Origin of the sequence: Chitinophaga sp. CF118 (genome assembly GCF_900112615.1) — a bacterium.
Lineage (GTDB): Bacteria > Bacteroidota > Bacteroidia > Chitinophagales > Chitinophagaceae > Chitinophaga.
The window spans coordinates 115,343-205,107 of the sequence record NZ_FOMK01000012.1 but is presented as its reverse complement, the minus strand read 5'-3'; the positions used below and the strand labels follow the sequence as shown (position 1 = coordinate 205,107).

63 protein-coding genes (1 of these 63 cut by a window edge) are annotated in these 89,765 nt (G+C 41.5%); 32 read left to right on the top strand and 31 right to left on the bottom strand.

What is annotated here, in order from left to right:
• Positions 1-215 (top strand): T9SS type B sorting domain-containing protein (locus BM176_RS29115; RefSeq protein WP_143097950.1); only part of this gene is annotated, 215 nt, incomplete at its 5' end.
• Between the two features lie 135 nt (positions 216-350).
• On the opposite strand, the gene serA is transcribed toward BM176_RS29115, so the two are convergent.
• On the bottom strand, positions 351-1,589 hold the full coding sequence (serA, locus tag BM176_RS29110) for a phosphoglycerate dehydrogenase (RefSeq protein WP_090107924.1): 1,239 nt from the start codon (positions 1,587-1,589) through the stop codon (positions 351-353).
• Positions 1,590-1,880: 291 nt separating this feature from the next.
• Between serA and BM176_RS29105 the strand changes: the two genes are divergently transcribed.
• Positions 1,881-3,074, top strand: a complete 1,194-nt coding sequence (locus tag BM176_RS29105; RefSeq protein WP_090107923.1) for a serine hydrolase domain-containing protein — start codon at positions 1,881-1,883, stop codon at positions 3,072-3,074.
• Positions 3,075-3,081: 7 nt separating this feature from the next.
• On the opposite strand, the gene BM176_RS29100 is transcribed toward BM176_RS29105, so the two are convergent.
• The 4 genes from BM176_RS29100 to BM176_RS29085 form a co-directional block, all read right to left on the bottom strand.
• Positions 3,082-4,062, bottom strand: coding sequence for a cation diffusion facilitator family transporter (locus BM176_RS29100; protein ID WP_090107922.1), 981 nt, complete (start codon positions 4,060-4,062; stop codon positions 3,082-3,084).
• Between the two features lie 289 nt (positions 4,063-4,351).
• Complete coding sequence (gene infC / locus BM176_RS29095; protein ID WP_090107921.1) at positions 4,352-5,101, bottom strand: translation initiation factor IF-3; 750 nt, start codon at positions 5,099-5,101, stop codon at positions 4,352-4,354.
• A 197-nt stretch (positions 5,102-5,298) separates the two neighbouring features.
• On the bottom strand, positions 5,299-7,239 hold the full coding sequence (gene thrS, locus BM176_RS29090) for a threonine--tRNA ligase (protein ID WP_090107920.1): 1,941 nt from the start codon (positions 7,237-7,239) through the stop codon (positions 5,299-5,301).
• Between the two features lie 367 nt (positions 7,240-7,606).
• Positions 7,607-8,185: a DUF3347 domain-containing protein gene (locus tag BM176_RS29085; protein WP_090107919.1), complete on the bottom strand. Its 579-nt coding sequence runs from the start codon at positions 8,183-8,185 to the stop codon at positions 7,607-7,609.
• Positions 8,186-8,251: 66 nt separating this feature from the next.
• Here BM176_RS29085 and BM176_RS29080 point away from each other — a divergent pair, with 66 nt between their 5' ends.
• The 4 genes from BM176_RS29080 (at position 8,252) to BM176_RS29065 (ending at position 13,347) form a co-directional block, all read left to right on the top strand.
• Positions 8,252-10,219: an ABC-F family ATP-binding cassette domain-containing protein gene (locus BM176_RS29080; RefSeq protein WP_090107918.1), complete on the top strand. Its 1,968-nt coding sequence runs from the start codon at positions 8,252-8,254 to the stop codon at positions 10,217-10,219.
• A 78-nt stretch (positions 10,220-10,297) separates the two neighbouring features.
• Complete coding sequence (locus BM176_RS29075; protein WP_090107917.1) at positions 10,298-10,987, top strand: response regulator transcription factor; 690 nt, start codon at positions 10,298-10,300, stop codon at positions 10,985-10,987.
• A complete protein-coding gene (locus BM176_RS29070) occupies positions 10,984-12,375 on the top strand; it encodes a HAMP domain-containing sensor histidine kinase (protein WP_090107916.1) in 1,392 nt (463 codons plus the stop codon). Before BM176_RS29075 ends, BM176_RS29070 begins: the two co-directional genes overlap by 4 nt.
• A 300-nt stretch (positions 12,376-12,675) precedes the next feature.
• Positions 12,676-13,347, top strand: a complete 672-nt coding sequence (locus tag BM176_RS29065) for an efflux RND transporter periplasmic adaptor subunit (RefSeq protein ID WP_090107915.1) — start codon at positions 12,676-12,678, stop codon at positions 13,345-13,347.
• 140 nt (positions 13,348-13,487) lie between these two features.
• Here the strand turns inward: BM176_RS29065 and BM176_RS29060 are convergent, their stop codons facing one another.
• The 6 genes from BM176_RS29060 to BM176_RS29035 all read right to left on the bottom strand — a co-directional run bounded on the left by BM176_RS29060 (position 13,488) and on the right by BM176_RS29035 (position 20,605).
• A complete protein-coding gene (locus BM176_RS29060; RefSeq protein WP_090107914.1) occupies positions 13,488-14,522 on the bottom strand; it encodes an oxygen-dependent tRNA uridine(34) hydroxylase TrhO in 1,035 nt (344 codons plus the stop codon).
• 106 nt (positions 14,523-14,628) lie between these two features.
• Positions 14,629-14,835 (bottom strand): hypothetical protein, encoded by a 207-nt coding sequence (locus tag BM176_RS29055; protein WP_090107913.1) that lies wholly within the window; start codon positions 14,833-14,835, stop codon positions 14,629-14,631.
• Positions 14,836-15,690: 855 nt separating this feature from the next.
• Positions 15,691-18,216, bottom strand: a complete 2,526-nt coding sequence (locus tag BM176_RS29050) for a DUF5686 and carboxypeptidase regulatory-like domain-containing protein (protein ID WP_090107912.1) — start codon at positions 18,214-18,216, stop codon at positions 15,691-15,693.
• A 3-nt stretch (positions 18,217-18,219) separates the two neighbouring features.
• Positions 18,220-18,579: a hypothetical protein gene (locus BM176_RS29045; protein ID WP_090107911.1), complete on the bottom strand. Its 360-nt coding sequence runs from the start codon at positions 18,577-18,579 to the stop codon at positions 18,220-18,222.
• A 332-nt stretch (positions 18,580-18,911) separates the two neighbouring features.
• Positions 18,912-20,093 carry a trans-sulfuration enzyme family protein gene (locus tag BM176_RS29040; protein WP_090107910.1) on the bottom strand — a complete coding sequence of 394 codons (1,182 nt, stop codon included), beginning with the start codon at positions 20,091-20,093 and terminating at the stop codon, positions 18,912-18,914.
• 92 nt (positions 20,094-20,185) lie between these two features.
• Positions 20,186-20,605, bottom strand: coding sequence for an OsmC family protein (locus BM176_RS29035; protein WP_090107909.1), 420 nt, complete (start codon positions 20,603-20,605; stop codon positions 20,186-20,188).
• Positions 20,606-20,699: 94 nt separating this feature from the next.
• Here BM176_RS29035 and metX point away from each other — a divergent pair, with 94 nt between their 5' ends.
• From metX to BM176_RS29005, 6 genes are all read left to right on the top strand, one after another.
• Positions 20,700-21,716, top strand: coding sequence for a homoserine O-acetyltransferase MetX (gene metX, locus BM176_RS29030; RefSeq protein ID WP_255373606.1), 1,017 nt, complete (start codon positions 20,700-20,702; stop codon positions 21,714-21,716).
• Between the two features lie 113 nt (positions 21,717-21,829).
• Complete coding sequence (locus BM176_RS29025) at positions 21,830-22,201, top strand: hypothetical protein (RefSeq protein ID WP_090107908.1); 372 nt, start codon at positions 21,830-21,832, stop codon at positions 22,199-22,201.
• Between the two features lie 114 nt (positions 22,202-22,315).
• Positions 22,316-23,632, top strand: coding sequence for a TolC family protein (locus tag BM176_RS29020; protein ID WP_090107907.1), 1,317 nt, complete (start codon positions 22,316-22,318; stop codon positions 23,630-23,632).
• Positions 23,633-23,651: 19 nt separating this feature from the next.
• On the top strand, positions 23,652-24,731 hold the full coding sequence (locus tag BM176_RS29015) for an efflux RND transporter periplasmic adaptor subunit (protein WP_090107930.1): 1,080 nt from the start codon (positions 23,652-23,654) through the stop codon (positions 24,729-24,731).
• A gap of 17 nt (positions 24,732-24,748) precedes the next feature.
• Positions 24,749-27,871, top strand: a complete 3,123-nt coding sequence (locus tag BM176_RS29010) for an efflux RND transporter permease subunit (RefSeq protein WP_090107906.1) — start codon at positions 24,749-24,751, stop codon at positions 27,869-27,871.
• A 111-nt stretch (positions 27,872-27,982) separates the two neighbouring features.
• Positions 27,983-30,742, top strand: a complete 2,760-nt coding sequence (locus BM176_RS29005) for a TonB-dependent receptor (protein ID WP_090107905.1) — start codon at positions 27,983-27,985, stop codon at positions 30,740-30,742.
• Between the two features lie 94 nt (positions 30,743-30,836).
• On the opposite strand, the gene ychF is transcribed toward BM176_RS29005, so the two are convergent.
• Positions 30,837-31,940 (bottom strand): redox-regulated ATPase YchF, encoded by a 1,104-nt coding sequence (gene ychF, locus BM176_RS29000; protein ID WP_090107904.1) that lies wholly within the window; start codon positions 31,938-31,940, stop codon positions 30,837-30,839.
• Positions 31,941-32,614: 674 nt separating this feature from the next.
• On the opposite strand from ychF, the gene BM176_RS28995 reads away from it, so the two are divergent.
• Together BM176_RS28995 and BM176_RS28990 are read left to right on the top strand one after the other, a co-directional pair.
• Positions 32,615-33,847, top strand: a complete 1,233-nt coding sequence (locus tag BM176_RS28995; RefSeq protein WP_090107903.1) for a nucleoside recognition domain-containing protein — start codon at positions 32,615-32,617, stop codon at positions 33,845-33,847.
• Between the two features lie 55 nt (positions 33,848-33,902).
• A complete protein-coding gene (locus BM176_RS28990; protein ID WP_090107902.1) occupies positions 33,903-35,147 on the top strand; it encodes a YeiH family protein in 1,245 nt (414 codons plus the stop codon).
• Here BM176_RS28990 and BM176_RS28985 read toward each other — a convergent pair whose 3' ends face one another.
• The 8 genes from BM176_RS28985 to BM176_RS28950 all read right to left on the bottom strand — a co-directional run bounded on the left by BM176_RS28985 (position 35,148) and on the right by BM176_RS28950 (position 42,199).
• On the bottom strand, positions 35,148-35,441 hold the full coding sequence (locus BM176_RS28985; protein ID WP_090107901.1) for a thiamine-binding protein: 294 nt from the start codon (positions 35,439-35,441) through the stop codon (positions 35,148-35,150).
• Between the two features lie 90 nt (positions 35,442-35,531).
• A complete protein-coding gene (locus BM176_RS28980) occupies positions 35,532-36,731 on the bottom strand; it encodes a glycosyltransferase (protein WP_177230579.1) in 1,200 nt (399 codons plus the stop codon).
• A gap of 2 nt (positions 36,732-36,733) precedes the next feature.
• Positions 36,734-37,507 (bottom strand): class I SAM-dependent methyltransferase, encoded by a 774-nt coding sequence (locus BM176_RS28975; protein WP_090107899.1) that lies wholly within the window; start codon positions 37,505-37,507, stop codon positions 36,734-36,736.
• A 2-nt stretch (positions 37,508-37,509) separates the two neighbouring features.
• Positions 37,510-38,643, bottom strand: a complete 1,134-nt coding sequence (locus BM176_RS28970) for a glycosyltransferase family 4 protein (protein WP_090107898.1) — start codon at positions 38,641-38,643, stop codon at positions 37,510-37,512.
• Positions 38,643-39,668, bottom strand: coding sequence for an NAD-dependent epimerase/dehydratase family protein (locus BM176_RS28965; protein ID WP_090107897.1), 1,026 nt, complete (start codon positions 39,666-39,668; stop codon positions 38,643-38,645). Before BM176_RS28965 ends, BM176_RS28970 begins: the two co-directional genes overlap by 1 nt.
• Positions 39,669-39,679: 11 nt before the next feature.
• Positions 39,680-40,591 carry a glycosyltransferase family 2 protein gene (locus BM176_RS28960; RefSeq protein WP_090107896.1) on the bottom strand — a complete coding sequence of 304 codons (912 nt, stop codon included), beginning with the start codon at positions 40,589-40,591 and terminating at the stop codon, positions 39,680-39,682.
• A gap of 23 nt (positions 40,592-40,614) precedes the next feature.
• The gene (locus BM176_RS28955) at positions 40,615-41,748 is read right to left on the bottom strand and encodes a sugar transferase (RefSeq protein WP_255373605.1); all 1,134 of its coding nucleotides are present in this window, start codon (positions 41,746-41,748) and stop codon (positions 40,615-40,617) included.
• Between the two features lie 61 nt (positions 41,749-41,809).
• Entirely contained in the window at positions 41,810-42,199 is a 390-nt protein-coding gene (locus BM176_RS28950) for a response regulator (protein WP_090107895.1), read from the bottom strand.
• Positions 42,200-42,742: 543 nt separating this feature from the next.
• On the opposite strand from BM176_RS28950, the gene BM176_RS28945 reads away from it, so the two are divergent.
• From BM176_RS28945 to BM176_RS28895, 11 genes are all read left to right on the top strand, one after another.
• A complete protein-coding gene (locus BM176_RS28945) occupies positions 42,743-43,921 on the top strand; it encodes a glycosyltransferase family 2 protein (protein WP_090107928.1) in 1,179 nt (392 codons plus the stop codon).
• Positions 43,922-43,935: 14 nt separating this feature from the next.
• Positions 43,936-45,135 carry an acyltransferase family protein gene (locus BM176_RS28940; protein WP_090107894.1) on the top strand — a complete coding sequence of 400 codons (1,200 nt, stop codon included), beginning with the start codon at positions 43,936-43,938 and terminating at the stop codon, positions 45,133-45,135.
• Positions 45,136-45,389: 254 nt separating this feature from the next.
• Positions 45,390-52,133, top strand: a complete 6,744-nt coding sequence (locus BM176_RS28935) for a fibronectin type III domain-containing protein (RefSeq protein ID WP_090107893.1) — start codon at positions 45,390-45,392, stop codon at positions 52,131-52,133.
• 111 nt (positions 52,134-52,244) lie between these two features.
• Positions 52,245-54,434 carry a GumC family protein gene (locus BM176_RS28930; RefSeq protein ID WP_090107892.1) on the top strand — a complete coding sequence of 730 codons (2,190 nt, stop codon included), beginning with the start codon at positions 52,245-52,247 and terminating at the stop codon, positions 54,432-54,434.
• On the top strand, positions 54,434-55,528 hold the full coding sequence (locus BM176_RS28925; protein ID WP_090107891.1) for an acyltransferase family protein: 1,095 nt from the start codon (positions 54,434-54,436) through the stop codon (positions 55,526-55,528). Before BM176_RS28930 ends, BM176_RS28925 begins: the two co-directional genes overlap by 1 nt.
• A 2-nt stretch (positions 55,529-55,530) precedes the next feature.
• Positions 55,531-56,880: a lipopolysaccharide biosynthesis protein gene (locus BM176_RS28920; protein WP_090107890.1), complete on the top strand. Its 1,350-nt coding sequence runs from the start codon at positions 55,531-55,533 to the stop codon at positions 56,878-56,880.
• Positions 56,877-58,097 carry a glycosyltransferase gene (locus BM176_RS28915; RefSeq protein WP_218162302.1) on the top strand — a complete coding sequence of 407 codons (1,221 nt, stop codon included), beginning with the start codon at positions 56,877-56,879 and terminating at the stop codon, positions 58,095-58,097. The genes BM176_RS28920 and BM176_RS28915 overlap by 4 nt, the downstream gene beginning before the upstream one ends.
• 112 nt (positions 58,098-58,209) lie before the next feature.
• Positions 58,210-59,703, top strand: coding sequence for an O-antigen ligase family protein (locus BM176_RS28910; protein WP_090107888.1), 1,494 nt, complete (start codon positions 58,210-58,212; stop codon positions 59,701-59,703).
• A complete protein-coding gene (locus BM176_RS28905) occupies positions 59,700-60,413 on the top strand; it encodes a TolC family protein (RefSeq protein ID WP_090107887.1) in 714 nt (237 codons plus the stop codon). Before BM176_RS28910 ends, BM176_RS28905 begins: the two co-directional genes overlap by 4 nt.
• A 64-nt stretch (positions 60,414-60,477) precedes the next feature.
• Positions 60,478-61,227, top strand: a complete 750-nt coding sequence (locus BM176_RS28900) for a carboxylesterase family protein (RefSeq protein ID WP_090107886.1) — start codon at positions 60,478-60,480, stop codon at positions 61,225-61,227.
• Between the two features lie 32 nt (positions 61,228-61,259).
• Positions 61,260-62,453, top strand: coding sequence for an acyltransferase family protein (locus BM176_RS28895; protein ID WP_090107885.1), 1,194 nt, complete (start codon positions 61,260-61,262; stop codon positions 62,451-62,453).
• 60 nt (positions 62,454-62,513) lie between these two features.
• Here the strand turns inward: BM176_RS28895 and BM176_RS28890 are convergent, their stop codons facing one another.
• The 4 genes from BM176_RS28890 to BM176_RS28880 form a co-directional block, all read right to left on the bottom strand.
• The gene (locus BM176_RS28890; RefSeq protein WP_090107884.1) at positions 62,514-67,193 is read right to left on the bottom strand and encodes a PKD domain-containing protein; all 4,680 of its coding nucleotides are present in this window, start codon (positions 67,191-67,193) and stop codon (positions 62,514-62,516) included.
• A gap of 541 nt (positions 67,194-67,734) precedes the next feature.
• Positions 67,735-67,944 carry a hypothetical protein gene (locus BM176_RS32290; RefSeq protein ID WP_143097949.1) on the bottom strand — a complete coding sequence of 70 codons (210 nt, stop codon included), beginning with the start codon at positions 67,942-67,944 and terminating at the stop codon, positions 67,735-67,737.
• 89 nt (positions 67,945-68,033) lie between these two features.
• Positions 68,034-69,044, bottom strand: a complete 1,011-nt coding sequence (locus BM176_RS28885; protein WP_090107883.1) for a polysaccharide deacetylase family protein — start codon at positions 69,042-69,044, stop codon at positions 68,034-68,036.
• An 81-nt stretch (positions 69,045-69,125) separates the two neighbouring features.
• Positions 69,126-70,676: a glycoside hydrolase family 28 protein gene (locus BM176_RS28880; RefSeq protein ID WP_090107882.1), complete on the bottom strand. Its 1,551-nt coding sequence runs from the start codon at positions 70,674-70,676 to the stop codon at positions 69,126-69,128.
• Between the two features lie 249 nt (positions 70,677-70,925).
• On the opposite strand from BM176_RS28880, the gene BM176_RS28875 reads away from it, so the two are divergent.
• Together BM176_RS28875 and BM176_RS28870 are read left to right on the top strand one after the other, a co-directional pair.
• Positions 70,926-72,140, top strand: a complete 1,215-nt coding sequence (locus BM176_RS28875) for an exonuclease SbcCD subunit D C-terminal domain-containing protein (RefSeq protein WP_090107881.1) — start codon at positions 70,926-70,928, stop codon at positions 72,138-72,140.
• Positions 72,140-75,811 (top strand): SbcC/MukB-like Walker B domain-containing protein, encoded by a 3,672-nt coding sequence (locus BM176_RS28870; protein WP_090107880.1) that lies wholly within the window; start codon positions 72,140-72,142, stop codon positions 75,809-75,811. The genes BM176_RS28875 and BM176_RS28870 overlap by 1 nt, the downstream gene beginning before the upstream one ends.
• An 85-nt stretch (positions 75,812-75,896) precedes the next feature.
• Here the strand turns inward: BM176_RS28870 and BM176_RS28865 are convergent, their stop codons facing one another.
• Both BM176_RS28865 and BM176_RS28860 read right to left on the bottom strand, forming a co-directional pair.
• Positions 75,897-76,292 (bottom strand): hypothetical protein, encoded by a 396-nt coding sequence (locus BM176_RS28865; RefSeq protein ID WP_090107879.1) that lies wholly within the window; start codon positions 76,290-76,292, stop codon positions 75,897-75,899.
• 28 nt (positions 76,293-76,320) lie between these two features.
• The gene (locus BM176_RS28860; protein ID WP_090107878.1) at positions 76,321-76,554 is read right to left on the bottom strand and encodes a hypothetical protein; all 234 of its coding nucleotides are present in this window, start codon (positions 76,552-76,554) and stop codon (positions 76,321-76,323) included.
• Between the two features lie 228 nt (positions 76,555-76,782).
• On the opposite strand from BM176_RS28860, the gene BM176_RS28855 reads away from it, so the two are divergent.
• On the top strand, positions 76,783-78,204 hold the full coding sequence (locus tag BM176_RS28855; protein ID WP_090107877.1) for an alpha-L-fucosidase: 1,422 nt from the start codon (positions 76,783-76,785) through the stop codon (positions 78,202-78,204).
• A gap of 4 nt (positions 78,205-78,208) precedes the next feature.
• Positions 78,209-80,428 carry an alpha-N-acetylglucosaminidase gene (locus BM176_RS28850; RefSeq protein ID WP_090107876.1) on the top strand — a complete coding sequence of 740 codons (2,220 nt, stop codon included), beginning with the start codon at positions 78,209-78,211 and terminating at the stop codon, positions 80,426-80,428.
• Between the two features lie 75 nt (positions 80,429-80,503).
• Here BM176_RS28850 and BM176_RS28845 read toward each other — a convergent pair whose 3' ends face one another.
• The 5 genes from BM176_RS28845 to panC all read right to left on the bottom strand — a co-directional run bounded on the left by BM176_RS28845 (position 80,504) and on the right by panC (position 86,666).
• Positions 80,504-83,704, bottom strand: coding sequence for a GH92 family glycosyl hydrolase (locus tag BM176_RS28845; protein ID WP_090107875.1), 3,201 nt, complete (start codon positions 83,702-83,704; stop codon positions 80,504-80,506).
• 71 nt (positions 83,705-83,775) lie between these two features.
• Positions 83,776-84,291 carry a GNAT family N-acetyltransferase gene (locus tag BM176_RS28840; protein WP_177230576.1) on the bottom strand — a complete coding sequence of 172 codons (516 nt, stop codon included), beginning with the start codon at positions 84,289-84,291 and terminating at the stop codon, positions 83,776-83,778.
• 10 nt (positions 84,292-84,301) lie between these two features.
• Positions 84,302-85,324: a lysylphosphatidylglycerol synthase transmembrane domain-containing protein gene (locus BM176_RS28835; protein ID WP_090107873.1), complete on the bottom strand. Its 1,023-nt coding sequence runs from the start codon at positions 85,322-85,324 to the stop codon at positions 84,302-84,304.
• Between the two features lie 30 nt (positions 85,325-85,354).
• Positions 85,355-85,699 carry an aspartate 1-decarboxylase gene (gene panD, locus BM176_RS28830; protein ID WP_090107872.1) on the bottom strand — a complete coding sequence of 115 codons (345 nt, stop codon included), beginning with the start codon at positions 85,697-85,699 and terminating at the stop codon, positions 85,355-85,357.
• A 112-nt stretch (positions 85,700-85,811) separates the two neighbouring features.
• A complete protein-coding gene (panC, locus tag BM176_RS28825; protein ID WP_090107871.1) occupies positions 85,812-86,666 on the bottom strand; it encodes a pantoate--beta-alanine ligase in 855 nt (284 codons plus the stop codon).
• Positions 86,667-86,775: 109 nt separating this feature from the next.
• Here panC and BM176_RS28820 point away from each other — a divergent pair, with 109 nt between their 5' ends.
• From BM176_RS28820 to ppk1, 3 genes are all read left to right on the top strand, one after another.
• Entirely contained in the window at positions 86,776-87,594 is an 819-nt protein-coding gene (locus tag BM176_RS28820; protein ID WP_090107870.1) for a glycogen/starch synthase, read from the top strand.
• 260 nt (positions 87,595-87,854) lie between these two features.
• The gene (gene metK / locus BM176_RS28815) at positions 87,855-89,108 is read left to right on the top strand and encodes a methionine adenosyltransferase (protein ID WP_090107869.1); all 1,254 of its coding nucleotides are present in this window, start codon (positions 87,855-87,857) and stop codon (positions 89,106-89,108) included.
• Positions 89,109-89,331: 223 nt separating this feature from the next.
• On the top strand, positions 89,332-89,765 hold the 5' portion of the coding sequence (gene ppk1 / locus BM176_RS28810) for a polyphosphate kinase 1 (RefSeq protein WP_090107868.1). It continues 1,720 nt past the right edge of the window; the window shows 434 of its 2,154 coding nt (coding positions 1-434); it begins with the start codon at positions 89,332-89,334; the stop codon falls past the right edge of the window.

Here is an 89,765-nt window from a genome sequence, read left to right as displayed (position 1 = left end):
CTATAGTACAAGGTCCGATGTACGATTATGACTTACGTATCTACAACCGTTGGGGTGAAATGATCTTTATCAGTAAAGATTCCAAGACCGGATGGAATGGTAAATATCAGGGCAGACTCGTGGAGAACGGTACTTATGTATGGATGCTGAGCTACAAGAAACTAATGGGTGGAATTGTGAATGTAGTGAAAGGAGAAATTACAGTTATAAGATAAGAAGTGTAAAGTACAAATAGGAACAAGGCGTCCCGGGGTAATCCCGGGGCGCCTTTCTCGTTATGGAGAATGACAGGCATAAAAAAAGTCTGGAAAATCCGCAGATCTTCCAGACTTTAAATCAGACGTCAGCTACTAATAAAGTAACCGCGCTTTGATAGTATGTTTTACTTCTCTCAGTAATGAAAATGCTTCCTTCGATAATTTGGTATCCACATCCAGCACAACATAACCAATTGTGTCATTTGTTTTCAGATATTGTCCCAGTATATTGATCTTGTTCTGAGATAAAACTGTATTTATTTCAGATAATACACCTGGTACATTTTCATGGATATGCAGGATTCTGTGAGTATGATCTATCGCTGGTACATTGATTGCCGGAATAGTATGAGAACCGAAACTCGCACCTTTTTCCAGGTAATTCAGCATTTTACTGCTCACATCAAGTCCAATATTATGCTGAGCTTCTTCCGTGCTTCCTCCAATATGGGGAGTCAGGATTACATTTGGCAGTTTTTGCAGCGGTGATGAAAAGGCAGCCCCGTTCTTTTCCGGTTCTACAGGAAATACATCTATAGCTGCTCCTGATAGCTGTCCGCTTACCAGAGCATCTTTCAGTGCATCCAGATCAACTACCTCACCGCGGGCATAATTAATGAAAATAGCGCCTTGTTTTGCGTGTGAAAGGATCTCTTTCGTGATCATGTTATTAGTACCCTCTGTAGACGGTACGTGCAGGGAAATAATATCTGAATGCTCAAACAGTGCTTCCAGCGTTCTCAACTGCACCGCATTACCTAGTGGCAACTTTGTTTCCACATCATAATACAGCACATTCATTCCCATCCCTTCTGCCAGTACACTTACCTGACTGCCTATATTACCATAACCCACAATACCAAGAGATTTACCACGGAGTTCATAACTGCCTTTTGCTTCCTTCATCCATTTCCCTTCATGAGCAGCTATGTTCTTATCAGGAATCCGGCGTATCAGCATAATCGATAAACCTATTACAAGCTCTGCTACAGAGCGCGTATTGGAATAAGGCGCATTGAATACAGTTACACCAGATTTCTGGGCATTTTTGAGATCTACCTGATTGGTACCTATACAAAAGCACCCTATAGCCTGCAGCTTTTGTGCCGCTTCCAGCACTTTCCGGGTTACATGTGTTTTAGAACGGATACCCAGTAAGTGTACATCCTTTATTTCACGGATCAGATCTTCTTCATTCAGTGCGCCCGACAACCTTTTTACATTGGCATATCCGGCCGATGTAAATTCTGCTGCCGCAGCATCGCTGATATTCTCCAACAATAAAATATTAATCTTTTCCTTCGGATAACTTGTCAACTTTTGCTGATCCATAGCTTATAATTTATATGTTTCCTCTTGACTTTGCAATTGGCTTAATAATTGATATACGGGGCAAACAGGTCACAAACCTAAAAGATGTTACGCAATATTCAAACAGTAAGGCTGTCAAATTTAATTTCATCAAAAAAATACCCTGTTTAGTGGTGTTTTTGAAATTTAAAGGTATTAAAACTTAAAATCCCTTTAAAATTGAAGTCAGACTATTGTTTTTTTTGTGTAACAAATCATTAGGTCCTAAATTTAGCGCTTTACGCTTAATACGAATCGTTTCTAACTTGCAGAATGAAAGCAGCACTTATTGTACTAACTATATCCGGGATCGCTTTATCCTCCATGTCAGCATGCCAAAGCAATGCGGCGAATAATGAGAAGAAGAGAAGACAGAAAGATACTATTAATAAATCGGTTCCTGATGAAGTAGCCGCCGCTATATTGAATGCTCCTCACACTAAAGCACAGCAGCAGGAATTGTCTGTTCTCTATCAGGATCAACTGCTGAGGGCCGGGTTTAACGGCGCTATAGTAGTGGCTAAAAAGGGTGTCATTATCTTTGAGCAATATCACGGACTGGAGAATTATCGTACTAAATCTCCCATTACAGATAGCTCATCATTTCAGATGGCCTCCGTTTCCAAAACATTCACAGGCATGGGAATTCTCTGGCTTGCGGAACGACAGAAACTAAGCCTGGATGATACTATTCAACAATACTTCCCTGAATTTCCATATATGGGCATTACCCTGCGGATGCTCCTTTCTCACCGTAGCGGATTGCCTAATTACCTTTATTTCTGTGATAGCATCTGGCCGAATAAGGATAAATTCCTGACAAATGAAGACGTAATCAAACTGATGGTACAACATAAGCCGCCTGTACAGCATCAGCCCAACACACATTTCCAGTATTGTAATACCAACTTCATGCTGCTGGGGGCTATTATTGAAAAAGTAAGCAAACAAAAATATGGCACATTCATGCAACAAACGTTCTTCGAACCGCTGGGTATGAATAATACTTTCGTATATGATCCATCTACAGCCACTCGTCCGCATCAGACTGTCAGCCACAGATATAATGGGCAGGCTGAACCTGATACCTACTTTGATGGCGTAATTGGAGACAAGGGCATTTATAGTACAGCTAAGGATATGCTGAAATGGGACCAGGCTCTGTATGGGAATAAACTGTTTAAGCCTGAAACATTGAAAGAAGCATATACTCCCTACAGTAATGAAAAAGCAGGTGTCCGTAATTACGGATTAGGCTGGAGACTGCTGGTATATCCGGACAGCAGCGAAATCGTTTATCACAATGGCTGGTGGCATGGCAATAACACCGTATTCTACCGTATTGTAAAAGATACTTCCACCATTATTATTCTTGGTAACAAATACAATCGCAACATTTATCACGCCGTGAAGCCGATCAGTGCTATCCTCGGGCATGGAAACGGCGAAGAAGAAGGTGAAGAATAAATAAAACTTATTCCCCGTGTTTTCTATTCGGTAATACATTTTCCCTCGTCCAGGGAATGATACCTGTGAATGCGTGCTTTCTTACAGGACATTCCATGAGCTGGCAATAATGACAACAAACCGGTACACAAGGGTCTATATGAATAAAGAATTCAGTTTCTCCGGAAGTAAATTCAGTGTTCACCAGTTGCTCTATCGCTTTGAGGTCTTCATGGGCTTCGCTTAATTCCAGGTAATAAGGTAGTGTAAGATGGCAATCAATGTGATAGTTATTCCCGTATTGCTGTACACGCATGTTGTGAACATCAATCCATTCCGGACTGCGATGGGTAGAGAGAATGGAAATTACCCTGTCCACTACCTGCATATCGGTTTCGTCCATCAATCCTGAAATAGAACGACGCAATAACTGGTACCCTTTCCGCAGAATTAGTGTACCCATGATGGCAGAGGTGAGCGGATCAATCCAGGTAAGGCGGGTAAAATGGATCAGTAACAGAGCGGCTACAAGCCCACCACTGCTGTATACATCCGTCATGATGTGCTGGCTATTCCCTGAAATGGTAACAGATGACAGTTGCCGTCCGGCACGTAACAAGTATAACCCCAGCGCAAGGTTACCGATAGTTGTGACTGCTATTATCCATGTTCCCTTACCCACATGTTCCAGTGAAGAAGGAATAAAGAAGTATTGTGAGGCTTTAAAGAGAATAAGACATCCGGCAATAAAGATCATTGCTCCTTCAAAACCAATAGAGAAAAACTCAACTTTTCCATGTCCATAAGGATGATTCTCATCTTTGGGCTTACCGGTAAGGTAAATACTGTAACAGGCAAATGCTCCTGCTACCACGTTAATTATAGACTCCAGAGCGTCAGACAGAATAGCGACCGAATGTGTAAGGAACCAGGCTGTAAACTTGGTGCCTGTAAATATAAAACTCACAATCAGCGATACCAGTATCACGCGTAATTCTCGTCTCTTCAAAACAAAATAGATTGATGCACAAAGAAAAGGAAAATAATGCGGAACCAATTATAGGTTTCCCGGGAATAAAATTGTAAATATCCTGTTCCTTTCACATTGATTAATCCATGAGGCTGGCCAGGTATATACGGAGATCTTATGTAGGTTGTAGATAAAAAACGCTTCAGGATGCAAGGAAATACCGGAGATATTGCAATGGTAAATGAAAAAACCCGGAACGAATGTTCCGGGTTATAATTTGATATAATTGCACCAAGTAATTAAAATTAAGTAAGATTTGCCTGCGCTCTTATTCAGGTTTGTTCTCCGGTGGTGCGGCAGGTGTTGCCGGTACCACTGGTCTTGTTTCTGAAGCAGCTGGTGCAGGGCGGGGTTCTCTTGCTGCCTCACGTTCCTGACGTGCTGCTGCGCGATGTTCCTGACGTTCCTGACGCTCTTCTTTCGCTTCTTTGGTATCCATCTTTTTCTTCGCTGTTTTAGGAGCGAAAATGGCAATCATACGTTTACCTTCCATGGTCGGCATACCTTCCAGTACACCTACTTCTGCCAGCCTTTCAGCAAACTTCAGCAGGATCAGCTCTCCACGTTCCTTGAACATGATAGCACGACCTTTAAACTGTACATATGTTTTTACTTTATTACCATCCTTCAGGAACTTCTCAGCATGTTTTGCCTTAAAGTCAAAGTCATGGTCGTCGGTATTTGGCGTAAAGCGAATTTCTTTCACCTCGCTTTTGTGCGCCTTTGCCTTCATATCCTTTTCCTTCTTCTTCTTCTCGTAAAGGAATTTATTATAGTCTATGATACGGCATACGGGAGGTACGGCATTTGGGGAAATTTCTACTAAGTCTAGCCCTTGCTGCTCAGCCATATGCAGGGCTTCCTCTGTACGGTATACACCAACCTCAATGTTCTCTCCCACTAATCGCACTTCAGGTACACGGATCATCCTGTTAGTACGATGTTCTTGTTGCTGTTCTCTGCGAAAATTGGGGTTTCTTCCTCCCCTGTTAAAACTTGGTCTGGGTCCTTGTGGCATTAAAAAGAATAAAATTACTAAATTAAATAATTGTCCATAATCTTAACAATAGTTCATAAATGTCTGACACTTAATAAGGTTGATATTGTACGAACTATTTTAACTTTAATATGGACTTCAAGCAATTAACGTACCCGAAAATACAAAAGTTCAATTAGTTAAAAATATATTTTATTGTCTTTTGTATGATCGCCCGTTTATTCAAAAGGTCTTTTACTCACTACTTCCTCTTTTACAAGTTCAATGAACTGTTCCAGGTCCATAGTGCCAATGTCTCCTTTTGCCTGGCGGCGAACAGCAACCTTACTATCAGCAGCTTCCTTTTCACCTAACACCAGCATATAAGGTACTTTGGCCAGTTCTGTCTCTCTGATCTTTTTCCCTATTTTCTCATTGCGATCGTCAATCTCAGCGCGAATTTCTGCATTTTTTAACAAAAGTGCTATTTTTTCTGCGTATTCCTGGTTCTTTTCACTGATTGGCAATATTTTAACCTGTGTAGGTGTGAGCCAAAGTGGAAATTTACCACCACAATGTTCTATCAATACTGCGATGAACCGCTCCAGTGAACCGAATGGTGCACGGTGAATCATTACAGGACGATGTTTCTGGTTATCCGCACCAATGTACTCCAGTTCGAAACGTTCAGGAAGGTTATAATCCACCTGAATAGTACCCAGCTGCCATTTACGGCCCAGGGCGTCTTTCACCATAAAGTCCAGTTTGGGACCGTAAAATGCGGCTTCACCGTATTCAGTTATTGTACGGAGTCCTTTTTCAGCGGCAGATTCAATGATGGCCTGTTCTGCCAGGTTCCAGTTCTCATCTGTACCAATATATTTAGACCTGTCTTCTTTATCACGTAAAGAGATCTGTGCAGTAAAATCAGTAAAACTGAGACTGTTAAATACATACAACACCAGATCTATCACTTTCAGGAATTCTTCTTTTACCTGATCCGGACGACAAAATAGATGCGCATCATCCTGAGTAAAACCTCTTACACGGGTCAATCCATGTAATTCTCCATGCTGCTCGTAGCGATATACTGTACCGAATTCAGCAAAGCGTACCGGTAAATCTTTATAACTTTTGGGACTGGTCTTATAAATTTCGCAATGATGCGGACAGTTCATCGGTTTCAGCATGAACTCCTCACCTTCTTCAGGGGTATGGATCGGCTGGAAACTGTCTTTCCCGTACTTTTCGTAGTGCCCTGAAGTAATATAGAGGTTCTTGTTACCTATGTGTGGAGTAACAACCGGCAGATAACCAGTGTCAATCTGTGCTTTCTGCAGGAAACTCTGGAGGCGTTCACGAAGCATCGCTCCTTTGGGCAGCCATAAAGGCAAACCTAATCCCACTTTTTCAGAAAAAGCAAAGAGTTCCAGCTCTTTACCCAGTTTACGGTGATCACGTTTCTTAGCTTCTTCCAGCAAGTGCAGGTACTCGTCCAGCTCTTTCTGGTTAGGATAAGTGATACCGTAAATGCGGGTTAGCATTTTGTTCTTCTCATTTCCACGCCAGTATGCACCGGCTATATTGGTCAGTTTTATTGCTTTTATAAAACCAGTATTGGGAATATGAGGTCCCCGGCACAGATCGGTAAAGTTACCCTGAGTATAAAAGGAAATAGAACCGTCCTGTAATTCGTTGATTGTTTCGATCTTGTACTGATCCCCTTTTTCGGTAAAGTATTTCAGTGCATCTTCCTTACTCACTTCCTTACGCTCGTACACACTGTTCTCCTTAGCCAGGGATACCATTTTAGCTTCGATCTTCCGGAGATCTTCGTCAGAAATAGAGCGGTCTCCCAGGTCAATATCATAATAGAAGCCGTTCTCAATAGCCGGACCATAACCGAATTTCACACCCGGATAAAGAGATTCCAGTGCCTCCGCCATCAGGTGGGCAGAAGAGTGCCACATGGTAGATTTCCCTTCAGTATCCGTCCATGTAAGCAGTTGCAACGTACTATCTGTTGTTATCGGCCGGGCCATGTCCGTGACCTGCCCGTTTACTTTTGCGGCCAATACTTTTCGTGCCAATCCTTCGCTGATGGATTTGGCAATGTCCATTGCAGTTACTCCTGCTTCATACTGACGAACTGCGCCATCCGGAAATGTAATGTTAATCATACTGTTGAGCTGTTATTCTTCAGCTATTGTTGTTTGCTTTTATGTTGCTTATAAAATTGGCTTGCGAAGTTAAGTAAATTTTACATCTGTTTCTATAATAAGGGTTAACCGTTTATAGAAGGAGGCCCAGCGCTATTCTGACTCAGAAATTAAGCTATCCTGGGCTTATTCCGGGTTAAAGTAATAATGGCCGAATCTCATTCATTATTGGTAATACATCCTGCATAATGACTAAATCTCCACCAAAATGCATCTGCAGTATGTGTATGCTGTCAAACTATGGGTTCCTGAATAAAATGTTAAAGACTAAATGGGAACACAGGGCGAAGTTAACCGGCAGCACTGCATCAACACTACAGCAGTTATTTTAATACTTCAGACTATCAGTTACCTCTACACAGCCCAGCATACCATTCCCGAAATAAGGATTTTGCAGTTGTGTGCTTTTACTAAGCCAGTAGGCTCCCCGGTCATTAAAGGCCATCGGACAGTACTGCCGATACACTGTTTTCCCGCGTAACCCGGTGGTTTTCACCAGTTCATACAGCATATCTGATATCATTTCGAAGGCAGCTCTCTTGGCATCAATTGTCTTCTCTCCCTGCAATCCTGCCAGTTCAGAGCTGATGCTGCCGGTATGCTGCTTTACCTGATCCAGCCTGCTGGAATCCATTTGCAGGAGTTGCAACGGTAAACTGTCTATATGCTGCTTCAATATCCCCGACCACTTGTCTGCGTCAGTAGTATTTCCGCTTGTTAACCCTTCTGTCAGAGCATAATATGTGTCCATGGTTACCTGTAAGGAATCGTAAAACTGAACGGCATAGGGTGCCTGTAATACTCCCTGAGCTGACTGTGAAACACTTTTTTCCTGGTTCTGTGACTGGTTACACGCTGACAAAATCAGCACATAAATGAGTAAGGATGTGGTAATAATGCCCTTCATATTATATATTCACTTTTTGTGGCAAAGATAAAGCACTACCTTTGCACCTTTCAATTAATTTAGCCAATGCTGATTGCACTTCAGGATATTACTTTTGAGTTCGGCGCCAGAGCCATTGTAGAGGATGCTTCCTGGCATATTGTACCAGGTGACCGTGTGGGACTGATCGGAATGAATGGAACCGGAAAATCTACTCTTTTACGCGTTATCAATGGTGAATACTCCGTTTCCAAAGGTAGCGTGAATAAGATCAAGAACCTTTCCCTGGGATTCTTCAACCAGGATCTGCTCAGTTTTGAATCTGATGATTCCATTCTGGAAGTGGGTATGACAGCCTTCGAGGAAGCTCAAAAGCTGGAAAAAGATATAGAACGTATTACCAAAGAGCTGGAACATGACCAGAGTGAAGCCCTCCTGATTGAATTCAGCGATAAACTGCATGAATTTGAGGCGATGGATGGTTATAACATGCGTCACCGCTCTGCACAGGTGCTTGAAGGTCTTGGTTTTAGTACCGCCGACCTGGAACGCCCCTATAACCAGTTTTCCGGTGGATGGCGTATGCGCGTACTACTTGCCAAACTGATCCTGCAACAGCCGGATGTACTCATGCTCGATGAACCTACCAACCACCTTGACCTCCCTTCTATCGAATGGCTGGAAAAATACCTCCAGAGTTACAACGGTGCGGTAATCATTGTATCGCACGACCGCTACTTCCTGGATAGAATGGTGAATAAGATTGTTGAACTTTATCAGCAGCAGCTTCACCACTATGCTGGTAATTATGAGGATTATGAGGTAGAAAAGGAATTACGACGTGAAATGCAACTGCGTTCCTATGAGAACCAGCAGGAATATATCCGCCAGCAGGAAAGATTTATAGAACGCTTTAAAGCCAAAGCTTCGAAAGCTGCTCAGGCTCAGAGTGCTATGAAGAGACTGGATAAGATAGACAGAATTGAACAGGTAGATGGCGGTCCGTCCAAGATCAGAATCAGCTTTAATGCAGATAAAACACCTGGAAAGATTATCGCTACCCTGACCGAGGTATCCAAGAAATTTGGCTCCTTAACCATTTTAAATAAAGCCAGTGCTGAAATAAGCCGTGGTGATAAAATAGCCCTGATAGGTGCCAACGGTAAGGGTAAGTCTACCCTGCTCCGCCTCATTGCCGGTACCGATGAAATGGAAGGTGAACGTACACCTGGTCATAATGTTGTAACCAGCTTTTATGCACAGCACCAGCTGGAAAGTCTGGATTTGAACAGTGAAATTCTGGACGAACTGAAAAACTGTGGTAGCGGACGTTCAGAAGTAGAACTCCGTAACCTGCTCGGTTGCTTCCTCTTTACCGGAGATGATGTTTATAAAAAGATAAGAATCCTTTCAGGAGGTGAAAAAGCACGTGTGGCACTGGCTAAAACAATCATCAGCCAGGCAAACTTCCTGCTGCTCGATGAGCCTACCAACCACCTGGATATGAACTCTGTACAGATGCTGATTGATGCACTGTCCAAGTTCGATGGTACCTATGTACTCGTATCCCACGACCGTTATTTCGTTAGCCAGACGGCTAATAAAATATGGGAAATCGTTGATGGCGAAATCAAGGAATTTAAAGGTACCTACACAGAATGGGAAGACTTTAAAAAGCGCCAGCAGGAAACGTTGAAACAACAGGCAGCTGCTAATAAGCAGGCGGCAAATGGAGAAAACAACGAATCAAAAAAAAAAGAAGTAAAAGCAGCGCCAGTAACTAATACTCCGGCAAAAGGAGTTCCTATCGATAAAGATAAAAAGAAAGAGTTACAGAAACAGCAACGACAGTTCCAACTGCTGGAAGAACAACTTGCCGGGTTAAATGAAAAGAAGGCTTCCCTGGAAACCGCTCTCAACAACCCGGAAATATATGCAGATAAAAAACGCTTTCAGCAGGTTGAATCAGAATACGCACAGGTAGGCAGGGATCTTAAAAAGACCAATGAGGAATATGAGAAGGCCTTCGAGAAGCTGATGGAACTGGAAGGATAAACGTTGATATAACGGACGATAAGAAAGCGCAAATGTTGTAGAAGGGACTGGATTACAAGGAATAAATGCTAATGTTGAATGATGCAAAAGATTCTGGTAGTAGAAGATGAAGTGAAGGTAGCCAATGCCGTTAAAAAGGGATTGGAAGAGAATGGCTTTGAAGTAGATGTTGCATACGATGGTCGCATGGGTAAAAGCCTGGGCGCCAGCAATAATTATGATCTTGTAATCCTTGATCTGAACCTGCCCCATAGCAACGGATACGAAGTATGTGAAGTGATCCGGCGGCGGAACAACCGCATCCCCATTATCATGCTTACCGCTTTGGGAGGAATGGACGACAAGATGCAGGCATTCGAAATCGGGGCCGATGACTACCTGGTGAAACCTTTCGATTTTCGTGAACTGCTGGCCCGGATCCGCGTATTCCTGAAAAGAGCCGGCTCTGAAGTACAGCAGAACTCCCAGTATAAAATAGTAATCGCCGACCTGGAAATAGATCGTGAAAAGAAAGAAGTGATTAGAGGCGGTAAAAAAATTCCGTTGACAGCCAAAGAATACCAATTGTTGGAATTCCTGGCACTCCACAAAGGAAAGGTGATCTCCAAACTTGTGATTGCTGAAAAAGTATGGGATATCGACTTTGATACCGGTACCAATGTAATCGAAGTATACATGAACTTTCTTCGTAAAAAAATAGATAAAGACTTCCCCAATAAACTCCTGCATACTAAAACAGGTATGGGATATTATCTTGCTGAAGAGTGAAGATTAAATATAAAATAGCACTTTCCTACGCCATTTCAGCATTTGTACTGCTGAACACCTTCGCTATTATCACTTATTATTTCTCTGCTCAGTCAAGAAAGGCTGAATACCTGGAACGTCTGGAATACCGTGCCCGTTCTATCGCCAACGTGATTATTGAAGAGGATACCGTGAAAATTGACCTCCTGCGAAAGCTGGATAAAACCACATTCCAGGATCTGTATAAAGAAACCATTCTCGTATATAACCCAGCCTACGATCTGCTTTATTCCAATTTAAAGGATACTGCTATCAAAACTTCAAAGTATTTACTGGACTATATTAAGAAGAATGGGGAGTTCAGCCACGAAAAGTCTAAGGGAGAGCAGGTGGGCGTGTACTACACTGAAGGAAGTGTGTCCGTGATAGTGATAGTTTCCTCTTTTGATAAATATGGGTTCCAGAACCTGCAGAACCTGAAACGCATTCTGATTATAGAAATCATTGTGGCCGTGATCCTGCTGGTGATCGTCGGCTATTTCTTTGCGCGTAATATGGTACAGCCCATCGATAAGCTGGTAAGGCAGGTGAAAACCATTAACGCTAACAACTTACAGGGGAACAGTGTGGACGCCAAAGGGAAAGATGAAATAGCTCAGTTGGGGGCCAACTTCAATACCATGCTGCAACGCCTTAGCGATGCATTTGACCTCCAGAAGAGTTTTGTAAGCAATGCTTCACATGAATTACGTACACCACTGGCAGCTATTATCAGCCAGTTGCAGGTAACCCTTTCGAAGGAACGAACCAAAGAAGTATATCAGGATATCCTGGCATCCGTACTTGAGGATGCAGAAAATCTGTCAGATCTTAGTAATGGATTATTGCAACTGGCTCAGTCAGAGCTTAACCAGCAGAAGTTCATTTTCAATGAAATCCGGATGGATGAACTCATGCTGGAAATGGGAAATCTCATTAAGTTAAAACATCCTCCTGTTGTAAATGGAAGAGCCCCCAGGGTAGATATCCGCTTCCTTAAAGTCCCTGAACAGGATACAGAACTGATCTGTGAAGGAAATGAAAGCCTGCTGAAAGTATTGTTCTTCAATCTGTTGGATAATGCCTTTAAATTTTCTTCTGATAATACAGCGTTTGTAACCATTGACTTCTTCACTCATGATATCCAGATCCAGGTAAGAGACAATGGTGTCGGTATCCAGCCGGAAGAGTTGAATAAAATTTTTGAACCATTTTACCGGGGTACCAATGTCCAGAAAATCCGTGGACATGGATTGGGACTTTCAATTTGCAAAAAAATCGTCCTGCTGCATAAAGGGCATATCTCCGTTTCTTCCATTACTGGTAAAGGCACCACTTTTACAGTTATACTCCCACACAACTATCGCTAATCACTTCCCTTCACTGCTCTCTTCAGTAAAGACACCATATTTATGTTCATTAGTCCGCAAAACTATCGCAGAAACCAGTAACAATTCCTTTAAGAATAACAACATCATCTCGTTCCTGGTCATTTAAAGGAAAGTTTCTCCGGATCATTTGCAGATATACCCGTATCAGCAGCAATCACCCAATTTTCTAAAGCATCCCACAGATCCAATATTTTTAACATTTTAATCACTTTTTAATAGTGTTTAAAGCCTCCTTTAAGTAGTAATACGGAGCTTTGCAGAATATTCTACTATGATATCATGAAATGCAATTTTCTCCTCTACGTGTTAATCATTACCGGGTTCAGTCTGGATGGATGTAAACATCCACAGGTTGATGGAGGAGTAACAAAGAAGACTTTTGTATTGAGTGATACCATGATGAAAACCATCAGGATAGACACCGCTAATTTGAAACCTGTATTAATGGAACTTCATTTATCCGGTAAGGTAGCAGAGAACGATGTTAATATAAAGAATACCGGTATCCTGGTGAATGTTGCAACAGCAAACCTGGCTACTGTTACAAAAGGTTATGAAGCAGATGTTGTAACAGCTTCACTGCCTCATATGATCTTTCATGGTATTGTAGATGGGATCCATACTATAACCGATACCCTGGCGCATACAGGACAGCTTAGTATAAAAATGGATATTTCGGGCAAAGCCCTGAAACCAGAGATGTTTACAAAAGTGGTATTACACTGTGAAGAAGGAGATAATATGGTAGCTGTACCGGAAACAGCCATCATTGAAGATCATAGCAAGAACTTTGTACTGGTATTTAAAGACAAATATAATATCCAGGTAAGAGAAGTAGAAACATACACCACATCAGGTGATGTAACCTACATCAGCAAAGGGCTCAGCGTAGGGGAAAGTGTGATATCTGCACATCAGCAGCAGATCTATAATGCGCTGAGTGAGAATTAAGTTTAGTTCGCATATAGGTTGATAGAATGGACATGCAAACACAGCACATTCAGATTTTATTATTTGTTTGAACTGTTTTCATGCTCAATTACTCCGCCCCGCCGCAGAAGAAACAACGCGGGGCGGTTTTTCTTTTTTAATTATTCTTCGTTTAGCCGGGGTCTTATCCGCTGCTTTGATTTATTAAAGATCATCTGTCCCTTATCAATCCCCTTTCTCAGTTCAACTCTTTCTTCTTCCGGTAAGTGTAATACCGACTGACAGGAACTGCTGCAGCAACCTTCGTATTTTGCAGCACATTCGTCACACTGGATAAACAACAGGTGACAACCATCATTTTTACAATTGGTATGTGCATCGCAGGGTTTTCCGCACTGATGACACTGACTGATCACATCCTCTGTGATCCGCTCTCCCAGCCTGTCGTCAAATACAAAATTCTTCCCTTTGAATTTAATAGGTAATCCCTGCTCCTTTGCTTTATTCGTATATTCAATAATTCCCCCTTCCAGGTGAAATACGTTCTGGAACCCGTTATGCAACATGTAAGCAGAGGCTTTTTCACAACGAATTCCCCCAGTGCAATACATTACAATATTTTTATCTTTCTTGTCCTGCAGCATTTCCACTGCCATAGGCAATTGCTCTCTGAAGGTATCGGAAGGTACTTCGATGGCCTGTTCAAAATGCCCCACTTCATACTCATAGTGATTCCTCATGTCCACAACAATAGTATCCGGATCTTCCGTTAGCTCATTAAAAGACTGAGCATCAAGGTATTTTCCCTTGTTGGCCATGTCAAATGACGGATCTTCAATCCCATCTGCCACTATCTTTTCTCGCACTTTGATTTTCAAAACCCAGAAAGATTTGCCGTCATCATCTACTGCAATGTTCAGGCGGATACCATTCAGGAAAGATATAGTATAAAGGCAGGTTCTGAAGGCTTCAAAGTTATGCTCAGGAATACTTACCTGGGCGTTGATCCCTTCATGGGCCACATAGATGCGGCCAAATACACCCAAAGAATGCAGCTGCTCATACAACTGATTTCGGAATGCATTGGGATCCTCTATTTTTGCGTATTGATAAAAAGATGTGGTAACGCGCCGGAAAGTTTCGGCTGTCAGCCGCTCTTTGAGCACAGCTGCGGAGATTCTGTTATGTAATACCATTGGCTATAGAAATTTTAAGAACACGTGCCTTGTGAGCAAAATTTCAGTTTACCGGGCCATAAAACCCGATTTGAAGCCGCAAAGTTAACAAAATCTCTTTAAAATTTTAGCCCTGCCAGGTTTCTGTTTCCCTGGACCATTCATACAGAACTGAAGTAAGGTAATAGGCGGTAGAGCTGATAATCAGTATATAACCCACAAATCCGAGAGTCATATACTCAGCCAGTTCACTCCAATCACTTAATTGTGCTACATAAGCAAGTGTAGCCATGAGCACTCCCAGGATAAATGCGATCAATGCAATTTTTTTCATAAGGAGCCGGTTTACGATAATACAAGGGTGATCAAAATTGCCACTAATCTGGCCTGAAATATGATTATATCATGTATAACACTCTACAGTTATAAAATGTTCACCAGATAAAATCCGTAACCCGATCTTTATAACTATTTGATTATTATCGTATATAAAATATTTTTAAGTTGGCATTCTTTTTGAATTAATGAAATCGGACAGGTAAAATATTGTTTAAACCCAAAAATGTTAATTTATGAGTACAGTTTTTCTTTACCTTTTATACCTCATTGTAGGTTTATGGATATATCGCCTGCTGGCTTACTTTTACGATCGTGATCCTAAAGCAAGCTACAAAGCAAAGAAGGCTAAATAAGAAAAAACTTAGGGAAGGTCCGGAATATAAGACCTTCCCTTTTTTTCTGGAAGTATATCTCCAATAATAGTAAATCAGTTGATTTGAATATAGTTTAGCCCAATGATATCTTCTCTGGATTTAGAGACTTTCATACTCATTTGTGAACCCAGTTCCTGTTGTTTTTTCTTGAAGTCTATTCCAATTAGTTATAAATCAGCTTATTTGTGAAATAAACTACATAATAGTTTTCTGCCTGGATGTATGGCTTTCCTCTTCTTTCCCACCCGTCCATAAAGTGTATGGATATTCTGTACAAATTAAAAGTGTCTTCTGGGAGAGTTCGGAGTGAGTTCGGAGAGAGTTGATATTTGCTTCATAGGTTGAACACAGGTTGAACAGGGTTAGAACGCTTATATACGATCTAACCCTGTTCAACCTATGTTCAATGTGTGCTCAATTTGTGTTTAACCAATAGACTCACTATAATGTCTCCCCGAACTCTCCTAAATATCTTCCTATTTGTTGGGACTGGTGTTTACCATACCACCTAATAATCCGCCAAATCCTACCCGGACACCAATCTTCGTTTTATCCTGGCTCTGATATCCTGCTATTACATCTATCCTTATCAGCTTGAAAATGTTTTCAAGACCGGCAAATACCTCCACATAATTATTATTACTATTTACATAGAAGGCATTCGATCCTGCCACAAGGTTCCATTTTAACTTATTGAGTAGTGGAACTTTATTGGTAAGCAAACCATTAAAATGATGTTCTACATTGGCCGTAGCATAAAAGGGGGCAATAGTGCTGTATTTATAATAAGGAGCTAACTGGAAACTATTCAGATACTTTGTATTATAGAAGGTTTGATTACCATTGAAGTGCTGATAATCAGGCAGATCTACATGTTTGCTGTTCAGGAATCCTCCCACACCCAGCCGGTAAAAAAATTCTCCGAACAATTTCAGATTAATCTGGTCATTTACATGGAATTTCCATTTATCAAAGTCTGCATCACTGCCGGCAATGTCGTGAATCCCTTTGCTGTAACCTACACTGAATGTGGGGTATTTAGAACCAATGGGAATTTTTCTATCAGGTAATGCGATATAACGTTGCCCTGGCTGGAAAGAAAAACCCAGGTCCAGTACCAGTGCCTGGTTCCTGTTAAAAGGAATGGCCTCCAGTTCGTATGGATGATTGGGGGTGAACTGTTTATGCTCATTTTTGAAAATAACAAAGTCTGTCGTATTCTCTACCGGCAGGCGGTCTTCGTACGTTAACCCTGCCGAAATAACTGCATTGCTTTCGAACCTGCGCTTAAAGGAGATAGCCCCGAACTTGCTTTCATACAGTTTCATGAAGTTTTCCTTAAGGAACAAAGTATAGAACTCATTAGCAATCGGACTTATCGGTTCTTCATGATTGAACTGGGAAACACGCTTCCCTCCGGATAAAGTCCAGGTATTCAGGCCGTAATGACCTCCCAGCTTCCTGTCTTTAATCCAATTAATATCAGCATAAGCATTCACATGAGTATTACTGAATCCATACCGGAAGAACGGGGAAATCTTTAAGGTTTGCTCATGGGGAAGACTAAAACTGATGCTGGGTTCCACACTTAGTACCAACCCTTCTACAGTATTATACTCAAGTTGCTTAATCAATCCTTTAATATTCAGCTGATGCGAATAAATTCCGGTGTCCCTGCGAAAATAATAATGATGGTTAACTCCACTCCACAACACATTCATTGGTTTTACCGGCTTCTGTTTTTTCCGGAGAGTATCGAGTTGCCGGGAAGACTTCAAACTATCCCTGTTAGCCAGGGCAATACTATCCTTTTCATGAAAATCCTTCAGTTCTTCCTTTTCCAGTGGAACAGGCCGGATACTATCCCAGTAATTCAGCAGCTTTTTATCAAAAGCAGTATCGTACCGTAGAATTATATTGTCAAAATATTTTTTCGGGAATTCCGGATGCAGGTTGTAATTGGAATATATATTTACAAAGCTGCCAACAACATCAAAACCTAATTGTTTGATACTTATAGAGATTACCTGATCCTTTGTACGCCATACTTCATTATTCACCGGTACATGAATCTGCCGGATATGCAGAGTGTCCATCAGTTCTAACTGATAATCCTGCGTAAGCAGTAAGTCCGCACTATGAATCCGCCAGTCATCATCCGTAATAAAAATATACCCGGAAAACAGAGGCTCAAATTTTCTTCTGGGTATCACGGCTATCTTATTAACCGTTTTACCATCCTCCTGGAATACACCCTCCAGCCGGTATTTATAATAAAACAATGCATTTTCAGCTATGGGAGAGATAAATCCCCGTTTGCTGAACTGGGTAACTACAGCAGTTACATTATTATCATACAATTCTATAAATGCCGGAAAGCCAAAACCGAATCCTCCTCCACTTTGCCGGGCAGACAGCACCTCTACTTTCAGCTGATCCGGCTCCCGGAAACCAATCTTTGTCATAGACTCAGATAAGAACACCACTCCTTTCCCTGATGAATCCAACCCCATATCGGCCTTATCTACTTTTTGTCCTAATACCTGATTAGGTACATTCCGGACTTTAAACATCCCTTTAATATAGTCATTACAGGTATACTCCTTTACCTGATGTCTATAGTAATCCCTCTTTTTAATGGCCTGCCGGATAATAGCATAAGCAGGATCTTCCCCATCAGACTTTACCACTACCTCTTTGATCTGCAGACTTTGTGGCGACAAGCTAATATCAATCACCTGGTCATTTCCCGCAATAGTCACCTGCTTCTCTGCCTTAATGTATCCCATATACTGGCATACAATGGTATAGTTCCCATCAGGTAATTCCAGATGGTATTGTCCATCGGCATTTGTAGTGGTACCAGCAGTAGTTCCTTTGATAAAAAGTGTAGCAAATGGTAAAGGCTCATGCCGCTCATTCGTGACCTTACCACGGATAACACCAGCCTGACAATAATAGCAACTGAAGAAAAAAATGAGAGCTAGTACATTTCTAAGCATATCCTATTGGGCCGTTTTATCTTTTCTGTAGCGGAGAAAACTGCCAGACAGGCCGCCCAGGCCGGCAGTAATACCACCAATCAAGGCGCTCACCATGCATATCAGCATTGGATTTCTTACTTTCAGGATCATTTCACTCATACGGTTGCCCAGGATATGGTCATTACGTACATCCATGAAAAAGGCCAATGCCAGCCAGAGTAGAAATACAGCAATAAATCCGTTTAAGAAAGAACGCAATGGAGGAAGAGGAATGAGTACTGCTACTAAGAATGCAGCAACTGCTACTGTCCACCAGGTTAAAAAAAGGCCACCTAAGTAGCTGAGTATAACAATAAGTATAAAACGGGGAAAGGATTTCATGATAGAAAGATAAGAAAAAATATAGATTGGTTATGCAGTGTACAAGGTCATGATTTCTTTTTCAACCATAACATCTAAAAGAAACGTGATTGCTGATGATCATCTGCCATGAGACCCTGATAAAAATCTTCCTCAAGCTAAATTAAGAGGCAAAACAAAGCTAAAAGATGTGCAGATAGCGTGTGATTGGTAATGATCAATAAATACACCTCATCTGCCGTGATGACCAGGTAAAGTTCAATAAAGTTTTAATCTAAAACCTTATCCCAACGCCAAATTAAGAAACAAAACAGGCAGATGCAGTGAATTTATTGATCATTACCAATCTATAGCTATTTACTTTTTTCCAGCGCCTGTTGGATGTCCTCTATGATATCCAACACATTCTCAAGCCCTACGGAAATACGTATCAATCCTGGAGTTATTCCCACCTTCAGGCGTTCTTCATCTGTCAGTTTGGCATGGGTTGTACTGGAAGGATGTGAGGCTATACTGCGACTGTCGCCGAGATTAGCTGTAAGACTCAGCATTTTCAGGGCGTCAAGGAAACGTACCCCGCTTTGTAATCCGCCTTTCAGTTCAAAGCATACAATACCGCCACCACCACTCATTTGTTTCTTAGCAATGTGGTGCTGTGGATGACTTTCCAGCATTGGGTATTTTACCCATTGCAGCAAAGGATGACCTTCCAGTGCCTTAGCTAATGTTAGTGCACTCTGTGAATGGCGTTCCATCCGGATATGCAGGGTTTCCAGGCTTTTACTTAGTACCCACGCATTAAATGGAGACATCGCAGGACCTGTACTACGGCAGAAAGTATGCACTTCTTTAATAAGGTCTTTCCTGCCTACCACTACTCCACCCAATACACGCCCCTGGCCGTCCATCCATTTGGTGGCAGAGTGCGTAACAATATGGGCTCCATCTTCAATAGGCCGTTGTAATACCGGTGTAGCAAAACAGTTGTCTACGTTCAGAATAATATTATGCTTGTTGGCAATGGCAGCCAGCAGGCTGATATCGATGATTTCCAGTCCCGGGTTAGAAGGACTTTCCACAAAGATCATTTTTGTATTAGGCTTGATGAGAGCCTCAATGCTTTCTGGCTTATTGATGTCAAAATAGCTGTATTCAATGCCCCATTTAGGCAGGAATTTAGTGATTACGGTATGGGTAGAGCCAAATATTGAACTGGCAGAGAGCAGATGATCACCTGCTTTCAGCAAAGCCATAAAACTGGCAAATACGGCACTCATTCCTGAAGCTGTAGCATATCCGGCCTCCGCTTTTTCCAGTGAACATACCTTCTCTACGAACTCGTCCACATTTGGATTACTGAAACGGGTGTAGATATTATTATCTGTTTCATCGGCAAATGTTGCCCGCATTTCTTCCGCACTATCATAAGTAAAACTGGAGGTCAGGAACAAGGGGGTGGAATGTTCCATTTGCCAGGTTCTCTCTGTCTGTATCCTTACTGCATTTGTTTCCGGGCGATACTGATCTTTCTCCATTTGTGGTTTATTTATGTATAATTGACTAAGTCAATAAAATAACATTTACTATTTGCGCCATTTAATTGACTTAGTCAATATGATTAGCGTAATTAAGCGTTCAGCCTGGTTTCCCAGGTTAGATTGCCTCCTGCCTGACGCAGGGTTTCAGCTACAGAGCAATATTTGTTCATTGAAAGTTCCACGGCACGGGCTGCTTTATCCGGATCGATATCTCCTGTAAGATGGAAGATCAGGTGTATGGTTTCCCAAAGAGATGGTTCCTTTCCTTTTTCTCTTTCTCCTTCAATTTCGATGCGGAAATCTTTGACTTCCTGCCGTTGCTTTTTCAGGATCATGGCAACGTCTATTGCAGAGCAGCCACCTAATCCCATCAGTAACATCTGCATGGGTCTTACTCCATTGTTTTTACCGCCATTTTCAACGGAAGAATCCATCAGCACCTTATGCCCACCTTCGTCTACAGCTTCCATATTGAACGCATCATCTAATCTCTGTAGTGATATCTTCATATTTCACATTGTTTATCATACAAATATAACACAAGAAGAGAAAACATCCTTTTCTCCTTTCTTGTGTTATATTTGCGCAAATTTTTCCGGGGTTTTGGCGGCACAGATCTATCATAACAATCAGGCATTTACCTTAGAATCCGGCGTTATATTGCCGGAATTAAATATAGCTTACCATACTTATGGCCACCTTAACAGTACTGGCAGTAATGTAGTATGGATCTGTCATGCTCTGACAGCAAACGCGGATGTGACCGATTGGTGGCAAGGGCTTGTAGGCCCGGACAAACCAATTGATCCGGCTCAGCATTTTATTATATGCGCAAACATTCTGGGCTCCTGTTACGGTTCCTCCGGACCACTTTCCATTAACCCGGCAACGAATGAACCTTATTATCACTCCTTTCCGCAGGTAACTGTAAGGGATATGGTAAAAGCACATGTATTATTACGTAAACATCTGGGTATAGAACAGATCCACATTCTTGTAGGCGGTTCTATGGGTGGATATCAGGCACTTGAATGGGGGCTACTGGAACCTGAAAGAATTCAGCGGTTATGCCTTTTAAGTACCGGTGCGGCAGAAAGTGCCTGGGGAATCGGGATCCATACCGCCCAGCGACTGGCTATCCAGGCAGATAGTACCTGGCAGGATAACTTCCCCGAAGCTGGTGCCAACGGACTGAAGGCTGCAAGAGCCATCGGCATGATCACCTATCGTAATTACCAGACCTTTGTACGCACACAGTCCGACCCCGATAAAGAAAAGACAGACAATTTTCTTGCAACTTCATATATCAATTACCAGGGCAATAAACTGGTGAAACGTTTCAATGCACAATGTTACTGGCTGCTCACCAAAGCGATGGATAGCCATAATATTTCACGTGGCCGTACCACAGATCTGGCAGGTACTCTGGCACTGCTCAAACAGCCGGCTCTCATCATTGGTATTACCAGCGATATTCTTTGTCCGCCGGAAGAACAACTCTTTCTCTCTCAGCATTTACCGCATGCTACCTATCACGAAATAGACTCTTCGTATGGGCATGACGGGTTCCTTATTGAATTTGAAAAAATAGGCAAAATCCTATGTGATTGGCTGAAATAATGGTGTTATTACAATCCTGTCAATGCGTTAAAATCTGATTAAAACGGTCTTAAAATTCATTAAGCCATACTGATATCTAATGTGACCAATCTATATTTGTGTTGTATTAGAGTATGGTAAAGACTATCGCCTACATATTGCTTTTTGTTCATATCAATACAACCCTGTTTATTCCTGTGGTTGATGAAAAAGATATGTATGATGTCTGTGGCAGGCAGATAGATGATGTTAACACCATCTTTGAATATATAGACCAGGTGATATTAGGACATACGGATTACACACCAGAGGATGAGGATGATGATCAGCCTCATTACTTCACCGGCAGTTCCGGGATCTCTTATTATATCTCCTGTCAGGAACAAACTGTATGTTGTATAAATGAACCAACAACAAAGGAACTGGCAGTGGCCTATCCCCTGTCTCCCGTACAGAAAACGAGTTCTATAGCATACGATATTCTTACACCACCACCGGAAGTATAACTTCCGCTTCTGTCAACTTAATTTCTTATGACTGACCAGTGATGGCTGCTCCTTTGGGGTGGCCAACTGGCCAATCTATGCGAAGATTTAAAATTGTATTAAAATTAAATATAGATGTATAGTCGGGATTCTCAACCTTTACACCGCCCCTGGAATGTAGCAAGTAATAAGATTCTTGCCTGCTGCCTGTTCATTCTGCTGGCCCATACGTCAGTACGTGCACAGGATACATTGCATATTACCCTGCAGGCAGCTGAAAAACAGTTCCTTGATAAAAACCTTCAGTTGCTGGCAGAAAAGTACAATGTATCTATTGCCCGCGCACAAATCATTCAGGCCAGGTTGTACAACAACCCTAACCTGCAACTGAGTGGTAATCTTTACAACCCGGACCGCAAAAAGTACTTTGATATTAGTAATCAAACCGGGCAGTATGATGTAAGTATCCAGCAAATGATTTCCCTGGCGGGCAAAAGGAACAAACAGGTTAAAATAGCGCAAACCAATGCTGCTATGGCTGAAAACTCCTTTTTCGACCTGCTGCGAACTTTGCGTTTCACACTCCGCAGCAATTTTTACCAGGCTTACTTTCTGCAAAACTCTATGAATGCCTATGCAGAACAGATCGCTTCCCTTGAAAAGATGGATGCTACCTATAAGGATCTGCAAACTAAAGGGCTAGTAACATTGAAAGATGCTGTACGCCTGCGTTCATTATTATATAGCCTGAAAGCAGAAAGGACTTCCCTGCAAAACCAGGTGAATGATCTGGAATCAGAAATCCAACTGTTATTACAGAATAACAAAACCTGGTATGCCCTGGATGTGCCGGCAGATGTAATGGCCAACATTCCTGCTATAAGACAAACACCCTTGCAAAGCCTGGTAGACAGCGCTTACCTGAACAGACAGGATCTTGCACTCGCAAAGAACAGTCAGCTGTACAATGAACAGAATTACAAACTACAAAAAGCAATAGCAGTTCCAGACCTTACTCTGGGTGCTGAATTTGATAAAAGAGGCAGTTTCGTTAATAATGCCAGCTTCCTGACTGTAGGCATGGACCTTCCCTTCTTTAACAGAAATCAGGGGAATATTAAGGCTGCTAAATACAGCATTGATCAGACTAAGCTGCAGGTACAACAACAGATGATGACTGTAGAGAATGAAGTACAGACAGCCTATTCCAAAGCATTAAATACCGATAAGATGCTGGAATCTATTGATCCGGGTTTCCGCGGTGACTTTGAACAGCTGTTACATAATATCAATGATAATTTCCTTAAAAAGAATATCAGCCTGCTGGAACTCACAGATTTCTATGATTCTTATAAAGAAAACCTGCTGCAAATAAATCAACTGCAAAACGACCGTATGCAGGCAATAGAAACGCTGAATTTTGCTGTTGGTAAAACCTTGTTCAATAATTAATTACAACTGAAAAATGATCATGAAACCTTTTACTATATATATCGCTCCTTTTGCTTTTGTATGTATGCTTACAGCTTGTGGTGCTCATCCGGAGGAACTTCCTAAAAACGATGCGCTCATTTCTGATAGCCTGTTTAAGAATGTACCAACATCCCCCGCTACTTTTGAACAACCTTCAGAATCTATTAAACTAAATGGTAAGATAGAACCGAATGAAAGCAAAGAAGCAAAAGTATATGCCCTGGTAAGCGGTAAAATCAAAACCGTACACGTTGAAATGGGCGATTACGTAAAACAGGGCCAGGTATTGGCTGTTTTACAGAGTACAGAAGTTGCCGGCATATCTAACGATGTATCTGTTGGAGAATCAAGTGTGGAACTGGCAAAGAAGAATATGGAAACGAAAAAAGAACTGTTCGAAAGCAATCTCGCTACGCAACAGGACTATTTAAGCGCACAGATAGACTACAAAAAAGCTGTGTCAGAACTGAACCGTGCAAAAAGTGTAGCATCTATCACCGGCGGTACCAGTTCCTCTTACACGCTAACAGCTCCTATCAGCGGTTATGTGATTGAGAAGAATATTTCCAACAACTCTGAAGTACGTCAGGATAATAACGCCAATCTCTTCACCATAGCAGATCTTTCCAATGTATGGATCATTGCTAACGTATATGAGGCAGACATTTCAAGTATCCGTTTAGGAGATGAAGTACGTGTAACCACACTGGCTAATCCTGAAAAAGATTATGTGGGTAAAATAGATAAAGTATACAACGTACTTGATCCGGCTAACCGTACAATGAAAGTGCGCATCAGTATGTCAAATGAAAATGGTGAACTGAAACCTGAAATGTTTGCTACGATTAAAGTAAGTACCAAGCCATCCGCCAGTATGCTCAGCATTCCTGCGAACGCGATTGTAATGGATAACAGCAAACAATATGTCGTAGTGAAAAAGGCCTCCGGTCTGGAAATCCGTGAGATTAAATTACTCCGCAGAATTGAGGATAAGTCTTTCGTTACCGGCCTGCAGGCGGGCGACCAGGTAGTAACCAGCTCACAGGTATTTATTTACGATGCTCTAAATGTTCAATAGCCAAGAAGCAGAATCTTATGCAAAAAGTCATAAAAAGTATTATTGCCTTTTCCTTAAAGAACCGGCTGTTTATAGGGTTTGCGACCATAGCGCTTATTATATGGGGGATCATCTCATTTAAGAATATCCCTATCGAAGCATTCCCGGATGTTACCAATACACAGATCACTATTATTACACAATGGCCGGGTAGAAGTGCGGAGGAAGTAGAAAAATTCGTAACCGTTCCCATTGAAATAGCTATGAATCCGGTACAGAAAAAATCATCTGTACGTTCTACTACAGTGTTTGGTCTGTCTGTTGTTAAAGTTATTTTCGATGATGGTGTGGACGATGCTTTTGCCCGCCAGCAGGTAAATAACCTGTTACGTGATGTGGAAGTACCGGATGGTGCGGACCCAGATGTACAACCGCCTACCGGCCCTACGGGTGAAATATTCCGGTATACGCTGGAAAGCAAAACTAAAACAGTAAAGGAACTGAAAACATTGCAGGACTGGGTGATAGAACGCCGCTTGTTAAATGTTCCTGGTGTAGGTGATGTGGTGAGCTTTGGTGGTGAAGTGAAAACTTATGAGATCACCGTGAATCCACAAAAGCTGGCTTCTTATGATATTACACCGCTGGATGTATACAATGCCATTTCCAAAAGTAATATCAATGTGGGTGGCGATGTGATTGTAGATAATTCACAGGCTTATGTTGTGCGTGGTATCGGGTTGCTGAATAACGCAGAAGAAATAGGTAACATCATTGTAGATAATATCAATAATACACCTATCCTGGTTAAAGATATTGCCTCTGTAGATGTTTCCAATCTTCCCCGTCTTGGACAGGTAGGTCGTGATAATCAGAATGATGTAGTAGAAGGTATCATCGTGATGCGTAAAGGGGAAAACCCCAGTGATGTGATCAAACGTGTACAGGAAAGAATTGCCTATCTGAATGATAAGGTGTTGCCTTCCGATGTAAAAATCAATACATTCTACAATCGTAGTGATCTGATTGAATTTGCTACACATACCGTATTACACAACATGCTGGAAGGGATCATTTTTGTAACGGTGATCGTATTCCTGTTCATGGCCGACTGGCGTACTACCGTAATCGTAGCTATGGTGATCCCACTGGCTTTATTGTTCGCATTCATCTGTCTGACATTAAGGGGGATGTCTGCCAACCTGCTGTCGATGGGCGCTATCGACTTTGGTATTATCATAGACGGGGCCGTTGTGATGGTTGAAGGGATCTTCGTAATTCTTGATGAACGCTCGCATAAAGTAGGAATGGAACGGTTTAATAAACTGTCCAAACTGGGGATCATCAAAAATACCGGTGGTGAACTGGGTAAAGCGATCTTCTTCTCTAAACTGATCATCATTGCGGCATTACTGCCTATCTTCTCTTTCGAAAAGGTAGAAGGTAAAATGTTCTCTCCGCTGGCATGGACACTGGGCTTCGCATTATTGGGAGCACTGATCCTCACGTTGACACTGGTACCGCTACTGAGCAGTATTTTACTCCGCAAAAATGTAAAAGAAAAGCATAACATCTTTGTAGAAGGTATTACCAACGGGGTCATGAAAATGTTCTCATGGACCTACCATCATAAACGCATCTCATTAATGCTTGGTGTTATAGCGGTCGTAGTTGGTTTATTCTGCTTCAGATTCCTGGGTAGTGAGTTCCTGCCCGAACTGGATGAAGGTGCCATTTATATCCGTGCTACCTGCCCGCTCAGCGTATCTCTGGATGAATCCAAGGTGCTGGCCAATAAGATGCGGCGTATCATTCTTGCTTTCCCGGAAGTGAAACAGGTGATGTCGCAAACAGGCCGTCCGAATGATGGTACAGATGCTACCGGTTTCTATAACATAGAATTCCATGTGGATATTTATCCTAAGAAACAATGGAAGAGCGGTATTACAAAGGAGGAACTGATTGATAAAATGCAACAGAAGCTGGCCGTATATCCGGGTATTAACCTCAACTTCTCACAGCCTATTATGGATAATGTGGAAGAAGCAGTATCCGGTGTGAAAGGATCTTTATGTGTTAAGATTTATGGCGACAGTCTTACCTATACAGAAGGCAAGGCCAACCAGGTGTACGATATCATGAAGAAGATCCAGGGCGTGGAAGATCTAGGTGTGATAAAGAATATTGGTCAGCCGGAAATGCGTATCGAACTGGATGAAAATAAGATGGCATTATATGGTGTAACCACTGCCGATGCCAATGCTATCATTGAAATGGCTATTGGCGGTAAAGCCGTTACGCAGATCTATGAAGGGGAACGTAAATTCCAGCTGCGCCTGCGGTATGAGGAAAAATACCGTAACACCGCAGAAAGCATCAGTGACCTGATGGTTCCTACCATACGGGGTGCACGGGTGCCGATCAAGAACATTGCGACTATCAGAACACTGACCGGTCCAAGTATCATTTTCAGAGATGATAACAGACGTTATACTGCCGTAAAATTCTCTATCCGTGGCCGTGATATGGGAAGTGTAATTGCCGAAGCACAGGCTAAGGTAGATAAACAGGTAAAACTGGATAAAGGATATGAAATGCAGTGGGCGGGCGACTTTGAAAATCAGCAGCGTGCTACCAAACGTCTTACACAGGTCGTTCCCGTCAGTTTGGGCATTATCTTCCTGATCCTGTTTATCATGTTCGGAAATGTGAAAGATGCAGGGATGGTATTACTGAATGTGCCGTTTGCTATCATCGGTGGTATTGCGGCGCTTCTGATATCGGGAACCAACTTCAGTATATCCGCAGGTATCGGTTTCATTGCCCTCTTTGGGATCTGTATTCAGAACGGGGTGATCCTGATTTCTGTATTCAAGAACAATATGCAGAAGGTGAAAAAGCATGAATTTAACAAGCATACACTGGAAGTAGCTATTCGCGATGGGGTACGTACCAGGGTACGCCCTGTAGTTATGACTGCTCTGATGGCTGCTATCGGTTTGCTGCCAGCTGCATTATCAAAAGGGATAGGTTCTGAAACTTCAAAACCACTGGCTATCGTAGTAATTGGAGGGTTAATTACAGCTACCGTATTAACATTGCTGGTATTTCCGCTCTTCTTCTACCTCGGGTATAGGAAAGTAGGGCAGAAAATGGATTAGAAAATAGGGAGATTATATATAAAAAGTCCGCAGTCCATCAGTGACTGTGGACTTTTTTTGCTTATATTTAAGTACTATATTACCCAAAGACCCAACAAAAATATCCACAATATGAAGTTATCTTTACAAAAAACATGCTCGTGTTTCCTGTTATTGTTGCTCAACCTGTATGCTGTTAATTTATCTGCGCAGCAACAAAATGTTATCACAGGTACAGTTACCAATAATGCCACAGGCGCACCATTGCCAGGTGTATCTGTTAGTTTGAAAGGTACCAGACTAGGTACTGTTTCAGATGAAAGTGGACATTTTAAACTGAATACCTCCCGTCCTTTTCCAGTAACACTTATCTTTTCGTCCGTAGGATTCAGCACTCAGCAGGTAGTGGTGAACAGCTCTACCGATGTAGCTGTAACACTTTCCTCTACGGAAATACTCGGCAATGAAGTCGTAGTAGCGGCCAGCCGTGTATCAGAAAGTATCCTGGAATCTCCTGTATCTATTGAAAAACTGAATTTAACGGCCATCCGTGAAACGGCTGCTCCCAGTTTCTACGACGCGCTCCCCTCTTTAAAAGGTGTGGAGTCGAGTGTACAGAGCCTGAGTTTTCGTACGGTCACTACCCGGGGGTTCAATACCAATGGTAATACCCGTTTCAATCAGTTGATGGATGGAATGGATAACCAGGCACCCGGACTGAACTTCTCTGTAGGTAATATAGTAGGGGTCTCTGAGCTGGACCTGGCTTCTGTGGAACTGCTACCCGGTGCGTCTTCTGCATTATATGGCGCTGGTGGTATGAACGGTACTTTGCTGATGACCAGCAAAAACCCGTTTGAGTATCAGGGCCTCAGTGTTAAATTACAGGCCGGCGTTAACCATCTCGGGACGGTGCAGCAATCCAGTGTTGGGTTCATTCCTGATGTAACAGCCCGTTATGCAAAGGCATTTGGCCGCTTTGCTTTTAAAGTGAACTTCGGCTATATGCAGGCAAACGACTGGCAGGCACAGGATTCTACAAATTTTGACCGTCTGAATATTAAAACGAAAGCCGGATTCTCTCACGCTACAGATCCCAACTATGATGGGATCAATGTATATGGTGATGAAATAACTACCAAATTTGGTGCTACCGCAGGTTTATTAAATGGTGTGTCTGTTTCCCGTACAGGCTACCGCGAAAAAGACCTCGTGGATTATAATACCAAAAGCCTGAAAACAGGATTGGCATTTCATTATAAGATTACAGATAATATAGAGGCCATTCTGCAAGGAAACTGGGGCTCCGGCACTACTGTGTATACAGGGTCTGACCGCTATTCACTGCGTAAGTTCAACCTGGGACAATACAAACTGGAACTGAGAGGCAAACGCTTTTTCCTCCGGGGGTACACTACACAGGAACGTTCCGGAGAGGCATATAATGCCACCGCACTGGGTACATTACTGAACGAGACTTACAATCAAAGTGCGGTCACCGATGCAAATGGTAATGTAATCGGAGGCTGGTTTGCAGAATATGCAACTGTCTATAACCAGGCAAGAGCGGGTATATTCGCGGGTGCTCCTGGTGTTAAAACAGATGCAGAAGCCCATGCAATTGCAAGAGGATATGCAGACCGTGCCCGTTTGCAACCCGGTTCAACGGCATTCAACACCGCTAAAGACGCAATCACAAATCGTTACATAGGTTTTGGTGCCGGAAGGAATGGCGCCAAATTCAATGATAAAACCAATCTCTATCATTATGAAGGATTCTATGACTTTTCAGATCATATAAAAGTTTTTGAATTACAGGCAGGAGCTTCCTTCCGCCGTTATTCACTGAACTCAGATGGTACTATATTTGATGATGCAGCCGGAAGGATTAAGGTAGATGAATATGGTGGTTTTTTACAGGCCAGTAAAAAACTGGTGAACGACCGTATTAAACTGACGGCTTCTGTACGTTATGATAAGAACGAGAACTTTGACGGGAGGTTTACACCACGTATTTCCGGTGTATTCACCGTTGCTCCTCAACATAACATCCGCCTCTCTTTCCAGACAGCTTACCGGAACCCAACTAACCAGGATCAGTACATAGATTTGCCTATACGTTCAAATACACGACTGATCGGCGGATTACCGGAAATGCTTACTAAATACGATCTGTATAACAACAAAGGGTATACACAAGCCAGTGTACAGCGTTATGCGGCGGCAGGCGATCCTTCCCTCCTTCAAACATATACTTTTGGCAAGTTCAAACCAGAAAGTGTGAAGGCTTATGAAATCGGTTATAAGGGTCTGATAAAGAACCGCCTGTTAATAGACGTTTATTATTATTACAGTTCTTATAAGAACTTCCTCTCCTACCTGGTTTTGCTGCAGCCTACACAACCACTGGCGCAGGACCCGGCTTTCAACAGGGCTAATATCTTTGCTACATACGTGAACAATCCTTCCGATGTTAAAACACAGGGTGGTGCATTAGGATTGGATTACCTGATTAAAACCTGGACGCTTTCTGGTAACTTCTCCTATAATGATATCACTAAAGAATCTGATGGACTCGCTACCGCCTTTAATACCCCAAAGTATCGTTTTAACTTAGGTGTTTCCAACAGGAACGTATATAAGAATATAGGATTTAATGTCACCTATCGCTGGCAGGACGCTTTTTTATGGAATTCCAGTTTCGTGACCGGCAATGTTTCTGCCTATGGTACCCTGGATGCTCAGGTAAACTACAAGATTCCAAAAGCTAAAGCAACGATCAAACTGGGTGGATCTAATATTACCAACCACTATTACCAGACATCTTTAGGTAATCCAACAGTGGGCGGTATCTATTATGTATCACTGCTGTTTGATGAAGTATTTAAATAAATAATGAACATCTCTAAATAGACGACGTCCCGGGCACTATGCCCGGGACGTCTGATTTGTTGTAACCCTCAGCTGCATTTAGCACTGAAGTATCTTATACGTTGAAGCGGAAATGCATTACATCTCCATCAGCAACTACATATTCTTTACCTTCTATACGCAAACGGCCATTATCACGCGCGGCCGCTTCTGAACCATATTTTACAAAGTCTTCATAAGCAATTACCTCTGCTTTAATGAAACCCTTTTCAAAATCCGTGTGAATCACACTGGCAGATGCCGGCGCTTTCCAGCCTCTAAGGATAGTCCATGCCCGTACTTCCTGTACACCAGCAGTAAAATAAGTGATCAGGTTCAGCAGATTATAAGCAGAGCGGATCAGGCGGTTCAAACCTGGTTCAGCCAGTTTATATTCTTCCAGGAAGAGTGCCTTATCATCAGGATCTTCCATTTCGGAGATCTGTGCTTCAATGTTATTGTTCATAATGATCACCTGTGCACCTTCTGCTTTTACAGATTCCTGTAATTGCTCGGAGTACTTGTTGCCGGTGTGCATGGATGCTTCATCCACGTTCGCAACATATAATACCGGTTTTGCGGTGAGCAGCATCAGATCTGCAATAGCAGAACTGTCTTCTTTGCTCAGCCCCAGTTCACGGATATTACGCCCTTTTTCCAGGTGTTCCTGACACTGTTTCAGAATTTCGAACTCTTTCTTAGCCTTTGGATCTCCACCGGTTTTAGCCATCTTTTCAGTACGGGCAACCTTTCTTTCTACACTTTCCAGGTCTTTCAGCTGCAGTTCGGTATCAATAATTTCCTTATCGCTCACAGGATTGATAGCACCTTCTTCTCTTAAGATATTATCGTCTTCGAAGCAGCGGATCACATGCACGATGGCATCTACTTCACGAATGTTAGCCAGAAACTTGTTTCCCAGTCCTTCTCCCTTGCTTGCACCTTTTACGAGACCGGCAATGTCCACAAATTCGATAGTGGTAGGAACTACGCGATTGGGCTTTACAAGCTCCTCCAGTTTATATAAACGTTCGTCCGGTACATCTACCGAGCCTACGTTGGGTTCTATTGTACAGAAACGGTAATTGCTGGCCTGTGCTTTGGCACTATTGCTTACCGCATTAAATAATGTCGACTTCCCTACATTCGGCAATCCAACAATTCCAGCTTGTAACGCCATTTTTTAAAATTTGCGCGAAGATAATACTTTTTCTGCTTTTGCAGAAAGCGCTGCCTAAAAGATCATTACCTGGTTCTTTTGGGATTTCTGACAGGTCTTTTATGGCTCACTATCATCATCTGGTCTAAATATGATGTCCATTACCATAAAAATAACCACATTGATTATATATACCATATACATTATCTAAAATTTAAATTATTCCTGTCTAGCTGTAAAAACCATGAGAAATGAAGTCAATAAATCGGTGGAAAGTCTTTGACATTAAGGATTACAGAGAGATAAAGCATATGTGAAGCATATATAAAGCATAAACAAAGCATACTTCCAGAGATATGCTTTATATATGCTTAAAAAATAGTTCATCTATCCTTTAAAACACAAAATCATGTCTTATCCGGCAACTATTAGGAAGGGTTAAATTTTAAGCCTGTATTCCATGAAAGAGTTTTTCTCCTGAAATTACATTCTAAATAATTGTGAATCAATAGATTTATGAAATAACTTGACGCGAATATTTTCTACCTGGATTGATACTCAGTTGAGAACGCGGATATACAGTCACTTAATCAATTCTCTCCAAATTCTGTTTATAAGCGATTATATTACACATAAAACAATTTGTACTTTTAATATTTGCATTAGATTTGAAGGATCGTACCTAACTTGTATATATGGCTTTAAACTACGTATGGCTGGCTTTTTTCCTGATCTCTTTTGTGGTGGCACTTTTTCGCCTGATAGTACTTCATGATACGGCTGTATTTTCCAATGTCATGTCCGGCATGTTTGACAGTGCCAAAACCGGGGCCGAAATTTCCCTGGGCTTGGCGGGCATCATGACCTTCTGGTTAGGAATCATGCGTGTGGGGGAAAAAGCTGGTATGATCAAACTGTTTGCCAAAGCTGTAGACCCCTTCTTTTCAAAGTTATTTCCAGGTATCCCAAAAAACAATCCTGCCATGGGCTCTATCCTGATGAATTTTAGTGCTACAGCCCTAGGACTGGACAATGCGGCTACTCCCCTCGGACTTAAGGCCATGAAGGAGTTACAGGATATCAACCCGGAAAAGGAAGTCGCCACAAACGCTCAGATCATGTTCCTGGTGCTGAATACGGCTGGCATTACCATCATTCCGACCTCTGTTATTGCTATCCGGCTGGCCAGTGGTGCGGCAAATGCAGCAGACATATTTATCCCCTCTCTTATAGGTACTCTCATTTCTTTTATATCTGGTATGATAGCTGTTGCCATCTATCAGCGCATTAACCTCTTCAGATTACCAATCCTGGTATTTGTGGGTGGCCTTGCAGCCCTTATGACGGCGCTCTATTTTGGGATGCATAATCTTCCACCCGACCAGATCGCCGTTTATACCGCACTCATTGGAGGATTACTCATTTTTTCTGTGATCGTATCGTTCCTGGTTATGGCTATGATCAGTAAGATCAATGCCTATGAGGTATTTATAGAAGGTGCTAAAGAAGGTTTCCAGGTATCTATTATGATTATCCCCTATCTGGTAGCTATGCTGGTAGGGATCAGTGCATTCCGCAATACCGGTTGTATGGATTATGTGGTGAACGCAATTGGTAGTTTATTCGCATGGATGGGATTGAATACAGACTTTGTACCTGCTCTTCCTGTTGGCCTCATGAAAACTTTCAGCGGTGGTGCTGCCCGTGGTCTGATGATAGATGTCATCAAACATTATGGTGTGGATTCCTTCCAGGGACGGCTGGCATGTATTATCCAGGGATCTACTGAAACTACCTTTTATGTACTGGCAGTATACTTCGGCTCTGTAAATATCAAAAATACCCGCTATGCACTTACCTGCGGACTAATTGCCGATTTTGTAGGAGTGGTATGTGCCATTATAATCGGATATATTTTCTTTCATTGATAAAAAATCATACGTATATTGGACATTACCACCGTCACCTATTTGCTGATTAATCATGCCTAAGAAAACTCTTCACGAAGACTGGATTGCAGTCATTATAGCTTTCATAACCATTGGTCTCATTTGTTTTGCTTTTAAACCCCTGTTACCAAAATTTGCGGTATGGAGTAACGTTGGTACACTGAAAGATCAATTTGCGAATATTGCACTCTGGCAACAAATAGGTGTCCTGTTTTTATGGGCATTAGGCAGTCTGTTTGCTGCAAAACTACTTACTGGTAATACACAATTACTCAAACTCATTCCTTCCCTGCTGGTCATCATGTTTATTACATTACTGGCTCAGGTGATATCAGGAAACAAAGCCATTAAAGACTTTGGTATTGAGGTTGTATTATTCAGTCTTATCCTCGGATTATTAATCAGTAACCTGATTGGAGTACCGGGCTGGCTGAAGCCTGCCATTCAAACGGAATTATATATCAAAATTGGTCTTGTTTTGCTTGGTTGTAATGTGCTTTTTCAAGACATCATTAAAGGGGGAGGTCTGGGAATTATTCAATCCGTTGCCGTAGTATTTACTGTATGGTATTTTAGCTTCTGGTTATGTGGTAAACTGGGATTGGATGAGGAATTCAGGATGATGATTTCCAGCGCTGTATCCATCTGCGGAGTATCAGCTGCTATTGCTACTGCAGGTGCTATTGAAGGCGATAACAAAAAATTGTCGCATGTAATTTCACTTGTACTCATTGTGGCTATTCCCATGATGTTATTTATGCCTTACATTGCCATTTGGGCACATATGTCTCCAGCCGTAGCGGGAGCATGGCTCGGTGGTACGATAGATACTTCAGGAGCTGTAGTGGCGGCAGGCACAATGCTGGGTGAGGAAGCGCTGAAATATGCTACATTGGTAAAATTCTCCCAGAATGTATTATTGGGACTGGCAGCATTCTTTATCTCTTTATATTGGTCTTATACCCGCAAAGAGGCGAATTTCGAAAAACCGACCCTTCGTACTATCTGGGATCGCTTTCCTAAGTTTGTTCTGGGGTTTGTATTGGCATCCGTATTCTTTTCCTTTATACTATCAACACCGCTGGTCGCAGCAGCAAAAGGCTCCCTGAAAGAAATGCAGACATACTGGTTTGCGCTGGCCTTTACCTGCATCGGACTGGAAACAAAGTTCACAGATATCTTTAAGATGGACAATGGCCGCCCTGCACTTGCGTTCATCATAGCGCAGGTGTTCAACATCTTCTTTACACTGGGAATTGCTTATCTGGTCTTTGGCTGATCAGTCGTATTTACCCGTCTTATCTTCAATACTTACATCTGCATCTTTTTTGATCTGCATTTTAATATAGACCAGCAGTTGTGAAGCACCTGCTTTGAAACATACTTCCTGGGCCTTACGAACAACCTCCATGGTTTCTTCATAAGTGCCCTCTATTACTGTCTCAAAAGGACAAACGCGATATTTCAGTCCGGATGCCTGTATTACAGCAATAGCTTCATCTACTACGGCATATACCTGTTCACTGGGTACAGATGGCAATATCTGTAAGGCGAGATTAATTTTGTGTTGCATGGTTCAGTATCTAAAATTGCTTCGCTGCGAGCAACTGAGCGACATTAAATGGGACTGACCTTTTGAGTCAGTCCCGGTCCTAAAGATACTTTATTTCTTCAGGAGGTCCTCAATATAGATTACTTTATTATTCGGAGTTTGAAGGAATGCTTTATTGGCTTTGCCAATGTGCAGGAATGCCCTAACCTGCCTTAAGAATACAAGCGGGAGGTATAAGAGGGAACTTATTACTCCTTTATCAGTGCTCATTATAGCCACAATAATCAGGAAAGAAAGTGGGAATATAATAAGAGCCGCTATCCACGAAATGCTCAACGTCGGGTCAATCCATAAATTGAATGCTGCAAAAAACAGGGCGCCACTTATCTGCAGAAATAATGGTGGACGTAATAAGTTAAATCCAAAGAACATCAGATTAAAACTACCACGTTTCAAACCTGTAACAAATACATTCCAACCGTATTTGAAATATTTAAAGTACGCATTGATCCAGCGGGTGCGCTGTGTTTCCAATGCATCACCACTATCTATTTTCTCATCATACACTATCGCTTCTTCAGCATAAGCAAGCTGCGGAATCAGCTTCACAATATCTGCCTGTATTTTTTTATCAAACCCACCAAGGAAGTTGTTATAAACCACTTCTTTATATAACGTTGTTTCCATTGCAATGCCCAGCCCCCAGATATTGGCAGACAATCCCAGTTCCATACGCATACGCCTGTCTACGAAATTGCTGAAGTAATTACCAGCAGCATCCAGTTGTGCATATACACTATCATTATTCTTGGCCAGCATATTTGTCTGCACTGCACGATATCCAAGATTAAAATAAGTATTCAGTACAGACAGGTAATCCGGATGTAGCAAGTTATCTGCATCCAGAATGATGAGCACATCATGCTCCTGATCAAAATTGTTGATAGCATAATCAATAGACTTGATTTTTGCACTCAATGTCACTGCAGGCGCTAATACCTTTACCTGCGGATCATTATTATAACCTGTATCAGTCTGCTCACAACCATCAGCTACCACATATACTTTGAAATGACGGTAAGTCTGTTTCAATACGGAGTCTACTAATGGAGGAACAAGTTGTAGATTTTTATACGCGGTAACAATCACCGCAAAAGAGAAATCTTTATCACCCTCCGACCGGATAATCTTGCGTTGCTTAAAGAATAGTTTTTTAATACTGTATACCAGCAGCAGAAATGCCGGTTGCAGCAGGTATGCTGCCAGCAGTAATTGTATGGCAGCAAAAAGTATATAAAGAGTTGTGAACATAATCATTTTGCTTTTACCCAAACTGAAAAGAATCCTCCCGTGAACCGGTATGGCAGAGCATCTGCAATTTTGCAGTCAAGCCATTGCAAACCTCGGATCTTTTTGGCCACGAAAGAAAAAGGAAACACATCCTCTATAAAATTCGCTTTCCCAAAACGTACTATCCTGAAATTATTTTCAGACGATAATATTTCCAGGTCCGATTTTTTGAAGAACTGGATATGATCCAGGTTATCAGCAGCAGATTGTACAGTGGTACCACTATATCCCAATAGCGTTTTTACTTTCACGATCAGCTTCCATGCCCAGTTGTTACTCCTCCGCATTTTCAATACAGGGCGGGTCACAAACAGTTCGCGCGGACCGCTGCCATTGGGCACTGTTACGATCAGGAGACCATCCGGTTTGAGAGATTGATATAATACTTTGAGGAGTGAAGACGGATTATCTAAATGTTCGAGTACTTCGCTGCAGATGATAGCATCAAATGTATCTCCTTGTGCAACCAGCTGTTCAGCACTGATCACTTCAAAAAATACATTAGGCAATGTATTCAGTTCATGAGCGCGTGCAATAGTTTGTTCGCTTACATCGATACCAAGTACATTAAAACCGAGTTTACCAAGATGGCGGCTGATAACACCATTCCCACAACCCACATCCAGTATTTTAGCATTGGATTGTGCTTTGCTGCTGATAGCGTCACTGATAAAATCCAGTCGTTTCCGGTCAGCTATCCGGTCGTATTCGTATGTTAAAGTAGGTGTAGTTGCCATTATTAATTTTTATGATCGAGCACGTCCTGATACAGCGTTTCCACTTGTCTGGTCATGCCCTGTACACAATAATGCCGGTTGACGGTTTCGGCTGCCGCCAGTTGTAATTTTTTTTGCAGTAGTTTATCTGTATGCAGTCGTACAATCGCTGCTGCCAGGTGAGCCGGATTCCTGGCGGGCACCAGCAAACCGTTCTGCTCATCGGCAACAATTTCTTTGGAGCCATCTACAGCAGTCACAATAACAGCTTTACGCATCGCCATTGCTTCCAGTAGTCCAATAGGCAAACCTTCCCAGAGAGAAGGCAAGCAGTAAATATCAATAGCCTGTAACAGATCGGGCACATCAGCACGGAAAGGAAGGAAAACAATATTATCTGTTATCCCCTGTAACTTTGCCGTTTGCATCATCTCTTCCTGCATATCGCCTTCACCCACTACCAGTAAAGTAATATCTCTGTGCTGGTCCAGTACTGCCTTAAATGCATGTACCAGTGTGATCGGATCTTTCTGCGCGGTAATCCTCGCGATATATCCTACAACAGTATGATGAGAAGGAATGTTTAGTTCCTTTCGTACATCTGTATGTGTTGCATCCGGGTTGAAGCGCTGCAGGTCAATACCATTATTAATGACGGTAGATCTGAAACCTGAAAAATGTTTCACACCGGTTTCCCTGTTGGAAGCCGATACTGAAATATTAGCCCGGGTACCTTTGGTGAGCAACATTTCCGACCATACCCTCAATTGCTTTTGTACACAAGGCTGGTCGTCGTGAAATGACCAGCCATGAATTGTATAGAGCAAAGGACGACCACTTAATTTTGCAGGAAGGAAGAGATTGCTGGCAGCACGTGATCCGTGCGCATGTACAATGTCTATCTCCTCTTCCCGGATCAGTGATCTTACCTGCATCCAGCATGATACATCAAATGCTTTAAGAGATGGTATTACATAATGGCGGATTCCCATTTCCTGTAAGCGCGTGATCATGGGACCATCTGTAAAAGACAGTACCACCGGTTCGAACTGGTTTTTATCCAGTGCGTTTACCAGGCTCAGTACATGAGATTCGCCGCCACCCACCAAACCCTGGCGGATGGCCTGCAATACCTTTATTTTCTTTTTATTACGCATTATGCGGGGATTATTTCAGGCTGAGCCTTCTTTTCCCAACCCTGCGGCAATTTTTCGTAGATCTCTATGTTTTCAAATTCTTTACTCTTGCGGGCGCCTACCTTTTCTGCCCATGCAGCCATCACTTTGATACCATCCAGTAAGCTTACGCCACTGCCTTTACCAAAAATGCTATGTGCTTTCGTATGATCGGAGTAAGCATGCATAACTTCATTACGGGCCTGCAGATGAGTGACATCTGGTTGCACGCCGAAGCATTCACCTACTACTTTCACCAGTTCATTAACGGTATAAGGTTTGTCTGCACCGATATTGAATACCTGGTTGTAAGCCTCAGGAATATTCACGCTGTTAGTAATAGGAATAGCTACATCATCGATATAACTGAATGCCCTTGTCTGTTCGCCATCACCAAAGATGGTCAGTGGCTGTCCCTGCATGATCTGGTTCATGAAGATCCCGATTACGTTACGGTATTTATCACCTATGTTCTGGTTTTCGCCATATACATTATGCGGACGGAACACTACATAGTTCAAACCAAACATTTCATGTGCAGCTTTCAGATCCAGTTCTACTGCATATTTGGATACGCCATACGGATCTTCCGGCATAGGTACCATTTCTTCACGCATTGGCAACTGACCGGCACCATATACTGCGATGGAAGAAGTGAATACGAAACATTTTATCTTATGCTTTATTGACTCATTGATCAGGTTAATACTACCAATCAGGTTATTGTTATAATTAAAGCGGCGGATAAAGTGAGATAAACCCTCTGCAGCATAAGCGGCAAGATGATATACATAGTCAAAGTTATATTCTTCGAACAGGGCGGTTACCAGGTTCTCATCAGACACAGACCCCTGTACAAATATTGCACCTGCAGGAATATGATCTTCAAATCCGCCGCTCAGGTCGTCCAGCACAATTACTTCATGTCCCAGTGCCAGGCAGTGTTTCACAACATGAGAGCCAATAAATCCGGCTCCGCCGGTAACGAGTGATGTAATTTTTGTCATAGTTATATGATTTAAACAGGTGAATAACTTGAAGTTGTCAGATTCCAGAAAGTTCCCCTAATAAATGATTTTAAATGTTTGAACTGCCCTTTTAGTGCATATGTGCAGACAGCTTTAGGGAAAGTGAGGAAACTAAAGAAGAACAGGAAAGCAGTCAGTTGCAGTTTATTCGAATTCCTGCGCATATACAGAATCCGGTTGCGTGTATGATAATATGCTTTCACAGGACTCTCTTTCCCCATTGTGATAGACTCTTTATGGAAAATGAGTCCATCTGAATTATAATAGATCTTATACCCTGCACGTAAAATGCGTGCAGACCAGTCAGATTCTTCGTAATAGATAAAGAATTTATCAGCAAACCGGCCTACTTTCTCAATAACTTCACGTTTTACCATCATAGCTGCACCATGAGCACACCAGGTAGGCCCGGAAACATCATGTTGTCCTTTGTCCTCTTCCTTGCTGCCTACAGCCCAGGTACGACCGGTAAGCAGGTTCATTTTGTGAAAGCCAGCATACTGAATCACATTTGAATGATGATAGAAACGGATTTTGGGGCATACAACACCTATAGAAGCATCCTCAAAGAAAGGATTTAACAGATGTGTTAGCAGGTCTGGTGTAACCTCCGTATCATTGTTCACAATAAAAATAAAATCTCCCTTTGCATGTTCTATCCCCAGGTTGTTCCCCCCTGTAAAACCAAGATTAACAGGACTAAGGAACAGCTTTACATTCGGGTAATTACCCGCATTGATCTGTTGGGTGGGATCTACAGCAGAACCGTTATCAACAACAATTGTTTCAAAGTTGCTGTAGGTTAACTTCTTTGTAGACTCCAGGAATTCGCACGTAACAGTTGTCTGGTTATAGTTTAGGGCAATAATAGACACCAATGGTGTTCGGTTCTTGAAACTCATATCGTATCCGGTGGTATTAAAATTTATACATTATTCTTTTGTCGCATAGCACCCGGTGTATTGGCCAGTATCCAAATATCATAGAGTATGCTATGTTTTTCGGCGTAATCAATATCAAGACTTATTCTTTCCTTTACACTCATATCTTTATTGCCTCTTTTTTTGATCTGCCAAAGTCCGGTGATGCCTGCAGGAGCCATAAACCGGCCGGCAAAATCATCAGTCGTCAGGGTAGCAGCTTCATACAAAGGCAGCGGACGGTTACCTACCAGCGACATATCTCCCAGGATGACATTAAACAGCTGAGGAATTTCATCCAGGCTTGTATTCCTGAGAAATGAACCCAGTCTGGTAACCCTTGGATCATCCGTCACTTTGAAGAATACAGGACCGGAAGCATTCGCATCATACTGATTCAGGTGTGTCATCTCTGCTACCTGTTTATCAGCATCCACTATCATAGTCCGGAACTTGTAAAACTTAAAAATTCTGTAACGGGTACCTGCACGATGTGAAATATAAAATACCGGACCCTGGGAGCCCAGTTTGATCATTATTGCAATAATGGCGAATAATGGACTCAGTAATAACAAAGCCGTTCCTGCTAAGGAAATATCCAGTGTACGCTTGAAAGAGTGGTTGATATAATGACCAGGTCTGTAAACACGGCCTTTTTTTGTACTGGCAGCACGGGACATTTCACGGATGCTTTTGGCTATCTTCAGCTTTTCTTCAAAAACATCTTTAGGAGTAGCCTGAGTGATAATATCATCAATTCCGCCTATTTTACACAAGCGTTGTTTAATTTCGGCTGTAATATCATCGGTGTAAACAAACAGTGGTACCTGTTCCAGTAAAGCACTTGAACGAAGAAATCTCTTAAATTCTTTGAGGCCGGACAAACGTTGATCAACACTGAATATGATATAAGTTGGGGTAACTCCATTATATAACTGTTCCCTTAGTACATTTTTGGATAATGCAACATCTTTTAGTATAAAGATATACTCATCTGATTCTTTAGCAAGCCAGTCAAAGTAAGGTTCGTTCCCGATACATAATTTATATCGCTTAACGGCACAGGAAGACAACGAAATTACTTTCATTTCGGGTTTCTTCCTCTCTTTTGGCAAGTTTAGGGGTAAATGTGATATCATATGTGTTCGGTTTACTTAATTGATGTACGTAACAATGGTTACATAAACTCAAGGGGGACGTTTACCCTGCAATACTTACAGACTCTCTTGCGTGCAGATAATGATCTACAATCTCGATCAGCCTTACAGGATCAAACGGTTTATTCATAACTCTTGCTACATTTGGATATAATGGTACATTGCCATTCAGGTCCATACCAGTCAGTACTATAACAGGTATATCGCTGTATAATGCATTCCCGGATAAATTCTTTGTTAGTTGCCATCCGTCAATATTCGGCATCTGAATATCTGTAATAATCATGTCTGGCATATTTCCGTTAGATAACCACATGGTAGCCACCAATCCATCTGTAGCAGCAAAGACCTTATATTTATGGCCTAGCATTGCTTCCAGTAAGATCCTCATTGGGGCGCTATCATCCACTACTAAAATTGTCTTCTTCTTCATTTAATCTCCGGTTTACAAAATAAAAGATCCATCACTCCCCTGCCGTAACCAAACGCTACAGATTGGGGTAAATGGTTTTTCTCGATCTTCCAGGAGGATAAGGTAGTGTAAAATTATTCCCAGTATAAACGCCGTCTCAGCAATTGCGCAAACACGCATATACTGCGACATAAGTTCTTTCAGGACAAATTGGATTAGCTGTGAATTTCAGAGGAGATGGTAATAATTATTGGTAGGCGCAACTAAATTCAAGGTAAAAATATTTATTATTCCTGAATAGTACAAGAAAAATATCTGAAAGATTTTTTCCTGAGTCCCTAATTAACTTTGGTGGTTTTTATTCTAAATCCAAGGTGAAAGTATAGTAATTATTATTTTTTAATATCAGCAATCTGGTAAATGGTCAGGATTTCTTCGTAAACGGGGTAAATTACAGAGTGAACGATAAATATTTATGGTTTTATGTGCCCTTATTAACGTACACAGTGATATTTCTTATTTAAGTTTGCATTATACTACTTACCCCACTAGCTTATGTTATTAATGAAATCTATATTTTTTATCAGTCTTAGCATCCTGTTTTATAACTATTTCGGGTATGGTTTGCTGTTAGCCCTGCTGGTGCGTTTAAAACGCATTTTGCAGCCTGAAACTCATGACAGTACTGAGTTTGAACCCTCTGTTACCCTCATTATTGCAGCCTATAATGAAGAAGCTTTTATAGAACAAAAGATCAACAATACACTTGCATTGGATTATCCGGAACATAAGCTTGATATTATATTTATTACAGATGGGTCTTCAGATGATACTGAAAATATAGTGCGCAGATATCCCCGTATTATTTCCCTGCATGAATATGAGAGAAAAGGGAAAACGGCTGCGATTAATCGTGCAATGAAGATAGTTACTACTCCTTTCGTGATCTTCTGCGATGCCAATACATTATTAAATGTGTCGGCAGTAAAGAATATAGTAAAACATTACCGCGATGAAAAAACAGGAGGAGTTGCCGGGGAAAAGAAGGTATTAATGCAGGATGGTAACACCGCAGCAGCCACAGAAGGCATTTACTGGAAATATGAATCCCTGTTGAAAAAACTGGATGCGGCCTTTTATACCGTAGTAGGTGCCGCAGGAGAATTATTTTCCATACGTACCAGCCTGTTCTCTCCTGTAGATACATCCGTAATACTGGACGACTTCATTATTTCACTGCGGGTGAACCAGATGGGATACCGCATAGCTTATGCGCCAGACGCATATGCAATGGAAGCCCCCTCTATGGATATTAAAGAAGAACATAAACGGAAAGTAAGGATCAGCGCTGGCGGATTTCAGTCAATCGTGATGCTTAAAAATCTGTTGAATATTTTCCGTTATCCCCTGCTGTCATTTCAATACATCTCACACCGGGTATTACGCTGGACATTAAGCCCACTAAGCCTTTCTCTGTTGTTGCTGTCAGCAGCAGTGCTCACTTACTTCCAGGCTGGCTGGTTTTATACCTCCATTCTCTTTGCACAGGTAATCTTTTACCTGCTGGCACTGGCAGGATGGTTCCTTGCATCTAAAAATATAAAGTTCAAACCCTGCTATATACCTTTTTACTTCACCTTCATGAACGTAGCGATATATGAAGGTTTTTTCAAGTACATCAGAAAACAACAGTCCTCCGTGTGGGAAAAAGCACATCGGGAAGTAACCTATATTAATATATGATCTAAATTTTACTCATGCCAGCATCAGCCAATACAACCCGTATTTCCAGCATGGATGCGTTAAGAGCTCTTGCCATGTTTCTTGGTATTTTATTACATGCAGTAATGGCTTATACCGTTAGGCCCTTTGAAGAAATGTACCAGGATCCATTGTATCATAACAACGCTTTCGACCTGATCTTCTTTTTCATCCACACTTTCCGGATGCAATTGTTTTACCTGATCGCAGGGTTCTTCTTTCGCCTGCTCTACTATCGCGTAGGCGTAGCTTCGTTTATCAAACACCGGACGCAACGGATCCTTCTCCCCTTTATAATAGGTCTGTTCACGATATTACCCCTCACCTACCTGCCAGGTGTATTTAATTCCGTTACTGCAGGAGGCTCTCATTTTACAATAAACGATCTGCTCACCATAATACACGATATTTTCATCTGGAGAGGGCCGCTACATCTATGGTTCCTCTATTACCTGTCACTATTTTATGTGATAGGGATCTTTATTCTGAATTGGCGTAGACCTTTGATGAAGAAAAATACACTAACTGCCCGCATTCTGTTGCTGGGAGTGAATCCAGCACTGGCGGCACCACTACTCATTATCCTGTCATTCCTGACACTACAGCTGTTCGACTCACCTTATATACAATATACACCCGGGCTCAGACCCAGGATAGCTTATATCTTGTATTACGGCCTGTTCGTTTATGCAGGATGGGTATTGCACGGTAATATGCCCAAATACTTCCCTATGTTAAAAAGACGGGGAACGCTTTTTATGACTATAGGCATTTTTTGTGCAGCAATTGTATATTCTTTTGCCTACTTCCCAGCCGTTGGAAGCAATTATATACAAGAAGACTGGATGATAAAAGTATTAATGTCCGTTACAACCGTAACGCTCGTATTAGGATTACTGGGTATTTTCCTTCGGTTTGTAAACGCAGAATCTCCTGTTATGCGATATCTGTCTGATTCTTCTTACTGGGCATACCTTGTGCATGTAGCAATTGTAGATGCAGTACAGATCTGGCTTGGCAGTACTTCTCTGTGGGGACCACTGAAACCATTAATCAGCTTCATTTTACCTGTTATTATATCACTGGCTACCTACCAATGGTTTGTACGATACACTTTTATTGGATATTACCTGCATGGAAGCAGGAAGCCTGCAGTTCAGGAAAAAAAAATAATAGCAGAGAGTATTAAGCTGTAATTACAAACGATTTGTTAATGAGCTAAAAAACATTTGCTCGGTTTAATTTTTTCAATACCTTAGCATCGAATTTTACTCTCTCTTACCACATCCTCATTTAAAGCCACCTAATTTTTTTGACCGTTTTCCTTAGAAGAGCCGCTCGGTTTAGAGTTGGCGTATTGTTATTTTAATCAGCATTCATACTACGTGATTAGTGCCAGCAATTTCCCGGGTAAGTATTAAATCAGTCTATAACTGAAACACTTATCTATATGAAGCATTTTTACACAATTTGCCTTTTATTGTTCCTGGGGTTTGGCAATCATGCCAGGGCTCAGGTCTTTAATTCAGGCGACCCCGTTATTACCTACAACCCCAATAATCCGCCAGCTACACCCGCCTGGGGCACTATTGGAAAATGGGTGCGAACACTTCGTACCGCTGTAAATTTCACGAACAAAGATTCGTACAAATGTTATTACCTAAACGGTATGCCTTTCAGGCTGAAGTTCCCCAAAACCTATCAGCAAGGCGTAAACGATGGTAAAACCTACCCCATTTTCATTTTCTTTCACGGCAAAGGCGAGTCTGGTACCGTGTATGACAATGAATATTCCCTTTATCACGGTGGCGGAAAATTCTGCGCCAATGTAGATAATGGTAATTTCGATGGATTCATCCTTGTACCACAAAGTACTAATGGCTTTTTCGGAGCCCCACATTTCGCGTTTATAAAAACGATACTTGATACACTCATCCGGAGTAATAAACTGGATGAGAATAGAATATTTGATAACGGCCTTTCAGGAGGCGGAACTTCCACCTGGGAGTTTATGTTTGCTTATCCTAAAATGGTTGCAGGTTTTCTTCCAATAAGTGGATGTTCTGTTGCCTATAAAGATCAGGTCAATACTTTTAAATACATCCCAATGTGGATTTTCCAGGGCGGACTGGATAATAATCCCCACCCTAATACCACAGAACAGGTGATGAATGCTGCACTTGCTGCAGGTGCAAATGTAAAAGAAACACTCTTCCCTACCGGAGGTCATGGTATCTGGAACAATTCCTGGGATCTGCCGGATTTTTGGCCATTCATAAACAGACAACATAAAGCAAATCCATGGCCGAAGTTCGGTCATTATGAATTTTGCCCTGGCGAAGAAGTGAATGCAACACTAGGACTGACAGCAGGTTTTGACGGATACGAATGGCGCAAAGATGGTGTTACCATTGCAGGTGCTACTACAAATGAATTAGTTGTAACAACCTTTGGTACCTACGATGCAAGAATTAAAAGAGGTACAGTATGGTCTCCATGGTCCCCTAGCCCTGTTGTAGTAAAATTGAAGGCGCCTACTCAAACGCCTCCTATTAGTATTTCCGGCTTAATGAGTAAAGTAATTCCGGCAACAGACGGGAAAACATTTGTTACCCTCAGTCTGCCAACAGGATATACTTCTTACATATGGCAGAAAGTAGGTGATACAACCACACTTGGAACAGGACAAACACTGAATGTAACTACTGCCGGACAATACCAGGCAAAAGTAACAGAACAATTCGGTTGTTCCAGTGCATTCTCTGCTCCTTTCTTAGTAACAGCTGCTAATGGTACTAACGCGCCATCACCGGCTGTTGGGCTTGCAGCTACCGCAATTTCTAAAATTGCTATCACACTCGACTGGACAGATAATCCGAATGCTACTTATAATGAAACAGGTTATGAGGTCTACCGGTCAGCCACAGCTGGCGGTCCTTACGAGCTTATAAATATTACTGCAGCTAACGCTGTAACATATACGGATACCGACCTCAATCCCAACACGAAATATTTCTATGTTGTACGTGCAGTAAATAATACCAGCGCGGCACCATTAAGTATTGAAGTTAACGCACAAACACAGGTAGATGCTACGCCACCTACAGCACCGGCAAACCTCACAGTGACCGGTACTCAGGCTACAGCAATATCCCTGGAATGGGATCCTTCTACTGATGATGTAGGCGTATATAAATACGATATCTATGTCAACGGTATTAAATCATATACTGTTGATAACAACACTACCGAATTCACTGTTTACGGTCTGAAGAATGATTCCATCTACACCCTCGTGGTAAAAGCAAGGGATATAGCGGGCAACTCTTCTGCACGCAGCAACCAGGTAAGTGCAGGTGCGTATATCAACGGACTGGCGTACAGATATTATACCGGTACATGGACTACATTACCAGACTTTAATGCTCTTACTCCGGACGCTACAGGCTACTCTGCCACACCTGATATCAGTGTACGTACACAGGATGATTACTTTGGTTTTGTATGGGAAGGATCCATCCGTATCCCTGTTACCGGTAATTATACTTTCATGACTAATTCAGATGCAGGCAGTAAACTGTGGATTGATACCAAGTATAATGCAACGGCTACTCCAGTGGTAAATAACGACGGTATCCATAATACACGGGATAGAGAAGGTACCAGGTTCCTTACCGCTGGTATGCACCAGATAGCGATAGCTTACTTCGAAGGTACAGGCTCACAGGGTATGACTGTTATGTGGAAGAATACCGCTAATGGTATTGGCAGTAAACAAACGATCGCTGCTGACTATTATAAGGAAATAGTACCAGCATCTCCAGGTGTACCTAAAGCTCCAGGTAATCTCCTTGCAACTGCCCTTACTTACAGTAAGATCCGCCTCACGTGGGCAGATAGCAGTAATAACGAAACAAATTTTGAGATCTACCGCGCTACCGCAGCCGCAGGTCCTTACACTTCCATTGCCACAGTACCAGCAAATACAACTGCTTATACTGACAGCAACCTGGTGGCACAGACTGCTTATTACTACCGTTTAAAAGCGATTAATAAATACGGAAACTCAGGTTTAAACCTGAACGAAAGTGGTGGATTCCTATATGGAATATACCCGGGTAATTATAGCTCCCTACCGAATTTCAGTGCTCTCACTCCTATAAAGACAGGTGTTGTAGGTAATATAACATTGGATATAAGAGACCGCGAAACCAACTACGCGCTTAAATTCTCCGGATACATTAATATTCCAACAACGGGCAGTTACACTTTCTACACCGCTTCTGATGATGGAAGTAAATTGTATATAGGTGGTTCTGCAGAAACCAACCTCGTGGTAAATAATAATTTTGTGCAGGGAACAACCGAACGTTCCGGCATTAAAATCCTTACCCAAGGCAGGTATCCGATCTTTATAACATACTTCCAGCAAGGTGGCGGTCAAACATTGTCTGCCAGTTATGCAGGTCCTGGTATATCTAAACGCCTGATGGCAGACAGCGTTTTCGGAAATCCGAAAATGACTGCTACAACATTGCCAATGCCTGCTACTCCTAATGGGCCAACAGCATTAGCATTAACTGCGCTCAGCTCATCACGGATCAAACTGGAATGGAATGATAATTCAACCACTGAAACACAATTCGAAGTTTATAGAGCAGTGAACGATAGCAGCAGCTTTAAACTATACGCCACTATCGGTGCCAATAGTACTGCACAGGCTACATTTGCAGACTCCAGCCTTTTTGCCAATGTCACCTATTATTATAAGGTACGTGCAAAGAATGAAGGTGGTTACTCTGTATTCACGAATGGTGCAGGCATCAGCACATTGAACAATTCTCCTGTTATCACGCAACTGGTAAACCGCTCAGTGAGATATGGTACCCAACTGGTACTTAACTTAACGATTACGGATCCGGATGTAGAAACAATAACATTGACTGCCGCCAATGTACCGTCCTTCGGAGCATTCTCCGATAATGGCAACGGTACAGCTACACTCACATTCAACCCTTCTACAACCGATCAGGGTACTTATCCGAATGTTACAGTAACAGCTACAGATCAGCACAGCGGAGTAGCTACAACTTCATTCACCTTAACCGTGAATGATAATTATACTCCGGCAATAGCACCTGTTGCAAATGTATCGCTCAATGAAAACACTACTTCTGCTATCAACCTGTCAGCTACTGATGACAATGCAGAAACAGTGACCTGGACTGCAACCGGATTACCTTCCTTTGCTACATTCGTACCATCAGGTAATAGCGGAGTAATAAACCTGGCTCCTGGTTATATAGATGCAGGTACTTATAATGTAACATTACAGGCAAATGACGGTCGTGATGGTATTGATACCAAAACTTTCACTATCACTGTAGTGGACGTTGATCCAAGTCGTTCAATATATGTGAACTTCTCCGATGGTTCTTATCCTCCGGCTGCTCCTTGGAACAGTACTAACAAACAACCGGTACTGAACGACCTGTTCCCGAATCTGAAAGATCAGAGCAATATTGCTACCTCTATCGGTATCCAGATTGTGAGCAATTGGTCTGCAATTGGAAATGGTTCTAACTACTTTGGTGTTTCTACCGGCAATAACTCTGGTGTTTATCCGGACAATGTAATGAAGACTGCTTACTGGAGTAATACAACTAAACAGACTTTCAAATTGTATGGTCTGAACAGCACCAGCAAATATAGCTTTACATTCTTCGGATCACGTGCAGATGTAACAGATAACCGTATGACCAACTATACGATTGGTGGTACTACTGTTTCATTGCAGGCAGCTTCCAATAGAACAAATACGGTATCTATCAATAACGTATCTCCGAATGTTAATAACGAAATTAGCATCGATTTACAGAATGGTACAGGCTCTGTATATTCTTACCTGAATGCAATGGTTGTGAAAGTAAGTTATGATGATGGCAATGCTCCTGCACGTCCAACTAACCTGGCAGTACAAAGTGCTACCAGTGGCGTAGGTCTTACATGGAAAGATATCGCCTTTAACGAATCAGCTTACGAAATATACCGTGCACCAGTTGCGGAAGGTCCATACACCTTGCTGAATCCTGTAACAGCGGCGAATGCAGTTGCTTATACAGATACTTCTGCAAAAGCAAACAAACAGTACTTCTACGCTATCAGGGCTATCAACTCAAATGGAGCTTCTGCTTATTCAGATACAGTATCCATTACTACCGGCAACAACAATCCTAAACTGGATAGCATTGCAGGTGTAACAATTAAGAATAACGAATCCGTTACTATCAACCTGCACGCAACGGATGATGCGGGAGATATCCTCACCATCAAAGCAACAAATCTGCCATCATTTGCAAGCCTGGTAGATAACGGAGATGGAACAGGTACTATCACCATTACTCCTGCTGCCGGCAACGTTGGCAAATACAATAGCATCAATGTTACTGTGAATGATAATAACGGAGGTAGTACAACCAGGACTTTCAACCTCTATGTAAGAGACAAGAACCTGACCTCTGTATACGTACATTTTAACATGACATTGCCTGCCGATGCTCCATGGAATAACTTTAATTCCTATCCGGGTGCAACTGCATCAATTTCTAACCTGCAGGATGAAACAGGAACAGCTACTCCTTTCAGGATCCAGCTGCTGGATGCCTTTACCGGTACCAATACTTCCGGTGCCACAACTGGTAATAACAGCGGCGTGTATCCTGATAATGCAATTGCAGGAAACTACTACACCAGCGAGTCTACAGCAAGAAGAATAAGGATTTCCGGATTGTCTGCTACTTACCGGTATAACCTGATATTCTTTGGCAGCCGCATAGGTAGTGACAATAAGAATACAGAGTATACTGTAGGTACCAATACAGTAACACTGAATGCCGCTAATAACAGTTTAAATACAGTACAGATCAATGGTATCGAGGCAGACGCTTCAGGTGTGATTGATTTCACTGTTAAACAGGCTACCGGCGCCCTGTACGGATATATCAATGATGTGGTGATCCAGTATTATATTGATAATGGTACACCACTCAATCCGACTACGGCTATTGCAAATCCCACATCAAAAACAAGTATCCAGCTGAAATGGATGGATAACTCAAATAATGAAACCGGCTTTGAAGTATGGCGTTCTACCGATAACAGTACCTTCTCGTTGCTGTCAACATTAGGTAATAACGCAAATACTTACACAGATGGTGGTCTTGCTACAGATGCCCGCTACTACTACAAAGTGCGTGCACTGAAAGACACTGCCAAATCCGATTTCACCAATGTGGCCAGTGCCTCTACATTCATTAGCGCTGTATACATTAACTGTAACGTATTCGACCCTGCAGGTGTACCTTGGAATAACACGAATTCTGCACCCGCAGCAGGAATTGAATTCCCTGATCTGAAAGATGATAACGGGAATAACACAGGGCTGACCATGGTAATCGCCAAAGCATTTACCGGCGACAATCCTTTTGGAATGAACACTGGTAATAACTCAGGCATTTATCCTGATAATGTAATGAGAAGCACCTATTGGATGGATATTAATGAGGAAGGTCAGTTACTTATTAAAGGCCTGAACCTGGCTAAACGATACAACTTTGTATTCTTTGCCAGCAGGGACGGAAGTGGTGACAGAACCTCCAACTATACCATCAATACGACGACTGTATCACTGAATGCAGGGTACAATACTTCGCAAACAGTACAGATTAATGACCTGGCACCTGATGCAAATGGTGAAGTTCTGATCAAAGTAACAGCCGGCGGAGCCTCTATCTTCGGATATATTGGAGCACTGGTAATACAATCTTACACACCAGAAAGCAGTCAGCTCGATCCTTCACTGGTAATGGCTAAGAGTGCAGGCTCATTAATGAATGGACAGTTGCTGAATACAGGTGCAACAAGTAATGTTACACTTACAAGAGTTTATCCTAATCCGTTTGACGGCCAGATAACGCTTGATCTAAGCAACAATGGAAAAGCAAGCAGCAAATTCACTGTCAGCATACTTGATATGAACGGTAGAACATTGTACACACGTCAGTTATCAGGAATTTCTGGGTCCCAGAGAGTAAGTCTTGACCTGAGTGGTGAACAAATACCCACCGGACCTTGTTTGCTGAGAGTGATGGATGGAGACAAAGTGATTAAAACAGTTAAACTAATTAAAAACTAATAACTAGTCTTATCTATTCATTGTAAATTTTTACCGAAAGAATCCGGTGTAAGCCGGATTTTTTCGGATTTTTCAGATTAGATTATTTTACACTTTAAAGTATCCGTCAATATGGACCTGATTTATTTGTTTAAATCATTAATGAGGAGAAAATGGTTAATTATTTCATGTACCCTAATGGCCGCCCTGGTGGCATTTTTGTTAACCCTCGAACAAGAGAAACAATATAGATCAGTAGCACAGATTGCTACTGGTTTTACAGTTATCGATCAGGTAAAACTGAAAGACGAAAGTTTCAATATCTACGAGATTGATGTGAAGTTCAGCAACGTGATAGAAGCCTTGAAATCACCTCGCGTTTTAGGAATGACTTCATATAATCTCATGTTACACGATCTGGAAAATCCGGAAAAGGCATTCCACATTCCCAATGCAGAAGATCGCAAAACTGACATCTATCGTACTCTGGACAGGCAGAAAGCTATTAAGATGCTTACCAGAAAATATAATGATGAGCAACTGCTGAGTTCATATGATCCGGAAGAAAGAAAGATCCAGGAATTGCTGAAACTGTACAGATACAACCTGGAATCATTGCGTAATTTATTATATGTAGGCCGTGTACAGCGTACAGACTTTATTGATATACAATATTGGTCTGTTAACCCGGAACTGTCTGCCTATATCGTGAACCAGGTATGTACAGAATACCTGCGTAACTATGAGTCCAGCAGAAACGAGCTAACCGTTCAAAACATTGAAACACTAAAAAAGCTGGTAGATCAGAAAAGAGATGAACTGGATGCAAAGATTGCTAATATCAAAATCATGGGTACACTTGATGTATCTGTAGAAAGTTCCAGCAAACTGGAACAGATCAGCAATTTTGAGAACAGGCTGGCAGATGAAAAGAGCTTATTGAATAGTGCCCAACTAACTTTGCAACAGATCAATATCCGTCTGGCTGAAATGAATAAGAATAATAGCCAGTCAAATAATGCTACCTCTTCTGCAAATACAGAACTGTCTTCCCTGCGTACGCAGATGAATGAAACATATACAGAGTATGTAAATAAGGGCGCTAATGATGCAGACCTGTACACCAAATATCAGAAGCTAAAAAGTGACTACAAGGCTAAGCTGGCAGCTATGGCATCTGCGGCACCCACAAATACAGTAGGTAATACACTGGCCGATCTTCAGCAAAAGAAAAGTGACCTGGAACTACAGGTGAAAAGCTCAGAAGTAAATATTGGTGCTTATGAACAGAAGATCCGTCAATTAAACAGTAGCATGGGCGCTGCAGCTTCCCGTGGCGCAAATAACCTCGCGTTACAGAAAGAAGTGGAACTGGCACAGCAGGAATATGAAAGTATCAAATCCCGCTATGATGCAGCTGTAAATAACAAGATCGCTCCAATGGATAACTTCCACCAGATCTTGTTCGGACAGCCAGCAGTGGAACCGGAGCCTTCCAAAAGACTGATCATCATTGCACTGGCAGCTGTGGCTATGCTGGTATTCTGTTGTATTGCCATTGTTTTCTTTGAGTATATTGATCTTTCTATTAAAACACCTACCCAGTTCCTGAAAGTACTGGAAATGAAATTACTGGGGGTTGTGAACCGCATCAATCCTAAAAAAGTATCATTAGAAGAGATCTTTACCGATCCCCACCTGAAAAAACATGACTCTGCCGTATTCCGTGAACTGCTCAGAAAGCTGCGCTTTGAAATGGAAAACAGCGGTAAAAAAACCTTTCTGTTCACCAGTACAAAGCCTCGTGAAGGTAAAACTACCATCATCAAAGCACTGGCTTACAGTCTCAGTCTGACTCATAAAAAAGTATTGATCATCGACACACAATTCCCTAATAATTCACTCACCCGTGACTTTGGTGCAAAACCTGTACTTGAATCATTCAATTCTTCTGCAGGAAACTTCAATGCTGACCAGATAAAGAAACTCATTACTGAATCTTCATTGCCGGGTATATATATTATAGGATGTCAAGGAGGTGAATACACTCCCTCAGAAGTATTAAAGCAGGGCAATCTGCTGGAATACATTGAAAAGTTAACACCTCATTATGATTACATCCTCCTGGAAGGTGCAGCCATGAATGACCGTGCAGACAGTAAGGAATTGATAAAGTATGTAGATACGCTTATTGCCATAATTTCTGCCCGCTCCAGTATAAAACAAACAGATAAAGAATCGATCGCCTTCCTGCAAGGTCTGCAGGACAAATTTGAAGGTGCCGTTCTAAACTTTGTTGAACCTGAAAATATCGACATCTGATGAGCGAAGCCCTTCCAAATACGAAAGCGTTTTCAGGTAACCGCCTTGCATGGATAGACTATGCAAGAGGGATTGCTATCATTCTGGTGTTGTACCGTCATATCTTTGAAGGGATCTCCCGGTCTGGGGTGGAAGCTGCACAGTACAGCTGGCTTGAACATGCCAATATCATCTTTTACAGTTTCAGAATGCCCCTCTTCTTTATCCTTTCGGGTGTATTCATTGCAAAGAGCCTGGCTAAAAGAGGTGTAAAAAATCTGATCCTCAACAAAGTGAGTATCTTATTATATCCTTACGCATTGTGGTCTGTGATCCAGATCACCCTGCAGATCCTGCTGGGTGGATATGTGAATGCAAACCGCAGCTGGGTAGATTATGGATATGTTATTCTCTTTCCCCGCAGAATAGATCAGTTCTGGTATTTGTATGCACTGTTCAATGTAACGGTTATATATATACTAACAAGAGAAAAATTGCATTTTAAAGTGTGGCATCAGCTTGCAGTAGGGTTCATCCTTTACATGCTTTCCAGTTACTTTTCCATCAATCATATTGACTTTGGATTCGTGTACGATATCTGTCACTTTTACCTGTTCTTCGCTATCGGCGAACTGATAGCAGATAAGATTCTTGACAGCAGTAAGTACCCCTTATACAGTTCCTGGAAATTGTTTGCTTGCCTCCTGCCCTTCTTTGCTGTCGGACAATATTATTTCCTGTTCAGCAATCTGGCAATGCACTATAATCTCTTTGTGGAAGAACATCAGCCGTTGCTATTTGCAGTGATAGCCCTGGTAGGGTGCATATTCATGATCAATATTTCATTCATTCTGCAACGTTATGATAGCTTTAAGCTGTTACGTGTGGCAGGTTTTCATTCATTATATATTTATGTATCTCATGTGTTGGTAGCATCTGCGGTACGGATGGTTCTTATAAAAGTGTTTGGCTTAACATGGCTTCCGGCATTGCTGGTGATCTGCCTGTGTTTTGCCATCGTGATTCCGGTGCTGTTGTACAAATTTGCCATGCGTATTGGTGCATGGTGGTTGTATAGTTTAGAAAGACCGATGCAATTAAAAACAGCGAATTAAAAATGAGTGAACCCAAATACACCTATTGGTTAAAATCTGGTATTTATAGTGGCTTACAGAAAGTCGCAGTATTACTCTTTGGCATATGCAGTGTGCTGGTGCTAACCCGTTCTCTGACCAAATCCGATATGGGGGTCTGGAACCTGTTCCTGGTATATACAGGCATTATCGAGATCATAAGACAATCACTGATCAAAAATGCAGTGATCAAATATATTAATGGGAATGCTGTAAGCGAACATCCGCAGATACTTTCCGCTGCACTGTATCTGAATATTGCTATCACATTCATTATAGGAATACTGATCAGCATATTCATATATCCTGTCAGTACATTATTACAGGCGCCTGCCCTTACGGAGGTCATGTATCTGTTCCTGCCTGGATTATTGCTGTTAATTCCTTTTTCTCACTTTGAATGGACACAGAATGCCAATGCAGATTTCAGAGGCATTTTCTGGGGCTATCTGAGCAGGCAGGGTATTTCTTTCCTGCTGATCGTAGCACATCTGCTGCTTATAGGTCATATTACACTCACTTATCTGATTTGTTATTTTGATGCAGGTCTTTTATGTGGCACACTAGTATCTGCCATTTTTGCAAGAAAGTTTATGCATCGCCAACAAAAAATGCAGAAGGAATGGTTGCTGAAACTTTGGCATTTCGGAAAATTCGTGTTTGGTACCAATATCAGTTCTTCTATTTTCCGTAATACTGATCAGTTTGTCATTTCATCTTATCTGTCTACTTCTGCGGTAGCACTGTATGGTGTATGCTTACGGATCTCCAACCTGGTAGATGTGCCCTCACAGGTACTGGGAGATATCCTGTTTCCCAGAACGGCAAAGATGATGGAAGATGGTAATCTTGAAAAAGTGAAGTATTACTATGAGAAGGCAGTAGGCTCCATTCTTGCCGTTGCAGTGCCTGCAACCCTTGCTATTATGTTTCTACCGAAACTGGTGATCACGATTATTGCAGGACATAATTATCTCGACGCCGTACCCATTCTGCAGGTGACTATCTTTTACGGATTGTTCCTCCCATTCATTAAGCAGTTTGGCACTATCATGGATTCCATTGGTGCGCCTAAAACAAACTTTTTTGTTATCACTATAACGGCTGTATGTAACATCTTCATCTGCATATATTTTACCAGGCACATGGGGTTGGTGGGGGCAGCATATGGTACAATGACTTCTTACGGCATCTGCTTTATTATCACACAAACTATCCTTTACCGTAAGTTGAATATAAACCTGTTGAACGTGGGTAAGTATCTTCTGCGTTTCTATCCGGAAATGTTATCTGTTATAGAACAACGTTACTTCATTAAATGGAAAACAAGATGATCAGGAACAGGGATATCATAGTAGTCGGCCTGCAACCCTGGGATATTAAGATAGGGAGTAATTGTAAGAACATGGCATTGGAAATGTCTCGCAATAACCGCGTGTTATATGTGAACCGGGCGCTCGACAGGATCTCTGTCCTCCGTTCAGCAAAGGATGAGAAAGTACAGACCCGCCGTAATAGTCTGCGTGGAGAAACAAATGACATTACTCCGGTAAACAATACGCTATGGACACTCGATCCAAGGACAATTCTTGAATCTATAAACTGGATTCCTTTTGATGGTTTATTCAATCGCTGTAATTATATCAACAATAAACGCTTGGCAAAAGAGATCAATCAGGCAGTAAAAAGGTTGGAATTCAAAAATATACTCCTTTTTATCGATAATGATTTTTTTCGTGCATTATATCTTCCGGAACTATTAGAAGATGTACATCAGACTATTTATTATATCAGGGATAAACTCACCAGTCAGCCTTATTTTAAAAAACATGGCACCCGGCTGGAACCGGAACTGATGAAAAAGGCAACCATGGTAGCCGCTAACTCTGCATACCTGGCACAATATGCACAGCTGTATAATGAGTCTGCTTTTGATATTGGACAAGGATGTGATTTTGACTGGCTCAAAAATCCACTGTCCGGCATCCCCAGAGAACTTCAATCTTTGCAACGGCCGGTTATTGGTTACGTAGGCGCATTACTGGCAGCACGGCTCGATATCAGCATGCTGGAGGGCATTGCAACGCAAATGCCAGAATGGAGCATTGTATTGGTAGGTCCTGAAGATGATGCTTTCCGTAAAAGCAGATTGCATCAGCTACCTAATGTATTCTTCACCGGTAATCGCTTAGTAGAACAATTACCTGCTTATATCAACAGCTTTGATGTATGTATCAATCCACAGGTGGTTAATGAAATGACCATTGGTAACTACCCACGTAAAATTGATGAATACCTGGCGCTGGGTAAACCAGTGGTAGCAACAGATACAGTAGCTATGCAGATGTTCGCACCGTATGTTTATCTCTGTCGGAATCAGGATGAGTATATCAGCAAAATTGTTGAGGCTTTACAGGAAGATCCGGAAAGTTCTCTCAGGGAAAAAAGAATCCGGTTTGCATTATCCCATACATGGGAAAATTGTGTAGCTGAAATGGGAAAACATCTGGATCAGGTAGTAAGCAGAAATTATCAAAACGCATTAGTATGACAGATAACAGATTCTCAGATGACAGGTTACTGGAAATTATTGTGGTATGTTTCATCGCCATCACAATGGGTTTCCTCTTCCTTAAAGTATTGTTTTTCTGAAATAAAATATTATGAGCATAGCTTCCATACAAAAAACACGCTGGTTTAAAGGTGCCAAACTATTTGATTCACCTTGGGCGTATACTATTATGCTGCTGATTGCTGTAAGCATTAGTTGTATAATAGGATATGGGGATTACCGGATAGGATTCCTGATCATAGCAGGTCTTATAGCAGGCATGGTGGCTTTAATATGCATGTTCAATACCCGTTTGGGATTTATCATTACCACCATCCTCGCTTTCTTCATGTTCTACCCGAAGCATTTTATAGCTGATAATCTTCCTACAGGCATTGTTATAGATATTCTCATTGCGTTAACATTCATCGGAGCCTATTATAAAAAGAGCATCCATAAACAACGTTTATGGGAATACATGAGTAGTCCGGTTACAGTCGTTTATATCATTTATATGGGCTTTCTGCTCATTGAATTATTTAATCCTTCCATGGATTCCGTATCCGGATGGATCTTCACTGTAAGGAAATTTCTCAATTTCATGATGATCTATTTTATCGGACTTCACATCTTTAACAGTTTGAACGATATAAAAGACTATCTGAAATTATGGTTATACCTCGCTATCCTGGCTGGTGCATATGGTTGTTTCCAGCAATGGTTCGGTTTACCATCTTTTGAAGAGCGATGGGTGATGGATGATCCTATAAGATATAAACTATATTTCCAGGGAGGCGAAATCCGTAAGTTCTCATTCCTGTCAGATCCTACAGCTTTTGGAATCCTGATGGGCATCAGCATCGTGTATGCTATTGCCGCGGCAATGAATGAAGAACGGAAAAAACAAAGATGGCTGCTGATCATCGGTATCTTGCTCATGGTATTGGGCATGTCATATTCCGGTACGCGAACAGCCTACTTTATCATCCCTGCAGGTTTGTGTGTATATGTACTAATGACTATCAACAACCGTAAAACTCTGCTGTTTATGGTTGGCTTCCTTTTATTTTTTATGGTGTTGATCTTCGGTCCCTTTTATAGTAATAGCACCGTGAACCGCATTCGAACGTCTTTTAAGTTGTCGGATGATGAATCGATGAATGTACGGGATAAGAACCGTGAGATGATCCGGCCTTATATGCTTAGTCATCCAATGGGCGGTGGCGTAGCTACCACAGGAGTACTGGGGCAGGAATATAATCCCGGTCATCCGCTGGCAGGATTTCCTCCGGATAGTGGTTATCTCCGCACAGCACTGGAAACCGGTTGGATTGGTCTGGGTTACACCTTAATAATGTTCTTTATTACACTGCTGGTAGCTGTGAAAAATTATTACCGGAGCAGATCAAAAGAGGTAAGGACCATCTATGTTGCTATTGTAGCCAGCTTGTATGCATTCATCATTGCACAGTATGCACAGGTAGCAATTGGCCAGATGCCCGGATCCTTCTTCTTTTATAGCGCCATGGCCATTATTGTAAAACTTAAAAATTTCGATACACCTCATAATCAGCATCCGATTAATATTAAAAAAATCACAACATGAACAAGCATTTATTCTTCTCATTTTTCCTAATCGTTACATCCTTGGGACTAAAGGCACAGACTCAAACAGTTAAGCCTACAAAGGACTTTACACAAGATGACATAAAAGACAAACTGGTACAACTTGCATACAATAATCCTTCAATCAAGATAAGAGATTATGAGAAGGATAAAAGCGTTTCTGAATTGCACAAATCAGGTGCAAACTGGCTTAACTATTTAACAGCAAGTGCCAACTTTAATGAAGTAACACTGAAAACCTATAAAACCACTGGTACCACTACGGATATTCGTAATCAAATATATTACCCGCTGTGGAACGTAGGTCTCAATATTCCATTAGGTTCGCTCGTAGGTAAAAGCAGTGATGTAAGAATAGCCAGAAAGAATGTCGCTATTGCTACTGCAGAACAGGAAGTCGCAAAACGTCAGGTAAAAGCAATGGTACTTTCAAAATATCACGATTACTTGATGACCAAAGAAATGCTCACATTGCAAAATGAATTGACAGAAGACGACTATGCTGCTTTTTCACAGGCAGAAACCAAACTCGCAAATGGTAGTATTTCTTATGAAGGATACACCAATGCTGCACAACGTTATAATGATGACAGAAACAAGAAACTTTCACTTGAAAGGGATCTGGCTAACGTAAAGCTGGATATTGAAGAGATCATAGGTGTTAAACTGGAAGAGGTCATTGCCCAGTAATTGTTAAGATTAATATAGAGTAATGGTGAAAATAATCCGAACCCTTTGTATAATATTTGTTCTCATGCGTGTGGAAAGCCCTGCAACGGCTTACGCACAACGGTATATGGATAGCATTCACGTAAATGTAACACCATGGAGTAAAGCCCATGCATTACTTTACCTGCCTGATGAATATAAAAAAACGAAGAAAACTTATCCGCTGATCATTTTCCTGCATGGAAAAAGTAAAAGTGGCTTTAATCTGCAAAAGCTGTTCCTGGAAGGGATTCCTTACTGGATCAATAAAGGTGTGAAAATTGAAGCCGTTAATCCGGAAGATGGCAAATTATACAAGTTCATTGTAGTAGCTCCACAGGCCCCCAGTTGGGGGTTAAAGCCCGATGAACTGAGGCGTATGCTTGATGACATAGAAAAACGTTATCGGGTAGACCGTTCCAGGATATATCTCACGGGCTACAGTGCCGGTGGATGGGCAAGTGTAATGGCAATCACAGAATCAGCAGCCCTTGCCTCTCGTTTTGCAGCAGCAGTTCCAATGTCAGTTGCGTCCATTGATGATAAGAATCTGAAACAGTTTAAACTGGTGGCAGATGCTAATATTCATTGCTGGTACCTGGCAGGAACTGATGAACCGCATTTCCTGGAAGCCTGTGAGCAATACAAGGATAGTACTAATGTATATAAGCCAAACCTGGCCAAGTTAACGATGCTCGAAGGATTTGCACATCGTACCTGGATATCATTGTATGATACAGCTTATAGAAATGACGGAATGAACATTTACGAATGGATGCTCCAGTATAAAAAGTAACATTAATTAAAATAATACATACGTCTACGCGGATGAGAGTACATTTTAAAAATTTAGATGCCATCAGGTTTATTGCTGCTTTGCTGGTAGTACTGCATCATATTCAGTATTTCAAATCTCAGGATGGGATACCCTCATGGTCAGTACTAAATTATATGCTGGAAGATGCCGGACGCGTAGGCGTTAATCTTTTCTTTGTATTGAGCGGATTCCTGATCAGTTATCTGCTCATGACAGAGAGCAGTGAAACTGGCAATATCAATTTTAAGAACTTTTACATCCGCCGTATATTAAGGATCTGGCCATTGTATATGGCATATAGCCTCGTATTGATTGTCCTGTCTCCTTTAGTAATGCATAAACTAGGGATCCCTGTTGAAGGTGATGCTCATACTATTCTTACCAACCTTCTTTTCATGGTGTTGTTTGCTGTAAATATTCAGTTGGCATTCTTCCCTTATAACAAGGGCATCATTGAAATAACATGGTCTGTTTGTATAGAAGAACAATTCTACCTGGTGTGGCCCTTATTACTGTTCTTATTTAAAAAGAGGCTGAAACTGCTGTTCCTGGTAATGTTGAGTGTGGGTTTTCTATGTAAAACATTATGCCTCGTACTTCCACTATTCTTTTCTGTCACAACTAAACAATTATTTGGCATCAACTATGTTCTGTTGTTTGATAAACTAGAGCTCTTTGGAATGGGAATGTTTGCAGCGTACCTGTTGTTCAATAGGGAAACATACAGTAAGTTTTTCAAAATTATACTGAAACCTGGTATCCAGTGGAGTATGCTGATCATCACAGTCTTTGTCATGTTGTCCATTATTAAAATTCCGGTACTCAGTAAATACTATTATGATCATTTCATTCATGCCGCACTCTTTGGCTACCTGATGCTGATGGCAGTAGCGCCCAATAGCATCCTGCAACTGGAATATCCATTACTGAAAACATTGGGGAAGGTGTCTTATGGTATCTACCTGTTTCATGCACCCGTTTGCCAGATGCTGCTGATTGGTTTTATAAAGGTCTTTGGCAAAGGTCCGGATATACTTGTATATGAAATATTCTATCCACTTGCAGGAGTAATCACAACTTGTGGTATAGCGTATTTGTCATATGAATTATACGAGAAACACTTCCTGAAATTAAAAACCAAATACTCTGCCATTCAAACCTATTTCACAAAAAAGAGGCTGCCTCTTTCTGAGACAGCCTCCTGATTATTCCTGAAAGTGATCCTGCCGGGATTCCCCGGCGGATCTTTCGGGTTGCATAGGTTATTAATTTTTAATGAATTTACTGGTTAAATTCATTGTCTTTCCATCTGTGACTTGCAGTAAATATGTACCAGAGACAAGATTGCTTACATTGATATCTTTCTGAATGGTGGTTATAGGACCAAGATAATAAGTGCCATTTGCAACACCATTACTATTAAAGATATTTACAATGATATCCGTTTCTGTAGCTAGAGTGAGCTTTAAAGTAAGTGTACTAACCACCGGATTTGGATAAAGCTTTATTGTTGACAGCGATTGTGTTACCACCCCTGTCTTCGAACCTACTATGATAGTTACATCATCAGTAGCGGTATTGTTATATGTATCTGTTACTTTTAAACGGAACACATAAGTACCAGCAGTTGTGAAAGTGACAATTGGCTGCATAGCGGCATTATTCAGGATGGTTTCTCCTGCAGGGCCACTCACCTTAGACCAGGAATAGTATGATACATATCCGTCATTGGTAGCATAAGAACCAGCACCATCCAGGGTTACCATGTTGATAGTAGGGAACGCGATGGTTTGATCAGCACCTGCATTAGCATACAACTGATTGGCCGGATTAGGTTTTACGATCACAGATATATCATCTGTACCAGTAGTGCCACCATTGTCAGTCACTGTTAATCTGAAAACGTAGGTACCAACCTCGGTCAGTTTGTTCAGATCACTTTTCACCGCAGTGGGAGATACAATGGAAGCTGTTGAAGGTCCTGAAACCTGTGACCATTTGTAGCTGATTATATTACCATCACTATCGGCTGATGCAGCAGCAGTTACCGCAGAATTGTTCATCGGTTGTGTAATGGTGATATCATTACCTGCATTTGCAATTGGTGCCTTATTAGTTGGAGCTGCCGGGGCATTCACAATAACACTCACCTGGGCAGAAGCCATTGCGCCATCGTTATCCTTAGCAGTCAGCTTAAAGATATATGTTCCTGCAGTGGTCAGCTTGCTAACAACAGGATCGGTAATAGTTGCTGATGAAATTGTAGCCGTTACGGGTCCGGATACCTGTGCCCATGCAACAGATGCAATAGTACCATCTGGATCTGTAGCGGAACCATTCAATGTTGCCTGTGATACAGGTAATGTGATAGTTTCATTACTACCTGCGGTGGCAACTGGTATCTCGTTATCAGCAGCATTTACAATAACACTCACCTGGGCAGCATCTGTTGCGCCATCGTTATCTGTAGCAGTCAGCTTAAAGATATATGTTCCTGCAGTGGTTAGTTTGCTAACAACTGGACTGGTAATAGTTGTTGATGAAATTGTAGCAGTTACTGGTCCTGATACCTGTGTCCATGCATAAGATGCAATAGTTCCATCAGCATCTGTGGCTGAACCACTTAACGTTGCCTGTGATACAGGTAATGTAATTGTTTCGTTACTACCTGCGTTGGCAACTGGTGCCACATTTGCAGCAGCATTCACAATAACACTCACCTGGGCAGCGGCTGTTGCGCCATCGTTATCTGTAGCCGTCAGCTTAAAGATATATGTTCCTGCAGCGGTTAGTTTGCTAACAACTGGATTGGTAATAGTTGCTGATGAAATTGTAGCAGTTACTGGTCCGGATACCTGTGTCCAGGCATAAGAAGCAATAGTACCGTCAGCATCTGTGGCAGAACCACTTAACGTTGCCTGGGATACAGGTAATGTAATTGTTTCGTTACTACCTGCGTTGGTAACTGGTGCCACATTTGTAACAGCGGCAGCCTTTACTGTAATAGTCACCTGATCTGTGGCTGAGGCCCCTTTGTCATCGATTACAGTCAACTTAAAAACATAAGTACCTGCAGTAGTCAGTTTACTTATTACCGGATTGGTAACAGTAGCTGATGAAAAAGTAGCAGTTACTGGCCCGGATACCTGTGCCCAGGCATAAGAAGCAATAGAGCCATCTGAATCGGAAGAACCAGAACCATCCAGTGTAACCGTTGCAACTGGTAATGTGATTGACGCATCGGTACCAGCAGCTGCTATCGGTGCAATGTTAGCTACAGTTCCTGAACCGTATTCGTCAGCACCTATATCAAAAGCAGCACCCTGTGGTCTTACTTCACCATCAAAATCGATTTTGAAATAAGCACTCAGATCCTTTCCTTTATCTATTGCAGGAGATCCTGCTGCAAGGTGAAAATTCTTGCCTGTAGCATTTGCAAATTTAGCGGTAGCAATATCTGGAATGTTAAGATTATTGGAAGTGGTATTAACGATTCCTTTATCCAAACTCAGGTAACTTAATGCAGCTCTTGTTGCCAGAGAACCCGGACTTACCAGGAGGTTATTATAGAACAGGTTACCACTGGCTACAGTTCCATAGCTATTCTGCATGCGAATAGCGTCCCTTCCTGAATTAACAACAGTGTTATTAAATGCATATAACTGTAACGGAACATAATTGTTCTTGGTTGGTCTGTCATCTGCAAAGATTGCATCCTGTCTTACTGTGGTACCATCCCAACCGGCATCACTAACAATATTGTTATACACGTAACAAAGGCCCATACCAAATATTTCTATCCCGTTACCTGTACCTTTAACTACTATGTTATTATATACTTTACCATTGGTTTCTCCGCCAAGAATAATACCTGCCTGCTGGCTTCCTTTATTCTCGATACCATAGTTTGATACATTATTATTATAGATCTCTACATTCTCAGGTGCAGAAGCTACCTGGATACCATCCCAACCAGTGTTGGCAGTGATTACATTGTAGATCTTCAGGTTATAGATACGTGGAGGCAATACATTTTTTACTGTACCATCAGCACAGGTTACTTCTGTACCATTAGGTGCAGTATTACCTACATACATTCCTTCTCCTATTACATCGTGTATATAGAGGTCGTGCAATTTCACATTCCTGATAGCGAAATAAGGATACTGATTAGCAGTTTCACAGTCAGGGTTCACTTTTGCCATCAACCCTACTTCAGAACCGGCAATTTCAACTCTTTCCGCTTCATAATCTGTACAGCCCTTACCCATTGCCATACCTACATTCAGTTTAATGTTTACACCATCTATGCTGAAACCATATTTATCAGTACTACCGGAGCCGGTAACCTTAAAGTATTTAGCATTGTTAAAGATAAATCCGTAAGAACCACCATTACCTGCTTTCACCTGACCACCACAGTTAATAAATACAATTGGTTTGGCAGTAGTTCCGGTAAAATTAAAGAACTGAATGTATTTATAATTACCTGCCTGAACACACACAGTATCACCAGGCTGTACGCCCAGGGTGGTACCATTAATATATGCGCCACCATCAGTTCCCGGAGTAATCAGGAATTTACAGTAATTACATGCAGTAGTTGTTCCATTTGTTGCAGCACTTACTACTACCGTAGCCTGTTTAGTGCCAGTAGTACCAGCGGTATTTTTCACAGTTAGATTAAATACATAGGAACCTGCAACCAGGTTACTCACCGTAATCTTTGCAGTAGTGGTACTGCTGAAGGTTGGGGTGGATGGTCCTGATACAAGGCTCCATGCATAACTTGCAATAGTACTGCCAGATGCTGTTGAAGTTGATCCGTCAAGTGTAGTACTGTTTACCGGAAGTTTAATATTACTGTATACTATAGCGGCTACGGGTGCAGAGCTGGTTGCTGCGGATACTACAACGGTCACCTGTTTGGTGCTACTTGTTCCTTCAGTATTTTTCACTGTCAGGTTAAATACGTAGGTACCTGCTATCAGATTACTTACAGTGATCTTCGCAACACTGGTGCTGCTGAAGGTTGGTGTAGATGGTCCTGATACAAGGTTCCAGGCATAACTGGCAATTGAACTACCGGATGCTGTTGAAGATGATCCGTCCAGTGTAGTACTGTTTACAGGAAGTGTAATTGAAATATTTTCAGCTGCTACAGCCGCTACAGGTGCGGGAACAACGGTTGTTCCGCCTTTGCTGTACTGTAACATCCATTCATAAATGTTTGGAGACTGGTAAGTATGGGTTGCATCATATGCTTTGTCCCATACATTATCACTGTGAGTTCCTCCAGTATAAATAGTAGAAAGAGCTGGGTATTTGGGACTACAGCCATTTATCTTGGTAACATAGTTCTTTTGGATATCAAGAAAACTATCGCCGCTGCCAATAAGAAACCATGAAGCAATATTGCTGCTGGCTACATTACATAAACCAGGAACTTTAGCAGCGTCTATAGCTGCTGAAGATACAGGAACAATTGCTGCAAGGTTGTTTGAATAGTTGGTACCTGAAGCCACATAGTTTAATGTACCATATCCACCGGCACTCAGACCTGTAAGATAGATACGTGATGCATCAATACGATACCTTGATTTAACATCATCCAGAATACTCTGGATCATATCGGCACTTGCCCAGCCATTAGTGATTTGCGGTGAAACCGTGATAAACTTAAATAATTTACCACCTACTGTGAATTGCATTTTTGCCCCCTTGGAAATGATTTTAGGGAGGCCGTGTAATAGTACATCGTTTACGTTCGTACCCGCTTCACCAACTCCATGAATAAAAATGATAAGTGGGTAACTGGTTGTTGTACTGCTGTAATCATCGGGTAAATGTAACCATGCACCAGTAGTAACTCCTGTAGCGAGTTTTACCGTAATTTTGGTCTGGTCCCCTTGTGCTTGCCCTCTAAAAGGGTAAAGCATTAACATGCACGCGGCGCATAGCAATAGCCTGCCGAAAGTTAGGTTTTTCAATGTTGGTTAAAATTTAGTAGCGTTTTTCAATCAATAGTCTAATCTTTTTCGTAATCTGATGCTTCATATATTGTCAAATATCGTCCCTGGCAAAAGTAGGATATGTATTTGTTTTTTTATAAAAAAAACAAATATAAAGTATTTAATAATCTATTATAATAAATAATGTGTATTTATCTTATTTTAAGCAAATTAGAGGATGTTTTTCATGATATGGCAAAAAGACATTAGGTTTCTATTCTCATTATATTTTTGTTACGCATTCTTGTAAGTGATTATATAATGAAATTCCATTCTAAGGTTATAGGATTTACTTAATACAAATTGGAACTTTATTTCATGGTACAGGGATAAATATTGGAGTTTTTCTCCTAATTATGGTATTTAAGTATAGTGATAATATAATAAATTTTCTTTCTAAGCGTATGGGACTTTTTTAAAACTTTATTTCATGGTATAGGGAAAAATACGGCATTTCTGTTCTAATTATATTTTGTTACACAACTCTTATAAGTGATAGTTGGTTACCGGTAATTTTACCAGTCTCTGCCATATCCTTCCCATAAACAATGTCATTGATTGCATTCCTGGAATTGTATTGTTTAGGTTTTTCGGTAGTCATAGTAGGATGTTTGTAGGGCAAAGAACCATCTAAATTGACATTAATAAAATGAGGATCATCAACAGTATCATTGATTCTAATCAACGATGCACTCTTTTTGTAATCATTTCAGCCAGGATGGCCATGGGGAGGTATATTGACACATTTTATATTAACATGGTAAAAATACTGGCTTATCTCGTAATTATATTTTTGCCGCGTAATTCCTGCAGATGATTATATAGAAAAATTCCTTTTACTGCCGCATCAATGGAAATAGCGGGGCGCTCGCAATTAAAGCGATGTAATATAAAGGGGGAAATATCCTTCTTGTGATTCGCCGTTCCTAGTATAATATCCAATTCGGAAGTGTTCAATAATGTTTCAAAAAAAGTCCGGCTTACCCCGGCATCTGAATGCGGAAATGCAAAAGCACGATAAGAAAGATTGAAACGCGTTGTTAAAAAGTCAACAGATTCCCGGGTTTGCGCAAGCTGTTCTTCAAGTGTAAGCTGGGTATAATATGGATGATCCACACTATGCCCCCCAATGGCAAATCCCTGTTTTACCAATGCTCCTACTTCATCCAGTGTCATAAATGGACGCTGCTCCCACAGGTAATCCTCAAAAGATAATCCCAGTATTATTCCCGCTTTTTCTGCCAGGTGTTGATTGTTATAGGAAATACTACGCATTGCAGCCACTAATTCATTGACAGGGGCGCCCATTGTTTCTGCCAGCTTATTAAGTGTAGCTTCGCTATGATTGCCCGTCATAAGCGATTCTATGATCAGGCTTATCTTAAACTTATAAAAAAGGTTCTTGTTATCAAGGAATGCACTATTCAGAAAGAATGCCGCCGGAACTCCTTTCTTTATCAGAAGCGGAGCAATATTTTCTGTTACTTCCCGTAATCCATCATCAAATGTAAGCAGGAAAGATCTCTCTGGTAAAGGTTGTCCGGCTTTCAGGCATGTAATCACATCCTGTAAAGTAACAGGAATAAAGTGTTTAAGCAGATAATCCAGATCCTGCTCAAATGCACGTGTACCTTTAAATGGATAGAGATGTTTGATATGAGGAACTTCTTTATCACTTACAAGATGATGGTATGGCAGTAATAATGCTCCCGTATGTTTGTTTCGCAACATCTTCATAGGTAACAGCCGAACAGCACCATAAAAAGCATTCTTGGCAAGACTCATAATCAAAGAATAAGAATCTTATAAAGATAAGGAAATCTGTGAGTTAGCAAAAGAATTTATGGAAGATCAAATACCCTCTTTCTAATGCCTCCAGTTGCTGCTCTCCCAATTCAATGGTTTCCGCGGAATTGTATTTTTAAACTGAATACTATCTGACAGTTCTCCCGTAATATTTGTTATCAGATTATTGCCGGGAAACTTAAACTGCACCTGCCGGAAAACAAGATCCCTGGTATCTACCATTATCAACACACTATCTTCACTATGGATAACAGCATTACTAACACGCATAATTTTAGCATCCCTGCTGATCATTATATTCTTACAATGTACTTCTGCATTTTCCACACTGAAACCTGTCATGGGCGATTCAGGAATACCATCTACCCTGATAAAAGTCCTCGCCTTTTCTACAATAATATCTTTAGCGGTAATGTTCCTGTAAAGAGGTGTAAGCCTGTTGATCTCCCTTGCCGGCAACCGGTCTGCCAGTTCCCCTACATACATTCTGCTACCTAACATATCCCACCTGAAAGCATCCTCTGTCAGGTTCATCCGGATCCTTTCGTAGTAAAGGTTTTCCCCTCCTCCTCCCCTTGGCCGCCTCGTTTTAAAACGCAATCCCACGCCAGTATTATTAAACACTACATCATGCACATACAGATTGCGGATCATGCCAGCCGTTTCACTTCCTACTGTAATACCTCCATGCCCTTCGCGCGCCAGGCAATAGCGCACAACTACATTCTCCGTTGGTTTATTGACCCGCAGTCCGTCTTCCCCACGACCAGCCTTCATCGTAAAACAATCATCCCCACAGCTCAGCGTACAATATTCAATCAATACATTCCTGCTGGATTCGATATCAATTCCGTCTCCCCTTGGAATTCCCACTGAATTAACCGTTACTCCACGTATAATCACACCATCACAATATTCCGGAACAATATTCCAATAAGGGGTATTTTCAAGACTGATACCTTCTATAAAAACATTCTTGCAATTAATGGGCGCAATAAACATCGGCAGAAAAATGTCTACTCCATTGTCACCAGCATATACCCTTTCTGCAACAGGTTTATCATACGGGATCATCTTTTCAATCACATCATCCCGCATCACCCGTTTCCTGATAGGACAATCTGCCGGCGGCCCTACTAATTTCCCCTTCCCTGTAATGGCAATATTCTCCTGCCCATTGGCATAGATACAAGCCCCGAGAGACATCATCTCTATTCCCTCATTACGAGTAAATACTGCGGGCTGGTAATCTGCCACCTCTCCGCTGAACCATAACTCAGCACCGTCTTCCAGATGCAGGTTTACATTGGACTTTAAACTGATCCGCCCAGTAGGCCACTTTCCTGCCGGAACGTTTACGATACCTCCACCACGCCTGTTCACATCATCAATAGCAGTCTGTATGTTTGCTCCACGGGCTACTTCGACCGTCAATGCAGGGAATACCGGCCTCTTAAATGCGGGTACCTTAAATGGCGCTTTAACAGGCATTATCTCCCGGGGCATCCGGGTGGGGCCTACTTCGCTGACAACTGGAATATGGATCTTGGGTTGTGCTTTAATGGTTGCACTCATAAATAGCAGTGCAATGATCAAACGTGGATTTTTCATCGGGTGGAAATTAAGAAAAAAAGAGAATAATTTTATTAAAGTGCCGGATGAATGAATTTTTATATCGCAGCAATGGAAGTGCTGAAGAAAGGAAACCTCTGATCATCCGTTAATTGCAAGTTAAAAAGCAATTATAATTGATGTTCCCACTTTTTTTATCATATTGCATTCGAAGAACGCAACTGGAAGTAAAATTGATTGTCAATCAGGTGAATCCTTTACTTCTATGCTTCCACATAACCGAATCAGATGAAAATATTACATACTGCAGACTGGCACCTGGGCAAGAGGCTTGAGCAATATGAGCGCACCGAAGAGCATCAGGATTACCTCGACTGGCTCATTACAACTCTCGAAGAGCAATGTATCGATGTACTCATCATTGCAGGAGATATCTTTGATAGTGGCAGTCCTTCAAATACAGCACTGGAACAATACTACAGTTTTCTGCGCAAGGTAAAGGATACCTGCTGCCGGGAAGTTATCATTATAGGAGGAAACCATGACTCCATCAGTACTCTGAATGCTCCTAAAGTACTGCTGAAATACTTTAACGTACACATCGTTGGTGGTGTTCCGGACGATTTCACAGAACAAATCATCCCCATCAGCAATGCCAAAGGAGAAATAGAACTGGTAGTCTGCGCAGTGCCATTCCTGCGGGATAAAGACATCCGCCTTTCCATAGCCGGAGAAACAAGTGATGAAAGAGAAGCGCGTATCAAACAGGGAATCTACGACCATTACAACCAATTCATTTCACATATAGAAGAATATAAAAAAGCCGGTATCCCGGTTTTAGCCACAGGCCACCTGTTTGCTGCAGGTTCCAGTACATCCGACAGTGAAAAGGAGATCCATGTGGGTAATCTTGGGCAGGTATCAGGAGATCTCTTCCCCCGTGAATTTGACTACATCGCCCTCGGCCATATTCACCGTCCGCAAATGGTGAATAAACTGTCGCATATCCGTTACTCCGGCTCCCCTATCCCACTCAGCTTTTCAGAATCTGACAATAAAAAACAGGTGATCATCCTCGAATTTGTAAAAGGGGAACTGAAAACAATACAGGAATACGAAGTACCTGGTACCCGGAAGCTGATCAGGTTGAAAGGCGACCTCGATACCATCAAAACAAAACTGGAAAAACTTAAAGATCCTAAATACACTTACCCTGCATGGATAGAGATACAACTGGAAACAGATGCATTTGTTCATGATCTGGAAGAACAATTAAGCGGGTTGAAGAAAGACTTCATGGAACTGTTCTTTATCCGGCAGATAAAAAAACGTCCGGCAGAAACCCTCGAACTCCATACTGATGAGGCAATGGAACTGGCAGATCTTACACCCAAAGAAGTATTTCTGAAGAGATGTGAGGCGGAATATGGAGAGGCTGATTATAGTGAACTGATAAGAACCTATGAAGAGGTATTGGAGATAATGACACAAAAGGAAGACTGATGAAGATATTAAGTGTAAAGTTTCAGAATCTGAATTCACTGAAAGGTGTACATGAGATCCGTTTTGATGCTCCTCCTTTTACAGAAATAGGACTATTTGCAATCACTGGTCCTACGGGTGCCGGTAAAACAACTATTCTCGATGCCATCACGGTTGCACTATACGGCAAAGTCCACCGCCATGATAATGATGTGGAAGAAATTATGTCCCGCCATACTGCTGAATGTTATTCAGAAGTAGAGTTTGAGACTAATGATAAAGCCTACCGCGCTAAATGGTCACTTAAACGCAGTCGTGGTAAAGTAGATGGCAGGATCCAGACGGAAAAAATGGAACTGGCAGAAGTGGAAACCGGTAAGTTGCTTGGCGGACATACCACCGGCTCGATTAAACAAGAGATTAAAGACCTTTGCGGATTGGATTACAATCAATTCATCCGCTCCGTGATATTATGCCAGGGCGACTTTACCATGTTCCTGAAAGCAAGCGATAATGAACGCAGCGAGTTACTGGAAAAGGTAACAGATACAGGAATCTATTCGAAGATCTCCATGTTTGTATTCGAGAAGCAGAAGGAAGAGAATACCAAACTTGAACTGCTTCGCCTGCAACTGGAAGGAGTTGATCTGTTATCAGAAGAAGAAAAAGAGAACTATAATAAAAGTCTGGAAGAACAAAGAAAGAATGAGCAGGATTTAAAAATAGAACAAATATCTCTTACTGATAAAATTAACTGGTTGCGAGCTATCGCAAAATTAGAAAGAGATAAAATCCGGTTGAATACAGAATTATCAGAAAAGAAAAAATTACATGAAAATCATCAACCAGATTTCGAACGTCTTCGTCAACACCAGAAAACTATTACTTTCAAACCAGCCCTGGTCGAAATTGATGGTGTATCCTTACAAGTACAGGGAACAGGCATTGCCTTAACAGAACAGCAGCAACTGCTCCCTGAATATCAGGACACAGTAAAAACTGCTAAACAGAAACTGGAAGCAGCAGATCTCGCAATCCAGGTCGCTGATAAACAACTAACAGATACAGAACCGGTACTTGAAAAAGTATTGACACTGGATACAAATATCAGGCATACAACACAGCAGGCTGGGAAATATTATAATCAGTACCTGCAATCAGTCAATACAATAAAGGAATTCAATATTGACAAAGAAATAAAAGAAAAGAACCTTCAGCAAATGCAACAGCGTATGGATGCGCTGGAAACATGGCTGCAACAACATGCAGAGGATGCAACACTCGGACAACAACTGGTTGTATTAAAACAATATGATAAAGATCTCCGGGAAGCATTCAATGCTATTGAGAACGCGAATAAAGATCAGGCAGATTATAAGGAACGGCAACAAAAAGGTTATGTACTGATTAAAGCAATAGAAGAAAATATTCAGCAGTTCCAGAAAGAGATTGAAGAGAAAGAGAAAGCGATACTTCAATTAAATATTAAACTAGCGGCAAGATCCACAGACAAGCAACTGGAAGACCTGGAAACAGAATCCGGCAAACTGCCTGCCGAGATCAATAGACTTGAAAATCAATTCAGGCTTGCAGGAAGCTTTAAAACCAATAAAGAGCAACAGGCCGTGCTTGAACAAAGCATTACTAGTCTGGAAAATAATTATACAAGTAGCAATACTTCTTTCCAATTGCTTATCTCTCAAAAAAGTGAGGCTGAAACTCAATTAACAAACTATCGCCAGTTAGTTGAATTGGAACAACGGATCCAGAAATATGAAGGCGACAGGCAACAACTGCTGCCTGAACAGCCCTGCCCTCTTTGTGGTTCTGTGCATCATCCTTATGCAGAAGGAAAGTATACCAATAAACTGAGTGAGGCAGAAGAGAGGCGAAATACGCAGGAACGGCATGTTGCTTCATTGGCTGATCAGCATCATAAAAGCAATATTGAACTAAATACGTTACAGGTTAAAATTGAAACACAGAAATCAAACCTTGCAAGATTGCTTGTAATGCTTCAGGAAATTACCCAGGAGTTTGACAATAATAATCAATTGTTGCCGAACCCCTTAGAGATAACAGATGCCTCTGTTACAATGAATACTATAGAGATCAGGAAACAGCATCAGGTGAAATTACAGGGCGACATTATGCAGATCCGGGCCATTAAGCAGCAGATCCGTGAAGTGCAGGATAATATTGCTATTGTGAAACAATCGTTCACTACTGCGCAAGGAACGAAAGCTACATACCAGGAAAGGATTGATGCCCTCTCAGAATCTCTTGAAAAAGTATCGTTTTTGATCAGCCAGTCCAAAACTAAACAGGAAGATCTGATCAAAAATATTACTAATCTCTTGTCCCCTTACCAGATCAATTTTGATTTCAGTCAGATAGAGAGAATAGAAATAACCTTATCCCAACGATGGGAACAGTATGATAAATCTCAGAAAGATCTGCAACAGCTTAAACTGGATCTCGTGAAGGCTGAAACGGCGTTAACAAACGTAACCGCTTCATTAAAAGAGAAATCAATCGAACAGGCAGCACGTGAAAAAGAATCGAAGTTTGAAGAGGAACAACTGAAAAAACTGAAAGCCGAACGTATTACATTATTTGGAGAAAAGGATCCCGGTAATGAAAGAGAACGGCTGAACAAAATACTGAGAGATAGCAGAGACCTAAAGGATCGGATACAACTGGTTGTACAAACCGAACAGCAACGGTTAAATATTACAGAATCTAAGATTCTTCAGTTCAGCAAAGAATTGGAAATGCAAACAGATAAGCTGCAACAGCTTACTGACAAACTAATTATTCTGCTTAAAAAAGAAGGACTCGATTCTATTCCTGCATTGAAAGCGTTATTCCTGGAAGAGAAAGAATCCAGTAGTATAGCAACGCTTCAAAAAGAAATCGAATCGGGCATAACATTATTACATCAACAGCTGCTTAATAATGAGAGTGAGCATCAAAAAGAAACAGCTAAAAACCTCACCAGTGAAAATGAGGCAACGCTGGCACCGCAACTTGAATTTGTAAATACAGCTTTTGCCGGATTAAATCAGGAAATAGGAAGGCTGAAACAGATCCTCGACAAGGATGAAGAATTACGAAAAAGATCAGCTGTTATTGCAGAACAACTGGAAATCCAGAAAAATGAATATAGTCGCTGGCAACAATTATCAAACCTTATCGGTTCTGCTGATGGTAAGAAGTTCCGACGTTTTGCGCAGGGACTTACCCTCGCCCGTTTAACTGATCTGGCAAACCGGCATCTCATGAGGTTCAGTGATCGTTATAAGATCCTGAAAAGCACGGAGAATGATCTTGAACTGATGATCATTGACGGTTATCAGGCAGATGTTATCCGTCCAATGGCAACCCTCTCGGGCGGAGAAAGCTTCCTTGTCAGCCTGGCTTTGGCACTTGGGCTTTCTGATCTGGCTAGTCATAAAGTGCAGATCAATTCTCTTTTTATTGATGAAGGCTTTGGAACGCTTGATTCTGATACATTGGATATTGCTATCTCTGCCCTTGAAAACCTACAGGCAAACGGTAAGACTATCGGCATTATTTCACACGTAGAAGCATTAAAAGAGAGAATAGTTACACAGGTACAATTAAGTAAACAGGCAGGGGGCTGGAGTGATATTAAAATAATTTCAAGGTCTGTACAGGTATTTATGTAAAAGGGCAGCAGTATATTATTTACGTAACGATTAGTATCGCTGTCAATAACACCCATAGCGGGGTTTTGACTGTAGACAATAATATTTACCTTGATTCCATTAAGATATTCAGTTCCCTGATCTGTTCTTTTATTAGGGATAATTGAACCTCCTCTCTTTGTTCTCTTAACGTTTCCTTTACCCGGTTACTGGTATTGGGATCATTCAAAAGTTGATCTATGTCCTGTGTTACTTCCATTCTTTTCTTTCGGGCATTTCTCTTTCTTTTGAAAAAGAAATATTCCCTGTCCATCAGTTTCCACAGAAATTTTACTGCCATAGTAATTGCCGGGGCAGACGCCACCATCCATGATTTATAAGAATAATTCTCTGGTAGATTTTGTGCAAGTAATATCAGTAGAGTACCTCCACCTGCACCAACTATATCAGAACTATTATTACGCGCAATAATAGCTGATTGACTTTTAGATTTAGCCACCATCACGGTTAACAAACTTTAGTAAAAATCTTTATTTCTTTTCCAGGAGAACTGACAGAAAACGAATTACCTGTTCACCATCTTTTTTGTTGAAATCTACTTCAACGAGTTCTCCTTTTGAATCTCTGATAGAATATTTTCCAGGTCCACTAGAATTAATATCATCAGGATCATTAGCATCAAATTGCACGAAAAATGAAATTATTGGATACAGGAAAGCAATACCTGCAATAATTGCAATAATGGTTGTAGCTGTTGAGGACATATACTTTTCTTGTTTTGGCAAACTAATTTATATCTTTTTTCTTGAATAAACATATTCTTACCTGCTTTTTTTTATTAACACCTTCCAAAAAAAAACAAATCAGTTATTAAGTTTTTTCTTTAAGAGTCCCTGCTCTACCGTTAAACAAACACAAGGATCAGGTAAAATATGCTTAGCTTATCAGCAATAATACCTTGATCTTACAAAACTAAACAGGTCATAATATATATGAGGAAAACATTAGCCATTTGCTCGGTACTTTTATCATTGCAATTACCGGTAAAATTTGTGGCTGCACAAGCCAAAGAAGGTGTGCATGAAATGTCAACCGGTTACCAGGCGCCCAAAGATCCACTGGTGATCAGAAAACTAGATAAATGGCAGGATCAGAAGTTCGGTCTGTTCATGCACTGGGGTACATACACCATATGGAATGAAGTAGAAAGCTGGAGCATCTGCCCGGTGGACTGGGTAGTACGCAAAGGTCCTTACAGCGCAGATTATTACACTTACAAAAAAGAATATGAGAAGCTGCAATATTCCTTTAACCCGGTAGATTTTAATCCGGAGAAATGGGCAGCAGCAGCTAAGGCTGCCGGGATGCATTACATGGTATTCACAACAAAACACCATGATGGCTTCTGTATGTTTGATACCAAACAAACCGATTATAAGATCACCAGCCCTAATACACCGTTTTCTTCCAATCCAAGAAGCAATGTTGCGAAAGAGATCTTTGGTGCTTTCCGTAAAGACAGCTTCATGATAGGTGCATACTTTTCAAAACCCGATTGGCACAGTGAATATTTCTGGTGGTCTTATTATCCGCCGAAAGATGAAAATATAAACTACGAACTCAAAAAGTTCCCCGAACGCTGGCAGAAATTCAACGACTATACATACAATCAGATAGAAGAACTGATGACCGATTACGGTTCCGTAGATATCCTCTGGCTGGATGGCGGCTGGGTAAGACCTGATGGCAAACAAAGCCTTGATATGCCTAAAATTGTGGGCATGGCCCGTACCCATCAGCCAGGTCTGATTGTGGTGGACAGAACAGTACCGGGAGAGTTTGAGAACTATACCACACCAGAACAATCCATCCCCGAAAAACCGCTGCCTTATCCATGGGAAACCTGTATGACCATGGGTGATTCCTGGAGTTACAGTTCACGTGATCAGTATAAATCTTCTCTTAAACTCCTAACCATACTCGTGAAGATCGTTTCAAGAGGCGGGAACCTGCTACTGAACATCGGACCAAGTGATAAGGGAGACTGGGCACCCGATGCCTACAAACGCCTGGCAGATATTGGTGAATGGATGAAGATCAATGAAGAAGGTATTCACGGTTCTGTTCCGGTTGCTCCTTATTCCGACAGGAATATCTATTTTACAAAGGCAAAAAGTCTGCCTGTTGTGTATGCTTATTTCCTGTCTGACAGTGATGCTGTAACTCTACCGGCCGAAGTTTCATTTCCTGTGCAGGATGTGAAAAAGATCCGTACAGTATCTTTGTTAGGTACAAAGGAAAAACTCAAATGGACATTCAGTAATGGTCAGTTGCTGATTAAAGTGCCGCAGAAATTACAGCAAAAAAGTGGTCTGAAATACATCGCTACTTTTAAGATTAACACAGAAGCCTAGAGATATGCAACTATCATTTCATAGAATCTTTTTTACTGGTAGCATACTGTTGACGTTTATTACAGGAACTGTCACTGCTGCTAACATACCAGATAAAAAAGCAATAAGTGACCTCGTCAAAAGGGTATTGAAGGAACATGCCGTTCATTTTGAAACGGGTTTCATTCCGCAGGAAAACGGGAAAGATGTATTTGAACTGGAAAGTAAAGGAGGAATTATACTGCTGAAAGGAAGTAATGGGATCAGCATAGCCAGTGCGCTCAACTACTACCTCCAGAACTATGCGCATTGCGATATCAGCTGGAATGGAACCAATATGAACCTTCCCAATCCATTGCCGGTAGTTAAAACAAAAGTTCATAAGGCAACTCCTTATCAATACCGTTACTATCTCAACTATTGCACATTCAACTACACCATGAGCTGGTGGAGCTGGGACCGCTGGCAATGGGAAATCGACTGGATGGCATTGAACGGGGTGAATATGCCTCTGGCACTGACCGGACAAAATTCCATATGGGACAGGGTATACAAAGGAATGGGGTTTACAGACAAAGATCTTAGCAGCTTTTTCAGCGGCCCCAGTTATTTTAACTGGTTCTGGATGGGAAACCTGGATGGATGGGGCGGTCCGCTTCCACAAAGCTTTATGAGAGATCATGAGGCTTTACAGAAAAAGATCCTGGAAAGAGAAAGATCATTGGGAATGACACCTGTACTGCCTGCTTTTACAGGGCATGTACCTCCAGCATTCAAAGACAAGTTTCCGAATGCAAAGGTGAAAAGAACAAACTGGGATGCTGGATTTGACGACGTTTATATCCTGGATCCGGGCGACTCTATGTTTTCTTTGATCGGTAAAAGATTTATGGAAGAAGAGATCAGAACCTTCGGTACAGATCATTACTATTCTTCCGATACCTTCAATGAAAATCTGCCTCCTACCAACGATTCCACTTATCTGCATAACATTAGTAGAAAGATCTATCAGTCAATGACTGCAGCTGATACAGCGGCTGTTTGGGTAATGCAGGGCTGGATGTTCCACTACCAGAAAGATTTTTGGCATCCCGCGCAGATCAAAGCACTCATGACAGCAGCTCCGGATGATAAAATGATTGTACTGGATCTGTACAGTGAAAACTTCCCTGTATGGAACAGAACAGATGCTTACTTTGGCAAACAATGGATCTGGTGTATGCTCCTGAACTTTGGTGGCAACATCGGCATGTATGGAAGAATAAACAATGTGGCAAATGATCCTGCAAATGCATTACATGATCCTGCTGCCCGTAATATGGTAGGAATCGGATTAACGCCGGAAGGTATTGAACAGAACCCTGTGATGTACGCATTGATGATGGAAAATGTATGGAGAGATCAACCTATTGACCTGGACCAATGGTTGAAAGCATATGCTCTGCGTCGTTATGGCAAGCAGAATACGGACGCTGATAAAGCATGGGATGTATTGAGAAAAACAGCTTACAACGGCGGCTTAACAGAAGGCAGTCCTGAAAGTATACTTACCGGACGTCCTACATTTAATACTTCTTCGAACCGGACTAAAACAATGCTTAATTATCCTCCGGGTGAAATGGTTCCCGCCTGGGATTTACTTGTAAAAGCATCGGATGATCTGAAAGGCAGTGATGGCTTCCGGTATGATCTGGTAGATGTAACGCGACAGATCCTGGCCAACTATGCAGACTCCCTCCAACAGCAGGTTGCAAAGGCGTACAAAAACAATGATAGCATTGCCTTCAAAAAGTATAGTACCGCATTCCTGGTATTACTGGATGATATGGACAAATTGTTGGCTACCCGTAAAGACTTCCTGTTAGGTAAATGGCTGAGTGATGCTAAAAGCTGGGGAACTACCCCGGGTGAAAAAGCATTATATGAACGTAATGCCCGTAACCTTATCACGCTTTGGGGGGATAAAAACAGTGAACTGCACGAATATTCGAGCAGACAATGGGCTGGTTTACTGAAAAGCTTTTATAAAGCCCGCTGGGAACAGTATTTCACTTACGTGAAGAGTTGCATGCGTCAGCACAAAGCTATCGATGATAAATACTTTGATGACCAAATGAAAGATTGGGAATGGAAATGGGTAAATGCACATGAGTTATATCCATCTGCCGTTCAGGGAAATTCAGTGGCTGTTGCTAAAGAGATCTATGGGAAATATACAGCGGTAATCCGTCAAACATATAAATAAATAGAGGGCCGGCTAAAATCGATCATCTACCTGGACGGGAGAATCTTTTTTAGCCGGCCCTATTAATGATATTAGTTACATTATCCTGGCCCCGGGTATCTTCACGCTTTTTACCTGATCTTTATGTACATTCTTCATCATCATTACTTTCACTTCATCCTCTGATAATGGTGCAGCGAATACTTTCATATTATCTATCAATCCATTAAAGATCCTTGCAGATGGGAATTCTTCATTTCTGCCAAAAGTCCATTTATTGATGCCGGATAAATTCACATTATTTTCCAGCTTAGTTGCACCTTTAAGTTGTCCGTCAATGTATAATTTCAGGCTATCGCCATAACATACTCCTGCTATATGATGCCAGTGGTCTTTCCAGTTTTCAGGCAACGCTACGGTACAATCTCCTCTTCCCCATCCACCGGCAAAGAACGTCAGTGTTTTACTGTTTTCCGTCTGTAACACATGGCTGTCTCCTTTGGTGAACATATCTACTAATCCGCCCGTCTCTTTTTCATCACTTTGAGGAAACACCCAGGCCATCATAGTAAGCGTGTTACCCATTACATCAAGACTGGAAGAATTAGGTACTTCCACAAAACAGTTCTTCCCAAACTGAAGTTGGTCTCCAACGATAGTCGCTGCACCTATAACCTTTCCGTTATTGGCAAACCCGGACGAGTCCAGCATTAAGGATTTACTTAGTGAAAGATCCAACAGTAATGATTCTGCTGCTGCATTGTACACCTTAAACCCTTTATAAATGTTGTTTACATTCACGGTTTGCCATCCAGCCTGGTTTACTATAAATGAAATAAACACACCTGTCTGTTCTCCGGGTTCCAATGTTAGTCTTACTACACGGTTGATTTTCCCATTCACTATTACAGGAATATTATAAGTCTGGACAATGCCCCCTGTATTCTTAACAGTAAAAGATATCTTTTGAGTTTCTCCGCTTTTAATAAGGGATTGAAATGCGAGATTTATTATATCCGGCTCTTTGGAAAAAGGATGATCAGGATGAATAACGGAGATGGTCACATCTTTTAACCCATTCACTGAAATGTTTGCATCACCTATTTTATACAATCGACAGAGAATAGAATCTGTTATTGAGGAATGCTCATTTACAAGACAATTTTTACCAGCTATTATTTGCCCGTTTGCTGATAATTTCATCTGCATGGTGCCAATGCTTCCGTTATTCCGTAATGTGAATTTCACCCAGAACGGTTCATCCGGTTCTACTCCGGCCTTTGAAACGGAACAATCCAATATGTTGAAATCAGGAAGTTTATCATTGTTGGTATTTGTTTCAGGCCAGTTTGAAGGCGCTCCCATGTCAAACAGCATATCTCCTCCTTTCATGATTATGGCATGTGGTAACAGGAGACGATTAAAAGGCGCATTATTTACCATCAGTGATTTGATATAGTGCCCTTTACCTTTACGCCTGATTTCAAAATGTTTTCCGTTCGGCAGGTTGATGCGTAATGACTGAAATAGAGGAACACCTATAGAATATTCAGGGGAACCCGGACATGCGGGGTAAATACCCATAGCACTCAGCACATACCAGCTGGAAGTGGATCCCAGATCATCGTTACCGGGAAGTCCGCCAGGGCTCGCATTAAAGCGCGTACGCATTATGTTATCAACCCATTTCTGGGTTTTATGAGGCTCATTGGCTGCATTAAAAAGATAGGGAACATGAAACACCGTTTCATTGTCAAAAATGATCTGTCTGTCAGTAAATGCAGCATATAGCCTGTTTGTAAATGCATTTTTTCCTCCCATCAGATTTACCAGATCCTGTTGATGCTGTGGTACAAAATAAGAATAGACCCATTTATCCCCTTCCTTATAACCGGAGTTGCCGGGCTCCAGTTTGAATTCCTGACCTTGCCGTGGCAACATAAACATATCATCCGGATGGAACAGGTTCCTGTAATTATAACTGCGATTCATGAAAAGGTCATAATCATCCTTTTTGTGCATCACTAATCCTGCGAACTGTGCCAGTGCCCAGTCGTCATATGCATATTCAACTGTGCGTGTAACGGATTCCGGATAAGAAAAAGGAATATATCCCTGCTGATGATAGATCTCCATATCTGATTGCAGATATGGAGTATCAGCAATACTTTTCTTCATAGCTGCATAAGCCAGGGTACTATCAATACCCGGCACTCCTTTCAGGTAGGAATCAACAATGATAGGGATTGAATGATTCCCGGTCATCGATTCTATAGGAAGATGTCCGGTTTGTTTAAACACATCCAGAATGGATAATACCATTTCTGATTGTCTTTCCCGGTACAACAGTGATAAAAGAGGATGCAGGGAACGGAAGGTGTCCCAGGGCGAAAAACCACCATATTCCTCTCTTCCGCTTACAGTATGTACTTCCCTGTCTGCTCCGCGGTAATGGCCATCTACATCAGAAATGATCCATGGCATTAACAGGGCATGATATAAAGCTGTATAAAAGATAGTTTTATTCGTTTTACTTGAATCCGTGATCTCGACTACAGACAAAGCCTTTGTCCATTTCTCCAGGGTATACTCCCTTATCTGGTCAAAGGCATCATTTAATTCGACCGCTATATTCCGCTCTGCACTTTCTTTGTCAACGGTGGAAGCACTCAAGCTGAGCAGGATCACCTTTGCACCATAAGTAGCAGGGGCAAACGTCAATAGGTATCCATTTTCTACTCTTTGCTTACTGACATAAGATTCATTATAATGAGTAGCCGCATTGAATGTTCCGCTATCACTGATAAAAAGCTGTGGAATTACTTTAGCCGGGAACGTAAAACGAAACATACCAGCCCGCTCAGTTACAGTGGCTTCTACTAAAGTATTATTATCCTTGAAAAGCACACTGTAATACCCGGGAGTAGCTTTTTCATCCTTATGAAAGAATCTCCTTTTTATAGAATTCTCACTGAATATAAACCTGGTATCAACAGGCATGACCAGGAACCTCCCGGCAGAACCGTTGGGAAAACCGCTGTAATGGCCAACGCAGCTAAAAAAAGAAATGGTGGTGTCGCTGAAATCATATCCGCTGTTCCTCGTTTCCGGCGTAAGCTGTATAAAACCGGAAGGAGCCACTGCGCCCGGATAAGTTCCTCCCTCACTTCCCCATTTGGTAAGAACCGCGCTTTTGCCCGTACCTATAAATGGATCAACATAAGATGCAGGATCTTGTGCTTTTGCAAACAGTGAGTTTACAATAAAGAATAGGATTATTAATGCCTTGATGTTCACATTGATAGAATTGTCCGCTCTAAAAGTAAAAAGAATTCAATCCACAATGTGAGGTTTTTTTGAAGATGGGGTTAAGTGGTGAGATTATATAGATCCAGTTTATAAAGCCAGTATCTTTTGCCAAAGATAGGGTCCAGTTCCCTTACCATTTTAAAACCGGCATTTTCATATAGTGCCTTGGCAGATTCCATGAATTCACTTGTATGTAATGCAATCCGGGATTCCCTTAATGCTATTGCCTCACTGATACATTCCAGTACCAGCTTCTTAGCTATACCACGCCCTCTGTACTCCGGATCTACACCCAGTTTCCTTATGTAAGACCAGTCTTTCATGAAAATGTCCGTAGGATTGCCGCGTGGAACCAGTGAAATTGCTCCAACAATCTTATTGTCTATCTCACATATGTAAGTGAAGGATTTAAGCATCAGCTCACGAAGACTTTTAAGATCTTCCATATTGTCTAACATCTTCGCCCAGTTGTCCGGCGACAGGACATCAGCGAACTGACCATATGCTTTCACATGCAATGCTCTAATCTGATCAATGTCTTCAATGTCTGCCTTACGGTAATTCAATTTATTCATAGGAAATGTATCAGATTTTTCCATTCGGCTCTGGCACCGGGTTCTTATTATAAATAGGTAACGCTATCAGGCTGCCAAATCCAAGGATAACCACAAGTAATGTCTGTGCACTCCATACAATCCAGCCAAATGCGTAACCTGTTGTGTAAGCTACTCCATAAAGCAACAACGTTTCCTGTACAATCAATTGATAAGCACCTATTCCGCCCTGTGTAACAATCATCCCTACACTGCCAAATGCCAGTACAGACAGGGCTGCTTTCAGGCCCAGGTTGCGGGTTTCTTCCATACACATGAATCCCAGGTACATCATCGTAAAGTACAATGCCCAAATCAGGATGGAATAAAAAATGAACCAGCCTTTCTTTTCCATCTTTCCGATAGATAAGAACCCGGTCCATACCCCTCTGGCCATATTTTTGATGGCCAGACCTACTTTTGAGCGGGAAAGTATACGAATCCCTAAAAAGATCAATACTATTATGACAACTGCTACAGCCAAAATAATCCAGCCATTAATCCCCCCAACTTTATCTGCTTTTCCCTGAACAGGCTTCACTACATGCTCAATAAAGAAAGCACTTACAAGATCTATCTGGACTACTACGGTACCAATCATGATCAGAATCAGCAGTAACAGATCAACCGCCCGCTCTGCGATCATGGTGCCTACCAGTTTATCAACGGGTACTTTTTCGTATCTGGCTACAATGCCGCAGCGGGTAACTTCTCCCAGGCGCGGTATTGCGAGGTTCACAAGGTAACCAACCATTACAGCAAAAAATGTATTGAGGGTGGTGGGTTTATAACCTAGCGGAGCCATAAGCAGTTTCCATCTTACAGCGCGATACCAGTGACTGGCAACACCCACCAGTATAACAGGAATGATTAACCAATAGTTCGCACGTTTGAATGCCATTACGATATCCTGCTTTTCCTTTTCAGTCAGGTTGTGCGTAACCAGCCATATTAATCCCAGCCCTATGGCCAAAAAGCATATGAACTTAATAATTGTCTTAAGCATTTTGGGCATAGTCGTCTGTTTAAACGGGGTTAATTCTACTTACAATTTATTGTTTTCTTTTGGAAAAACGGCAATGGGAGTATATTTCTTAGCCTCCTCAAAGTCCATTGTAGCGTAAGAAATGATAATTACAATATCACCTACTGCGCATAAGCGTGCTGCCGGACCATTCATGCAAACAACTCCTGAACCACGCTTACCTTTAATTATATAAGTTTCAAGACGTTCCCCGTTGTTAACGTTCACTACCTGCACCTTTTCGTATTCTATGAAATTGGCAGCATCCATCAGATCTTCATCAATCGTGATGCTTCCTACATATTGCAGGTTGGCTTCTGTAATGACTGCCCGGTGTATTTTACCTTTTAATACTTCAATCTGCATAACGTATATCCAAATCCCAGATTATATTAATTTAATAACTGCCTCAAAAGATCATTCCCGTTCGCCTGGGTTTTGAGCGTTCGCAAAGGTACGGAATAATTAATTATATACATTACATCAGCATGTTATCGATCAACCTTACATCACTACTGATCTCCCTGGCCGCTATAACTGCATATACTGGGCGGTTACCAGTTGCTTTGGGAAAAGTTACCGAACCATCCTCTTCCATACTCACCAGCTCTATATAATCAACATCAAATCCATTCATTTTCAGTTGATTAGAAGCATTATTTAAAATTTCAGAGAAAGATGCTTTATGAATGTTACCTTTAACATAGATAAGTGCCTTATAAATATGTAATGCATTTTGTCTTTCTGTAGCGTTGAGTCGCATATTTCTGCTACTCATAGCTAAACCATCTGGTTCGCGGAGTGTAGGACAAACTACCAATTGAGCTTTTGAATCAATCAATTTTAATAAGCGGTTGACTATCAGGCATTGCTGGAAATCCTTTTGTCCCATAAACAGCTGATCCGGTTTTACCAGATTCAGTAATTTATGTACTACCTGCCCAACGCCCTGGAAATGCCCCGGGCGATGCGCACCTTCCAGGATGGTTTCAAGGGAACCAAAGTCATAATGCGTTTTAACATCCAGCCCTTCAGGATACATCTCCTGTACAGATGGTAGAAACAACACATCGGTACCGGCATCTGTTAATTGTAAGATATCATTATCTATAGTTACAGGGTATTTCTCAAAATCTGAAGGGTCATTAAATTGTGTAGGATTTACAAAAATGCTGCATACTACCAGGTCGCATGTTTCTTTTGCCTTTGCAATTAATGATAGATGTCCGTGGTGTAAAGCTCCCATAGTTGGCACAAAACCAATACGTTTGTCATTATTGCGTGCTGTTGATAAATGCCTGTCCAGTGTGTCTTTTTGCTTAAACAAATACATAATTAATTGCTTAAAAGGATGTTAAAAGTGCCAATTTGTCCTTTATTCCGTTAAAAATCCGTAATTTTGCAAACCAAATTAAAATTTTCTGCATTAATATCAGCATTAGATGTCCACAAAGAAACGAATTCTTTTTATTGCTCAAGAGATGTCGCCTTATCTGGAATTAACAGATTATGCGAATATGATCAATAAGATGGCAATTAAGTCCAATGAGTCTGGTCTGGAAGTGCGGGTGATCATGCCACGGTTTGGCATTATCAACGAAAGAAGGCACCGGCTTCACGAGGTGGTAAGATTGTCTGGCATTAACATCGTGATTGAGGGAGATGATTACCCATTGATTATCAAGGTGGCATCTTTACCAAACGCCCGGTTGCAGGTGTATTTCCTGGATAACGAAGATTATTTCAAACGCAAGGCTTTATTTTCTGACGAGAGCGGACAGTTCTACGATGACAATGCTGCACGTGCGGTATTCTTCTGCAAGGGTGCTTTAGAAACAGTTAAAAAGTTTGGCTGGCCGCCGGATATTATCCATTGCAGCGGCTGGATGACTTCACTGATCCCTGTATATCTGAAAACGGCCTACAAAAAGGAACCTGTATTCGCTCATTCCAAGGTTATTTACTCCATGGAAGAGAATTCTTTTACAGAGAATCTGGGCGCTGGCTTCATTAAAAAAGCCATCATCAGCACACAAATCAAGGAGAAAGATCTGGAACCTTACAAGGAAGGTACAAATAGCGCGCTCAACAAAGGAGCTGCTAAATATGCCGATGCCGTAGTACTGGCCAGCGACAAAGTAGATGAAAAAGTAGTGGAAGAATTGAAAGGAGAGAAAAGCAAGATCCTTATTCCCTTTAAAGAGAACAACGAAGATCTGGCAGATTACCTGCAATTATATGCGCAGTTACTTGGAAAGTAACGCCTGCATTCAATTCTGAAATTATTACAATATTTATAAATAGGGCGTATCATAATTTGATATGCCCTATTTTATTACTTTTAAGCCCTTTTCCCTTCTCAAATTGTTAAAACTGAATATTTTCCCTAGAGAATAGACAGAATATAGTTAGATTACTTATTTTTGTCGCGGTTTACCAGTAAGCATACCACCAAAATGCCAAATAATGGTAAATTGTACTGCAAAATTACAATAACTTAAAGCTGAAATTCGATTATTTTATGCCGTATTTATTTACCTCAGAATCAGTATCCGAAGGACATCCGGATAAGTTGGCCGATCAGATCTCCGATGCACTGATAGATAATTTTCTTGCTTACGATGCTTCCTCCAAGGTAGCCTGTGAAACACTGGTAACTACTGGTCAGGTAGTATTAGCCGGAGAAGTAAAATCTGAAGCTTACCTGGATGTGCAGGAAATTGCGCGTGAGGTAATCCGTAAGATAGGCTATACAAAAAGTGAATATATGTTTGAAGCCAATTCCTGTGGTATCTTCTCTGCTATTCATGAGCAGTCGCCAGATATCAATCAGGGTGTTGAGCGTAAAAACCCGGAAGAGCAAGGCGCAGGAGATCAGGGGATGATGTTTGGCTATGCTACCCGTGAAACTGATAACTATATGCCGCTGGCACTGGATCTGGCACACAAACTGCTGATCGAACTGGCTGCTATCCGTCGCGAAAACAAAGAAATTACTTACCTGCGCCCTGATGCTAAATCACAGGTAACTATTGAATATTCTGATGATAATAAACCCGTTAGGATCGATGCTATCGTAATTTCTACACAGCATGATGATTTTGATGTGGAAGATAAAATGCTGGCTAAGATCAAGAACGATATGATCAAGATCCTGATCCCACGCGTAAAAGCTCAGCTGAAACCTGAATTACAGTCTCTGTTCAACGATAAGATCATTTATCATATCAATCCTACCGGTAAATTTGTAATTGGTGGTCCTCATGGTGATACTGGTTTAACAGGCCGTAAGATCATCGTTGATACCTACGGTGGTAAAGGTGCTCACGGTGGTGGTGCTTTCTCCGGTAAAGATCCTTCCAAAGTAGACCGCTCAGCTGCTTATGCTACCCGTCACATCGCCAAGAACCTGGTGGCTGCAGGGTTAGCCGATGAAGTTCTGGTACAGGTATCTTATGCAATTGGTGTTGCAAAGCCTTGTGGCCTGTTCATCGATACTCATGGTACAGCTAAAGTAAAACTGACCGATGGCGAAATTGCCAAAAAAGTAGAAGAGATCTTCGACCTCCGCCCTTATGCCATCGAACAACGCCTGAAACTGCGTAACCCTATTTACAGCGAAACTGCTGCTTACGGACATATGGGCCGCGAAAGCAAAATAGTTACCAAAACCTTTAACAAAGGTAAAAAGCTGGAAAAGAGCGTAGAGGTTGAACTGTTCACATGGGAAAAGCTGGATTACGTTGATAAAGTAAAAGCAGCTTTCGGACTATAAGCTGGTTTGAGATATATTTTAAAAACAGGCTGTATCAAAGTATGATACAGCCTGTTTGCATTAAGGCACACGATAATACCTGAATTTCCACTGCAATCGTTAATTTTATCATTTGTACGTATCATCTTATCTTTAGTACATCTCATAAATTTAACATTGGATATTATCTGAAATTAGTATTGTTGTGGTAACAGTATAACCACAACCGTTAATTGCCCTTAACATGCGATTGTCAACTAGTGAGCCGTTTGAAACTATAATTCAAGATCAGGCAATGGAAAAGAAGATCAACAGCAAAAAGAAAACGCCTGCCAAAAGGAAAATGATCCCAAGGGATATCAGCTGGCTGGCTTTCAATGCAAGGGTACTACAGGAAGCATCCGATGCCAGCGTGCCCCTCCATGAACGAATCCGCTTCCTGGGAATCTTCTCCAATAACCTGGATGAGTTTTTCCGTGTTCGCGTAGCTACGCTTAAAAGAATGCTCACTGTCGGCAAATCGGCCAGGATGCACCTGGAAGAGAATCCCGAACAGATCCTGGAAGAGATTCAGAGTATAGTAATAGATCAGCAACGGGAATTTGACCGCATCTGGGAAGGTATTGAAGGCGAACTGAAGGAACAGAAGATCTTTATACGCACAGAAAAACATCTCAA

Coding starts and splice junctions, on each gene's coding strand:
- serA (WP_090107924.1), bottom strand. CDS start 1,589: ATGGATCAGCAAAAGTTGACAAGTTATCCGAAGGAAAAGATTAATATT.
- BM176_RS29105 (WP_090107923.1), top strand. CDS start 1,881: ATGAAAGCAGCACTTATTGTACTAACTATATCCGGGATCGCTTTATCC.
- infC (WP_090107921.1), bottom strand. CDS start 5,101: ATGCCACAAGGACCCAGACCAAGTTTTAACAGGGGAGGAAGAAACCCC.
- thrS (WP_090107920.1), bottom strand. CDS start 7,239: ATGATTAACATTACATTTCCGGATGGCGCAGTTCGTCAGTATGAAGCA.
- BM176_RS29085 (WP_090107919.1), bottom strand. CDS start 8,185: ATGAAGGGCATTATTACCACATCCTTACTCATTTATGTGCTGATTTTG.
- BM176_RS29080 (WP_090107918.1), top strand. CDS start 8,252: ATGCTGATTGCACTTCAGGATATTACTTTTGAGTTCGGCGCCAGAGCC.
- BM176_RS29075 (WP_090107917.1), top strand. CDS start 10,298: ATGATGCAAAAGATTCTGGTAGTAGAAGATGAAGTGAAGGTAGCCAAT.
- BM176_RS29065 (WP_090107915.1), top strand. CDS start 12,676: ATGAAATGCAATTTTCTCCTCTACGTGTTAATCATTACCGGGTTCAGT.
- BM176_RS29060 (WP_090107914.1), bottom strand. CDS start 14,522: ATGGTATTACATAACAGAATCTCCGCAGCTGTGCTCAAAGAGCGGCTG.
- BM176_RS29055 (WP_090107913.1), bottom strand. CDS start 14,835: ATGAAAAAAATTGCATTGATCGCATTTATCCTGGGAGTGCTCATGGCT.
- BM176_RS29050 (WP_090107912.1), bottom strand. CDS start 18,216: ATGCTTAGAAATGTACTAGCTCTCATTTTTTTCTTCAGTTGCTATTAT.
- BM176_RS29045 (WP_090107911.1), bottom strand. CDS start 18,579: ATGAAATCCTTTCCCCGTTTTATACTTATTGTTATACTCAGCTACTTA.
- BM176_RS29040 (WP_090107910.1), bottom strand. CDS start 20,093: ATGGAGAAAGATCAGTATCGCCCGGAAACAAATGCAGTAAGGATACAG.
- BM176_RS29035 (WP_090107909.1), bottom strand. CDS start 20,605: ATGAAGATATCACTACAGAGATTAGATGATGCGTTCAATATGGAAGCT.
- BM176_RS29025 (WP_090107908.1), top strand. CDS start 21,830: ATGGTAAAGACTATCGCCTACATATTGCTTTTTGTTCATATCAATACA.
- BM176_RS29020 (WP_090107907.1), top strand. CDS start 22,316: ATGTATAGTCGGGATTCTCAACCTTTACACCGCCCCTGGAATGTAGCA.
- BM176_RS29015 (WP_090107930.1), top strand. CDS start 23,652: ATGAAACCTTTTACTATATATATCGCTCCTTTTGCTTTTGTATGTATG.
- BM176_RS29010 (WP_090107906.1), top strand. CDS start 24,749: ATGCAAAAAGTCATAAAAAGTATTATTGCCTTTTCCTTAAAGAACCGG.
- BM176_RS29005 (WP_090107905.1), top strand. CDS start 27,983: ATGAAGTTATCTTTACAAAAAACATGCTCGTGTTTCCTGTTATTGTTG.
- ychF (WP_090107904.1), bottom strand. CDS start 31,940: ATGGCGTTACAAGCTGGAATTGTTGGATTGCCGAATGTAGGGAAGTCG.
- BM176_RS28995 (WP_090107903.1), top strand. CDS start 32,615: ATGGCTTTAAACTACGTATGGCTGGCTTTTTTCCTGATCTCTTTTGTG.
- BM176_RS28990 (WP_090107902.1), top strand. CDS start 33,903: ATGCCTAAGAAAACTCTTCACGAAGACTGGATTGCAGTCATTATAGCT.
- BM176_RS28985 (WP_090107901.1), bottom strand. CDS start 35,441: ATGCAACACAAAATTAATCTCGCCTTACAGATATTGCCATCTGTACCC.
- BM176_RS28980 (WP_177230579.1), bottom strand. CDS start 36,731: ATGTTCACAACTCTTTATATACTTTTTGCTGCCATACAATTACTGCTG.
- BM176_RS28975 (WP_090107899.1), bottom strand. CDS start 37,507: ATGGCAACTACACCTACTTTAACATACGAATACGACCGGATAGCTGAC.
- BM176_RS28970 (WP_090107898.1), bottom strand. CDS start 38,643: ATGCGTAATAAAAAGAAAATAAAGGTATTGCAGGCCATCCGCCAGGGT.
- BM176_RS28965 (WP_090107897.1), bottom strand. CDS start 39,668: ATGACAAAAATTACATCACTCGTTACCGGCGGAGCCGGATTTATTGGC.
- BM176_RS28960 (WP_090107896.1), bottom strand. CDS start 40,591: ATGAGTTTCAAGAACCGAACACCATTGGTGTCTATTATTGCCCTAAAC.
- BM176_RS28955 (WP_255373605.1), bottom strand. CDS start 41,748: ATGATATCACATTTACCCCTAAACTTGCCAAAAGAGAGGAAGAAACCC.
- BM176_RS28950 (WP_090107895.1), bottom strand. CDS start 42,199: ATGAAGAAGAAGACAATTTTAGTAGTGGATGATAGCGCCCCAATGAGG.
- BM176_RS28945 (WP_090107928.1), top strand. CDS start 42,743: ATGAAATCTATATTTTTTATCAGTCTTAGCATCCTGTTTTATAACTAT.
- BM176_RS28940 (WP_090107894.1), top strand. CDS start 43,936: ATGCCAGCATCAGCCAATACAACCCGTATTTCCAGCATGGATGCGTTA.
- BM176_RS28935 (WP_090107893.1), top strand. CDS start 45,390: ATGAAGCATTTTTACACAATTTGCCTTTTATTGTTCCTGGGGTTTGGC.
- BM176_RS28930 (WP_090107892.1), top strand. CDS start 52,245: ATGGACCTGATTTATTTGTTTAAATCATTAATGAGGAGAAAATGGTTA.
- BM176_RS28925 (WP_090107891.1), top strand. CDS start 54,434: ATGAGCGAAGCCCTTCCAAATACGAAAGCGTTTTCAGGTAACCGCCTT.
- BM176_RS28920 (WP_090107890.1), top strand. CDS start 55,531: ATGAGTGAACCCAAATACACCTATTGGTTAAAATCTGGTATTTATAGT.
- BM176_RS28915 (WP_218162302.1), top strand. CDS start 56,877: ATGATCAGGAACAGGGATATCATAGTAGTCGGCCTGCAACCCTGGGAT.
- BM176_RS28910 (WP_090107888.1), top strand. CDS start 58,210: ATGAGCATAGCTTCCATACAAAAAACACGCTGGTTTAAAGGTGCCAAA.
- BM176_RS28905 (WP_090107887.1), top strand. CDS start 59,700: ATGAACAAGCATTTATTCTTCTCATTTTTCCTAATCGTTACATCCTTG.
- BM176_RS28900 (WP_090107886.1), top strand. CDS start 60,478: ATGCGTGTGGAAAGCCCTGCAACGGCTTACGCACAACGGTATATGGAT.
- BM176_RS28895 (WP_090107885.1), top strand. CDS start 61,260: ATGAGAGTACATTTTAAAAATTTAGATGCCATCAGGTTTATTGCTGCT.
- BM176_RS28890 (WP_090107884.1), bottom strand. CDS start 67,193: ATGTTAATGCTTTACCCTTTTAGAGGGCAAGCACAAGGGGACCAGACC.
- BM176_RS28885 (WP_090107883.1), bottom strand. CDS start 69,044: ATGAGTCTTGCCAAGAATGCTTTTTATGGTGCTGTTCGGCTGTTACCT.
- BM176_RS28880 (WP_090107882.1), bottom strand. CDS start 70,676: ATGAAAAATCCACGTTTGATCATTGCACTGCTATTTATGAGTGCAACC.
- BM176_RS28875 (WP_090107881.1), top strand. CDS start 70,926: ATGAAAATATTACATACTGCAGACTGGCACCTGGGCAAGAGGCTTGAG.
- BM176_RS28870 (WP_090107880.1), top strand. CDS start 72,140: ATGAAGATATTAAGTGTAAAGTTTCAGAATCTGAATTCACTGAAAGGT.
- BM176_RS28865 (WP_090107879.1), bottom strand. CDS start 76,292: ATGGTGGCTAAATCTAAAAGTCAATCAGCTATTATTGCGCGTAATAAT.
- BM176_RS28860 (WP_090107878.1), bottom strand. CDS start 76,554: ATGTCCTCAACAGCTACAACCATTATTGCAATTATTGCAGGTATTGCT.
- BM176_RS28855 (WP_090107877.1), top strand. CDS start 76,783: ATGAGGAAAACATTAGCCATTTGCTCGGTACTTTTATCATTGCAATTA.
- BM176_RS28850 (WP_090107876.1), top strand. CDS start 78,209: ATGCAACTATCATTTCATAGAATCTTTTTTACTGGTAGCATACTGTTG.
- BM176_RS28840 (WP_177230576.1), bottom strand. CDS start 84,291: ATGAATAAATTGAATTACCGTAAGGCAGACATTGAAGACATTGATCAG.
- BM176_RS28835 (WP_090107873.1), bottom strand. CDS start 85,324: ATGCCCAAAATGCTTAAGACAATTATTAAGTTCATATGCTTTTTGGCC.
- panD (WP_090107872.1), bottom strand. CDS start 85,699: ATGCAGATTGAAGTATTAAAAGGTAAAATACACCGGGCAGTCATTACA.
- panC (WP_090107871.1), bottom strand. CDS start 86,666: ATGTATTTGTTTAAGCAAAAAGACACACTGGACAGGCATTTATCAACA.
- BM176_RS28820 (WP_090107870.1), top strand. CDS start 86,776: ATGTCCACAAAGAAACGAATTCTTTTTATTGCTCAAGAGATGTCGCCT.
- metK (WP_090107869.1), top strand. CDS start 87,855: ATGCCGTATTTATTTACCTCAGAATCAGTATCCGAAGGACATCCGGAT.